General features: G+C 67.5%; 75 protein-coding genes, 1 tRNA gene, 2 rRNA genes and 1 pseudogene (1 of these 79 running past the window's edge). 33 read left to right on the top strand and 46 right to left on the bottom strand.

The features are described from left to right. Window positions 1-2 precede the first annotated feature (2 nt). From HZ321_RS05710 to rrf, 3 genes are all read left to right on the top strand, one after another. Window positions 3-78: transfer RNA gene (locus HZ321_RS05710), tRNA-Ala, on the top strand. A 463-nt stretch (window positions 79-541) separates the two neighbouring features. Further along, window positions 542-3,372 (top strand): 23S ribosomal RNA (locus HZ321_RS05705). A 231-nt stretch (window positions 3,373-3,603) separates the two neighbouring features. Continuing rightward, window positions 3,604-3,719, top strand: a 5S ribosomal RNA gene (gene rrf, locus HZ321_RS05700). A 158-nt stretch (window positions 3,720-3,877) separates the two neighbouring features. Here rrf and HZ321_RS05695 read toward each other — a convergent pair. The 3 genes and pseudogenes from HZ321_RS05695 to HZ321_RS05685 form a co-directional block, all read right to left on the bottom strand. Then, window positions 3,878-4,393, bottom strand: a complete 516-nt coding sequence (locus HZ321_RS05695) for a GNAT family N-acetyltransferase (RefSeq protein WP_181701035.1) — start codon at window positions 4,391-4,393, stop codon at window positions 3,878-3,880. A 282-nt stretch (window positions 4,394-4,675) separates the two neighbouring features. Further along, a pseudogene (locus HZ321_RS05690) lies at window positions 4,676-5,530 on the bottom strand (glycoside hydrolase family 25 protein); the annotation flags it as partial. A 121-nt stretch (window positions 5,531-5,651) separates the two neighbouring features. Next, window positions 5,652-6,803, bottom strand: a complete 1,152-nt coding sequence (locus tag HZ321_RS05685) for an alpha-D-ribose 1-methylphosphonate 5-triphosphate diphosphatase (RefSeq protein WP_181701033.1) — start codon at window positions 6,801-6,803, stop codon at window positions 5,652-5,654. A gap of 294 nt (window positions 6,804-7,097) precedes the next feature. Here HZ321_RS05685 and HZ321_RS05680 point away from each other — a divergent pair, with 294 nt between their 5' ends. Genes HZ321_RS05680 through phnE form a run of 3 tightly spaced genes read left to right on the top strand, consistent with a single transcriptional unit; the run spans window position 7,098 to window position 9,620 of the window. Next, on the top strand, window positions 7,098-7,967 hold the full coding sequence (locus HZ321_RS05680; protein WP_181701030.1) for a phosphate/phosphite/phosphonate ABC transporter substrate-binding protein: 870 nt from the start codon (window positions 7,098-7,100) through the stop codon (window positions 7,965-7,967). Further along, a complete protein-coding gene (locus HZ321_RS05675) occupies window positions 7,960-8,823 on the top strand; it encodes an ATP-binding cassette domain-containing protein (protein ID WP_181701028.1) in 864 nt (287 codons plus the stop codon). Before HZ321_RS05680 ends, HZ321_RS05675 begins: the two co-directional genes overlap by 8 nt. Next, on the top strand, window positions 8,820-9,620 hold the full coding sequence (phnE, locus tag HZ321_RS05670) for a phosphonate ABC transporter, permease protein PhnE (RefSeq protein WP_181701027.1): 801 nt from the start codon (window positions 8,820-8,822) through the stop codon (window positions 9,618-9,620). The genes HZ321_RS05675 and phnE overlap by 4 nt, the downstream gene beginning before the upstream one ends. 5 nt (window positions 9,621-9,625) lie before the next feature. Here phnE and HZ321_RS05665 read toward each other — a convergent pair whose 3' ends face one another. From HZ321_RS05665 to HZ321_RS05625, 9 genes are all read right to left on the bottom strand, one after another. Then, complete coding sequence (locus HZ321_RS05665) at window positions 9,626-10,300, bottom strand: HAD family hydrolase (RefSeq protein ID WP_181701025.1); 675 nt, start codon at window positions 10,298-10,300, stop codon at window positions 9,626-9,628. Window positions 10,301-10,337: 37 nt separating this feature from the next. Continuing rightward, entirely contained in the window at window positions 10,338-11,888 is a 1,551-nt protein-coding gene (locus tag HZ321_RS05660; RefSeq protein ID WP_181701023.1) for an acetoin dehydrogenase dihydrolipoyllysine-residue acetyltransferase subunit, read from the bottom strand. Further along, entirely contained in the window at window positions 11,873-12,880 is a 1,008-nt protein-coding gene (locus tag HZ321_RS05655) for an alpha-ketoacid dehydrogenase subunit beta (RefSeq protein ID WP_181701021.1), read from the bottom strand. Before HZ321_RS05655 ends, HZ321_RS05660 begins: the two co-directional genes overlap by 16 nt. Further along, window positions 12,877-13,902 (bottom strand): thiamine pyrophosphate-dependent dehydrogenase E1 component subunit alpha, encoded by a 1,026-nt coding sequence (locus tag HZ321_RS05650; protein WP_244635586.1) that lies wholly within the window; start codon window positions 13,900-13,902, stop codon window positions 12,877-12,879. The genes HZ321_RS05655 and HZ321_RS05650 overlap by 4 nt, the downstream gene beginning before the upstream one ends. Next, on the bottom strand, window positions 13,899-15,395 hold the full coding sequence (locus HZ321_RS05645; RefSeq protein WP_181701019.1) for an FGGY-family carbohydrate kinase: 1,497 nt from the start codon (window positions 15,393-15,395) through the stop codon (window positions 13,899-13,901). The genes HZ321_RS05650 and HZ321_RS05645 overlap by 4 nt, the downstream gene beginning before the upstream one ends. Window positions 15,396-15,429: 34 nt before the next feature. Beyond that, complete coding sequence (locus HZ321_RS05640; protein WP_181701017.1) at window positions 15,430-16,158, bottom strand: SDR family NAD(P)-dependent oxidoreductase; 729 nt, start codon at window positions 16,156-16,158, stop codon at window positions 15,430-15,432. 12 nt (window positions 16,159-16,170) lie between these two features. Next, window positions 16,171-17,157, bottom strand: coding sequence for an ABC transporter permease (locus HZ321_RS05635; protein WP_181701016.1), 987 nt, complete (start codon window positions 17,155-17,157; stop codon window positions 16,171-16,173). Next, window positions 17,154-18,677, bottom strand: a complete 1,524-nt coding sequence (locus HZ321_RS05630) for a sugar ABC transporter ATP-binding protein (protein ID WP_181701014.1) — start codon at window positions 18,675-18,677, stop codon at window positions 17,154-17,156. Before HZ321_RS05630 ends, HZ321_RS05635 begins: the two co-directional genes overlap by 4 nt. A gap of 121 nt (window positions 18,678-18,798) precedes the next feature. Then, window positions 18,799-19,728, bottom strand: coding sequence for a sugar ABC transporter substrate-binding protein (locus tag HZ321_RS05625; protein WP_244635584.1), 930 nt, complete (start codon window positions 19,726-19,728; stop codon window positions 18,799-18,801). A gap of 183 nt (window positions 19,729-19,911) precedes the next feature. Here HZ321_RS05625 and HZ321_RS05620 point away from each other — a divergent pair, with 183 nt between their 5' ends. Continuing rightward, window positions 19,912-20,868, top strand: coding sequence for a sugar-binding domain-containing protein (locus tag HZ321_RS05620; protein WP_206682722.1), 957 nt, complete (start codon window positions 19,912-19,914; stop codon window positions 20,866-20,868). 92 nt (window positions 20,869-20,960) lie between these two features. Beyond that, window positions 20,961-21,437, top strand: coding sequence for a hypothetical protein (locus HZ321_RS05615; RefSeq protein ID WP_181701011.1), 477 nt, complete (start codon window positions 20,961-20,963; stop codon window positions 21,435-21,437). A gap of 11 nt (window positions 21,438-21,448) precedes the next feature. Here HZ321_RS05615 and HZ321_RS05610 read toward each other — a convergent pair whose 3' ends face one another. Continuing rightward, complete coding sequence (locus HZ321_RS05610) at window positions 21,449-21,829, bottom strand: rhodanese-like domain-containing protein (protein WP_181701008.1); 381 nt, start codon at window positions 21,827-21,829, stop codon at window positions 21,449-21,451. A gap of 83 nt (window positions 21,830-21,912) precedes the next feature. Beyond that, window positions 21,913-22,809: a PfkB family carbohydrate kinase gene (locus HZ321_RS05605; RefSeq protein ID WP_181701006.1), complete on the bottom strand. Its 897-nt coding sequence runs from the start codon at window positions 22,807-22,809 to the stop codon at window positions 21,913-21,915. A 147-nt stretch (window positions 22,810-22,956) separates the two neighbouring features. Here HZ321_RS05605 and HZ321_RS05600 point away from each other — a divergent pair, with 147 nt between their 5' ends. Further along, window positions 22,957-23,823: a sugar phosphate isomerase/epimerase family protein gene (locus HZ321_RS05600; protein WP_181701005.1), complete on the top strand. Its 867-nt coding sequence runs from the start codon at window positions 22,957-22,959 to the stop codon at window positions 23,821-23,823. Window positions 23,824-23,846: 23 nt separating this feature from the next. Here HZ321_RS05600 and HZ321_RS05595 read toward each other — a convergent pair whose 3' ends face one another. From HZ321_RS05595 to HZ321_RS05580, 4 genes are all read right to left on the bottom strand, one after another. Then, on the bottom strand, window positions 23,847-26,576 hold the full coding sequence (locus tag HZ321_RS05595) for a glycoside hydrolase family 2 protein (RefSeq protein ID WP_181701003.1): 2,730 nt from the start codon (window positions 26,574-26,576) through the stop codon (window positions 23,847-23,849). A 322-nt stretch (window positions 26,577-26,898) separates the two neighbouring features. Next, window positions 26,899-29,001, bottom strand: a complete 2,103-nt coding sequence (locus HZ321_RS05590) for a family 1 glycosylhydrolase (RefSeq protein WP_181701001.1) — start codon at window positions 28,999-29,001, stop codon at window positions 26,899-26,901. Window positions 29,002-29,006: 5 nt separating this feature from the next. Next, window positions 29,007-30,131, bottom strand: coding sequence for a UDP-galactopyranose mutase (gene glf, locus HZ321_RS05585; RefSeq protein ID WP_181700999.1), 1,125 nt, complete (start codon window positions 30,129-30,131; stop codon window positions 29,007-29,009). Further along, window positions 30,124-31,134: a glycosyltransferase gene (locus HZ321_RS05580; protein WP_244635583.1), complete on the bottom strand. Its 1,011-nt coding sequence runs from the start codon at window positions 31,132-31,134 to the stop codon at window positions 30,124-30,126. The genes glf and HZ321_RS05580 overlap by 8 nt, the downstream gene beginning before the upstream one ends. 662 nt (window positions 31,135-31,796) lie before the next feature. On the opposite strand from HZ321_RS05580, the gene HZ321_RS05575 reads away from it, so the two are divergent. Further along, window positions 31,797-32,039, top strand: coding sequence for a Flp family type IVb pilin (locus HZ321_RS05575; protein WP_181700995.1), 243 nt, complete (start codon window positions 31,797-31,799; stop codon window positions 32,037-32,039). 27 nt (window positions 32,040-32,066) lie between these two features. Here the strand turns inward: HZ321_RS05575 and HZ321_RS05570 are convergent, their stop codons facing one another. Genes HZ321_RS05570 through HZ321_RS05560 form a run of 3 tightly spaced genes read right to left on the bottom strand, consistent with a single transcriptional unit; the run spans window position 32,067 to window position 33,467 of the window. Further along, the gene (locus HZ321_RS05570; RefSeq protein WP_206682721.1) at window positions 32,067-32,519 is read right to left on the bottom strand and encodes a hypothetical protein; all 453 of its coding nucleotides are present in this window, start codon (window positions 32,517-32,519) and stop codon (window positions 32,067-32,069) included. 5 nt (window positions 32,520-32,524) lie between these two features. Then, window positions 32,525-32,890 (bottom strand): DUF6152 family protein, encoded by a 366-nt coding sequence (locus tag HZ321_RS05565; RefSeq protein WP_181700993.1) that lies wholly within the window; start codon window positions 32,888-32,890, stop codon window positions 32,525-32,527. A gap of 25 nt (window positions 32,891-32,915) precedes the next feature. Then, entirely contained in the window at window positions 32,916-33,467 is a 552-nt protein-coding gene (locus HZ321_RS05560; protein ID WP_244635580.1) for a histidine phosphatase family protein, read from the bottom strand. Window positions 33,468-33,670: 203 nt separating this feature from the next. Between HZ321_RS05560 and HZ321_RS05555 the strand changes: the two genes are divergently transcribed. The 9 genes from HZ321_RS05555 to HZ321_RS05515 all read left to right on the top strand — a co-directional run bounded on the left by HZ321_RS05555 (window position 33,671) and on the right by HZ321_RS05515 (window position 45,974). Then, a complete protein-coding gene (locus HZ321_RS05555) occupies window positions 33,671-36,559 on the top strand; it encodes an EAL domain-containing protein (RefSeq protein ID WP_181700991.1) in 2,889 nt (962 codons plus the stop codon). Between the two features lie 386 nt (window positions 36,560-36,945). Continuing rightward, on the top strand, window positions 36,946-38,079 hold the full coding sequence (locus HZ321_RS05550; RefSeq protein ID WP_181700989.1) for an MHYT domain-containing protein: 1,134 nt from the start codon (window positions 36,946-36,948) through the stop codon (window positions 38,077-38,079). A 299-nt stretch (window positions 38,080-38,378) separates the two neighbouring features. After that, window positions 38,379-39,251, top strand: a complete 873-nt coding sequence (locus tag HZ321_RS05545; RefSeq protein ID WP_181700987.1) for an FAD binding domain-containing protein — start codon at window positions 38,379-38,381, stop codon at window positions 39,249-39,251. A 5-nt stretch (window positions 39,252-39,256) separates the two neighbouring features. Then, complete coding sequence (locus HZ321_RS05540) at window positions 39,257-39,766, top strand: (2Fe-2S)-binding protein (protein ID WP_181700984.1); 510 nt, start codon at window positions 39,257-39,259, stop codon at window positions 39,764-39,766. Next, window positions 39,763-42,183, top strand: coding sequence for an aerobic carbon-monoxide dehydrogenase large subunit (locus HZ321_RS05535; protein ID WP_181700982.1), 2,421 nt, complete (start codon window positions 39,763-39,765; stop codon window positions 42,181-42,183). The genes HZ321_RS05540 and HZ321_RS05535 overlap by 4 nt, the downstream gene beginning before the upstream one ends. A gap of 190 nt (window positions 42,184-42,373) precedes the next feature. Continuing rightward, the gene (locus HZ321_RS05530) at window positions 42,374-43,246 is read left to right on the top strand and encodes an AAA family ATPase (protein ID WP_181700980.1); all 873 of its coding nucleotides are present in this window, start codon (window positions 42,374-42,376) and stop codon (window positions 43,244-43,246) included. A 1-nt stretch (window position 43,247) separates the two neighbouring features. Beyond that, window positions 43,248-44,444: a vWA domain-containing protein gene (locus HZ321_RS05525; protein WP_181700978.1), complete on the top strand. Its 1,197-nt coding sequence runs from the start codon at window positions 43,248-43,250 to the stop codon at window positions 44,442-44,444. A 12-nt stretch (window positions 44,445-44,456) separates the two neighbouring features. Beyond that, window positions 44,457-45,278 (top strand): XdhC family protein, encoded by an 822-nt coding sequence (locus tag HZ321_RS05520; RefSeq protein WP_181700976.1) that lies wholly within the window; start codon window positions 44,457-44,459, stop codon window positions 45,276-45,278. A gap of 36 nt (window positions 45,279-45,314) precedes the next feature. Then, complete coding sequence (locus HZ321_RS05515; protein WP_181700974.1) at window positions 45,315-45,974, top strand: SRPBCC family protein; 660 nt, start codon at window positions 45,315-45,317, stop codon at window positions 45,972-45,974. Window positions 45,975-46,040: 66 nt separating this feature from the next. On the opposite strand, the gene HZ321_RS05510 is transcribed toward HZ321_RS05515, so the two are convergent. Next, window positions 46,041-47,159, bottom strand: a complete 1,119-nt coding sequence (locus HZ321_RS05510) for a PQQ-dependent sugar dehydrogenase (protein ID WP_181700972.1) — start codon at window positions 47,157-47,159, stop codon at window positions 46,041-46,043. Between the two features lie 195 nt (window positions 47,160-47,354). Here HZ321_RS05510 and HZ321_RS05505 point away from each other — a divergent pair, with 195 nt between their 5' ends. After that, window positions 47,355-48,389 carry a fatty acid desaturase gene (locus HZ321_RS05505; protein WP_181700970.1) on the top strand — a complete coding sequence of 345 codons (1,035 nt, stop codon included), beginning with the start codon at window positions 47,355-47,357 and terminating at the stop codon, window positions 48,387-48,389. A gap of 4 nt (window positions 48,390-48,393) precedes the next feature. Here the strand turns inward: HZ321_RS05505 and HZ321_RS05500 are convergent, their stop codons facing one another. The 6 genes from HZ321_RS05500 to HZ321_RS05475 form a co-directional block, all read right to left on the bottom strand. Further along, the gene (locus HZ321_RS05500; protein WP_181700968.1) at window positions 48,394-49,383 is read right to left on the bottom strand and encodes an ABC transporter permease; all 990 of its coding nucleotides are present in this window, start codon (window positions 49,381-49,383) and stop codon (window positions 48,394-48,396) included. 2 nt (window positions 49,384-49,385) lie between these two features. Then, complete coding sequence (locus HZ321_RS05495) at window positions 49,386-50,393, bottom strand: ABC transporter permease (protein WP_181700966.1); 1,008 nt, start codon at window positions 50,391-50,393, stop codon at window positions 49,386-49,388. Next, complete coding sequence (locus HZ321_RS05490; RefSeq protein ID WP_181700964.1) at window positions 50,386-51,900, bottom strand: sugar ABC transporter ATP-binding protein; 1,515 nt, start codon at window positions 51,898-51,900, stop codon at window positions 50,386-50,388. Before HZ321_RS05490 ends, HZ321_RS05495 begins: the two co-directional genes overlap by 8 nt. Window positions 51,901-52,009: 109 nt before the next feature. After that, window positions 52,010-52,993: an ABC transporter substrate-binding protein gene (locus tag HZ321_RS05485; protein WP_181700962.1), complete on the bottom strand. Its 984-nt coding sequence runs from the start codon at window positions 52,991-52,993 to the stop codon at window positions 52,010-52,012. A gap of 183 nt (window positions 52,994-53,176) precedes the next feature. Further along, window positions 53,177-54,292 carry a mandelate racemase/muconate lactonizing enzyme family protein gene (locus HZ321_RS05480; protein WP_181700960.1) on the bottom strand — a complete coding sequence of 372 codons (1,116 nt, stop codon included), beginning with the start codon at window positions 54,290-54,292 and terminating at the stop codon, window positions 53,177-53,179. A gap of 22 nt (window positions 54,293-54,314) precedes the next feature. Next, on the bottom strand, window positions 54,315-55,841 hold the full coding sequence (locus tag HZ321_RS05475; RefSeq protein ID WP_244635579.1) for an aldehyde dehydrogenase family protein: 1,527 nt from the start codon (window positions 55,839-55,841) through the stop codon (window positions 54,315-54,317). Window positions 55,842-56,050: 209 nt separating this feature from the next. On the opposite strand from HZ321_RS05475, the gene HZ321_RS05470 reads away from it, so the two are divergent. The 3 genes from HZ321_RS05470 to HZ321_RS05460 all read left to right on the top strand — a co-directional run bounded on the left by HZ321_RS05470 (window position 56,051) and on the right by HZ321_RS05460 (window position 58,906). Continuing rightward, window positions 56,051-56,794: an FCD domain-containing protein gene (locus HZ321_RS05470; RefSeq protein ID WP_181700958.1), complete on the top strand. Its 744-nt coding sequence runs from the start codon at window positions 56,051-56,053 to the stop codon at window positions 56,792-56,794. 30 nt (window positions 56,795-56,824) lie between these two features. After that, window positions 56,825-58,468: a GMC family oxidoreductase gene (locus HZ321_RS05465; protein WP_181700957.1), complete on the top strand. Its 1,644-nt coding sequence runs from the start codon at window positions 56,825-56,827 to the stop codon at window positions 58,466-58,468. 120 nt (window positions 58,469-58,588) lie between these two features. Continuing rightward, complete coding sequence (locus tag HZ321_RS05460; protein ID WP_181700955.1) at window positions 58,589-58,906, top strand: alkylphosphonate utilization protein; 318 nt, start codon at window positions 58,589-58,591, stop codon at window positions 58,904-58,906. 41 nt (window positions 58,907-58,947) lie between these two features. On the opposite strand, the gene HZ321_RS05455 is transcribed toward HZ321_RS05460, so the two are convergent. The 3 genes from HZ321_RS05455 to HZ321_RS22000 form a co-directional block, all read right to left on the bottom strand. Further along, window positions 58,948-59,724: a TIM barrel protein gene (locus HZ321_RS05455; protein WP_181700953.1), complete on the bottom strand. Its 777-nt coding sequence runs from the start codon at window positions 59,722-59,724 to the stop codon at window positions 58,948-58,950. 389 nt (window positions 59,725-60,113) lie between these two features. Continuing rightward, window positions 60,114-60,737, bottom strand: a complete 624-nt coding sequence (locus HZ321_RS05450; RefSeq protein ID WP_181700951.1) for a hypothetical protein — start codon at window positions 60,735-60,737, stop codon at window positions 60,114-60,116. Between the two features lie 82 nt (window positions 60,738-60,819). Further along, window positions 60,820-60,927, bottom strand: a complete 108-nt coding sequence (locus HZ321_RS22000; protein WP_181701748.1) for a GNAT family N-acetyltransferase — start codon at window positions 60,925-60,927, stop codon at window positions 60,820-60,822. A gap of 129 nt (window positions 60,928-61,056) precedes the next feature. Between HZ321_RS22000 and HZ321_RS05440 the strand changes: the two genes are divergently transcribed. Continuing rightward, the gene (locus HZ321_RS05440; protein ID WP_181700949.1) at window positions 61,057-61,437 is read left to right on the top strand and encodes a nuclear transport factor 2 family protein; all 381 of its coding nucleotides are present in this window, start codon (window positions 61,057-61,059) and stop codon (window positions 61,435-61,437) included. Window positions 61,438-61,640: 203 nt separating this feature from the next. Here HZ321_RS05440 and HZ321_RS05435 read toward each other — a convergent pair whose 3' ends face one another. Further along, entirely contained in the window at window positions 61,641-63,107 is a 1,467-nt protein-coding gene (locus HZ321_RS05435) for a DHA2 family efflux MFS transporter permease subunit (RefSeq protein ID WP_181700947.1), read from the bottom strand. A 581-nt stretch (window positions 63,108-63,688) separates the two neighbouring features. Between HZ321_RS05435 and HZ321_RS05430 the strand changes: the two genes are divergently transcribed. From HZ321_RS05430 to HZ321_RS05405, 6 genes are all read left to right on the top strand, one after another. Then, a complete protein-coding gene (locus HZ321_RS05430; RefSeq protein WP_181700945.1) occupies window positions 63,689-64,402 on the top strand; it encodes a FadR/GntR family transcriptional regulator in 714 nt (237 codons plus the stop codon). Further along, complete coding sequence (locus HZ321_RS05425; RefSeq protein WP_181700943.1) at window positions 64,399-65,571, top strand: PLP-dependent transferase; 1,173 nt, start codon at window positions 64,399-64,401, stop codon at window positions 65,569-65,571. Before HZ321_RS05430 ends, HZ321_RS05425 begins: the two co-directional genes overlap by 4 nt. Before the next feature lie 45 nt (window positions 65,572-65,616). Next, window positions 65,617-66,879: an extracellular solute-binding protein gene (locus HZ321_RS05420; protein ID WP_181701747.1), complete on the top strand. Its 1,263-nt coding sequence runs from the start codon at window positions 65,617-65,619 to the stop codon at window positions 66,877-66,879. A 187-nt stretch (window positions 66,880-67,066) separates the two neighbouring features. After that, a complete protein-coding gene (locus tag HZ321_RS05415) occupies window positions 67,067-67,987 on the top strand; it encodes a carbohydrate ABC transporter permease (protein ID WP_181700941.1) in 921 nt (306 codons plus the stop codon). A gap of 5 nt (window positions 67,988-67,992) precedes the next feature. Further along, window positions 67,993-68,823 (top strand): carbohydrate ABC transporter permease, encoded by an 831-nt coding sequence (locus HZ321_RS05410; RefSeq protein WP_181700939.1) that lies wholly within the window; start codon window positions 67,993-67,995, stop codon window positions 68,821-68,823. Window positions 68,824-68,833: 10 nt separating this feature from the next. Further along, window positions 68,834-69,919: an ABC transporter ATP-binding protein gene (locus tag HZ321_RS05405; RefSeq protein ID WP_181700937.1), complete on the top strand. Its 1,086-nt coding sequence runs from the start codon at window positions 68,834-68,836 to the stop codon at window positions 69,917-69,919. Window positions 69,920-70,142: 223 nt separating this feature from the next. On the opposite strand, the gene HZ321_RS05400 is transcribed toward HZ321_RS05405, so the two are convergent. From HZ321_RS05400 to HZ321_RS05360, 9 genes are all read right to left on the bottom strand, one after another. Continuing rightward, window positions 70,143-71,123, bottom strand: coding sequence for an ABC transporter permease (locus HZ321_RS05400; protein WP_181700935.1), 981 nt, complete (start codon window positions 71,121-71,123; stop codon window positions 70,143-70,145). Then, complete coding sequence (locus HZ321_RS05395; RefSeq protein ID WP_181700933.1) at window positions 71,120-72,100, bottom strand: ABC transporter permease; 981 nt, start codon at window positions 72,098-72,100, stop codon at window positions 71,120-71,122. The genes HZ321_RS05400 and HZ321_RS05395 overlap by 4 nt, the downstream gene beginning before the upstream one ends. Further along, window positions 72,097-73,614, bottom strand: coding sequence for a sugar ABC transporter ATP-binding protein (locus HZ321_RS05390; RefSeq protein ID WP_194303956.1), 1,518 nt, complete (start codon window positions 73,612-73,614; stop codon window positions 72,097-72,099). The genes HZ321_RS05395 and HZ321_RS05390 overlap by 4 nt, the downstream gene beginning before the upstream one ends. A 108-nt stretch (window positions 73,615-73,722) precedes the next feature. Then, window positions 73,723-74,805, bottom strand: coding sequence for a sugar ABC transporter substrate-binding protein (locus HZ321_RS05385; protein ID WP_181700929.1), 1,083 nt, complete (start codon window positions 74,803-74,805; stop codon window positions 73,723-73,725). Window positions 74,806-75,106: 301 nt separating this feature from the next. Further along, on the bottom strand, window positions 75,107-76,102 hold the full coding sequence (locus HZ321_RS05380) for an ABC transporter permease (RefSeq protein WP_181700927.1): 996 nt from the start codon (window positions 76,100-76,102) through the stop codon (window positions 75,107-75,109). 16 nt (window positions 76,103-76,118) lie between these two features. Next, a complete protein-coding gene (locus tag HZ321_RS05375) occupies window positions 76,119-77,633 on the bottom strand; it encodes a sugar ABC transporter ATP-binding protein (RefSeq protein WP_181700925.1) in 1,515 nt (504 codons plus the stop codon). A gap of 71 nt (window positions 77,634-77,704) precedes the next feature. Then, the gene (locus HZ321_RS05370) at window positions 77,705-78,652 is read right to left on the bottom strand and encodes a sugar-binding protein (protein ID WP_181700923.1); all 948 of its coding nucleotides are present in this window, start codon (window positions 78,650-78,652) and stop codon (window positions 77,705-77,707) included. Window positions 78,653-78,769: 117 nt separating this feature from the next. Further along, complete coding sequence (locus HZ321_RS05365) at window positions 78,770-79,762, bottom strand: substrate-binding domain-containing protein (protein ID WP_181700921.1); 993 nt, start codon at window positions 79,760-79,762, stop codon at window positions 78,770-78,772. Between the two features lie 67 nt (window positions 79,763-79,829). Continuing rightward, complete coding sequence (locus HZ321_RS05360; RefSeq protein ID WP_181700919.1) at window positions 79,830-80,804, bottom strand: NAD-dependent epimerase/dehydratase family protein; 975 nt, start codon at window positions 80,802-80,804, stop codon at window positions 79,830-79,832. 145 nt (window positions 80,805-80,949) lie between these two features. Between HZ321_RS05360 and HZ321_RS05355 the strand changes: the two genes are divergently transcribed. From HZ321_RS05355 to HZ321_RS05345, 3 genes are read left to right on the top strand one after another with little or no spacing between them, the layout of a single operon-like run. Next, the gene (locus HZ321_RS05355) at window positions 80,950-81,690 is read left to right on the top strand and encodes an ATP-binding cassette domain-containing protein (RefSeq protein ID WP_181700917.1); all 741 of its coding nucleotides are present in this window, start codon (window positions 80,950-80,952) and stop codon (window positions 81,688-81,690) included. Continuing rightward, on the top strand, window positions 81,683-82,705 hold the full coding sequence (locus tag HZ321_RS05350) for an ABC transporter permease (RefSeq protein ID WP_181700915.1): 1,023 nt from the start codon (window positions 81,683-81,685) through the stop codon (window positions 82,703-82,705). The genes HZ321_RS05355 and HZ321_RS05350 overlap by 8 nt, the downstream gene beginning before the upstream one ends. A gap of 18 nt (window positions 82,706-82,723) precedes the next feature. After that, window positions 82,724-83,530, top strand: coding sequence for a FadR/GntR family transcriptional regulator (locus tag HZ321_RS05345; RefSeq protein ID WP_181700913.1), 807 nt, complete (start codon window positions 82,724-82,726; stop codon window positions 83,528-83,530). A gap of 243 nt (window positions 83,531-83,773) precedes the next feature. Here HZ321_RS05345 and HZ321_RS05340 read toward each other — a convergent pair whose 3' ends face one another. From HZ321_RS05340 to HZ321_RS05320, 5 genes are all read right to left on the bottom strand, one after another. Next, window positions 83,774-84,715 carry an ABC transporter substrate-binding protein gene (locus HZ321_RS05340; RefSeq protein WP_181700911.1) on the bottom strand — a complete coding sequence of 314 codons (942 nt, stop codon included), beginning with the start codon at window positions 84,713-84,715 and terminating at the stop codon, window positions 83,774-83,776. 82 nt (window positions 84,716-84,797) lie between these two features. Next, a complete protein-coding gene (locus HZ321_RS05335; RefSeq protein WP_181700909.1) occupies window positions 84,798-85,802 on the bottom strand; it encodes an ABC transporter permease in 1,005 nt (334 codons plus the stop codon). 12 nt (window positions 85,803-85,814) lie between these two features. Continuing rightward, complete coding sequence (locus HZ321_RS05330) at window positions 85,815-87,323, bottom strand: sugar ABC transporter ATP-binding protein (protein WP_181700907.1); 1,509 nt, start codon at window positions 87,321-87,323, stop codon at window positions 85,815-85,817. Window positions 87,324-87,435: 112 nt separating this feature from the next. Further along, the gene (locus HZ321_RS05325; RefSeq protein WP_181700905.1) at window positions 87,436-88,023 is read right to left on the bottom strand and encodes a DJ-1/PfpI family protein; all 588 of its coding nucleotides are present in this window, start codon (window positions 88,021-88,023) and stop codon (window positions 87,436-87,438) included. A gap of 71 nt (window positions 88,024-88,094) precedes the next feature. After that, window position 88,095 carries a 1-nt sliver of a substrate-binding domain-containing protein gene (locus HZ321_RS05320; RefSeq protein ID WP_181700903.1) on the bottom strand. 950 nt of this gene lie beyond the right edge of the window, so just 1 of its 951 coding nucleotides falls inside the window; its start codon lies off the right edge, out of view — the gene reads right to left on this strand; only part of the stop codon is in view: it crosses the right edge, with 1 base visible at window position 88,095.

The following is an 88,095-nucleotide window of genomic DNA, read 5'->3' as shown; positions in this document are numbered from 1 at the left end:
TCGGGGCCATAGCTCAGTTGGGAGAGCGCGTGCTTTGCAAGCATGAGGTCGTCGGTTCGATCCCGTCTGGCTCCACCAAATCCTTGGAAAGGGGTTTGGCTGACGAGGCCGGCGGACAAGACATCTGGGTTGAGAGAACGGTTTTGCGGACCGGTCGGGTTGATCCCGCCGGTGCGCCTGTTCGCTTGTCATCGTGAAGAGAAGGCATGTCCGATGGTTCGGGTCCCCTTGGGGGTTCGGGCCGGGTCGGCGGGTCCGGTTGGTTCGGGAGCGATCCCGGGGCGGCTGGAGCTCGTTGGTCCCACGGCGTTTGACCGCACCGTGGTCGAGACGACATGCCTCGTGAATTGACTGGTCTTAAAGGGCCGGGCCGCCTTGCCGAGTTTTGGTGGTCTGGCCGGAAGAAGAGATCGTGTCGACGTCCGGACGAAAGTCCGGAGGTTCTTGGGCGACTCCGGCAAATCGCTTTGCGATTTGCCTCGATCGCCGCGAGACAAACGCCTTTGGCGTTTGCTCGGGAATAAGTGTCGATAATGAGAGCGATCAAGTGTGAGAAGGGCATCTGGTGGATGCCTTGGCGCTGAGAGGCGATGAAGGACGTGGTACGCTGCGATAAGCCCCGGGGAGCCGCGAACAGGCTTTGATCCGAGGATTTCCGAATGGGGAAACCCACCTTCGACGATTGGAATTGCGAGGCCGGCTTTGGGGAGCGATCCCTTGGGCTGGTTTGGCACTTCCAATTGTCAATTGAAGGTATCTGGCTCCTGAATCCATAGGGGGTTAGAGGCGAACGCGGGGAAGTGAAACATCTAAGTACCCGCAGGAAAGGACATCAACCGAGACTCCGTTAGTAGTGGCGAGCGAACGCGGACCAGGCCAGTGGTCATTGAAGGCAAAGCCGAACCGTCTGGAAAGTCGGGCATTACGGGTGACAGCCCCGTAGGCGTAAAGTGTTCAATGATCCTCGAGTAAGGCGGGACACGTGCAATCCTGTCTGAACATGGGGGGCCCACCCTCCAAGCCTAAGTACTCCTCAGCGACCGATAGCGAACCAGTACCGTGAGGGAAAGGTGAAAAGCACCCCGACGAGGGGAGTGAAAGAGCACCTGAAACCGGATGCCTACAAACAGTCGGAGCCCAAGGTTCGTCCTGGGTGACGGCGTACCTTTTGTATAATGGGTCAGCGACTTATTGTTGCGAGCAAGCTTAAGCCGGTAGGTGTAGGCGCAGCGAAAGCGAGTCTGAACAGGGCGTTCAGTTCGTAGCAATAGACCCGAAACGAGGTGATCTAGTCATGAGCAGGTTGAAGGTGCGGTAACACGCACTGGAGGACCGAACCCACGCCTGTTGAAAAAGTCGGGGATGACTTGTGACTAGGGGTGAAAGGCCAATCAAACCTCGAAATAGCTGGTTCTCCGCGAAATCTATTTAGGTAGAGCGTCGGATGAACACCTTGAGGGGTAGAGCACTGGATGGGCTAGGGGGTCCCACAGACTTACCAAACCTAACCAAACTCCGAATACTCAAGAGTGCTATCCGGCAGACACACGGCGGGTGCTAACGTCCGTCGTGAAAAGGGAAACAACCCTGACCTACAGCTAAGGTCCCGAAGTCACGGCTAAGTGTGAAACGATGTGGGAATCCCAAAACAACCAGGATGTTGGCTTAGAAGCAGCCATCATTTAAAGAAAGCGTAACAGCTCACTGGTCTAAACAAGGGTTCCTGCGCGGACAATGTAACGGGGCTCAAGCCGTGCACCGAAGCTTAGGATTCGAGATCCTTGCGGATCTTGAGTGGTAGCGGAGCGTTCCGTAGGCCGATGAAGCGGCAGCCGCGAGGCGCCGTGGAGGTATCGGAAGTGAGAATGCTGACATGAGTAACGATAAAGGGTGTGAGAGACACCCTCGCCGAAAGTCCAAGGGTTCCTGCGTAAAGCTAATCTGCGCAGGGTTAGCCGGTCCCTAAGGCGAGGCCGAAAGGCGTAGTCGATGGGAATGGGGTGAATAGTCCCCAGCCAGCAGGTGGTGACGGATGCCTTATGTTGTTCCTCCTTATCGGATTGGAGGGGCTGCGACGGCGTTCCAGGAAATAGCCCCTGCATCAGACCGTACCCGAAACCGACACAGGTGGACTGGTAGAGCATACCAAGGCGTTTGAGCGAATTGTGCTGAAGGAACTCGGCAAATTGCCTCCGTAACTTCGGGAGAAGGAGGCCCCGGTCTTGGGCAACCAGGATCGGGGGGCACAGACTAGGGGGTGGCGACTGTTTAACAAAAACACAGGGCTCTGCGAAGCCGATAAGGCGACGTATAGGGTCTGACGCCTGCCCGGTGCCGGAAGGTTAAGAGGAGGGGTGCAAGCTCCGAATTGAAGCCCCGGTAAACGGCGGCCGTAACTATAACGGTCCTAAGGTAGCGAAATTCCTTGTCGGGTAAGTTCCGACCTGCACGAATGGCGTAACGACTTCCCCGCTGTCTCCAGCACAGGCTCAGTGAAATTGAATTCCCCGTGAAGATGCGGGGTTCCTGCGGTCAGACGGAAAGACCCCGTGCACCTTTACTATAGCTTCACACTGGCATTCGTGTCGGCATGTGTAGGATAGGTGGTAGGCTTTGAAGTGGGGGCGCCAGCTCTCATGGAGCCATCCTTGAAATACCACCCTTATCGTCATGACTGTCTAACCGCGGTCCTTCTAGCAGGATCCGGGACAGTGTGTGGTGGGTAGTTTGACTGGGGCGGTCGCCTCCCAAAGAGTAACGGAGGCGCGCGAAGGTGGGCTCAGAGCGGTCGGAAATCGCTCGACGAGTGCAATGGCATAAGCCTGCCTGACTGCGAGACTGACACGTCGAGCAGAGTCGAAAGACGGCCATAGTGATCCGGTGGTCCCTCGTGGACGGGCCATCGCTCAACGGATAAAAGGTACGCCGGGGATAACAGGCTGATGATGCCCAAGAGTCCATATCGACGGCATCGTTTGGCACCTCGATGTCGACTCATCACATCCTGGGGCTGGAGCAGGTCCCAAGGGTTCGGCTGTTCGCCGATTAAAGTGGTACGTGAGTTGGGTTCAGAACGTCGTGAGACAGTTCGGTCCCTATCTGCCGTGGGTGCAGGAGTATTGAGAGGATCTGTCCCTAGTACGAGAGGACCGGGATGGACGTACCTCTGGTGGACCTGTTGTCGCGCCAGCGGCACAGCAGGGTAGCTAAGTACGGACTAGATAACCGCTGAAGGCATCTAAGCGGGAAACTAACCTCAAAACCAGTACTCCCTATCAGAGCCGTGGTAGACCACCACGTCGATAGGCCGGGTGTGGAAGCGCAGCAATGCGCGAAGCTTACCGGTACTAATAGCTCGATCGGCTTCATCGCTCTCATTATCAAGACTTATTCCACCGCAAAGGCCAAAGGCCTTTGTCGGTCGAGCGATCGAGGCAAACGGCCATGCCGTTTGCCGGAATCGCTCCCAGAACCCGGAAAAGGCTCCAAAAAGCCGCTCCCGGTGCCGAAAGGGGCTCCAACAAGCCTCCGCCGACACACCCTCTTCTCCCCCCGCGCCACCCCGCGCGGGCCAAAAGACCAGCCCCTTCTGATCTTCGCCGGCCTGGTGGCTATGGCGGGGAGACAAGCACCCGATCCCATCCCGAACTCGGACGTGAAACTCCCCAGCGCCGATGGTACTCCGTCTCAAGACGCGGGAGAGTAGGTCGCTGCCAGGCCTGCAAAGATCAGAAAACCTCACGAAACCTCTTCACATACACCGAACACAAACACAAAAACCCCCGTGCAAAACAAAGCACGGGGGTTTTTGCGTTGTGCGCTCAGCGCGTTCTTGCGTTCTACGGACAGCGCCGGTCAACCGCCGTCGCCCGACCGCCTACGACCCTCGCCGCCCCTCCCAGTCCGCCCGCGCGATCCGGTACACCATGCAGTCGTCGTCCGCGAACCGCCGCGGCCCCACCGCCTGGAACCCGAGCCGCTCGTAGAACCGGCGCCCGCGGTGGTTCGCCTCCAAAGGATCGATCCAAACCTCTCGGGTTTCCGGATCGGCGAAACAGCGGCCGATCGCAGCCGTCATCATCTCTGTCCCGAAGCCGCGTCCGATCGCGTCGGCCTCCCCGATCCAGATGTCGATCGCCTTGACGCCTGCCGGCGCATCGCCCCAGTAGTGGCTTTCCTCGCGCGCGGCATCGATGATGATCACCACGCCGATCGGGCGCCGGTCCTCCTCGGCGATCAGGATCTCCCGCCAGTCGACGGTTCTGGGCAGTTCGAATGCCCAGTCCATCCCCCCGTCGGTGCCAGCGTTCTCGACGACATGCGGGGCCTGATCCCAGGCTTCCAGGAGAAGACGGTCGGAGGGCGCGGCGGTTCGAAGACGGATGTCGGTCATGCGATCGATCCTGCCGGACCGCGTGACCGGTCGCCACCCGTTTCCCGCAGGAGAGCAAATCGGCCGGGCACGGCGCGTCCTCGGCCGCGATCAGTACTGCAGCGTGTCGAGAAGCGCCCCGATGCCGTCCTCGTCGTAGGCGGCAGCGTACACGGGGGCCGGCGGACGGATCGCCCCCATCGGCGCCAGAGCCGCGGTGGCGGGGGCAACGGGCATCGGCGCCTGCACGATCATCATCTCCGCCGCCGGATCGGCTTGCGGCACCGGCCTGCCGCCCGAGCGGCACCGACCCTGCAGGCCGAGACGTCCGGCATCGCGCGGATCGCAGCCGGTCGCCAGGAAGGTCGCCCAGTCGCGGTCGGAGCCGTAGAACACGTTTCGGTCCACCTCCCCGCGGATGCCGGGCACCGTGCCGGTCTGCGTCCACTGCCAGAAGGTCCAGCGCCGGTTGGCGTAGCGCTCCCGCGGATGGGCCGCCGTGGAGCGCAGCCAGAACGCATTGTCGAAAGGCTCGCCGGCAAGCACGTCGCGGTGGAAGTTGATGTCGGTGTAGATCACCGGGACCTTGCCGGTGTGCCGCTCCATGGCGGCGAGCAGGATCCGCGTCTTGGCGAGGGCGTCCTCCCGCGAGACCTTGCGCGAGCAGGTCCGCGAATGGTTGTTCCATTCCAGGTCCAGCACCGGGGGGAGGGCGTCCGGGTCGCGCGGCACGTTGCGGATGAACCAGGCCGCCTGTTCGCCCGCCGGCCGGCACCAGTAGACGAAGTGGTAGGCCCCGCGCGGGATGCCCATCGCCTTGGCGGTTTCCCAGTTGCGGCGGAAATAGGGGTCGACGTAGTCGCCGCCCTCGGTGGCCTTGATGTAGGCGAAGCGCGTGCCGGCCCGTTTCACCGCGGTCCAGTCCACGGCGGACTGGTAGCGGGCGACGTCGATGCCGTGAATGGCGTGCGCATGCGCTTCCGCCACGCCGGCGTGGGGCTTGTTGTCGCCCTTCAGCGGGTATCGCATCGCCGCGCGCGTCGGCACCGCATCCTCGTCCGCGTAGATGGCCCCGCACCCGCTGGTGAGGAGCGCGGACCCGAGGGCGAGGAGCACGACGGCAAGACGGCGAACCCGTCCGATCATCACGGCAGACATGGGCGGATACTTCAAACGCGAGACGAACATGATCCATCTCTCGCTGACGCCGATTAACAGCGTGTAAACCGTGCGGCCGTCCGGACCCGGTTGTCCACATCTCCCGCCTCGGAGGCCGGCATCAGAACGGACGCAGCCTGTCGCCGTCCGCCAGGTGCACCAACCGTCCCGCTGCGATGGTCGCGACCACCGTCGGCGCGGACCGTGCATTCCCTGCATCCACCAGGACGAGGTCGGCTCTCAGCCCTTCTGCGATGCGGCCCCGGTCGGCAAGGCCGAGCACATGCGCAGGACCCCCGGAAACCAGGTCCCACGCGTCTTCAAGCGGCAGGGTTCGGTTCGCGGCCAGCCGGAATGGCGCTTGCAGCATTGCAGGGTAGTAGTAGTCGGACGCGAGCACCTGGCAGAGCCCCTGTCCGGCCATCGCCTCGGCGGAGGGGCACCCGGTGTGGCTGCCGCCGCGCACCACGTTCGGAGCGCCGAACACGATCGCATCGCCCGTTTCCCGTGCGGCGCGGGCGGTCTCCTCGTTGACGGGGAACTCGGCGATCCGCACTCCGAGGCCATGGAACCAGCCGCGCATCTCGGGCGACATGTCGTCGTGCGACAGGGTCGGCACGCCGGCCGCCACCGCCGCGCGGGCAAGCCGCTCGATCGAGCCGGCCACTTCGCTTTTCCGGTCGTAGACGCGCTCGACAAGCTCCCAGAACGCCGCCTCGGAAAGCCCTGTCCGTTCGCGCATCTTCGCCACCTTGTCGGGGCGGTGCCGAGCCTTCACGGTCCCCTCCATGTGGTCGTTGAAGGCGAGGCAGCCGACCGCCTTGGCATCGATCCAGGAAAGGATCTCGTCCTCCGCGGCAACGTTGAAGATCTCGTGACGGAGGTGGTAGCGGGTGTCCGCCGCCAGCCGTCCGGACAGCCGGTCGAGCGCGTCCTTGAGACCGATCGCGGTTTCCCGCCCGCGCAGGCCCGGCTCCCAGCTCCAGGTCACCCCGTGATAGGCGGTGGTGATGCCGTTGGCGACCAGCTGGCGATCGGTGTCGATCAGGGCGATCTCGGGGTCGAAGTCGACACCGGGGCGCGGATGCAGCTGTCGCTCGAAGGCGTCGCCGTGGATGTCGACCATGCCGGGCAGTACCAGGAGGCCCCCGGCATCGAGCACCGGTCCGTGACCGCCCGGCTCGCCGACGCGGGCAACGAGCGGTCCGTCGGTCGACACGTCGGTCTCGGCGAAGCCGCCCGCCGTCAAGGTCTGTCCGCCGATCAGGCGCATGCCTCCCTCCTGTCTGAAGCGATCTCTCCGAGGGGCAGCTTCCGACCTGACTGAATCGTCGGGTCGACGGAAGATCGCCCCCGGAGTGATGAGCCTCTAGCGCGTGCAGATGACAGATCGACGACCGTCCAAGTCATCTAGAGGTCTGGACGTCGAGTTCATTAAAACTTCATCGCTCTGCAATCGACCCGTCACGCCGCTGCAATCATCCTGTCGTGGAGGGATGACCTTATCGGTGGGCCTGGGCTGTGGCGAACGGCTCGACCTTTTTCAGACACAAGAAGGCTCCGACACATGCTGAAGAGCATCCTGGCTGCCGCCGCGATGATGGCCACCGCCATTGCGGCACCCGCGCACGCCGCCGAAACCATTCGCTTCGCGGTGACCGACGTCGACGGCCTGGAGGCGCTCCAGCGCGAGTTCGGGCCGTTCAAGGCCGCCTTCGAGGAAAAGTCGGGCCTTGCGGTCGAGTTCTTCCCGGTGTCCGGACGCACGGCGGCGGTGGAGGCCATGGCCGCCGACCAGGTCGATTTCGTCCTGACCGGCCCGGCCGAGTACATCGTCTTCCGCTCCCGCCTCGGCGCCGAGCCGGTGGTCGGCTGGCAGCGACCGGACTACTTCGCCCAGATCGTCGTCCTGGCCGACGGGCCGATCCAGTCCGTCGCCGACCTCAAGGGCAAGACCATTTCGTTCGGCGAAATTGGCTCCACCTCGCAGCATCTCGGCCCTGCGCAGACGCTGAAGGACTTCGGGCTCGTCTACAATACCGACTACACGCCCGCTTTCGTGAAGCGGAACGTCGCCGTGGAAGCGCTCAAGCGCGGCGATCTTGGCGCCATCGGCATGAACTTCACGCATCTCCAGACGATCCGCGAGAAGATGCCCGACGTCGGCCTCAAGGTGATCGCGCGCGGCCCCGATCTTCCCAACGATCTCCTGCTCGCCAGCCCCAAGGTCGCGCCCGAGGTTGTCGCGAAGGTCCGCCAGGCCTTCCTCGATCACGGCGCCGAGCTGATGAAATCCGTCGTCGAGAACACCGACGACAACCGCAAGTACATGGGCGGCGTCTTCCTGCCGACCGTGACGGACAGCGACTACGAATACGTCCGCGCCATGTACACCACCATCGGCATCACCGAATTCAACGAGTTCGTCGGTGAATGACGTGGAGCGGACCGCGGTCACGACTGCAACGTGGCCAGCGGTTGGCGCCGAGCCGGCCCCGGCCTTGCAGGTCGAGGCGCTCGTCAAGAGTTTCCCGGGCGGGCGGCGGGTCATCGACGGACTGGATCTCACGGTCGCCGCAGGCGAGGCGGTGGCGCTGATCGGCGCCAACGGCACCGGCAAGTCCACCCTCCTGCGCATGGCCGTACGCCTCGTCGAACCCGACTCCGGGGCCATCCGGCTGTTCGGCGAGGACGTCTGCGCGGCGCGCGGCCGGACCTTGTCGCGCCTTCGCTCCAGGGTCGGCTTCGTATTCCAGAAGCACAACCTCGTCACCCGCCTGTCGGCCCTGTCCAACGTGGTCCACGGCGTCCAGGCCAGGCGATCGGGCCCCCGCACCTGGCATCAGGCATGGGCGCGTCGGGTGGACCGCGAGGAGGCGATGGCCTGCCTGGAGGCAGTCGGACTCGCCGACCGTGCGATGCAGACAGTCGGCTCCCTTTCCGGCGGCCAGTCCCAGCGCGTTGCCATAGCCCGCATGCTGATGCAGCGGCCTGAACTCGTGCTTGCCGACGAACCGGACGCCAGTCTCGACCCCCGCGCCGGCGAGGAGATCATGGGCCTGCTCGCCCGTCTCGCCCGCGACAAGGGCCTCGGCCTCGTTTTCGTTTCCCACCACATGGAGCATGCGGTCGGCTTCTCCGACCGGGTCGTCGGGCTGGCCGGCGGCCGGGTGGCGCTCGACAGGCCCGCGGCCGGCACGGATCCGGCCCTGCTTGAAGCCTTCTTCGATGGCCCGCAGGCAACGGAACGCGTCGTGCCGCTCCGGCGCGTTGCGATGGGAGCCGCATCATGACGCCTTCCACGCTGCGGACCGGTCTGCCAGCCCGCTTCGAGCGCCCGCCGGTCAGCAGGGCCGTCCTCCTCGTCGCCGCCATGGCATTCCTGGCCTGGGCCTTCGCCGGTTCCGGTCTCGACGCCGGCAAGCTCGCGCGCGGCATCCCGGCCGTGGGCTCGATCCTCGACAGGATGATCCCGCCGTCGCTCGAGCGGCTGGACAGCATCCTTCTCTCTCTGCTGGTCACCTTCCAGATGGCGGTGGCGGGTTGCGTGCTCGGGCTCGTCCTCAGTCTGCCGCTGGCCGTTCTGGCGGCGGACGGCCTGTCGCCGCACCCTCTCGTCAGGGTAGCCGCGCGGGGACTGATCGCCCTCTTCCGCACCGTTCCCGATCTGGTCTGGGCGCTTCTCTTCGTCATCGCCGTCGGGCTCGGTCCGGCCGCCGGCGTGCTCGCCATCATGGTCGATACGATCGGCTTTGCCGCGCGCTTCTTTGCCGAGGCGATGGAAGAGACTGACAAGGGCCCCCGCGAGGCGCTGACCGCGCTCGGCGCGCGCCGGCTCGGCCTCATCGCCTCCGCCGTGGTGCCGGACGCCATGCCCGCCTTCGTCGCCACCTCGCTGTTCTGCCTGGAGAAGGCAACACGGGCCTCGGTGGTGCTCGGGCTCGTCGGCGCCGGAGGGATCGGCGTCGAGCTGAAGGTCGCCTTCGACCTTTTCGACTACGATACGGCCTCCACCATCATCCTGGTGGTCTTCGCCCTCGTTGTCCTGGTCGAGCAGGCCGGCGCCTTCCTGCGGCGCCGCCTGATCTGATCGGCTCAACCGGCCGTCCAGTCGGAAAGCAGCGCCACCGCGGCCTCATAGCTTTCCACCAAGGCGGTCGGCGCCGCGGCGGCCAGCAGCGCGCGGTGGGTGGCGTCCGCGTGGCTGGCCCCCGCAAAGCCGATCACACGCATGCCCGCGGCCTTCGCCGCGGTAACGCCGGCGACCGAGTCCTCGATCACGATGCACCGCTCGGGTGGCGCCCCCATCTGCGCGGCGGCGAATAGGAACAGATCCGGCGCCGGCTTGCCGTGCTTCACCTGGTGCGACGAGAACACGGCCTCGTCGGCGAAGAAGTGCGCCAGGCCGGTGATCTCAAGGCTTTCCCGGATGCGTTCCGGGTGGGACGACGAGGCCACGCAACGCGGCAGGTCCAGCCGCTCCAGGAAGGCGGCGACACCCGCGACGGCGGTCAGCTCCTCGCGGAACAGCGCCTGCATCGCTGGCCACAGCCGGCCTGGCACGTCCGGATGGATCTCGCTCGCCGTCTCCCGCGCGATGCCGGCCAGGATGTCGGGCTGCTTCATGCCGGTGTAGGGCGTCACCATGTCCGGCGTCGCCGGCACGCCGGCCGCCTGCAGCACGTCCGCGAAAGCCCGCCGCGAAAGGATCTCGCTGTCGACGAGCACGCCGTCGCAGTCGAAGATCACCAGATGCTTCAGAGATGCCAAGTCAGAGGTCCTGTTTGCGGGAGGGCGGGCAGCGTCGTCACGCAGCGGCCAACATGGCGACGAGCGCCGGGTCCGTCCAGTGCGGCATGTGTCCGGCGTCCTTGAAGAAATGAACGGCGGTTGTGGCCGGCAGCGCGGTCGCGTGCTGCCAGGGCACGATCGTGTCGGCGAGCCCGAACACGGCCGTGATCGGGCAGGTCAGCCCAGCGAGGTCGCCCGTGATGTCGGCCTGCTGGACGCCCTCTACCGCGACCGCGCAGGCGATCGCGGAGAGCACCGCATGCCGCTCCGCCAGCCGTCCGACTTGGCCGGCAAGCCAGCTTGCCGAGAGCGCCTTCGGATCGGCGCCGAGCTTCACGAGCTCCCGGGCGAGGGCCTCCGGCGTGCGGGCCCCGAGCATCCCGTCGAGGAAACCCTGGTCCAGTTCGCGGCCAAGGCCCGCCGGGGCGAGCAGCACCAGGCGCTCCAACGCGCTGCCGAGCGCCAGCCCCGCCCGCACCGCCGCCACCGCGCCCATGGAGTGCCCGACGAGCCGGACCGGCCCGCTGGTGATCGCGCGCACGGCGTCCGTCACCGCCACGGCGATCGCCTTCATCGTGCTCGCCTCCGAGGCGGAGCGCCCGTGTCCGGGCAGGTCCAGCGCGAACACCGGGCGGCCCGATGCCGCGACCCGGCGCGCGAGCTCCGTCCAGGTATCCGCGTCGCCGAAGATCCCGTGCACCAGCACGACCGGCGTTCCGGTCGTACCCGCCCCGAAGCGCTTCACCGCGATCGGTCCCTGCGAGGTTTCGACGATCGCATCGTTGCCCTGGAGCATGATCGTGCCCCGGGCAAGGAGCGCGCGGACGTCGTCGCCGGTGATCCGCCCACGGCGCCCGGTGCCGGTGAGCGCAGCAAGGTCGATGCCGCCGGCCCGTGCGAGCCGGCGCGCCACCGGGCTCGCCCGCAGCGGCTCGCCTTCCCGACGGGGTGCGGCGGCGAAGGCGGCCGGAGCCGCGATCGGTGCATCCGCCACGGCGGCAAATTCGGACGCCGCCGAATCCGACGCGACCGCGGCCGCATCCGCGACCCGCGCCACTTCGATCCGGGCCACCGGCTGGTCGATTGGCACCAGCGTATCGGGCTCGGCCAGGATCTCAACGAGTATTCCGTCCTGGAGAACCGGCACTTCGACGACGGTCTTGTCGGTCTCCACCTCCAGGATGGTTTCCCCGCGCCGGAACCGCTCGCCGGGCTTCTTCAGCCAGGCGACGATCCGCCCCTCCTCCATCGTCTCGCCCAACCGCGGCAGCAGGAAATCCACCACCGTGACGTCCGGCGCAGACACCTCGGCGGCATCGCCGGCCACCTGCAGGCGCCCGATCGGCGCATCGACGTCCACCATCTCGTCGGGCGCCGCCAGCGTCTCCAGAAGCACGCCGTCCTGCAGGGCAGGGACCTCGACCACGGTCTTGTCGGTCTCCACCTCCAGAACGGTCTCGCCCCGGCGGATCGCATCGCCCGGCTTCTTCAGCCAGGCCACGATCCGGCCCTGCTCCATCGTCTCGCCGAGACGCGGCAGCGTCAGGTCGATCACGCGGTCGCCCATGACGGGGTCCTCCGGCGCACGAGCAAGTCGGCCGTCTCGGCGATCAGCTGCGCCGAGGGAATGCTGCCCCGCTCCAGCGCCGGAGACACCGGGATCGGGATGTCCTCGCCCGCGACCCGCACCACCGGCTCCTCCAGGAAGTCGAAGCAGCTCTCCTGGATCCGCGCGGCGAGTTCGGCGGAAAGGCCGCCGGTCATCACGGCCTCGGTCACCACCATCGCGCGCCCGGTCCGCCGCACGGACGCGGTCATCGTCTCCTCGTCCATCGGGTTGAGGCAGCGCAGGTCGATCACCTCCGCCTCCAGCCCGCTGGCGGCGAGCGTCTCTGCCGCGGCGAGCGTCTCGAAAAGCATCCGCGAGTAGGTGACGATGGTGAGGTCCTTGCCCGGCCGGCGCACCACCGCGCGGCCCCAGTCGGCGTCGGGCGCGTCCTTGTCCAGCGTGCCCTTGCGCGTATAGAGCCCCTTGTGCTCGATGAACACGACGGGATCCGGCAGCGTCAGCGCGTGGCGGAGCAGGTGGTAGGCGTCGTTCACCGTCGCCGGCATTGCGACCCGCAAGCCCGGCGTATGCACCATCCAGGCTTCCAGGCTCTGCGAATGCTGCGCCGCCGCCGACCGGCCGGTGCCGCCCTGCGTCCGCAGCACCATCGGCACGCCGATCTGCCCGCCGAACATGTAGCGGATCTTGGCCGCCTGGTTGGCGAGCTGGTCCATCACCATGCCGGCGAAGTCCACGTACATCAGCTCCGCCACCGGCCTCAGCCCGGACATCGCCGCTCCCACGGCCGCGCCTATGATCGCCGGCTCAGAGATCGGCGTGTCGATCACCCGGTTCGCGCCGAAGTCGGCGATCAGGTTCTTCGTCACGCCGTAGGCACCGCCGTAGAGCCCGACCTCTTCGCCCATGATCACAACACACTCGTCGGCGCGCATGGCGTCCGCCAGCGCCTCGCGGAGGGCATCGCGGTAGGTGGTCTCGATGGCGGTCATGCGCGGGCCTCAGAAAGAATGTCGGCGATGCGGGATCGGACGGGCGTCGGCCGCGGCTCGCCCGGGCCGTAGACGTCGTCGAACATGATGTCGAGTGCCGGCGGCGCGGCCTTCACCGCGTGCTCCAGCGCCGCGTCCATCTCGGCGGCGACATCCGCATCGATGCCGTCCAGCGTGGCGGCGTCGGCGATGCCGCGGGCGGCGAGCGAACCACGCGTGAAGAGAACCGGGTCCTTCGCCCGCCCGGCCTTCTCCTCCTCCTCGCTGCGGTAGGGGCTCTTGTCCATGCGCGCATGGCCGAAGAAGCGGAACACCTCCAGCGAGATGAACCCCGGCCGCCCGTTGCGCGCGCCGTCCACGATCCCCGCCGCGGCGGCGTTCACCGCCTCCACGTCCAGCCCGTCCACCACCACGCCGTCGAGCCCGAAGGCGCGCGCCCGCTCGTCGAAGGCGAGCCGCCCGGCCGAACGGTCGACGCGCGTGCCCATGCCGTACTGGTTGTTGATGCAGCAGAACACCACGGGCAGCTTCCAGAGCGCCGCCATGTTCATGCTCTCGTAGAGGATGCCCTGCTGCATCGCCCCGTCGCCGAAGAAAGCGACCGAAACCCGCCCCTCGCCGCGGTTGCGGTAGGCGAGCCCCGCCCCGATGATGTGCGGGATGCCGCCGCCGACGATTGCGTTCGCGCCGAGATGGCCGAGCCCCATGTCGGCGATGTGCATCGACCCGCCCTTGCCGTGGCAGTAGCCGTCCGCCTTGCCGGCAATCTCCGACATCATGCGCTTCGGGTCCGCCCCGCGGGCGATGAAGATGCCGTGGCCGCGGTGGTGCGTTGTGAAGGTGTCGCCTTCCGTCATGGCCGCGCAGACGCCCGCCACGCTCTCCTCGCCGATGGAGAGGTGCAGCATCGACCCGGCGCTTTCCCCGCGCACGAACAACTCGCCCACCCGCTCCTCGAACGAGCGGATCCGCCGCATCGTCGTGTAGAGCCGGAGCGGCCCCTGATTGTCGCCGAAACTCATGAATGCGTCTCCCTGAGGGGCTTGAGGGCGTCGTAGGCCGAGCGGTAGCGCGCGTAGATGGGGGCGTAGGCCTCGACCGCCCGCGGATCCGGATCGATCGTGGTGCGCACGCGCACCATCGCCCGCGCTCCCTCCTCGATCGAGGCGAAGCGTTTCACGCCCGCCGCGGCCAGCACGGCGGATCCGAGCGCGCAGGCATCGCTCACCTCCGTCAGCTGGATAGACACGCCCAGCGTGTCCGCGTGCGTCTGCAGCCAGAACGGCGAGTTCGTCGCGCCACCCGCTGCGACCACGCGGCTCGCCGGCAGGGCGCTGCCGAAGGTGTCGACGATCAGACGGGTGCCGAAGCAGACGCCCTCCACGATAGCCCGGTAGACGTGCGCCGGCGTATGGCTCAGCGTCAGCCCGGTGATGGCGCCGCGAGCCAGCGGATCGGTATGAGGCGTCCGGTTGCCCTGGAAATGGTCTGAGACGATCAGCCCCTCTGCTCCAAAGGGGATTGCGCCGGCCGCGGCGTTGAGCTCGTCGTAGGAGAGATGCGGCGCGAAGTTCCGCTTGAACCAGGCGATCACCGACCCCGTCGAGGTCTGCCCGCCCTCCAGGATGGGCTTGCCCGGGTAGACCGCGCCCTGGTAGGTGCCCCAGACCCCGGCCTTGTGCACCTCGCGCTCGGCGACGCCCAACTGCAGGTGCGACGAACCCGTGATCAGCGCCAGCTCGCCCGGCTCGGTCACCCCAAGCCCGATCATCCCGATGAACGCGTCTGCGCCGCCCTGGACCACCGGCGTATCGGGTCGGAGCCCCATGTGCGCCGCCGCCTCGCGGGTCAACCCGCCGACGATCTCGCCGGGCGCCAGCACTTCGCGCGGCCACTTCTCCTGCAGCGCCTCCAGCCCCATCCGCGCCAGCAGCGAGATCGGCCAGCCGCCGTGGGCGCTCTGGTAGTGCCAGCGGATCGACACGTTGTCGAGCGAGGCGACCCAGCGGCCCGTGCAGCGCCAGTTGAGATAGTCCTGATACTCGCAGATCCGCGCCGCCCGCTCGAATACCTCCGGCTGGTGCCGCTTCAGCCACAGCGCCTTCGGGATCATCCACTCCGCCGACACCGGCCCGGCGCCGCCGCCGTTGATCCGGAGCGCCGGATCGCCCGAGGCCGCCACGTCCGCCGCCTCGCGCGCCGCGCGCACGTCCATCCAGATCATGGACGGCCGCAGCGGCCGGCCCTCGCCGTCGAGCGCCACCACCGTGCAGGACGTCGTGTCGATCGCGATCGCGATCACGTCGCCCGCGTCCACCCCGGACGCCTTCAGCGCTCCTTGCGTGGCCGAGCCGACCGCGGCCCACCAGTCGTCCGGGTTCTGCTCCGCGCGGCCCGGCTCCGGAAACGCGGTCTGGTAGGGCGTTGCGTGGCTGCCGCGCGGCCGCCCCTCCAGGTCGAACACATGCGCCCGCAGGCTCTCCGTCCCGCCGTCGATGCCGATCACGTAGGCCATCGGTCCTGTCCTCCCCTTCGAAAGGAGCGATGCGTCAGACGATGCCGCCGTTCACGTCGAGGGTGGCGCCCGTCACGTAGGAGGCGCCAGGTCCGAGCAGGAAGGCGATCGTCTCGCCCACCTCGTCGATCGTTCCCCATCGCCCGAGCGGCGAATTGCGCGCCTGATCGTCGCTCCCCTTCACGTTGTGAGACATCACGGTGTCGATGATACCCGGAGCGACGGCGTTGACGCGAATGCCCTTTTCTCCGAAGGCGCGCGCCAGCCCCTTGGTGATAGAGATCACCCCGGCCTTGGAGGCGGCGTAGTGCAGGCCGTTATGCTTGCCCCCTGTCCGCCCGGCCATCGACGAGAGATTGACGATCGATCCGCCCCGCCCCCGATCGAGGAGCCGCTGCACGAAGCCCTGCGCGACGAAGAAGGTGCCCTTCAGGTTGACCGTCATCAGCCGGTCCCAGGCGTCCATGGTGATGGCGAGCGGCGGCGTCGGATCGGCGATCCCGGCGCAGTTGACCAGTCCGTCGAGCTCGGGCGCCGCCTCGAACGCCACGTCGAGCAGCCGGTCGATCGATGCCGCGCTCGCCACGTCCACGGTCTCCGCCACGATCCGCGCGCTCGTCTCCCCCCGGATGGCGGCGATCAGCGCCTCCGGGATCGGCCGCACGTCCGCGATCACGAGCGTCTGCGCATCGCGTGCGATCCGCCGGGCTGCCGCGAAGCCGATGTTGTCGCGCCCGACGCCGGTGATGAGAACGGAGGTCATGCTATGCGCCACTCACAGGAGCTTGAGCTGAGTCTGGCGGGAGATCACCGACACGGCGGCCAGGATGATCGCGCCCTTGAAGATGTCCTGGATGAAGGTGTCGAGCCCGATCAGGTTGAGGCCGTTGTTGATCACGCCGATGAACAGCGCGCCGAACAGCGTCCCCATCACGGTCGCGATCCCCGGCCGGATCATCGTCATGCCGATGAACACCGTGGCGAGGCCGTCGAGGAGATAGCGCTCGCCGGCATTCGGCTGGCCGGACCCGAGGCGCGCGGCAAGGAGCACGCCGGCGCCGGCCGCGAACACCGCGCAGAGCACCAGCGAGATCGCCTTCAGCCGCCGCGCCGAAAGCCCGGCGAGCTCCGCCGCCCGCGCGTTGCCGCCGACCGCGTAGATGTACCGTCCGAGGAACGACCGCTCCATCACGAACCAGGCGACCGCCACCACCACCAGCATCACGATCGAGATCGCCGGCAACCCGCCCAGATTCGTCGCCCCGATTGCGGTGAAGCTTTCCGGGATGCCGCCGTAGATCGCCTTGCCGCCTGAGACGAGGAAGTTCACCCCGAACAGGATCGACCCGGAGGCGAGCGTCGCGATCAGCGACGGGATGCCGACGACCGTCACCATGATCGCGTTGAACACCCCGACGAGCAGCCCCGCCAGAAGCCCGACCGCCACCGCCAGCGCCGGCGGATAGCCCCACACCATCAGGAGCGGCGCCAGCAGCCCGGCGAGCCCGCAGGCGTATCCGACCGACAGGTCGATCTCCTTGGCCGCGAAGGCGAAGGTGAGCCCCACACCGACGATGGTCAGGATCGAGATCTGCTGCAGGATGTTGGTGAGGTTGCGCACCGACAGGAAGCGGTCGACCCCGATGGCGAAGGCCAGGAAGATCGCCAGGAGCACGATCAGCGTCGAGTAGCGCCTGAGGAAGAGGCCCTTCGATCGCGGCTTGCGGGTCGGGCGCGCGCTCTCGCTGGCTGCCATGGTCATCCCATCCTCCCTGTCGCGCGGCCGGCCATGGCCGCCACGAATGCATCCTCGTGGAACCTGTCGCGGCCGAGCGCGGCGGTGGTTGTCCCGTCGCAGAAAACGCTGACACGGTCGCAGAGGTGCGAGATCTCCAGGAGGTCGGACGACACCACGACGATCGCGACGCCCGCATCGGCGAGCTTCAGGATGATGTCGTGGATCTCCGCCTTGACGCCCACGTCGACGCCCTCCGTCGGTTCCACGAAGATCAGCACCCGATAGGCCGCCCTGGCATCGACGCCGTAGAGCCAGCGGCCGATCGAAACCTTCTGCTTGTTGCCGCCGGAAAGCTCGCCGACGGCCTGCTCCAGCCCGTTCGCCTTGATCCGGAGCTGGGCGAACACGGCCGCCCCGTTCGTCCGCTCGCGCGCGCCCGCCACGATCGGCAGGCCGCCCATCCCGGTGCTCGGCAGATTCACCACGGCCAGGTTCTCGCCGATCGAGTACTCGGCGACGAGCGCCTTCGCCATCCGCTGGTCCGGCACCAGCCCGATCCCGAGTCGCCGCGCCTCCCGCGGATCGTCGATCCTCACCGTCCGGCCGTCCACGGCGATCGTGCCCGTCGTCCGTCCGCCGGCGCCGAACAGCGCCTCGGCAAACGCGATCTGCCCGGCCTCCGACAGGCCGATCAGCCCGACGATCTCCCCTGGCCGCACCTCGAAATCCACGTCGCGGAAACCCGCCCCGGACAGGCCGCGGACCGCAAGCCGCGCCTCGCCCGGCGGCACCGGCGCCCGGTGCCGTTCCTGGAAGGCCTGCGCCGTCGCTCCCAGCATCCGCTGCACCAGATGGGCTTCGTCGAGCCCGCCGGCGTCGGAGGTCTCGACTTTCCGCCCGTCGCGCAGCACGGTGACCCGGTCCGACAGGGCGAGCACCTCTTTGAGAAAATGGCTGATCAGGATGATCACCAGCCCGCGCGCCTTCAGCTCGCCGATCGCGCGGACCAGCATCTCCTTGTCGGCCGCCGGCAGGCTCGCCGTCGGCTCGTCCAGGATCAGCACGGTCGCCGCTGCCCTGAGCGCCCGCACGATCTCGATCACCTTCCGCTCGGCGTAGTCCAGGTCCTCCACCGGGCTCTGCAGGTCGAGATCCCGGTCCGGAAAGAAGTGCGCCGCCGCGCTCACCGCGTCCGCCAGCACGCGCCGCCGGTCGATCACCCCGAGCCGACCCGGCTCCGCGCCGAGCATGATGTTCTCCGCCCCGCTGAGGAACGGCACCAGGGTGCCCTCCTGCGAGACGTACCCGATCCCCGCGTCGAGCGCGGCGCGCGGCCCGTCGAAGCTGCGCGCCGTCCCGTCGATCTCGATGTGGCCGCGGGTCGGCCGGTTCGCGCCGGAAAGGATGGAGACCAGCGTCGTCTTGCCCGCGCCGTTCTCCCCGACGATGGCATGCACCTCGCCAGGCCGGAAGTCGACGCTGACGCCCGAGAGCGCCGTCGTCCCCGGATACTCCTTCACGATGTCGACGAGGCGGATCGTCATCGCCGCTCTCCTTGCGCAAAAAGGCGGGGCGCGAAAAGGCGGGCCGGTGCGGCGGGGCAGGGGAGTGCGCCGCCCGCTTGGCGGACCGGTTTCCCGGTCCGCCCCGGTCCCTCGGCCGCGATCACTTGGTGATCAGCGGCGCGTCCATGTAGGTGGTCTTGGTGGTGAACAGCGTCGCCGGGTCGGTCTTGTCCACGACCACTGCCTGGATCCACTCGCCGACCTGCTTGCCCATCCCCTCGAACGGCTGGGACACGGTGGCGACCATCATGCTGTCCGGCTTCTTCACTGCTTCCACGGCCTGCGGATGCCCGTCGATGCCGGTCACCATCGCCTTGATGCCGTTCTTCTCCAAGACGCCGACGGCCGCGGCCGCCGGCTCGTCCCACGGCGCCCAGACGCCGTTGATCTCTGTCCCGAACCGGGCCGCGTAGTCCTCCATCGTCTTCACGGTGTCCTCGAAGAAAGCCGTGTAGTCGATGTTGTGCTCCGCCAGCACCTTGATGTTGGGGTATTCCTTCAGGATAGCGGCCATCGTCTCGCCGCGCTTGCGCGTGCCGTGGTGCTCGGCCATGCGCAGGAAGATGATGTTGCCCTTCCCGCCCAGGCTGTCCAGCAGGTAGACCGACACCTTGGCCGACATGTCCCAGTTGTTGGTCGTCACGTCCTGGATCACGCCCGGCACCCAGCCGCTGTCGATCGTGAAGATCGGCACGCCGTCGGCCGCCGCCCGCGTGATGATCGCCTCGGAGGCGCGAAGGTCCGCCATCGACAGGATGACGGCGTCGACGCCGCGCTGAACGGCGTTGTCGAGGTTGTTGGCGGTACGCTCGCCCGAGCCGTTGCTGTCCAGGAAGGAGACGTTCCAGTCGCTCTTTCCGCTTTCCTTCAGCCACGCCTCGAAGCCTGCTTTCGCCCGCTGCTCCGACTGAGCCGCGGCGTTGGAGTGAACCCAGGCGATTTCCACAGCCCAGGCAGGAACGGCCGTCACAAGGCAAGCCGCCACCGCTGCGGCGCCCATGAGGGCCCGCGTCATCGTCGTGATCGTCATGTTTTTGTTTCCTCCCCGGTTTCCGCGCTGCGGGACCGTCTGTACTGCGATGCAACAACATTTGTGCATCCACTGCACAGATGTGAAGATTGCTCTTGCCCGGCTGTCGTGTCAACACTTTTGCAAGGACTGCACGGATGTGCTCGAACGCGCGGGACCAGGGGATTCCGGATGTTGGAAAGCGTGCGCGACGATGACCTGCTCGTACAGGTCGCCTGGCTGTACCATGTCGGCGGTCAGAGCCAGGAGGAGGTGGGCCAGGCCCTCGGCATCTCCCGCTTCAAGGTCACCCGTATGCTGGCCGACGCCCGCGAGCGCGGCATCGTGCGCGTGGCGATCGAGCACGAGACCACAGAAACGCTGCTGATGGCCGATCGCCTGCGCCAGCGCTACGGCTTGACCGAAGCCATCGTCACCCCCGGCCTCTCGGTCACGGCCGAGGCCGCACCGTCAGCCGCCCGCAGCGACATCGCCCGCCGCGGCGTCGGCATCGCTGCCGCCGGCCTGCTCAGCCGCATGCTCGCCGCCGAGGACCCGGTCACCATCGGCATCGGCTGGGGGCGCACCATCGCCGCCATGACCAACGCCATCACCGGCGTGCGCAAGAAGGACGCCCGCTTCGTCTCGCTGATGGGCTCGCTCACCCGCACCGCCGCCACCAATCCCTTCGACGTCTGCACCCGCCTGGCCGCTATCGTCGGCGGCGAGGCCTACTTCCTTCCCGCGCCCTTCATCCTCGACAGCGAGGAGGCCTACCGCGTGATCATGGACCAGCGCATCGTCAAGGAGACGCTGGAGGTCGCTCGGGGGGCCGACGCCGCGTTCGTCAGTGTCGGCGAGTGCAAGCCGGACGCGTTGCTCTTCTCCAGCGGCATCATCAGCCCGGAGGAGTTCCAGCGCCTCAAGGCCGCCGGCGCCGTCGCCGACACCACCGGCAAGTTCTTCGACGCCCGCGGCCGGATCGTCGACAGCGACCTCAACCGCCGAACGCCGTCGATCGGCCTGGAAGACCTCCACCGCCAGGACGTCGTCCTGCTCGCCGCCGGCGAGGAGAAGCAGGAGGCGACCCGCGCCTTGCTGCTCGGCGGCTTCGTCAAGCGTCTCGTCGTCGATGGAGACCTCGCCCGCACGCTCTGCTGACCCGGATTCCTCGAAACGCCGCCTTTACCATTCAGGTCCACCCTCAGGGGACTGGCGCGCCCGACCGGCGCTCCTCCGACGGGACGACCCGCATGTCCACCGTATCGCTCTCGGCCAGCTACGCCAGGTCGACCAGCCTCTCCGTCACCGCCTCGGCTCCCGAGGATGGCGCCCCCGCGGAGAACGTCATCCCGAAGTCCGATCCCGTGGCCGACATGCGCCAGAAGGCGCACGACGACGCCAAGGTGATCCGCCGGCTCGACAAGGCGCTGGAGTTCCTGCGCGACGACAAACCCGCGCTCGCCCTCAAGGTGTACAATCGCCTCGGCCGCATGGATAAGGACAACGACAAGGACACAGCGGAGACTTCGCTCTCGCTCCAGTCCGCCGAAATGTCCCGTACCGAGATCTCCATCGACGCCGACGGCATCGAGATCACCCGGTCGAGTTTCTCGTATGCCAACCTGGAGACGGACGACGCCTCGGCCTCCACCCTCAGCCTCAACGTCAGCCGCGCCTACATCGGTTTCGGCAACGCGACCGGCAAGGCCGCCGACCGCGCCGCCTGAAACCGCTCGCTTCAGGACTTGTTCGTCTTGGCGCCCGCCGCGGCCAGGTCCTTGAAGCCGCCGATGTTGTAGACCGACGTGTAACCCATCTCTTTGAGGACCTGTCCCGCCAGCGCGGAACGACCGCCCGACGCGCAGTGCAGCAGGATCGTCTTGTCCTTGGAGAAGGCCGGGTTGTAGTAGGCGCTATCCGGATCCGCCCGGAACTCCAGCATGCCGCGCGACACGTTGACGGCGCCGTCGATCAGCCCGCTCTCCTGAACCTCTGTCGGATCCCGCACGTCGACGACCAGGGTGTTGGCGTCGTTCATGCGCTGGACCGCCTCGTCCGGCGTGAGCTTCGGCACCGCCGCGTTCGCGTCGGCGAGCATGTCCTTCACGGTCTTGGGCATCTTTTCCTCCCGTCCTGGCACCCCCACCGGCGAACGCCAGGATAGCCGAGGTCGATCCGAAAACGTACCAGAAGCTGCAATCGTCACCCCTCCACCAGCAGCGCCGCCATCTCCGCCCGGCTCGGGCAGGACGCCAGCGCCCCCGGACGCGTCACCGACACCGCCGCGGCCCGGTTCGCCCCCGCCGCGGCCCGGTCGAGCGGCCAGCCCATCGCGATCAGCCCCGCGAGCACCCCGGCAAACACGTCGCCGGCGCCCGTCGTGTCGGTCGCTTCGACGGGCACGGCCGCGATGACGCGCTGTCCCGCGTCGTCGGCGACCACCGCGCCATCCGCCCCCAACGTCAGCAGCACGCGACCCGCGCCGCGTGCCATGAGCGCCGCGAGCGCCCGGTCCGGGTCGCTCTCCCCCGTGATCACCCGCGCCTCAACCCGGTTCAGCACCAGGATGTCGACGAGGTCGAGCGGCGGCACGCCCTCCGCCCCGAGCGGGCTCGGGTTGAACAGCACGCGCGCGCCGGCGGCACGTGCCGCGCGCATCGTGCCCGTGGTTGCACCGAGCGTCAGGTTGCCTTGTAGGACGACGATGTCGCCGCTGCCGACGGCGTCATCCAGCAGACCCGCGCCGGCCGGATCGAAGCGTCTCGCGCACTCGACCATGCTCGCGATCAGGTTCTCACCGGCGGGATCGACCAAGATCGCGGACCGGTCGGTCGGCAGATCGAGCCGCGCGAGCCGGGCGGTGCCGATGCCTTCGACGTCCAACTGGGCGGCGATCAGGTCGCCGTCTGCATCCCGCCCCACGGCGGTCCAGAACACCGTCGATGCACCCGTCCGCGCGGCCGCCACCGCCTGGTTAAGCCCTTTGCCACCGAGGCCCACGAAGCCGTGCCGCGCGTTCAGCGTTTCGCCCGGCGCCGGAAACCTGTCGAGCACGAAGGTGAGGTCGACATCGGCATTCCCCACCACGTGCACGGCCATCGCCTGGTTCTCCGGTCTTCTGCGGATCGTCGCGCGACAAGCCTAGTGGCGGACGCACCCGCCCCGCAACAAGGCGCTTGCCCACCGCCCCCGTCCCGGTGTCTCGTTGGGCGTCCGAATAACAACCATACCCCGAGGAAACCCCCGATGCCTTCACGCCCCGACAGAATCCGCGTCGGCATGCACACCAGCCTCTGGGCCTCCGAATGGACCCGCGAGGCGGCCGAGATCGCCATCCCGGAAGCCGCCGAGCACGGTCTGGAGGTCCTGGAGATCGCCCTGCTCAACCCGGCCGCCGTCGATGCCGAGCACAGCCGCCGCCTGTTCGAGAAGCACGGCGTCGAGCCGACCGCCTCGATCTGCCTGCCGTTCGACGTGACGGCGCCGCTCCATCCGGAAAAGGCTGTCGACTTCCTGATGCCGGCGCTCGACAAGGCGCACGCGCTCGGCTGCTCGATCCTCTGCGGCGTCACCTATTCGACGCTCGGCTGGAAGTCCGGCGCGCGTCCTACAGACAGCGAATACGCCAACATGGCCAAGGCCCTGAAGCCCGTCGCCCGCAAGGCTCGGGACTACGGCATGCTCATCGGCATCGAGCCCTGCAACCGTTATGAGACCCACCTGCTCAACACGGCCGCCCAGTCGCTCGCCTTCCTGGAGTGTCTCGACGAGCCGAACGTCACCATCCACCTCGACACCTACCACATGAACATCGAGGAGAAGGGCATCGGCCACGGCGTCCGCGTCGCCGGCGAGCACTGCAGCTACATCCACCTGTCTGAAAGCGATCGCGGCGTCCCGGGCTCCGGTACCATCGACTGGACCGACGTCTTCCGTGCCCTCGCCGAAACCGGCTTCAAGGGCGACCTGGTGATGGAGAGCTTCGTCACGCTGCCGCCGGAGATCGCCTCCGCGCTCTGCGTCTGGCGCGACGTCGCCTCCGGCCGCCAGGAGGTCCTGGAGAAGGGCGTGCCATTCCTGAAGAGCCTGGCGAAGGTCCACGGTCTCGCCTGACCGTGGATCGGGGGCGCGGCGGACTACGCCGCGTCCTCGATCGCCGCCCGGCTCGCCCGCTTGCGCACGGCCAGCGTCACCAGCCCCCGGATCAGCTGCGTGGCGATCGGATCGGCGCCGGCCGCGTCGCGGAACAGCCGGAAGGTCGAGGCCACCACGTGGCCGTTGCCGTAGCCGCGTTCCACTGTCAACGCCACGGGCTTGTGGATCCAGCCGACCACCAGCCCGGCATGCACCCGCGCCTGGAAGTCGATCAGGTTGCAGCCGGAGATCACGTGTGTCGGGATCACCCGGTCGAAGCTCTCGTCGATCAGCGGCCCCCCGGGCAGCGCTTCGAACGGGCCGGTCCGCCGTTGCCACGCGAAGGACGACGCCCAGTCGCCGCCCCAGTGCGTGCCGTTCCGCTCCTGCACACGCACGTTCTGCCAGTGCGGAAACAGCGGCTCCAGCGCCATCTCCGTTTCCGCGACCAGGATCATCGAACCGCCGCCGCGCACGAACCGGCGCAGCCGGTCGTCATGGCCCCGCGCAACCGCCACCTCCGCGTCCTCAAGCCGGTCCACGGTCCGGTAGCCGAGCGCCTTCATGTGCTCCGCGATGTCGGCGTCCCCAGACCAGACAGGGCAGTCCGCGTCGGCCGGCGTGCGCTGCGGATGCAGCGACAGCGGAACGGTGTTCGTGGCGATCTCCGCGCCGTCGGGACCGACCAGCCGCAACGACAGCTCCCGCGTTCCGGCTTCCTGCAATCGCGGCGCGATCACCTCGATCGCGCCGAGGTCGACCACGGCGCCGGGCTGAACTGCCGGCACGTCCACCCGGTGGACGTCGGAGAGCCCGAACTCCAGCCGTGCCCCCTCGATCGGTTGCTTGCCGCCATGCGCGATCGCGCAGCCCAGCCGGATCGTCTCGCCGCCCCAGTAGGCCGTCCGCTCCCACTGCGGCACGATCACGGTGTCCGCGTTGATGGTCGAAAAGCGCTCGTGGAACACCCGCCGGTTCCGCCGCATGTCGAGCAGGCCGTTGGATTCCCAGTGGCAGTCGGTGAACTCGGTGATCACGTAGCCGGCGAGCTCCGGCCGTCGCCGCATCGCCTCGATCTCGTATTTCAACGCCCGGAACTGCTGCCACTGCGCCGCTTCGATGAACGCCTTTAGCGAACCGAAGAACCGGTCGAGACTCCAGTCGGAGAAGCGGATCTCCACCCCGTGCGGGTACATGATCCCGTCGCCCCAGTCGTGCCCGGTCTCGAACCACCAGGGCTCGTTGCCCGCCGCGTCCCGGAGGTCGCGCGGGTCGGGCAGGCCCCAGTTTCCGAATTCCGAGCAGATCACCGGCTCTTGGCCCGTGATCACCGCGTCTCCCTCCTGGCTGTAGAGGAAGGCCTCGCGGCTGGCCAGCCGGTCCACGAAGGCGTCCCAGTTGGCCCGGTGGTCGGGGATGTTGGCATAGTAGTGGTAGTCGGCAATGTCGGTCTCGACGTGGAAGCTCGGCGCCAGCGGCGAGTTGTCGACCACCAGCCGGGTCGGGTCGTAGGCCTTCAGCCACGCGAACGTCCGCTTCAGCCAGGCCCGGTGGTCCGCGTCATGGACGAGGTCGACGCCCCAGTTCTCGTTGATGATCGTCCAGATCACGATCGAAGGGTGGTTGCCGTCCCGATCGACGATCCCCTTCAGGAGCGCCTCCTTCCGCCCGCGCGACCGCTCGGTGGAGAGTCCCCCGTTCGGCAGCTCGGTCCACACCAGAAGGCCCAGCCGGTCCGCCACCTCGTAGTAGCGCGGGTCGGCCGCCTTGATGTGGATCCGGAGGCAGTTGAGCCCGAGTTCCTTGGCCTTGCGGAACTGGTCCTCCAGGAACTCCACCGACGGCACGGTGCAGATCATGTCCGGATAGTAGTCCTGGTCCAGCGCGGCGCGCAGGTAGAGCGGCTCGCCGTTGAGCAGGAAGCGCCCGTCGCGTGTCTCGATGGTGCGGAAGCCGAACGCCTCGCTCGTCCCGTCCGCCTTGGCCCCGCCGCGCAGCGTCGTCACCACCAGCCTGTAGAGGTTCGGCGCATCCGGCGACCACGCACGGACGCTGTCCACCGCGAAGGAAAGGTCCACCTCTTCGCTGTCGGCCTTCGCCGCCACCACCGCCGCCGCGACCGGCTTGCCGTCCGGATCCAGGATCACCGCGTCGACCTCGGTGTCCGCCGGCAGCGGGCTGGCGAAGAACACGCGCGCCTGGACCTCCCCGGTCCCGAGCTCCGGCCGGATCCGCATCCGCGAGATGCGGTCCGCGACCCGGCATTCCAGGTGCACCGACTGCCAGATCCCCGACAGCGGGCCGTACCAGCTCTGCTTGCCGAACGGGATCTCGCCCAGCGGGCTGTCCGGGAACTCCGCCGGATTGTCCGTCGGGCTCTCCACCCGCACCTTGATCTCGTTCTCGCCTTCCACGACCTGCTCGGTCACGTCAAAGGCGAACGGCAGGAAACCGCCCTGGTTGCCGCCGACCGGCGTGCCGTTTACCCAAACCTTCGTGTTGTGGAACACGGCCCCGAACACCAGCCGCACCCGGTCGTGCTTCCAGCCGGCCGGCAGCGTGAACGCGCGCCGGTAGATCCCCACGCCCGCGCGCATGCGAAGATCGGCGAACTGCGCCTGCCAGGGCCCCGGCACGGTGATCGATCGCACCTCCATCGGCCCCGGAACCTGATCGTCCGACACGTGGAGGAATTCCCACGTCCCGTCCAGTGAGATGCGCGCGTTGGTCATGGTCGAAGTCGCGGGTTCTTCCCGCCCCCTTGGATGGTCCGCTACGCCTGCTCGTTCGCGTCCCGCTCCACCGAGATTCAGACCGTGGATCGCGGGCGTCTGCGTACGCAGGTCAATCAATCTTGTCGACGCTTTGCGCCACCGATGATGCCGATTCGCGGCTGAACGATGGCGTCACGACTTCACGAATCGTGAATACAGATGGCCCTTCGGCAGATCTAGACATCATCTGTCGACAAGCTTGCGCTCCAGGTTTGCAAAGCGCAGGAAATACGATCGAAAAACGGTGAATGATGCGCGGCTACAACATTCCTGGACCGCATCATGGCAGGATTCGCCCGCTGCTCGCCACGAAGCGCCCGAGTGCGCTCTCCCGGCTCGGCATCACCTGTCCTCGTTCGGAGGCGAGCCGCACCGCGGCCCGCGACGGCCTCGCCCGATCGGTGTCGCGCCAGCCTCCGAGATCCAGCCCGGCGCGTTGCGCGGTGCGCTCCACGATCTCGTTCCAGTCGTCCTCGTCGTCGTTGACGAGGTGCCAGAGCCCGCTCGCCCCGTCGATCAGAAGATCCAGCGCGGCATGGGCGAGGTCCGGTCCGTAGCTGAACGAGGCCGCCGGCTGCGCCCCGGCGAGCCCCGCCCCGCGACCGAGCAGCGAGGCGATCGTCCGGTGCACCGGATGCGACGGCGTTGCGGCCGACAGGATCGGGCCGCAGCGCACCACCAGGGCCGCCGGATGCGCCGTGAGGCTGTCCCGCTCCAGCGCCGCCAGGAAATGCCCGTGGTCGCAGCGCGGCGCCACCGGGTCGCTTTCCACATAGGGCCGTGCCAGCGACCCGTCGAACACCTTCTCGCAGGAGAACAGCAGGTAAGGCACGTGCCGCCGGCCGCAAAGATCGGCTAGCCGCGTCCCGTCCGCCTCCACCTTCTCCGGCGCGCGGATGTCGACGACTGCCCAGATCCGGCCCCGGGCGAGGTCGCCTGAAAGTCCCGCGTCGTCGCTCCGGAAGACATGGTGGAGCCCGCGCACCTCGCAGACCTGCGCAAGGCCCGCGCCGAACACGCTGGTCTCCGCCCCGACGATCAGGATCCGCCGGCCTGCCGATGCGAGCACCGGCTCCGGTTTGGGCACATGGCCGTAGAGCCGGTTCGGCCGATGCCACCAGCCGGTTCCCTCCAGCACCGGATGCTCGTCGCCGCTCCGCCCGGCAAGTCGCCGGATCAGCCCGCCGATCGCCGTTCGCCGTGGCGGATCATGCCGGACGTCGAAGGCGCCGGGTTCGTAGTGGCCGTTGCGCCGGGTCAGGAGCGAGCTCCAGTCCACCACGCCGAACAGCGCCCACGCCGTCACGGCCCGCACGTCCGCGCCTTCGGCCTTCACCGAAACCGCGGCCGCGTGGCATTCCTTCAGCCAGCGCAACTGCTCTTCCCGGCTGCAGCCGTGGTGCGCCTCGGTGATCGCGCAAGGCCGCCCGTATCGCCTCCAGAGGTCCCGCAGCCGGGCTTTCGGTCCGATGTCGTCGTCCGGAATGCCCGATCGCACCGCCTCCACGTCCGCATAGCGCTGGAAGGCGTTGCCGCCGTGATGATGCGCGGCATGCAGGTCGAGCCGGTCGTCGAGGAAACGCTCGCTCGTCAGGTAGTGGTTCATGCCGAAGATGTCAGGCGGCGAGGCGTTCTCCTCGAAGAAGTCGAGCTCGGCGTCCCCGATCCCGGCGAGGCCGAGATCGTGCCGGAGCGGGTGGTCCCGCCTCACCATTCCGGTCAGGAGATCGAACGACAGGAACCGCCGCTCGTTCTCGAAGTCGGCCTGGTATGCTAGCCCGGGCCGGGCGAACGTCTTGCCGAGATCCTCCGTCTGGATCAACCGCGCGGCGGGGTTCACCGCCCGGATCGCGGCCATCGCCAGCACCACCGCTCGGCACTGGTTGAGCGTCGCCTTCAGGAACAGCCTGTGGTCCCGGGCATGCGGATACCAGTGGCCGTAGAGCGCGCTGAATCGCGCCGTGGTCAGGGGCTCGTTCACCGGCGTGTAGTCGCCGACCCACGGATACCGCGCGGCCACCGCCGCCGCATGGGCGGCCAGCTTCTCCGGGAAAGCCGGGTCGAGCAGGTCGGTCCCGCGCGGCCCGCTGCCATGGTGGACCAGCCCGACGATCGGCCGGATGCCGAGCGCCCGCAGCCGGTCGAGCCGCGCGTCGTGCCAGGCCCAGCCCCGATGGTGGGGGTGGCGCGGGTCGAGGCTCTCCCACAGCACGGGATAGCGAAGCGCGCTGATCCCGAGCTCGGCCACCGCGTCGAGGTCTTCGATCCGGTGCTGGTGCCCGGTCTCGAACACCTGATCGCGCCAATCGTCGCCGATCCGGGCGATGGTGGATTCCACCCCTCCCCAGATCTCGATACCCTCGGGTGCGGCTGCGCCGTTCAAGGCGCCTACTCCGCCGCGGCGCGGATCGGCCGCTCCAGGCCGTCCTCGATCCGCCGGAAGGTGGCGAGCGCCTGCCCGACCACCTGGTCCATGTTGTAGTAGCGATAGGTCGCCAGCCGCCCGACGAACCAGACGTCTTGTTCCGCGTCGGCGAGGGCTTCGTAGCGTTTGTAGAGCGCAGCGTTCTCCGGCCGCGGTACCGGATAGTAGGGGTCGCCGTCGTCGCTCGGGTATTCGTAGGTCAGCGACGTCCGCGGGTGGCTCTGCCCCGTCAGGTGCTTGTACTCGGTGACCCGGGTGAAGTCTTCCGTCTGCGGATAGTTCACCACGGCCACCGGCTGGTGCCATTCCCGGTCCACCGTCACGTGCTCGAAGCGCAGCGATCGGTAGGGCAGCTTGCCGAAGCGGAAGCCGAAGTACTCATCGACCGGCCCGGTATAGATCATCCGCCGGAACGGCACGCGGTCGCGGATCTCCTTGAGATCCGTGCCGAGCCGGATCTCGATGTTCGGGTGGTCGAGCATCCGTTCGAACATCCGCGTGAACCCTTCCGCCGGCATCGCCTGGAAGCGGTCCCCGAAGTAGCGATCGTCCTCGTTCGCCCGCGTCGGCACCCGCGCGGTCACCGACTTGTCGAGCTCCGACGGGTCGACGCCCCACTGCTTGCGGGTGTAGCCGCGGAAGAACTTCTCGTAGAGGTCCCGCCCCACGCGCGCCAGCACCACATCCGCCGAGGTCCGGATCTCCTCGATAGGCTCGACCCGTGCGGCGAGGAATGCCTCCACCTCCGCCTCGCTGGACAGCGAAAGGCCGTAAAGCCGGTTGATCGTGGTCCGGTTGATCGGGATCGGCAGCAGCTGCCCGTCCACCATCGCCAGCACCCGGTGTTCGTAGGGCCGCCAGTCGGTGAAATCGGACAGGTAGGCGAAGATCGCCTCCGAGTTCGTATGGAAGATGTGCGGTCCGTACTGGTGGATCAACACACCCGCCGCGTCGGGTGTGTCGAAGGCATTGCCCGCCACGTGCGGGCGGCGATCGATCAGGAGCACCCGATCGCCGCGCACCCGCGCCAGCCGTTCGGCCATGACGCTGCCTGCAAAGCCAGCGCCGACGACGAGCCAGTCATGCACTGATCGCCACTCCCGTCTTGAGCGCGGGCGTCTCGGTGTCCTCGTCGGCGGCGAACCCACCTGCGGTCGCCATGATCCGGCTCATCTCCGCCCAGGTCTTGTCCCAGGACATGTCGGAGAGGACGCTGTCCACCCGCGTCCGCCAGTCGGCCTTGGGCCCGGCGAGCATTCGCTCCAGCGCGCCCACGGCCTCCTCGGCGGTAGCCGCGATCTCCACCAGGCCCCGGTCGCCGTAGGGCGCGACCACGTCGCGGATCGGCGTCGACACCACCGGAAGGCCGGCGGCCAGGAACTCCGGCGTCTTGGTCGGGCTGATGTAGCGCGTCGCCTCGTTCATCGCGAAAGGCATGAAGCCGACGTCCCAATGGCCGAGGTAGGCCGGCAGGTCGTCGTAGCGCTTGCTGCCCAACCAGTGGATGTTGGCCGCGCGCGGCAGGTCTGCCGGGTCGATCTTCACCACCGGCCCGAGGAACACGAACTGCCAGTCCGGCCGCGCCGCTGCGACCGCGCCCACCAGGTCGATGTCCATCCGTTCGTCCACCACCCCGAAGAAGCCGATCCGTGGCCGGCCGATTCCGGCCTGATCGGCGGGATCGGCGAGCGTCGATTTCCGCGCTGCCGCGAAGTGCTTCGCGTCGATGCTGCTGGGGAAGGCGTGAACGCTGCGGTGCTTGTCGCGCTTGGCCTCGAACAGGCTGCGCCCGCCGGTGAACACCAGGTCGGCGCGCGTCATCAGCAGCTGTTCGAGCCGGCGGAGTTCGACCGGAGCCCCGCGGAATGCCGAGAGCTCGTCCATGCAGTCGTAGACGATGAGGTCGGCATCGGCTTCCGCACTGAACAGCAGCGCCATCGGCGTGTAGTACCAGAAGATCGAGGGCTTTCCGCGGTGGGCTGCCTGCACCCGCTCCAGTGCTCGCCGCTGCACCTCGATCGCCATCCGCTCCGAAGTGCCCGGCGGCAGAACCGGCACGACGACCGTAACGCCCTCCGGCTGCAGCTTCATGTCGATGCGTGGTGCACGGACCGAAGCATCAATTTTGGGCTCCTCGATAAAATAAACGTCATTTTTCCGCGCTGCGCGCGTCAATAAATGCTGTGGCCGCTGAAAAACAAAATCCCATCGAAGATGTGAAAAACAAATGAGTACGGAATCTTTTCGATGAGACGTTTGATACATGGTGGCCTCCGGCCCGGACGATGCTTCGCTCTAAAACTGGCGAAATCGTCCTGTGTTCCATCCTATCGATATTATCCGTCATTTTGATAGCGCTTTGCACATGGCAACAGCCAGATCGGCAGGCAGTGCGGAATCGCGACCCTCAGGATCTTCTCGTCAGCCGATGCCTGGTCGGTCCGCAGCCCGGCTCCGAGGGCCATGTCGAAGGGGCGCTCCGGGTGGTCATCCGGATCCAGCTTGAAGCCTCCGATGAGGGAGCGGAGTCCCAAGTGGCGGGATCCGGCAGACCAACAGGATTGGCGGCAGCTTGTTCCTGGATCGGTCGGAACGGGCTTGGTGAAGGGTCCGTTAACAGCTCAGGCAGTTTCGACGACGCCGCGGATGCTTGATCCACGACCTCGGCAGATCGCCGCGGTCGTCGCCCTTTTCGGCAAGGCCGCGGGCCGGCCGGCGATGTATGCATCGCTCAGCAGACAGTGAGGCTCATGATGAAGACGCTGAAGCGGCTCGCCCGATGCCGCCGGGGAACCACCGCGGTTGAATACGGCTTGCTCTCCTCGATGCTGGCACTAGGCTTGCTGCTCGGAGTCGGAGAGGCTGCCCGGTCGCTTGACCGCAGCCTCGAACAGCTCGCGTCGGCCTTCGACCAGGCTTTCGCCCCGGGAACTGGCACCCACATCGATCCGTCCCGCTGCGAAGCGGGGGAGAGCACCCCTGGCGCCTGCCGCTGAACGGCCGCACCATGGCGCCGGAGGGCGTCAGCTCTCCCAGTATCCGATCAGTCGGCCGGCGACGATCGCCCCGGTCCACGCGAGAAGCGAGATCCCGGCGGCAAGCGCAGGCACCCGCCGGCCCAGTCCGCCGAGCCGCATCGCGACCGCATTGAACGTCCCCACCGCCACGAAGCCGACCTTCACCCAGAACACGCCAAGCGCCGCGTACTCGCCGGCCCGCACGCTGAACAGGAGCGCGCCTGTCGCGATCGCGACTGCAAGTCCCGCGGCGGCCACCGCCACGGCAGGCCGCTCGATCGCGACCGCGTCGGTTTCGCGCCAGGCGCCGAGCAGCCGCAGGTCGAGCACCAGGATGGCCCCGAACAGGGCGGCAAGTCCCAGCACATGACCGACGTTGACCAGCGGATAGGCCCAGCGGGAGCCGCGCAGCGCCTGCACCGCCTCCAGCCCCTCGATCGCGGCGATCAACCCGTCCAAGACAGTCAGTCCCGGTCCGGGTAGAGGTCGTGCAGCGTGCCGTTGATGGTGATGCGCTCGGCTTTCATCAGCGTCTTCGCCGGATCGCTGGAGCGATGCCCGCTCGCCGTCAGCTCCGTCCCGGGCTGCAGCATCGAATCGGTCAGGCCGGCCCGCTCGTTGCGCCAGGGCTGCCCCACCTCCACGGTCCAGGTCGCGCCGTCGCTCTCCACGGTGAGCAGGCCGTGCGGATTGCCGAGCCGGGCCTCGCGCACCACGCCTGTGAGCTCGAAGGTTTCGTCCTCGGCCCAGAGCCAGCCGTGGTGTGCCATCGCCGGGGCGGCCGCGGTGGCGGCGATCCCGGCTGCAACAAGAAGTCCGAAGCGTGTCATCCTGTCTCCCTTCCCGTCTGGCGGCTCATTGCGGTTTGATCCGGCCGCGGACCTCCACCTCGCCGGAGCGTCCCAGCCCGATCACGACGATCTCCCCGGACGCCGGAAAGATCCCGGTCAGCGCGGTGATGTTCACCTGGTGCGTCACCAGCATGGCCTTCCGCGTCCCGAGTTCCTCCAGCCGCCGCTTGAGGTCGGCCGTCGCCTGCTCGGCCGTCGACCGGTCCTGGAAGAACGAGTTGAGCGACGGCTCCTGTTCCACGGGGCCGAGGTCGAGCAGCCGGGCCGTTTCCTCCGCCCGGCACCACGCGCTGGTCAGCACCACGTCCGGCGCGATGCCGGCGGAGCGGGCCGCCTCGCCGATCCGCTGCGCCTGCGCCCGACCGCCGTCGTCCAGGTTGCGCTGCGTGGAGCAGTCGCCCAGCTTGAATTCCGGCGGATCGCCGGTCCCGGGCGCGCTGGCGTGCCGCATCAGCCCGTGCGATCCAGGCGCCTTCAGCGCGGCCCAGCCGGCCGGGTCCGCGACGGCCTGAACCGCTCCGGCAAGCAGCAAGAGAAAGGCGAGCAGCGTTCGCAACGGGAGCCTCCGGGCAGTGGGCGTTCGTCCCTTCACCAGATGGTGCGATCGGCCGCCGCGGAAAGGGCAGGGCATATCGAACCGCGATCGGGTTCCTCCGCAGATCCGCGCTCGCTTTTCATCGCTGTCGAGAGCACTCGTTTACTTCCTACATATTAGAGTACTTGCATCTATAACGCGCTCTTCGCGAAGTTGCAGTTCCGATGTCAGTAGCAACAGGCCAGGGTGTTTCCGCGCGGGACGATTGGCTCGCGGTCGTCCTGGAGAACACCTCCTGCGCCGTGTTCCAGCTCGACCGGGACGCGATCATCCGCGACCTGCGGGCGCCGCAACGAGCGTCGGTGCTCGGCATCCGGCCGGGCGAGTCCTGGTTCGACCTCTTCGCCCCCTCCGCCCTCGCAGATCTCCGCGCCGCCTTCGCCCGCGCCCTCACCGGCGAGCCGGCCGAGGTCGAGGCGCCCCTTTCGGCCGGCGACGGTGCCGTGGTCCTGCGTGCCGCGTTGTCCCCAGCAAGCGTCGCCGGCCGGGACGCCGCCGTCCTCGCCGTCGTCCGCAACGTCACTGAGGAACACCGCCTTCGCGCGTGCCTTGCCGAGCAGTCCCGCCTGCACCAGGCCCTGCTGCAGGCCGTCAGCGACATCGTCTGGCACTACGACGTGCGCGGCGGCACCTCCGAGCGGCATGGCTGGGCCGCCTACACCGGCTGCGATCTCGACCCGGGCGATCCCTACGCCTGGCTCGACGTGGTCCACCCGGACGACCGCGATGCCGTTGCCGACGCGGTCCGTCGCGCCGCGGCCGCCGGCATGCCCTACGCCGTCGAGCACCGGCTGCGGCGTGCCTCCGGCGACTGGCGCTGGGTGGAGAACCGCGCCGTTCCCTTGCGCGATGCCGCCGGTGCCATCACCGACTGGATCGGCCTCGTGTCGGAGGTTCACAGCCGCCGGGCGGCCGAGCACGCGCGCGGCGAGAGCGAGGACCGGCTGCGCCTCGCCATCGAGGCGACAGGTCTCGGGATCTGGGACGTCGACCTGCGGACCGGCGAGCGCAACTGGTCCGACGAACTCAAGCGCATGCTGGGCCTGGCGCCGGACCTTCTCCCGACCGAAGGGCTGCTCCTGGAGCGCGTCCATCCCGACGATCGCGCCGACGTCGCCCGCCACAACCGCACCACGCTCCTCCAGGCCGACGGCACCCCGAGCGTCACCTTCCGCATCATTCGCGCCGACACCGGCGAGACGCGCTGGATCCGCTCGCAGGGCCGCGTCGTGACCGCCCCGGATGGCGAGCCGCTGCGCCGCATCGGCACCTTCCGCGACATCACCGAGCAGCATCAGACCCGCCAAGCGCTGGACCGGGCTCTCCGCCGCTACGAGGCGCTGATTTCCGCCACGTCGGAGATCGTCTGGCAGGCCGATGCCACGCAGGAGGTGAGCGAGGGCATCGGCTGGATGGAATTCACCGGGCAGCGCCCGGACGACGCTGGCGGCGCGGCATGGCTGGCCTCCGTTCACCGCGACGATCGCGCTCGGGCGCGGGAAACCTGCACACAGGCGATGCAGGCCTGCCTGCCCTACATCAACGAGTACCGTCTCTTCCATGCCGCCAGCGGCGGGTGGCGGTGGGTGGTGGATCGGGCGGTTCCCCTCCTCGATGCCGCGGGCCAGGTTACCGAGTGGGTCGGCATCATCTCAGACATCCACGACCGCAAGACCGCCGAGGAGCGGATCACGCGCGCGGCGCACACCGATGCCCTCACCGGCCTGGCCAACCGCAGCCTGTTCCAGGCGCGCCTCGACGGCGCCATCGCCGCGGCAGGCGCGGAGAGCCATATCGTCGGCCTCCTGCTGATCGATCTCGATCGCTTCAAGGAGGTCAACGACAGCCTCGGCCACGACGCCGGCGACGCCCTCCTCTGCGAGGTCGCCGCGCGGCTGGAGCGCGTCTGCGGCGACGCGGCCACCATCGCCCGCCTCGGCGGCGACGAGTTCGGCGTCATCGTCGAGGCGCGCCGCCGCGACGACGTGGAGCGCACCGCCGCCGCGCTCCTCACCGCGCTGAAGACACCTTTCACCCACGCTGGCCTGGAGATCGGCTGCGCCGCCACCATCGGCTTCGCCATCCATCCGACGGCCGACGAGGTGCCGGCCGAGCTCCTCAAGAACGCCGACATCGCCCTCTATGCCGCCAAGTCGGCCGGCCGCGGCCAGGCCTTCGAGTTCGCATCCGGCATGCGTGACGAGCTCAACCGCCGCGTCGCCGTGCTGCGGCGCGCCAAGGACGTGCTCGCCCGTAGCGCCGTCGTCCCGTTCTACCAGCCCAAGGTTTCGCTGGTGGACGGTCGCCTGATGGGCTTCGAGGCGCTCCTGCGCTGGAGTGACGGTACCCGGCTCTGCGGTCCGGGCGACATTCTCGCCGCCTTCCACGACCACGAACTCGCCCCGAGGTTCGGCGCGGCGATGCTGGCGGCCGTGGTCGCCGACATGCGCGGCTGGACCGCGGCCGATCTGGCCTTCGGCCATGTCGCCCTCAACGCCGCGGCGCCGGAGTTCATGGTGCCCGGCTTCGCCGACACCCTCCTCGCGACTCTCCGGGCCGCCGGCCTGCCGCCTGGCGCTCTGGAGCTGGAGGTGACCGAGACGGTGCTCCTGGAGAACGGCACCGACCGGGTCGAGGCCGCCCTTCGTCAGCTCCACGCCGCCGGCATCGTCATCGCCCTCGACGATTTCGGCACCGGCTATTCCTCGCTCACCCATCTCCGGCGCTTCCCCGTCTCCCGCCTCAAGATCGACCGCTCCTTCGTGGCCAGCCTCGGCGTCGACCGCGACGCCGGCGCTATCGTCGAGGCGGTTCTCGGGCTCGCCCGAAGCCTCGGCCTGTCGGTGGTCGCCGAGGGCGTGGAAACACTCGCCCAGGCGCTCTTCCTCGGCGAGCGTGGCTGCGGCGAAGCGCAGGGCTTCCTCCTGGCGCGCCCGATGGCCGCCTCCCGCGTCCCCCATTTCGTCGAAAGCTGGGACACTCTTCGCGCCGAACGCCTCCCCTGGACCGCCCCCGTTCCTCGCCCGGCCCGCCTCGGCGACAGGCGCGTCTGATACCGACCTCGTGAAGTCCTGACCCTCTGCGTTCGGCAGGTTCGCCGATCCGGGCAGGAGCTGGTCGCAGCTCGACCGTCCGGTCGAGCAAGAGCAGCGACAAATCCGGGCGGATGAACCTGCCGAACCCGGAGGGCGGGGGCGATTTTGGCCGACTGCGGCGTCGAACTCAGGGCATGGACGGACGTCCATGTCCCCTCGCTCTCCTGGCATTCGGCCAAAATCGCTCCCGCGCAGAGGGTCAGGACTTTACGAGGTCGGTATGACCCTTCGCGCCAACGCCGTCACGCGCCGGATGCAAACCCAGGCCGATCGCGCTAGATTGTCGCTGATCCGGAAAAGAGGCCGCTCGGAAGGCCCGTGATCGGAAGGGGGAGGAGCCCGGTATGAGTCCGTCGCACGAGCCCTGGCTCGTCGCGCTGTCCCTGCTGATGGCCTTTCAGGGCAGCTACGTCGGTCTGAACTTCGCACGCGGCATCGAGGGGGCCGGCGGCACCCGCCGCCGCCAGCGCATCACCATGGCCTCCCTGTCGCTGGCGCTCGCCATCTGGACCATGCATTTCGTCGGCATGCTGGCGGCCCGGCTCCCGGTGGCCGTCGACTTCCTGGTTCTGCCCACCCTCGTTTCCTTCCTGGTCTGCGTTCTCGTCGTCGGCTTCGCGGTCTTCTTCGTGGGCTCCGGCCGCCCTTCCCGCGGCCGGCTCGTGCTCGCCTCGCTCTTCATGGGCGCTGGCATCGTGTCGATGCACTACCTCGGCATGTCGGCTCTCCACACCGGCCTGCACATGGTCCACCAGCCCACGATGGTCGCCGCCAGCGCCGTGATCGGTATCGCGGCCTCCGGCGCCGCGCTCTGGTTCGGCTTCGGCGCCCGGGCGCCCGGCTCGCTCATGCTGGCCGCCGCCATTCTCGCCGCCGCCATCTCGGCCATGCACTACACTGCCATGGCCGGCACCGAGGTCCACGTCCACGCCGCCGTTCGGGCCGCCACCCAGCCAGCCCTGTCGCACGGTCTCCTTGCCGTCGTCGTGTCGGTGGTGGCCTTCCTCGTCTCCGGCCTGTTCCTGCTGACGCTGGTGCCGGATCGCGGTGATGCCACCCCCGGCGAGGTCGTCGACTTCCCGCCGCTGGCGCAGGCGGAAGCTGTGCAGCCGCCGCCCGCAGCCCCATCGGCCAACGTTCGGCTTCCCATCGAAAAGGACGGCATCTCCCGCACCCTGGATGTCGCCCGCCTCGTCGCAGTCCAGGCGCAGGGTCACTACACCCAGCTCTTCGACGGCGAACACAGCTGGTTCTGCCCCCTCACCATCTCCGAGGTCGAGGCCCAACTCGATCCGGCGGTCTTCGCCCGCATCCACCGCAGCCACATCGTCCGCCTCCTTGCCATCGCGTCCCTGCACAAGGCGGGAGACGCCGCCACCGTCGTGCTCGCCACCAAGGTCGCCTACCGCGTGCCCGTCGCCCGCTCCCGCAAGGGCTGGCTGAAGGATCGCCTGCGCACCCGGTCGGTGGCCGCCTGATACCGAGGTCGGTATGACGCCAAAACGGCGTCAGCAGGGAGCGAAGCGGAAATCGCCTTGCCGCAAAGCAGCATGATTGGGGGCTGCCGCGCAGCGGAAACCCCAACCCTGTCGAACCGGACCACGAGATGCGACAGGGAAACTGACGCACTTCGTGCGAAAACGGCCCATGTCGTGCGTTTGTCCGGCCCCCCGCGCACCCGCCATTGATTGTGCGCCGCACCCTCGAAGACCCTCTCTTCAATCGATTGAAAAGCCGGAAGCAACTGGCTGCTCTCTATCGGAGAAGGGGGAGGAACGTGATCCCAGGACCATTCGTCTACCACCGGCCGGCCTCGGTCGGCGAAGCCGTCGGCCTGCTCGCAGCGCATGGCGAGGATGCCCGTCCCTTCGCCGGCGGCCACAGCCTCATCCCCATGATGAAGCTGCGCATGGCCGCTCCCAGCCACCTCGTCGACCTCGCCGGCATCTCCGATCTCGCCACCATTCGGGACGAGGGTTCCACCGTCGTCATCGGCGCCACGGTGACCCAGGCCGCGCTGATCCGCTCCGACCTGCTCGCGGCCCGCCTGCCGATCCTGCGCGAGACGGCCCTCCAGATCGCCGACCCGCAGATCCGCACCAAGGGCACCCTCGGCGGCAACGTTGCCAACGGCGATCCCGGCAACGACATGCCGGCGCTCATGCAGTGCCTCGGCGCCACCTACGTCCTCGCCGGCCCCGACGGCAGCCGCGAGGTCGCCGCCCGCGACTTCTACGAAGCGGCCTACTTCACCCTCCTGCAGCCCGGCGAGATCCTGACGGCGGTCCGCATTCCCGTGCCACCGGCCGGCCACGGCTACGCCTACGAGAAGCTGAAGCGCAAGATCGGCGACTACGCCACCGCCGCCGCTGCTGTCGTCCTCACGCTCGATGGCTCGACGGTCGCCTCCGCCGCGATTGCCCTCACCAACGTCGCCTCCACACCGCTCTTCGCCGAAGAGGCGAGCCGCCTCGTCGTCGGCACCAGCCTGGACGCCGCAACCGTCAAGGCCGCCGCCGAAGCCGCCAAGGCGATCACCGATCCAGCAACCGACGGCCGCGGCACGGCCGAGTACCGCCGCGAGATGGCCGGGGTCATGGTCGCCCGCGCCCTCGTCAAGGCGGCCGACCGCGCCCGCACAGGAGCCTGAACCCCATGAGCGAGATCGACACCATCCCCGTCTCCCTGACGGTCAACGGCAGGAAGGTGCAGCGCTTCGTCGAGCCGCGCACGCTTCTCATCCATTTCCTGCGCGAGGAGTTGAACCTCACCGGCGCCCACATCGGCTGCGAGACCAGCCACTGCGGGGCCTGCACGGTCGAGATCGACGGTGCCTCGGTGAAGTCCTGCACCATGTTCGCCGTCCAGGCGAACGGCGCTTCGGTCACCACCGTCGAGGGCCTCGCCAACGCCGACGGCACCCTGCACGCGCTGCAGGAGGGCTTCCGCCAGATGCACGGCCTGCAGTGCGGCTTCTGCACCCCCGGCATGCTGATGCGCGCCAAGGTGCTCCTCTCCGAGAACCCGGACCCGACCGAGGAGGAGATCCGCTTCGGCATTGCGGGCAACCTCTGCCGCTGCACCGGCTACCAGAACATCGTCAAGGCAATCCAGTACGCCGCCGCCAAGCTGAACGGCCGTACCTACCAGGAGGCCGCGGAATGAACGAGATGGTCATCACCCGCGCCGAGCGGGAAGCGCGCCTCGAGGGCATGGGCTGCAAGCGCAAGCGCGTCGAGGACGTGCGGTTCACCCAGGGCAAGGGCCAGTATGTCGACGACATCAAGCTGCCGGGCATGCTGCACGGCGACTTCGTGCGCAGCCAGTACGCCCACGCGAACATCAAGCGCATCGACGCCTCCAAGGCGCTCGCGCTGCCCGGCGTCGTCGCCGTCATCACCGCCGAGGAGCTGAAGCCGCTCGGCCTTCACTGGATGCCGACGCTCGCCGGCGACGTCCAGGCCGTGCTGGCCGACGGTCGCGTCTCCTTCCAGAACCAGGAGATCGCCTTCGTCGTCGCCGAGAACCGCTACATCGCCGACGACGCCATCCAGCTGATCGAGGTCGAGTACGAGGAACTGCCCGTCATCGTCGATCCCTTCCGCGCGATGGATCCGGACGCCCCGGTCCTGCGTCCGGACCTCGCCGGCAAGACCACCGGCGCCCATGGCCCCCGCAAGCACCACAACCACATCTTCGAGTGGACCATCGGCGACAAGTCGGCCACCGACGACGCCTTCGCTAATGCCGAGGTGACGATCAAGGAGCTGATCTCCTACCACCGCACCCATCCCTCGCCGCTGGAAACCTGCCAGTGCCTGGCGAGCTTCGACAAGATCAAGGGCGAACTCACCCTCTACGGCACCTTCCAGGCCCCCCACGTCATCCGCACGGTGGCCTCGCTCCTCTCCAAGATCCCGGAGCACAAGATCCACGTCATCGCCCCGGACATCGGCGGCGGCTTCGGCAACAAGGTCGGCGCCTACGCCGGCTACATCTGCTCGATCGTCGCCTCGATCGTCACCGGCTTGCCGGTGAAGTGGGTCGAGGACCGCATGGAGAACCTCTCCACCACGTCGTTTGCCCGCGACTACCACATGACCACCGAGATCGCGGCCACGAAGGACGGCAAGGTCACCGGCCTCAGGGTCCACGTCCTCGCCGACCACGGTGCCTTTGACAGCTGCGCCGACCCCTCCAAGTGGCCCGCCGGCTTCATGAACATCGTCACTGGTTCGTATGACTTCCCCGTCGCCCATCTCGCGGTCGACGGCGTCTACACCAACAAGGCGCCGGGCGGCGTCGCCTACCGCTGCTCCTTCCGCGTCACGGAAGCCGCCTACTGCATCGAGCGGGCCATGGACATCCTCGCCCAGAAGCTCGGCATGGACCCCGCCGACCTCCGGATGAAGAACTTCATCCGCCGCGAGCAGTTTCCCTACCAGTCCGCTCTCGGCTGGGAATACGACTCCGGCGACTACCACCTCGCCATGCAGAAGGCGATGGACGCGATCGGCTACCGGGAACTCCGCGCCGAGCAGAAGGCGAAGCAGGAAGCCTTCCGACGCGGCGAGACGCGCGAGATCATGGGCATCGGCGTCACCTTCTTCACCGAGATCGTCGGCGCCGGACCGTCCAAGAACTGCGACATCCTCGGCGTCGCCATGTTCGACTCGGCCGAGATCCGCATCCATCCGACCGGCTCGATCATCGCCCGGATGGGATCCAAGTCTCAGGGCCAGGGCCACGAGACCACCTGGGCGCAGATCATCGCGACGGAACTCGGCATTCCCGCCGACGACATCATGATCGAGGAGGGCAATACCGACACCGCCCCCTACGGTCTCGGCACCTACGGCTCGCGCTCCACGCCGGTCGCCGGCGCGGCGATCGCGATGGCGGCGCGCAAGATCAAGAACAAGGCGCAGATGATCGCGGCGCACCTGCTCGAGGTCTCCGAGTACGACCTGGAATGGGACATCGACGGCTTCCGCGTGAAGGGCAACCCTGAGCGCGTCAAGACCATGAAGGAGATTGCCTGGGCGGCCTACAACAGCCCGCCCCCCGGCCTGGAGCCGGGCCTCGAGGCGGTCAACTATTACGACCCGCCGAACATGACGTACCCCTTCGGCGCCTACTTCTGCGTCATGGACATCGACGTCGACACGGGCGTCGCCAAGATCCGCCGTTTCTACGCGCTGGACGACTGCGGCACTCGCATCAACCCGATGATCATCGAGGGCCAGGTCCACGGCGGTCTCACCGAAGCCTTCGCCATCGCGATGGGCCAGGAGATCAAGTACGACGAGATGGGCAACGTCCAGGGCGCGTCCTTCATGGACTTCTTCCTGCCGACCGCGGTCGAGACCCCGCACTGGGAGACCGACTTCACCGTCACCCCGTCGCCGCATCACCCGATCGGCGCCAAGGGCGTCGGCGAGAGCCCCAACGTCGGCGGCGTTCCGGCCTTCTCCAACGCCGTCAACGACGCCTTCGGCTTCCTCGGCACCACCCACATCCAGATGCCCCACGACGCCTGGCGCGTCTGGGAAGTGGCCCGCAGGCTCGGCCTGCACGGCTGAGGCTGAGACACCGGCGGCACCCTCATGCCGCCGGTGTCGCCCCTCCCGCCCCACCGCCGTCATGGTCCGCGCAGGCGGACCACCCACGAATTTGGGCGGCGGTGCGGCTTAGGCACCCGTAGAGCCACCGTAAAGCCCGCGACTGTCGTCGGACGGGACGGCTTCCAGAACGAGATGGATTGAGGGGAAGATGCTCGACCGGCAGACCATCGCGGACCGCCTCGCCACCGTCGGCTACGTCGCCGACGCCGGCCTGTCGACCGCGCTGGCGCTGATGGACCTCCTGAAGCGCCCGCTTCTGCTGGAAGGCGAGGCCGGGGTCGGCAAGACCGAGGTGGCCAAGGCGCTCGCCGCCGTCCACGGCGTCGAACTCATCCGCCTCCAGTGTCACGAGGGTCTCGACCGCGCCGACGCCCTCTACGAGTGGAACTACCAGCGCCAGCTCCTCGCCATCAAGGCGCGCGAGGGCCTGGATGCCGACGAGACGGAGGCCCACGTCTTCTCCGAAAAATACCTCCTCGAACGCCCTCTGCTCGCCGCCATCCGCCGCCCGGTCGCCCCGGTTCTCCTCATCGACGAGATCGACCGCTCCGACGAGGAGTTCGAGGCCTTCCTCCTGGAGATCCTCTCCGACTTCCAGGTCTCCATCCCGGAACTCGGCACCGTTCGCGCCACCGCAATCCCTCGCGTGGTGCTCACCTCCAACGGCACCCGCGAACTCTCCGACGCTCTCCGCCGCCGCTGCCTCTACCACGCGCTCGACTTCCCCGACGTCGACCGCGAGGCCCGCATCATTCTCGCCCGCCTGCCGGACATCGACGTGGCGCTCGCCCTCCAGATCGCCCGCCTGATGGAGCGGATCCGCAAGGAGGACCTCTCCAAGCTCCCCGGCGTCGCCGAAACGCTCGACTGGGCGGCCGCTCTCGTCGGCCTCGGCGTCACCCGCATCGACGCCGAGCGCGAGGCGCTGTTCGACACGCTCGCCTGCGTCCTGAAGACCCGCGAGGACCACGCCCGGATGACGCCGGAGGTCCTCGGCCGCCTCATCGCCCGGGTCGCCTGAGATGGCGGCAGCGCGCCTTTCCACCCGCGACGACATCGGCCCGGCCGTCCGTCGGCGGCTCGCCGGCTTCGTCCGCACATTGCGCGACGCCGGCTTCAACGTCGGCCTCGCCGAAACGCGCGACGCCCTCGCCTTGCTCGCGTCGGCCGATCGCGCCCGCCTCGCCGAGGTCCGGCCCGCCCTTCGGGCCCTTTTCTGCGGCCGCCGGTCCGACTGGGACGCCTTCGACGAGATCTTCGACGCCTTCTGGACCGGGAGCCGCGTCAAGTCCCGGGTCGCCATGTCAGGCACATCCGCCCTCGCCAGCCAGAAGACCGCCCGCACGCTGGCACCCGCTTCATCCGCCGGTGGCGAACCCGGCCCCGCCGCCGACGTGGAGCGCGGCGTCGACCAGCCGGAGGCGGACGCCGCCCCCGAGGGCCGACGCGAAGGCGCCAGCCGCGCCGAAAACCTCGCCCGGACCGACTTCCGCCGGATCGCCGATCCGGATGCCCTTGCCGAGGCCCATGCTCTGGCCGAGCGCCTCGCCCGGCGCATGCGCGTGCGCCTTACGCGACGTGACCGGGCCGCCGCCCGTGGCCGCCGGCTCGATCTTCGCCGCACCGTCCGCGCCAGCCTGGCGACCGGCGGCACGCCTCTCCGTCTCGTCCTTCGCCGTCCGCGCTACCGGCCGCTGCGCCTCGTCGTCCTGGTCGACGCCTCCGGCTCCATGAGCCTCTACACCGGCGTCTTCCTGCGCTTCGTCCACGGCATCCTCGACCACTTCCGCGAGGCGGAGGCCTTCCTCTTCCACACCCGCCTCGTCCACGTCTCCGACGCGCTGCGCGAGAAGGACACCGCCCGCGCGCTCGATCGGCTCGGCCTGATGGCCGAGGGCGTCGGCGGCGGCACCCGGATCGGCGACAGCCTCGCCACCTTCAACCGCTGGCACGCCGCCCGCGTCATCCACTCGCGGACGGTCGTCATGATCCTTTCCGACGGCTACGACACCGGCGAGCCGGACCGCCTCGGCGCCGAGATGGCCGCGCTCGCCCGCCGCTGCCGGCGCATCGTCTGGCTCAACCCCATGATCGGCTGGGACGGCTACGAGCCCTCCGCCCGCGGCATGGCCGCCGCGCTGCCGCACGTCGACCTCTTCGCCCCCGCCCACACCCTCGAGAGCCTCGCCGCGCTCGAGCCCTACCTCGCCCGCCTCTGAGGAGCCCCGCCCATGCGCCCCGAGCCCGACCTCCTCGACCGCATCGCCGACCTGAAGGCCCGCGGCGAGGCCTTCTGCCTGGCGACCGTGGTCCGCACCGTCTCCGTCACCGCGGCCAAGGCGGGAGCCAAGGCCATCATCCGTCCCGACGGCACGATCTCGGAAGGCTGGGTCGGCGGCGGTTGCGCCCGGGCGGCGGTCCTCAAGGCGGCCCGCGAGGCGCTCGCCGACGGCGCGCCGCGCCTCGTCTCCGTCATCCCCAAGGACATCCTCGCCGAACTCGGCATACGCCCCGGCGAGGAGCGAGACGGCGTCCGCTTCGCCCGCAACATGTGCCCGAGCCGCGGCACCATGGACGTCTTCGTCGAGCCGGTGCTGCCGCGCCCCGCCGTCGTCGTGCTCGGTGCCAGCCCCGTGGCGGTCGCCCTCGCCGACATCGCCCCGCGCTTCGGCTACCGCGTCGTGGTGGCCGCCCCCGAGGACGACCAGCTGCTGTTTCCCGAGGCCGACGAGCGCATCGTCGGCTACGCCATTCCGGCCGAAGCCTCAGGCCAGCGCTTTCTGGTCGTCGCCACGCAGGGCCGCGGCGACGAGGCCGCGCTGAAGGCGGCGCTGCTCGCCGATGCCGACCACGTCGCTTTCGTCGGCAGCCGCCGCAAGGTTGCCGCCCTGCGCGAAAGCCTCGTCGAGGACGGCCTCTCGCCGGAACGCTTCGACCGCCTGAAAGGCCCCGCAGGCCTCGACCTTGGCGCCATCACGCCGGAGGAGATCGCTCTTTCCATACTCGCCGAGATCGTGGCTGTGCGCCGTCGCGGCCAGCGTGCGCCTGCCTGAATCAATCCTGGATTTCGAACCGAAGGGTCCCCGCCGATGCAGATGAACGACAGCCAGCGCATTCCCGCCCCACGTGCGGTGGTCTGGGCCGCCCTCAACGATCCGGAGGTGCTGAAGGCCTGCATCCCCGGCTGCGAGAGCCTGGAGATGACCTCGCCGACCGAGATGACGGCGAAGGTTCAGCTCAAGGTCGGGCCGGTGAAGGCCACCTTCGGCGGCAAGGTCACATTGTCCGACCTCGACCCGCCGAACGGCTATCGCATCACCGGAGAAGGCTCGGGCGGTGTTGCCGGCTTCGCCAAGGGTGGCGCGGTCGTCCGCCTGGCCGAGGACGGGCCGGACACGACGATCCTCTCCTACGAGGTCGATGCCCAGATCGGCGGCAAGCTTGCCCAGCTCGGCTCGCGCCTGATCGATTCCACCGCGCGCAAACTCGCCGGCGAATTCTTCGCCACCTTCTCCGCCGTCGTCGCGCCCCCGCAGGAGACGGCTGAATCCCCGATCGAGGAGGCCGCTCCTGCAGCCGAAGGACAGGCGCCTACGAAGGGTTGGTTCAAGGGCCTGTTCGGCCGCGACACCGCGGCGGGCGTCATCCTCGGCCTCGCTCTTCTTGCCGGCGCCTTCAGCTGCTGCCTCGACGGCACGCACGCCCACGCGGCGGACCTGTCGATCTGCACCGGCGCGTCCGCGGTCTGACCCGAATGCAAGGGCGGCGGGGCAGGGCGAATGCCGGCTCCGCTCCCGCCTCCTTGCCGACGAGGATCAATCGGCCGGCATCAGGCGGATGATCTGGCCGTTGCTGTCGTCGGTGATCACGTAGATCGCCCCGTCCGGACCTTCGGCCACGTCGCGGATCCGGTTGCCCTGGTCCTCAAGCAGCCGCTCGGCCTCGCGAACGTCCTTGCCGTTCACCTCCAGCCGCACCAGCGCGGTCGACCGGAGCCCGCCCACGAACACGTCGCCCTTCCAGTCCGGGAAGGCGTCGCCGCCGTAGACGATCATGCCCGAAGGCGCGATCACCGGCGTCCACTGGATGATCGGCGGCTCGAAGCCCTCGCCCTCGGCCTCGCCCTCGTTCACCGGGGTGCCGCTGTAGTTCTTACCGTAGGAGACCAGCGGCCAGCCGTAGTTCTTGCCCGCCTCTGCAATGTTCAACTCGTCGCCGCCCATCGGCCCGTGCTCGATCTCCCAGAGCGCGCCGGTTTCCGGATGAAGCACGGCCGCCTGCACGTTGCGGTGCCCGTAGGACCAGATCTCCGGCCGCGCGCCGTCGCGCCCGACGAACGGGTTGTCCGCCGGCACCGAGCCGTCCTCGTTCAGCCGGACGATCTTGCCGAGGTGGCTGTCGAGATCCTGCGCCTGACCCCGGAACTCCTCGTCCGACCGCTCGCCGAGCGTCACGAACACGTGCCCCTGGCCGTCGAACACGATGCGCGACCCGTAGTGCTTGGTGCTGTCCACCTTCGGCTGCTGCTGGAAGATCCGCTCCACGAACTCCAGCGACCGGCCGTCCGCGCTGAGCCGGCCGCGTGCGACGGCCGTCGAGGTGCCGCCCTCGCCGGCTTCGGCATAGGAGAAGTAGACGAACCGGTTGTTGGCGAAATCGGGATGCAGCGTCACGTCGAGCAGCCCGCCCTGGCTGCGCGTGTCCACCTCCGGCACGCCCGCGATCGGCTCCGACACCGTTCCGTCGGCGGCCACCAGCCGGAGCGCGCCGCTCTTCTCGGTGACGATCATCGAGCCGTCCGGCAGGAAGTCCAACCCCCAGGGCTGGTCCAGCCCCTCGGCGACGACGGTGGTCTCCACCGCTCCGGCCGCCGCGGCGGGACCGGCGATCAGCGTCAGCGCCACGGCGCCGGCGAGCGTAAGGCGAGTATCCATGCTGGCCTCCAGAACAGGTGCCCATCACCAGCCCGTGATATGGGGCTTGCCGGTCCACGCGCCATCGCCCGGCCGTTCACGCTTCGGGGAGACGGCCGTGAGCGGCGGACGGCATCGGATCATCATGGATAAAGTGTCGCCATCCCAATGATTTCGGAGGTATGGCCGGCCGAACTGGTATATGGTCCGCTCCCTATGACCTTCCACACCCGTCAAAACCCTTCCGCTGGCAATCCCGCTGACGCGCGCCGCTGGCCCAAGATTCTCGCCGCTTATCAGGCGCCGAGCCACGCCAGGAGCATCCTGGAGATCGTCGTCACGGCGGCCCCGCTGGTCCTGCTCTGGGCCGCCATGTGGGCTTCGCTGCAGGTGGGCTACTGGCTCACCCTGCTGCTCGCCGTGCCGGCCGCCGGCCTTCTGGTGCGGCTGTTCATCGTCCAGCACGACTGCAGCCACTACGCCTTCTTCCGCACGCGCGCGCTCAACGACTGGGTCGGCCGCGTCCTCGGCGTGTTCACCCTTACGCCGCACGACTTCTGGCGCCGCACCCACGCCATCCACCATGCCTCCTCCGGCAATCTCGATCTGCGCGGCATCGGCGACGTCGATACCCTCACCGTCGCCGAGTATCGCCAGCGGACCTTCATGGGGCGGTTGCGCTACCGGCTCTATCGCCATCCCCTTGTGATGTTCGTACTCGGCCCGACCTACCTCTTCGTCGTCCAGCATCGCCTGCCGATCGGCCTCATGCGCGCCGGCTCGCAGCCCTGGATCAGCACCATGGGCACCAACGTCGCCATCGTCGCCGTAGCCGCCGCCCTCATCTGGCTGGTCGGCTGGAAGGACTATCTCCTCGTCCAGGCTCCGATCACCGCCATCGGCGCCACCATCGGCGTCTGGCTCTTCTACATCCAGCACCAGTTCGACGAGACGCTGTGGGAGCGGGACGCCGACTGGAGCCATCCCGTCGCGGCCCTGCACGGCAGCTCGCACTACGACCTTCCCCAGCCGCTGCGGTGGTTCTCCGGCAACATCGGCGTGCACCACGTGCATCACCTCTGCAGCCGCATCCCCTTCTATCGGCTGCCGGAGGTTCTCAAGCACCATCCCGAGCTCGCCGACATCGGCCGCCTGACGCTCTGGGAAAGCCTCGCCTGCGTTCGCTTCGTCCTGTGGGACGAGACCAGCCGCCGCCTCGTCTCCTTCCGCGAGGAAGCGGCCCTGCGCTGAGACCTCAGTCCTCCTGCGTGCGCGCGATGCGCGCCTGCAGGAGCACGAAGGCGAGCAGGAACAGGCCACGGATCACCGATTGCCAGTAGGCGGAGAGGCTGATCCACCCCTTGCCGTTCTCGAAGTTCAGAAGGTTGAACAGCAGCGCCAGGAGCATGGCGCCGGCGAAGGTGGCCCCCACCGATCCGACGCCGCCGGTCAGCAGCGTGCCGCCCACCACCACCGAGGCGATCGCGAACAGCTCCCAGCCCACACCCTCCGTCGGCTGGCCCGCGCCGAACTGTGCGGCGAGGATCGCCCCGGCGAGGCCCGCCAGCGCCCCCGAGGCCGCATAGACCCCGAACTTCAGTCGCTCCACGTCGAGCCCCATCAGCCGCGCCGCGTCCTCGCCGCCGCCGACCGCCAGCACCCGCCGGCCCGTCGGCAGCCGCTCCAACACGAACCAGCCGCCGAGGGTGACCACGATCATCACGATCGCGGGGATCGGGAACCCCATCAGGTCGCCCTGTCCGAACTCGGTGAAGGCCGTGTCGTAGGACACCGACACCGACTGGTTGCCGCTGAGAAGCAGCGCCGTTCCATAGGCGGCGAGCATCGTCGCCAGCGTCGCGATGAACGGCGCGATCTGGAGCCGCGTGATCACCACGCCGTTCACCGCCCCCGCCGCGAGCCCGGTGGCGATCCCCGCCGCCACGCCCGGCACCAGGCCGTAACCGGAGGCCTGCGCAGCCACCACGCTGCCGAGCGCGGCCACGCCGCCCACCGACAGGTCAATCCCGCCGGTGATGATCACGAAGCACATGCCGAGCGCGATCAGCGCGAACATCGCGTTGTAGCGCAGAAACGACAGGATGTTGTAGCTCGACAGGAAGTTGTCGTAGCGCGCCCAGCCGAACAGGATCAGCAGCACGAGCGCGGCCACCACGCCCGCCTTGGCCAGCGTCTGCGGCGAACGCGTCCGGCGCGCCGGCGCGGCGGCTTCGATCGTGCTCATCGTCACTCTCCCTTGGCCTGCTGCTGGATCCACACCGCGAGGATGATCAGCCCCGCCTTCACCACCAGCGCCGCCGCATCCGGCACCCCGTTGGCGAGCAGCGTGTAGCGCACCAGCTGGATCACCATCGCCCCGAGCAGGGTGCCCACAACGAAGGCCCGCCCGCCGGTCAGCAGCGTCCCGCCGACCGCCACAGCCGCGATCGCGTCGAGCTCCATGCCGAGCCCGACCAGATTGGCGTCGCTCGCCCCGTTGCGCGCCACCACCACCAGCCCGGCGAGCCCGGCGAGCGCCCCGCTGATCCCGTAGACCGCCAGCGTCACCCGCCGCGCCGGCACGCCCGCCAGCCGCGCCGCCCGCGGGTTGCCGCCGACGGCGAGCAACTGCCGGCCGAACAGCGTCCGGCGCACCACGAAGGCCGCCGCCGCCACGATGATCGCCATCAGGATCACCTGCACCGGGATGCCGGCGATCCGGCCGAGCCCTATCACCTGGAATGCCGGCTCCTTGAAGACCTGCAGGTTGCCGTTGGTCATCACCTGCGCGATGCCGCGCCCGGCGATGAACAGCACCAGCGTCGCCACGATCGGCTGGATCCGGAACGCCGTCACCAGCCACCCGTTGAAGAGGCCGAGGATGGCCGCCGCGATCACCGGCAGCACGAAGGCGAGCCCGATCCCCACCGCCGTGGTGGGCAGATGAAACAGCGCGCCGGTGAAGATCAGCGGTGCCAGCGTCCCGGCGATCGCCATCAGCGACCCGACGGACAGGTCGATCCCGCCCGCCGCGATCACCAGCGTCATGCCCACCGCCACGATCACGATGGCGCAGACCTGCGTCAGGTTCACGTTCAGCGTCTGCCAGGTCAGGAAGTTCGGCGTCGCTGCGATGTTGAAGAGGATCAGCGCCAAGAGCGCCACCACCACCCCGTAGCGTTGCGCCGCCGCGGCAAGGGAACGGGAGGTGCGCTTCGGGGCGCCAGTCTTGCCGTCGATTGTCTGGTCAACCATGGCCGCTCCGGGGCTCCGCGTCGGCCGCCATCGCGGCCATCATGCCGTGTTCGCTGATCGCTTCGCCGGAAAGCTCGGCCACGTCCCGACCGTCGCTGAGCACGACGACGCGGCTTGCTAGGCTGATCACCTCTTCCAGTTCCGACGAGATCATCAGCACGCCAAGTCCCTGGCCGGAGAGGTCGCGGATCAGCTTCAGGATCTCCGCCTTGGCGCCCACGTCGATGCCGCGCGTCGGCTCGTCGACGATCAGGAGCTTGGGATTCATCGCCAGCCAGCGGGCCAGCAGCACCTTCTGCTGGTTGCCGCCCGACAGCTCGCGGATCTTCTGGTCCGGCGACGCCAGCTTGACGCCGAGCTTTCGGATGAAGGTCTCTGCCACGTCGCGTTGCGCCGCCCGGTCGATCACGCCGGCCTTGGTCAGCCGCGGCATCAGGGCGAGCGTCAGGTTCTCCACCACGCTCATGTCCGGGATGATGCCCTCCACCTTGCGGTCCTCGCTGCAGAAGCCGAAGCCCGCCGCGATCGCCTCGGCCGGCTCGCGGAACTGCCGCTCCTCGCCGCCGACCGTCAGCCGCCCGCCGTCCGGCCGGTCCGCGCCGAACAGCAGGCGGGCCGTCTCCGTCCGCCCCGATCCGAGCAGCCCGGCCAGCGCCACCACCTCGCCCTCGCGCACCGCGACGCTGACGTCCCGAACCCGCCGTCCGGCGGCAAGGTGCGCCGCCTCCACCACCGGCGCCCCCGCGCCCTGGCCGTGCGACGCGGAAAGGTCCCGCTCCGCCGCGGCGAGCGCGCGCCCGAGCATCGCCGTCACGAGGTCCATTTTGCTGACCGCGTTCATCGCATGGACGCCGATCGTCCGCCCGTCGCGCATCACGGTCACCCGGTCGCAGACGGCGTAGAGCTCGTCCAGCCGGTGGCTGACGAAGAGCACGCCGACCCCCTGCGCCTTCAGCGTCCGGATCGTCTGGAACAGCGTCGCCACCTCCCGCTCGTCCAGCGAGGAGGTCGCCTCGTCCATGATCACCAGCCGCGCTTCGCGCGCCATCGCGCGGGCGATCGCCACCATCTGCCGCGTTGCCGCGTTGAAGCCGGAGAGCGGCGTCCGCACGTCCACCGTGATGCCGAAGCGGGCGAGCGCCGCCTCCGCCTCGCGGTTCATCCGGCCGATGTCGATCATCCCCCAGCGCTTCGGCTCGCGGCCGAGGAAGATGTTCTCCGCCACCGTCCGGTGCGGAACCAGGTTGATCTCCTGGTAGATCGTCGAGATGCCCGCGTCCTGGGCGGCCCCGGGGCTGGCGAAGTCCACCTCCCGGCCGGAAAGCGTCACGGTGCCGGCGTCCCGCCGGTAGGCGCCTGTCAGGATCTTGATCAGGGTCGACTTGCCCGCGCCGTTCTGGCCGACCAGGGCCATCACCTCGCCGGGCTCGATCTCCAGCGACGCGTCGATCAGCGCCGGCACCCCGGAGAACGCCTTCGTCACGCCGCGCATGGAAACAAGTGTCATGCCGCGTCCCTTCCGAGGATCGGAGAACGGGGTGGGCCGGCGCGTGTCGGCGCGCCGGCCCGGATGCCGCCGGCGGCGGGGAGGCGCGCCGGCCTGCACGGCAACCGCCTCAGTAGGCGTTCGCCACTTCTGCCGCCGCGTTGGTGGGATCGTAGAACTTGTCCACGTTCTTCACCCACGCCTCGATCGTCTCGCCGTTGGCGTAGCGGGCCAGCGTCTCGAAGGCCTTGGGTCCGAAGCGCGGGTTGCACTCCACGACCGCGGCGATCTTGCCGTCGACCACCGCCTGCACGGCTTCCTTGCCGCCGTCGATGGAGAGCACCAGCACATCCTTGCCCGGCACCTTGCCGGCCGCTTCCAGTGCCGCGATCGCGCCCATCGCCATCTCGTCGTTGTGGGCGTAGATCACGTCCGCGTCCGGATGCGCCTGCAGCAGAGCCTCGGCCACCTGCCGGCCCTTGTCGCGGGCGAAGTCGCCGGACTGCGAGGCCAGGATCTCGAAGCCCGCCTTGCCGGCCAGTGCCTCGTCGAAGCCCTTCTTGCGGTCGTTCGCGGGCGACGATCCGGTGGTGCCTTCAAGCTGGATGATCTTCGCGCCGTCCGGCTTGTTCTGCACCAGCCACTCGGCGATCCGCTTGCCTTCGTCGATGAAGTCCGAGCCGATGAAGGTCACGTAGTCCTCGCCGGCCTTGGCGAGCGACTGGTCGACGTTGCGGTCGAGCAGGATCACCGGGATACCGGCCTTCTTGGCGGCCATCACCGCCGGGATCAGCGGCTTTTCCTCGCGCGGGGCGAGGAAGATCACGTCGACGCCCTGCGCGATCATCGAGTTGACGTCGGCGACCTGCTTGGCGGCGGACCCGGCGGCGTCGGTGTAGACCAGCTGGTAGCCCAGCTTCTCGGCTTCCGCCTTCATGCTCTCGGTCTGGGCGATCCGCCATGGGTTGTTGGACTCGGTCTGCGCGAAGCCCACCTTGTAGGTGTCCTTCTTCTCCAGCTTGGGCAGACCTTCCTGGGCGAACGCGACCGTCGACAGGGCGACGGCGGCGGCAGCGGTCGCCATCAGGGCGACCCGGCGCGTGATTCCGGTCATGTGGTGCTCCTTGTTCCTCCCAGCGCCCAGTTTCCTCCCGGACGCCAGATATGTATGGATCATTTTTATGGATACGTCGCGCTAGCTAGTCCCTCGTCCTCTTCGTGTCGTGAACCTCCCTTGGCTCTTGGTCTCGGTCGCGGTCACGCCGCACCGGACGGTGAGCGGCGGACCTTCTGCCGCTCAGTCCCGGTCGCCGGCGTGGGCCTCCTCCAGCATCGGCCAGTTGAACCGGACGCCGGTGCCCGGCTCGTCCGGTGCCACCGCCAGCCCGTCCTCCATCACCAGCGGCCGGTGGGTGTAGCGATCGATCGGAAAGCTGTGCACCTCCAGCCAGCCCGCGTTCTCCTGCGCCGCAACTAGGCTCACGTGCAGCTCCTGCATGCCGTGGCTGCAGGCGGGGATGCCCTTGGCCTTGGCGAGCCGGGCCGCCTGAAGCCAGCCGGTGATGCCGCCGCAGTTGGAGGCGTCCGGCTGCACGTAGGAGAGTGCGGAATGGTCCAGCGCGAGCTCGAACTCGTGGATCGTGTGAAGGTTCTCGCCCATGGCGAGCGGCATGCCGGTCTCCCGCGCGATCCGGGCGTAGCCGAACCAGTCGTCGGGGATGATCGGCTCCTCGAACCACAGGAGGTCGAACGGCTCGAAGGCACGCGCCGCGGCGATCGCCTGGTCCACCGACAGCCCGTAGTTGGCGTCCACCATGAAGGTGGTCTCCGGCCCGATCCGTTCGCGCACCGCCGCCACGCGCCGCACGTCCTCGGCCAGCTCCGGCCGCCCCACCTTGATCTTCACGGCGTTGAACCCGCGCTCCAGGTGCTGGCCGACGCTCGCCACCAGCTTCTCCTGCGGGAAGTTGAGGTCGACGCCGCCGCGATATGCCTTGGTGGTCCGCCCGGCGCCGCCCGCCATCCGCCACAGCGGCTCGCCGCGCGTCTGGCCGCGGATATCCCAGAGCGCGATGTCCACCGCCGAGATCGCGAACGAGGCGATGCCCCCGCGGCCGACGTAGTGGATCAGCCACCCCATCGCCTCGTAGAGCCCCTCCACGTCTTCCGCGTCCTTGCCCAGGAGGAACGGCGCGAGGTCGTGGTCGATCATCGCCCGGATCGCATGCCCGCCTTTGCCGCCGGTATAGGTGTAGCCGGTGCCCTCCCGCCCGTCGGCAAGCCGCACCGTCGCCGTCACCAGCTCGAAATGCGTGTGGTCGCCGTGCTTGGCGTCGGAGAGCACTTCGTCGAGCGGCACGCGGAAGAGCCGGGTGCTGACGTCTCGGATGGTGCCTGAAGCGGATGCGGGCATGGTCCTCACCTGGCGGAATGGCTCAGCCGGAAACCGCGGCGCGCACCGGGACATCGTCGTCCCCGCCGCTGTCGCCCCAGTTCACGTACATGGTCTTCTTGCGGAAATAGCCGTCGAGGCCGTACTTGCCGTCCTCGCCTCCGAGGCCCGACTGGCCCCAGCCGGTATGGAAGCCCTGCACCAGCTCGCCGCAGGTCCGATTGAAGTAGATCTCGCCGAAGTTCAGCCCGTCGATCGTCCGCATCAGCCGCTTCAGGCTCCGCGAGTAGACATAGGCCGACAGCCCGTATGCGCTCTCGTTGGCCAGCGTCAGGGCCTCCTCGAACCCGTCCACCACCATCGCCGGCACCACCGGCCCGAAGATCTCCTGCTGCATCGCCGGCAGGTCGTTCGACCTCGCCAAAAGCACCGTCGGCGCCATCCAGTGCCCCTTTGCGAAGGCCCCCTCGCGAAGCCGTCCGCCCGGCAGCAGCACCTCGGCGCCCGCCTCCACGCTCTCGGCCACCAGCGCCTCCACCTTGTCGACCTCCGGCCCGCTCACCTTCGGCCCCATGTCGGGGCTTCCCATCGGATCGCCGATCCGGATCGCCTTCGCCCGCGCCACGAACTTCTCCAGGAATTCGTCCGCGATCGCCCGGTGCAGGTACATGCGCTCGTTGCAGGTGCAGATCTGCCCGCAGTTGGTGAAGCCCGCGGTCACCGCGCTCGCCACCGCCGCGTCGACGTCCGCGTCGTCCATCACGATGAACGGCGCCTTGCCGCCGAGCTCCAGCCGGAGCACCTTGATCTGCGAGGCCCCCGCGGCGTAGATCTCCCGGCCCGCCCGCGTGCTCCCGGTCATTGTCACCAGGTTGGAGAGCCGGCTTTCCACCAGCGCCTGGCCCACCGTGCGGCCCGCCCCCGTCACCACGGTGACGACGCCCGCGGGGATCCCGGCCTTCTCGGCCAGCGCCGCGATCATCAGCCCGGAAAGCGGCGTGAACTCGTGCGCCTTCAGCACGAACGTGTTTCCCGCTACCAGCGCCGGCCCGAGCTTGCGCGCCGTCAGCGCGGCCGGGTAGTTCCAGGCCGTCAGCCCCACCACCACCCCATGCGGCACCCGGCGGATCCACACCTCCTCGTCGGGGGCGTCGGAGGGAACGATGTCCCCTTCGATCCGTCGCGCGCTTTCCGCCGCATAGCGGAGGAACAGCTCGGTCGCGCCCACCTCGCCGCGGGCCTGGTCGAGCGGCTTGCCCTGTTCCAGCACGACGACCCGCGCCAGCAACTCGGCATTCTCCCGCACCGCGTTGGCGAGCGCGGAAACCGCCCGCCCGCGTTCGGCCGCCGGCAGCCGCGCCCAGCCCGGCTGCGCCCGCCGTGCTGCTTCCAGCGCCGCCACGGCATCATCAGCGGTCCCGTCCGGGATCGTTGCGACGACGCGCTCGTCCGCCGGGTTCTCCACCTCGATCGTTCCGCGCGCGGTTCCCGCCGACCAGACCCCCCCGATCAGCATCGCCCCGCGCGCGGTTGCCCCGTCCCGCACCATCCCATCGAGCTGTTCGAGCATCCTCATCCTCCCCGACCAGCTTTCAATTTTGGTATGACCAAAAAAATCGTCGCAGGCATCCAACATGAATCCAGCATGCGTGTCAACACGGACCCCGCAGGGCGAAATCCCCCCGGAATGCCAATCGATTTTCGCCTGCATCTTGATTTCGAGCCCCGTTGTCCGGCATAGAAGGGCGAGCATGGTTAGACCAAAACGGGTGGGGGACGATGCAAACATCTTTAGGAGCGGAGGACGCGCTCGCCGACGATCTGGAACCGGCCGCCCTGCGCGCAGCCGACACCGTGGTCCGCGAACTGGAAATCGAGATCGCCAGCGGCCGGCTCGCCGACGGCGAACACTTGCCGGCGGAGCGGGAACTGATGAGCCGCTTCGGCATCTCCCGCACCGTAGTGCGCGAGGCGATCGCCCGGTTGGCGAGCCAGGGCCTGGTTGAAAGCCGCCCACGCTTCCGCCCCGTCGTGCGCCGCCCCGGCTACGACACCGCGCTTTCCGCGGTCGGCGGCGTGGTCGCCCACCTCCTGCGCGAGCCCGGCGGCGTGAAGACGCTCTACGATGTCCGCATCTTCCTGGAGGCGGCACTGGTCCGCAACGCCGCCCTCCACGCCCGCAAGGACGACATCGCCGCCCTGCGTGAGGCCATCGAGGCCAACCGGCTGGCGATCGACGATTCCGAGCGCTTCTACGCCACCGACGTCGCCTTCCACGCGGTGTTCTACCGGATCCCGCGCAACCCCGTGTTCCCGGCCGTCCATATCGGCTTCACCGAGTGGCTGTCCGACCACTGGCGGCGGATGCCCCGCTCGCCCGAGCGTAACCGGGTCAACTTTTCCATGCACAAGGCGATCTACGACGCCGTCGTCGAGCGCGACCCGGACGCCGCCGAGAAGGCGCTCCAGTCGCACCTCCACGCGGCCTGGGAATACGTGCGCGGCACCTTCGAAACGGCCTGACGCACGACGAGAAACGATTGGGGACGAGGCATGGCGCGTGAGGAGTTCGACTACATCGTCGTCGGCGGCGGCTCCGCCGGCTGCGTGGCGGCCGCCCGGCTGGTCAGCGAGGGCGGCCACCGCGTCCTCCTCCTGGAGGCCGGCCATTCGCACCGTCACCCCTTGCTCGACATGCCGCCCGGCATCTTCAAGATGATCAACGGCTCCAAGTTCATGCGCTACCACACCACGGTGCCGCAGGAGCATCTCGGCGGCCGTGCCCACGACATCCCGCAGGCCAACGTCCTCGGCGGCGGCTCCTCGGTGAACGCGCAGGTCTACATGCGCGGCCGTCCCTCCGATTACGACGCCTGGGACGCGCTCCTGCGCGGCAACAACGACGGCGCCGACTGGAGCTGGAAGGCGGTCCTCCGCCACTTCCGCCGCATGGAGGGCAACAACCGCCTCAACGACGAGCGCCACGGCGTCGAAGGCCCGCTGCTCGTCTCCGACCCCGGCCACATCGACGACATGTCCCGCTGGTTCGTCCAGGCGGTCCAGGGCCTCGGCGAGCCCTACAACCACGACTTCAACGGTCCCACCCAGCGGGGTGTCGGCTTCTACCAGTTCATGAACCGCCGCGGCCGCCGCTCCAGCGCTGCCTATGCCTTCATCGAGCCCCTGAAGAACGACCGCCGCCTCACCGTCCGCCTCAATGCCGAGGTCCAGCGCGTCGTCGTGGAGAACGGCGCGGCCGTCGGCGTCGCCTATCGCGTCAATGGCGGACCGGAGCAGGTCGCCCACGCCTCGGGCGAGGTGATCGTCGCGGCCGGCGCCCTGGTCACCCCTAAGCTGATGATGCTCTCCGGTCTCGGCCCGGCCGCGCACCTCGGCGAGCACGGCATCCGCTGCCTCGTCGACCTGCCCGGCGTCGGCGCCAACCTGATCGATCATCCCGAGGTGCCGATCACCGCCATCGCCAACGGCCCCTACGGCTACTACCGCCAGGGCGACGGCTGGCGGATGCTGCGCAACGGCATCCACTTCAAGCTCTTCGGCACCGGCCCGGTCACCTCCGCCGGCGTCGAGGCGGGCGCCTTCGTCAACCCCGAGGATCCGGACGCCGAACCCTCCATCCAGGCCTTCTGCGTCCCGATCGTCTATCTCGACCGCGACACCCGCAGCCTCCTGCCGGAAACCTTCGGCCTCACCGTCACCACCGTCGTCGTCAAGCCGAAATCGCGCGGCACCGTGCGCCTGCGCTCGGCCGATCCGGCTGCGATGCCGCTGGTCTCGCCCAACCTCTTGAGCGAGGAGGCCGACATGCGCGCCATGGCCGCCGGCCAGCGCTTCTTCCTGCGCGCTTTCCGCGAACCACCGCTCGCCGGACGCATCGAACGCGTCGCCATCCCAGAGGGTGACGACCCGTCCGAGGAGGCCCTCCGCGCCCACTGCCGGCGCTTCGTGAAGACCAATTACCACCCGGCCAGCACCTGCCGGATGGGCGCCGACGGTGACCCCATGGCCGTGCTCGACGCGCGTATGCGCGTCCGCGGCATCGCGCGCCTGCGCATCTGCGACATGTCCGCGGTGCCGGACATCAACGCCGGCAACACCAACGCCCCCGCCATGATGCTCGGCGACCGCTGCGCCGATTTCGTCATGAACCGCGCCGAGGTCTCCTCCGCCGCCTGACCGATCCGGAATTCCGCCAGGGCGAGGTCGACGGACGGCGTCCGGCGGTATAGGAACGGCCGGCGCGCCGCTTCCGCGCCCGCCGTCCGGCGGGCCGCCTGGCCGATCGGGGATCACGTGATGTCAGCCGACGACGACGACTACGTCTACGACGAGGAAACCGGGGAGTGGATGTCCGCCGCCGAGCACCGGGCCAAACTTGCTGCGGCCGCAAAGGACGGTGAGGTCGTCGTGCGCGATTCCGTCGGCAACGTCCTCGCCGACGGCGACCAGGTCACCGTCATCAAGGACCTCGAGGTCAAGGGTGCCGGCCAGGTGATCCGCCGCGGCACCGTCATCCGCTCCATCCGCCTCACCGGCGATCCCCAGGAGATCGACTGCCGCCACGACACCATCCGCGGCCTCGTCCTGCGCGCCGAGTTCGTCAAGAAGCGCTGAACCCGGGCGGCGGTCCTCCGGCCCCGACGCCGAGGTCGGCGTCAGACCGTGAAGGCGTCACGAAACCGGGCAAGCGCCGCCTCCGGATCACCGGAAGCCCAGGCCTCCAGCCCGACCGGGCCATTGTAGCCCATGGCCGCCAGCGCCCGCGCGATCCCCGGGTAGTTGATCTCCCCCGTCCCCGGCTCCATCCGGCCGGGAACGTCGGCAACCTGGATCTCACCGATCCACGGCAACGCCTGCCGGCAGAGGTCGATCAGGTTCCCCTCGCCGATCTGAGCATGGTAGAGGTCGAGGTTGAGCCTGAGGCGGGGATGGTCGATTGCCGACACCAGCGCCAGCGTGTCCCGGGCCTCTCCAAACGGAACGCCCGGGTGGTCCACCGCCGCGTTCAGGTTCTCCAGCGTGAAGGTGACGTCCAACTCCTCGGCGAGCTCCACCACCCGGGAGAGGGTGTCCCGCGCCTTCAGCCACATGGCGCCGGTCACCACCTCGACGGGCGTCACCGCCCGTCCATGGCCGTCCAGTCCGGTCCCATGCACGTTGAGCCGGGCGACGCCGAGCCGCTTGCCCACCTCGGCCGTCTGGCGCGCGGTCCTGAGCAGTTCGGCTGCGCCATCGTCGTCGGTCAAGCGGCCGGCGAGATAGCCGTTCATGATCGTGAACGTCGCGCCTGTCGCCCGGAGTTCCGCTAGGTCGTGGTCGGGCCAGTTCCACAGGCCAACCCCGAACCCGAGCTCCTTGAGCCGGCTCGCCCGCCAGGCGATCGGTCGGTCGCGCCAGAGCATCTCCGCGCACGCGGCAAGGGCGAAGGTCATCGGCTTCTCACTAGGCTTCGCGCTCCGGCTTGATGCCGGACCGCTCGCCCGGGTTAGCCGAGGTGCCGGCCGGCTGCAAGCACCGCGCCCGCCGCCGACAAAGCCCTATGGGCGAAGCCCGCACTGCGTAGCCTGCACGAAGGACGTCTGAGACTCCATCGTGGAGCTGCAAAATCATGCCTTTGTCTTCTTCTCCGCTGCGGCAAGGGCATCTCTCGTGACGCGGAAGCCGGCGGATGGCCCTGAGGCGAGCAAGCCGCCCCCTCGGCTCGCTCGCTTCGGTTCCCATAAAGGCCGCGTGGGTTCCCCAGATCCGACTGCCCGCAGGGCGGCAGCCGTACGATCCCTGTCACAAAAGCGGAACCCGTGGCTTCCCGCGGCTTCGACCTTCAGTTCGTTGCAAAGCAGTAGAACAGGCCATCCCCGCCTGTTCCCCGGAGGGATTCCTGCGAACAGCCGCGGGACGGATGAGATGAATTCCACGACTGCGCCTCAGCCGAGTCGTTCAAGCCCATCCGGTCATGATGTCCCACCATTGCACTGCCATCGCCGCTGGAGGTCCAGTTCTCACAGGTTGCTTCATGGGCAGTCCCGTCCGGCAGGGAGCCTGTCAGAATGTCATGCCGGTTTGGCTGGTCGCCACGCCCATTCACGACCTCACCCTTCTCGTTCAACGCTCTCTGCTTCGAGATTCCGTTCTGTCCTCCGTGAAGAGCGTCCACGTTCTCGGCGATCACCTCTCCCTTGGCATTCACCCACGGCCCGCTCCCGATCCGGTCACGCGCATCTACATCGCTGGTGCTGAGGTAGGCGGCCCAGGTCTTCCCGGTGACGCCGGCTGCCTCGGCCAACGTCGAACAGTGCGCGTCCGCGCCTTGCAGTCCGCCGAGGTCGGCACCCTGTCCGGGACCTTCGCTGGTGACGAAAAAGCTCATTCCGGACTCTTGGGCAACCGACACCGCGGATCCGGTACAGGCCAGAACGAGTGAGAGCGAAAGTACTGTTGCGCGCATGGTAGTCCTCCCAGGCCCCCACGCTTGCAGCTTACATTCAGAAGCCGGCCGGCCTTTTCAAAACACCGTGTCGACAGTCAGCTCATCGGATGAGCCAGCAGATGCGCGAGCAGCCTTCTGCCCGCGCGATATGGCGGACGTGTTCGTTGAGCCGTTTTCCCACGCCGGCTCCGCGCCGCTCCGGGTCGATCCGTAGGCCACGACCTGAACAGCTGCAGACAGCACACCACGCCTTGCTTCATCATGGTATTCGCTAGGAGCCGACCTTCGCGGCGGTCATTCTCTGGCCTCCTGGCAGCAGGTCGGCAAGGAGTTGGACATGACTGACATTCGCGAACGGCTGGCAGGTCTGCTCGACGCTTTCAATGCCCACGATCTCGACCGGATCATGTCGTTTTTCGCCGAGGACTGTGCCCTTGACATGCCGCGAGGACAGCATCCGTGGGGCACTCGGTTGGAAAAGAAACCTGCGGTACGCAAAGCGCTCGCCTCAAGATTCGAGGGCCTGCCGGACGTCCGCTATTCCAACGAAGAGCACTTCGTCGACGAGCAACAGCAAACAGGAATGTCGAAGTGGACGCTCACCGGAACGACCCGGGAGGGGCGACGTGTAGAGCTCCGGGGCTGCGACTTCTATAGCTTCCGGGATGGCCAGGTGACGCGAAAGGACTCCTACTGGAAGATTGTGGACGAGGCCTGATCCAAGACCTGCAGACCGGGTTTCGGCCTGCCAGCGGGCAGCGCCACGGCGCTCGAGTTCGATCCTCAAGGAAACTTCCGCGAAACCCGCGAAAATCGCGACTTCGACGATCGACGCCACCGTCGCTGATCAAGAGGTGTCGCTGAAGCAAGGGCGGATTTGAACCTGGCGCGGACAGCCATCAGAGCGTTTCGCGCCGCCGCTCACGTCACGCGTGCCGCGGGCTTGTGGGGTAGCGAGATGGCGAGGATCGCCGCTGCGATCGCGAGCAGGGCATTCAATACCATCGCGGCGCGAAAGGCCGCGGAAAAGGCCTGCTCTACCGCGGAGCGGGAAGCGTCAGCTCCGGGCATACCGTCGGCGGCCTGCAGAAGGCGGTCAGCTCTCTCGGCGATTGAACTCAAAACGCCGGGGTCGACCCCCGGCGTGAGAGGCAATGAGAGGAGCTCGGAAGAGAAAACACCGACCATCAATGCACCTGTGAGGGCGACCGCCAGCAATCCGGCGATCCGAGCCGCCGCGTTGTTGATCCCGGACGCGGCCCCGCTCTCGGTCTGGTCGACGGCGTTCATGACGGTGGTCGTGAGCGGAGCGATCGCTATGGACATGCCGATCCCGATGCCCAGGATCGGACCGAACAGCCCCGTCCAATAGGATCCGGCCGCTTCTGTTGCGCCCAGCCATCCGATCGACACTGCGACGACCATTGCCCCGATGGCCATTGGTAGCCGTGTTCCGACCCTATCGCCGATCGACCCGAAGAAGCGGGTCAGCAACCCGATTGCGAGTGCAAGAGGCAGCAGGGCAAGGCCGGCCTCGGCTCCGGTGTATCCGCGTAGACCGGTCAGCGTGTAGGGCACCACAAACAGCGCTCCGCCCAACGCACCGTAGAGCAGCAGGGTCAGGAGGTTTACGCCGGAGAAGATGCGGTCGCGGAACAGCCGAAGCGGCATCATAGGCGCCGCCGTTCGCGCTTCCCAGGCGATGAAGGCCGGTGCTGCCACAGCGAAGACAAGGAATCCTCCCCAGACCAGCGGATCGGTGATGGTGCGGTCGGGCAAGTAGACCAGCGCGATAGTCAATGCCCCCAGCCCCCCGGTTGCGAGCAGTCCCCCGAGAAGATCGGCCGGTCCAGCGTTTGCCGCCCGGCTCTCCGGGACCCCGCGCGACAGCCACAACACCACGAGGCCGATGGGAAGGTTGACCAGGAACACCGCCCGCCATGACAGCGTGTCCATCAGGAATCCCCCAAGCGGCGGCCCGAGCGCGGTGGTCAGCGCGGAGGCACCGGCCCACGTGCCGATCGCCCTGCCGCGCGTCTCTTCCGGAAAAGTCGCCGCGATCAGCGCAAGACTCTGCGGGACCATCAGCGCGGCGCCCACTCCCTGCGCCGCCCGCGCGGCAACGAGCGCGATGGCGTTCGGCGCCAATCCGCACGCCACCGACGCCGCAACGAAGAGGATCGTGCCCGCAAGGAACACACGCCGGCGGCCGAGCCGGTCACCGTAGGCCCCGCCCACCAGGACAAGGGCACCCAGGAAAAGCGTGTAGATGTTGACGATCCACTGCAGCGTGGCGAAATCGGCCGACAGATCGCGTTGAATCGCCGACAGAGCGATAGGAACCACGCTTCCGTCGATAAAGGCCATCGACGATGCGCCGATGGTCACCGCTAGGACGACGGTTCCCCCGATCGGCGGTGTCGATGCGATGCTCGTCCGAGACCCAGTCATTCTCGAAGTAGTCGCTCTTATTGATGCTTAGTCAATTGTTGGGACAGGCCGTCTTGTTTTTGATGCCTGGTGCGGTCTCCTCCAGCATTGCCGTTGGCTTCAGGCCCGGCAGGTTCGAGCCATGAACCTGCCTAGGAGACAATCGAGCCGGGTTGGGTTCGAGCCCGTTGGATTGGCGGGTCTGTCTGCGCCTTTCAGCTCCTGGCCGCGTTGCATCCGGGGTGTGTTTGCAACTCGCAAACGGACTGAGCGTGGGAGACATCGACCGGACGGTGACCCGAGCCGAAGCGCCGCGTCGCTCGGCCGAAATGACGGCCAATCGGAAGAAATTCCGACGTACTGCGCTGCCAACGCCGATGGGATCTCGATCGTGAGCCCTTCTCGCGCCGGGGTTCAATGAGTCTTGACGCGAAGAGTGTGAGCTGAAAAGCTGACAGATGTCAGACCAATTTAGATGGTGATCCGCGCAGGTGGGCAACCTCCCTGCTGCCGGTCGGGTTCACACGGGGAGGGAGAACATGGTCGACGGGCATGTCGCTTTGACGCCCTTGCCACGGCCCGACCGGGCGGCTGCGGTCATGAAGGCTGTGGCCGATTTCGTTGATCGGGCAGGGCTGAAGCCGGGCGACAAGCTGCCCACCGAACGGGAGCTTTGCTCCGCTCTCGACGTCGGCCGGTCCACCGTCCGCGAGGTCATCCGGCAACTCCAGGCCTTGGGAATCGTGGAGTCTCGAAAGGGAAGCGGCACCTACCTGCTGCGCATGGTTTCGGCCGGCACCATCCACGTGCCGCTCACCTTCAACACCACGCATCTGCGCGACGTCCTGCTCCAGACCCTCGACGTTCGCCGTGGCGTGGAAGCCGAAGCCAGCGTCATCGCGGCCCGTCGCCGGATGCCGGAGGATCTCCGCGTCATCGAGGAGAAGCTGGACGAGATGGAGCGGGTGCACCTTGAGAAGGGCACCGCCGGCCGGGAAGACCTGGCGTTCCACCTGGCGATCTACGACGCGACCCACAACCCTCTCTTCCGGCAGCTCCTGGAGCAGATGCGCGAAGCTTTCGAGCGCTTCTGGGACAAGCCGTTCGACCGACCGGATTTCGCCCGAAGGTCCTTTCCGTTCCACCGCCAGCTGTTCGAGGCCATCCGCGATGGCGACGAAGCGGCGGCGCGGGCCACAACCATCGCCATCCTCGACATCGTGGAAGAGGACATCAAGGACATGTCTCGATGATCCCGGACGATCCCTACGACCTCGCCCGGCTGACCGTCGCCCACGACGGGGCGCACGCCTTCGACGCAGTGGTGCCGCCGATCGTGCAGACCTCGCTGTTCACCTTCTCCTCCTACGCGGAGATGGAGGAGACCTACCGGGGCCTGAAGGTCCGCCCGACCTACTCCCGCGGCCTGAACCCGACCGTGCGCCTCTTCGAGGAGATGATCGCGCGCCTGGAGGGCGCCGAGGATGCGATCGGCTTTGCGAGCGGCATGGCCGGGATCGCCTCCACCGTGCTGACCTTCCTGAAGCCCGGTGATCGCATGGTCTGCGTCCGCCACTGCTATCCCGACGCCTACCGGCTGTTCCAGACGCTGCTCGCCGGACTGAACGTTCGGGTCGACTACGTGGATGGCCTCGACGAGGGGGCGGTCGCGGACGCGCTGCCCGGCGCGAAGCTCCTCTACCTGGAAAGCCCGACCAGCTGGACCATGGAAGCCCACGATGTCGGCGCCCTCGCGGCGCTCGCCAGGAGACACGGCGTCCTCAGCGTGATCGACAACTCATGGGCAACGCCGATCTTCCAGCGGCCGGTGACGCTCGGCGTCGATATCGTGCTGCACTCCGCGTCCAAGTACATCGGCGGGCACTCGGACGTGGTGGCGGGCGTCGTCGCCGGGTCGGCGGAGCTGATCGGGCGAATTCGCTCGACGACCTATCCCTATCTCGGCGGCAAGCTCTCGCCGTTCGACGCCTGGCTGCTGATCCGCGGCCTCAGAACCCTGCCGATCCGCATGAAGGCGCACGAGGCGGACGCTCTCGCGGTCGCAAGATGGCTGCGCGATCACCCCACAGTGGAAGCGGTCCTTCACCCCGGCCTCGCTAACGCGCTCCCGCCGGGACTGGCCGGGACATCGGGCCTTTTCAGCTTCCGCTTCCGCGACGGTGTCGACATCCCAGCCTTTGCCGATGCCCTCGCCCTGTTCAAGCTCGGCGTCAGCTGGGGTGGCCACGAGAGCCTCGTGGTCCCGGCCGAGGTCGTGCGGAAACAGGCGGCCGGACCCAATTCGGCGATCGACTTCGGCGTCGATGCCCGGGTCCTCCGCCTCCACGTCGGCCTGGAGGGCGCTGGCGCCCTTGTCGCCGATCTCTCCGCGGCGATCGAGGTCGCCTCGGCCAAAACCTGATCCTCAAAAAAAGCATCTCTAAGGGACAGAAGGGGACAAGCCATGATCAAGTCGCTGATCGCCGCCTCTGTGGCGGCCGTGCTGATGACCGGCACGGCACTCGCGGACACCACGCTGAAGCTCGTCGAGGTGATTACCAGTCCGGAGCGCACGGAGACGCTCCGCGGCATCGTGAAGACCTTCGAGGAGGCCAACCCGGGCACCACAGTCGAGATCATCTCGCTGCCTTGGAACGAGGCGTTCGAGAAGTTCGCCACCATGTATTCCGCCGGGGAGATCCCCGACGTCATGGAGATGCCGGACACCTGGCTCGCCCTCTACGGCACCAACGGCGCGCTGGAGGACTTGGAACCCTACCTGAAGGATTGGGAACACACCGCCGACATGTCCGACCGTGCGCTGGAGTTCGGCCGCCAGGTGGGTGGCAAGACCTACATGCTGCCCTACGGCTTCTATCTCCGGGCCATGTTCTACAACAAGAAGCTGCTCCAGGAGGCCGGCGTCGCCGAGCCGCCGAAGACACTCGACGATTTCATGGAGGCCTCCAAGAAGGTCTCCGCCCTGCCGGGCAAATACGGCTACTGCCTGCGCGGCGGCCCCGGCGGCCTCAACGGCTGGATGATGTTCGGGGCCTCGATGGCCGGCACCGACCAGATGTTCAAGGAGGACGGCACCTCCACCTTCACCGATCCGGGCTGGGTGAAGGGATTCACCTACCTGATCGACCTCTACAAGAACGGCTATGCCCCGAAGGACAGCGTGAACTGGGGCTTCAACGACATCGTGGCCGGCTTCTATTCCGGCACCTGCGCCTTCCTGGACCAGGACCCGGACGCGCTGATCGCCATCGCCGAACGGATGAAGCCGGAGGACTATGGCGTCACCACCATGCCCAAGGGACCGGACGGAAAAACGTTTCCGACTATAGGCTTCGCCGGCTGGTCGATGCTTGCCAACTCGGCCAACAAGGATCTCGCCTGGAAGCTGATCGCCACCCTGGAGGGTCCGGAAGGCAACATCGCGTGGAACAAGCGCACCGGCGCGCTGCCCGCCCTGACCTCCGCGTCCAAGGACCCGCACTTCGCGACGCCGCAGTTCGAAGGCTGGTTCAACGAACTGGCGGACCCGGACGCCAAGCCGCTCTCCATGCCGACCTACCTTGAGGAATTCGCCTTCTTCAAGGACAGCCTCGTCATCAAGACCAGCCAGCAGGCGCTTCTCGGCGAGATCACGCCGGAAGACCTCGCCAAGCAGTGGGCGGACTACATGACGGCCGCCCAGCAGAAGTGGCTCGCCAACAAGAAGTGAGCCGATCGCTTCCGATCCCCGCGCCAGGCCGGTGCGGGGATCGAGCGACCCTGGGGAGGGGCGCGCTCGTCCGGTCGTCGTTGAACGCATCAAGCATTCGAGCCGGCCCGACAACGCCTCTCCCGCCTTCGGGGACGACTTCCTGCAGCGGAAGATCGCGACACCCTTTCAATCATGTGGACCGCCCATGACAGCCTTGGTGGCCTCGCGCCGACGCCCGTTCCTGCAGCGCCTCGCGCAGGCCAGCGAGCCGTGGCTCTACACAGCGCCCGCGCTGATCCTGATCGTCGCCGTCATGCTGGTGCCGCTGGTGCTCGGCGTGTCCTACGCCTTCCGGGACATCAAGCTCCTGAACCCGTTCAGCGGCGGCTTCGTCGGGCTGAAGCATTTCGAAGCCTTGGCAACCGACCAGGCGTTCCGCACGGCGCTCGTCAACACCCTCTGGTGGACCGGCGCATCGGTGCTGATCCAGTTCGTGTTCGGCCTCATCCTCGCTCTTCTCCTGAACCAGCCGTTCCGCGGCCGCGCGGTCGCGCAGGCGCTCTGCTTCCTGCCATGGGCGGTGCCGAGCTTCCTCACCGGCCTCGACTGGGCGTGGCTGTTCAACCCGGTGATCGGCCCTCTGCCGCACTGGTTCGTCGCACTCGGGCTGATGGAGACGCCGCAGAGCATCCTCTCCGACCCGGACCTTGCCATGTGGGGTCCGATCGCCGCCAACGTCTGGTGGGGGATCCCCTTCTTCGCCATCACGCTGCTCGCGGCTCTGCAGGCGATTCCGAAGGACCTCTACGAAGCCGCCGCCATCGACGGCGCCGGCCCGATCGAGCGTTTCCGGTCGATCACCCTGCCTTTCCTCGCCCCGACAATCGCGATCACGATCCTTCTGCGCACCGTCTGGATCTCCAACTTCGCCGACCTCATCGTGGTGATGACCAACGGCGGCCCAGCGGACCGCACCCAGATCGTCGCGAGCTACATCTTCACCACGGCCTTTCGGCGGCTCGACTTCGGCTACGCCTCTGCGATCGCCCTCGTCCTCCTGGTGCTGCTGCTCACCTATTCCATGCTGATCGTGCTGCTCCGGCAGTCGTTCCTGAAGCGAGGCTGACCCGCATGCGCCGCAATCCGGTTCTCACCGTCCTGCACCGCCTGGCGATCGGCCTTTACATCGCCTTTGCGCTGTTCCCGCTCTACTGGCTGCTGAAAGTGAGCGTGACGCCCAACGACCTCCTCTATTCGGAGGGCGTGCGCATGTGGCCGTCTCGGACCAGCTTCGAGCACTATGCCTTCGTGATCGCCAACAGCGAGTTCCCGCGCTTCTTCCTCAACAGCTTCATCGTCTCCGGCTCCACCGCCGTGATCGTCACCCTGGTGGCCGCGGTCGCCGGCTATGCCCTCTCGCGTTTCGCGTTCCGCGGGAAGTACTGGATTACGGCCCTGATGCTCCTGACCCAGATGTTTCCGCTGGTGATGCTGATCGCGCCGATGTTCAAGATCCTGTCGCCGCTCGGCCTCACCAACAGCCTGACGGGCCTCATCGTCGTCTACACGGCTTTCAACGTGCCGTTCGCGACCTTCCTGATGCAGTCGTTCTTCGACGGGATCCCGCGCGACCTGGAGGAGGCCGCCATGATCGACGGAGCGACCCGCTTCGTGGCCTTCCGGCAGATCATCCTGCCGCTGACGCTGCCCGGGATCGCGGCGACGCTCGGCTTCGTGTTCACCGCCGCCTGGAGCGAGCTCCTGTTCGCCCTGATGCTGATCTCCGGCAACGCGGCGGCGACCTTCCCGGTTGGCCTGCTCTCCTTCGTGTCCAAGTTCTCGGTGGACTTCGGGCAGATGATGGCCGCCGGCATCCTGGCGCTCATCCCCGCCGCCCTCTTCTTCCTCTTGATCCAGCGCTATCTCGTGCAGGGCCTGACGGCCGGCGCGGTGAAGGGCTGAGGAGATCTTCATGGCCGCCATCGACATCACGTCCGCGCGAAAGAGCTACGGATCCGTCGACGTGCTGCACGGCGTCGATCTGGCGATCGGCGACGGCGAGTTCGTCGTCCTCGTCGGCCCGTCCGGCTGCGGCAAGTCCACCCTTTTGCGCATGATCGCGGGGCTGGAAGAAATCACGTCCGGGGAGATCGCGATCGGCGGCCGGCGGGTGAACGACCTGCCGCCGAAAGACCGCGACATCGCGATGGTGTTCCAGTCCTACGCCCTCTACCCGCACATGACCGTTGCGGAGAACATGAGCTACAGCCTGAAGCTTCGCCGCACGCCGAAGGAGCGGATCACCGCCGCCATCACGGTGGCGGCTGCCAAGCTCGGCCTCGACCAGCTGACCGAACGTCGCCCGAAGGCCCTTTCCGGCGGCCAGCGCCAGCGCGTCGCCATGGGACGCGCGATCGTGCGAAACCCGAAGGCCTTCCTGTTCGACGAGCCGCTTTCCAACCTCGACGCCCGCCTGCGCGAGCAGATGCGCGTGGAGATCAAGAAGCTGCACAAGGATCTCGGCGCGACCTCGATCTACGTGACCCACGACCAGATCGAGGCGATGACGCTCGCCGATCGGATCGTCGCGATGAACGGCGGCGTGGTGCAGCAGGTCGGCAGCCCGCTCGACCTTTACGACCGGCCGGCTAATCTCTTCGTCGCCGGCTTCATCGGCTCGCCCGCCATGAACATGATCCCTGCCATCTATCGGTTGGTCGACGGGACCGGCGTCGCGGCGGTCGCCGGCGGGCACCACCTCCCGCTCGCGGGGCCTTTTTCCATCCCCGATGGAACTGCCGTGGTGATCGGCGTCAGGCCAGAGCACGTCACGGTCTCCCCGCCCGGCAGCGGCGGACTGCGAACCGCCGTGGATCTCGTCGAGCCGACGGGGTTCGGCTCCATCCTCCACCTCGGGCCTTTCGGCCAGCCCGTGAAGGCCTTCACGCTCGACCGCGCGCTCGGACGAAACGGAGCCGCGGTGGACGTGACCTTCGACCCTGCTCAGCTCCACGTGTTCACTGAGGCGGACGGGCGGCGAATGGATCCGGCCGCTTGAGGTCCAAGCCACGTCGAGATCCCGGCGCTACGCGCCTGCTGCATCGTATGGGGCCGTCCGGGTCGTCTCCACAATCCGCCACGTTGCGCACCGCCGATAGGCAATGTGAAGCGATCGAGCGGCAAGGTTGGTCATCGCCACCGACCGGAGACGACACCGTCCGCGGCCGCCGGTCCGGCGCATTCGGCCCTGCCTTCACAAGCGGCGCCCTCATTCACTCGTATCAGCGGCCGATCGCCTTTTCGCGACCGTAGAGAAGCAGCATCAGCACGATGACCGCGCCGTAGAGAATCTGCCGCCCGAACTCCGGCATTTGCATCACCGAAAGAATGGACTGCAGAAGCGTGACCAGCAGCACGCCGGCGATCGTGCCAAGGTAGCTCCCGCGGCCCCCGAGGATCGACGTTCCGCCAAGCACGACGGCAGCGATGGCCGGAAGCAGGTAGGCGTCGCCCATGGACTGAGCCGCCTTCGATGCATAGCCGGCGAGCAGCACGCCGCCAAAAGCCGACAATCCTCCGGAGATCGCGAAGACAGCCATCACCACCCGTCGCGTATTGATCCCGGACAGATAGGCGGCCCGCTCGCGATTGCCGATGGCGTAGATCGACCGGCCGAAGGTCGTACGTGTCAGAAGGAGCACGACGGCAACGCCGACCACTGCCCAACAGACCAGGGCGTTCGGCACGCCCGGAATGGCAAACCCCGTTGCGAGGTAGCGCATGGCGGGTGAGGCCGTGTCCTTGGGTGAGAAGCCGCCGGTGTAGAGCACCATCAACCCTTGCGCGACCGCATTGGTGGCGAGTGTGATGATCATCGACGGGATGCGCATGTAGGCCACCCCGATCCCGTTGATCAGGCCGATCGCAAGTCCGCAGGCCACGCCGAAGGGGATCGCGAACACCTCGCCGGCTCCGCCGTACCCCGCGAGGGCGCTGGACATCATGGCGCCGACGGTCAGCACCCATGGCACCGAAAGGTCGATCTGGCCAAGCAGGATCACCAGCATCATGCCGCTCGCGACCACGCCCAGAAAGGCCGCCACCTTGAGCTGCTGCAGCAGATACTCGGGCGACAGGAAGTTCCGGGAGTAGAGGCTGCCGATCAGGAGCAGAATGACGATGCAGGCGAAGGCCGTCGCCACGGCGGGGTCGAGGCGTCCGCCAAGGCTGAACTTGCGAAGTGGAGATGCGAGTTCCTTCATGCAAACCAGTCCAATCGGTTGCGGACCCTGAACAGTGCGACGGCGCCGACACTGACGGCGAACAGCAGGACCAGGCCCTGGAACAGCGGCTGCCAGAGCGGGTCGAAGTCGAACACGAAAAGCAGGTCACCGATGGTGCGGAAGGCGAGCGCTCCGAAGATGGCCCCGATCGCGCTGCCTCTGCCGCCGAACAGCGAAACGCCGCCGAGCACGACGGCCGCGATGGAAAAGAGCGTGTAGGCGTTCCCGCTCGCGTAGGCCGCGTCGCCCGTATAGGTGAAGAACGTCAGGAAAAGCCCACCGATCGCGGCCAGCAGGCCCGACAGCGTGTAGGCCACGAACTTCGCCCGCCGGATCGGCACGCCGGACATGTAGGCGGCCGCTTCCGAGGAGCCCGTTGCATAGGCGGCGCGGCCCGTCACCGAACGGCTGTACGGTATCCAGATCATGGCAACCACGGCGACCAGCACGAGGAGGCTTGCCGGCACGAGGCCGAACACGCGGCCGGTGAGCGCGTCGGCCAGGGTCTCGTCGACGCTTCCACCGGGAAACGGCCGTAGGGCGAGGGCGATCCCGAAGTAGATCGCACCCGTCGCGATCGTCGTGACGATCGGCTGCAGCCGACCGAAGATGACGATCGCGCCATTGATCGCACCGCAGGCCGCCCCCGTCGCGAGCACGGCCAGAACACCGAAACCGACCTCGAGCGGCGTACCCACCACGAGCCAGGACGCCAGGCAGTTGGTAAGAACGAAGATCATCCCCACCGAGAGATCGATGCCGGCGGTGATCACCACCAGCGCCTGCGCCATCGCCACGAAGGCGAGCAGCACGGCCTTGTTCGACGCGGTCTGGACCACGTTGGCCGTCAAGCCGGCGGGGTGGTTGGAAATGTAGAGAATGAACATCACGACGAAGATGGCCACCGCGAGCAGGGTGCTGCGGTTGTCGGCCAGCCGGAAACGCCAGTCGCTCATGAATGCACCGCCTTTGCGGCCGGACCGGCAGCGTCGATGTCGAGCGCGCTCGCGATCAAGGCGTGTTCGGTGATCTCGTCGCCCACGAGTTCGCGCTTCACGGCGCCGTCGTAGAGAACGAGGACCCGATCGCAGCAGCCGATCAGCTCGTCGTAGTCCGTGGAGTAGAAGAGGATGGCGGCGCCTTCGGCCGTGAGGCGGCGGAACAGCACGTAGAGCTCCTGCTTGGTTCCGACGTCGATGCCGCGCGTGGGGTCGTTGAGCAGGATGATGCGCGGCCGGTTCATCAGCCACTTGGCGATGACCACCTTCTGCTGGTTTCCACCGGACAGCGCTCCGACGGGTATGTCGACGCCGGCGGACCGGATCGCCAGGGCGCGGACCATGTCTTCGATCATGGCCTGCTCGCGCGCACCGTCGATCACACCGTGGCGGGAGATGCGTTCGAGGGCTGCGAAGGAGAGGTTGTCGCGCACCGTCATCGGCAGCATCAGGCCTTCGGTCTTCCGATCCTCCGGGATCAGCGCCATCCCGATCGCATCGCTCTTGGCCTGCGACGGGCTAGCGATCGAGGTCGGCTTTCCGTCGATGAGGATCTCGCCGGTGGTGCCGCGCAGGACGCCGAAGAGCGCGAGCATCAACTCCCGCTGGCCTTGGCCGTCCAATCCGCCGAGCCCGACGATCTCGCCCGGCCGCACGGTGAGCGATATCTCGTGCAGCCGTCCGCTCCAGGACAGTTTCCGGCATTCGAGCACAGGTGGTCGATCGGCCGGGACCGGCGGTGGCTTGGGCGGAAACACGTTCTTGTACTCGCGGCCGATCATCAGTTCCACGACCTCGGCGTTGGTCTTCGACCCGGCCGGATAGGTCGCGACCTTTCGGCCGTTGCGGAACACCGAGCAGTCGTCGGCCAGTTCCGCGATCTCGTGCATCCGGTGCGAGATGTAGAGGAGCGCGAGCCCCTCGCTGCGCAGCCGCTTCAGCACCACGAAGATGTTCGAGACGTCCGCGGCGGTCAGCGCGGAGGTCGCCTCGTCGAGGATGAGCACACGCGGGCGGCGGGCGAGCGCCTTGGCGATCTCGACCAGTTGCCGGCGCGACAGCGACAGATCCTTGACCAGCGCCAGCGGGTGGATGTCGGATGCGCCGGCCCGGGCCAGGGCATCGGCTGCGATCCGGCGCTGCTCCCGCCGGTCGATACCCCCGAAGCGGCGTGGCGGATTGCTGATGACGATGTTGTCCGCCACCGAGAGATCGGGGATCAGCGAGAGTTCCTGGAAGATGCAGACGATCCCCGCCGCGTTCGCCGCGGCCGGCGACGGGAAGGATATCTCGCGCCCGTCGAGGATCATGCGGCCCTGGTCGGGCGCGACGACCCCGGCCATGATCTTGATCAGCGTCGACTTGCCCGCGCCATTCTCGCCCAGGATGGCGTGGATGCGACCGGCACGGACGTCGAGGTCGGCATCTTCCAGAGCACGGACGCCGCCGTAGCTCTTCGAAACGCCTTCCATCCGGAACAAAGGCTCGTTCAACGGCACGGAACCACATCCCCCGTTCGGTTGTCCCGCGATTGGTCCGAGGCACGGCGTTCGGGTCCGCGCCTCGGACCGAGCTGAGGCCTACTGGTTCTCTTGCGTCTGGCCCATGATCTCCTGGGCCGTGAAGTTGATGCCGCACGTCGGGAAGGAGTTGCCGACGAAGAAGTTGTCGGACTGATCGGGGAAGTAGTCCTCGCCTTCCTTGAAGTTCGGATGCTCGACGATGGCCAGCGGCAGCTTGACGGACTGCGGCACCACGTTTCCTTCCAGCGCGGCGATCGCCGTCTTGATGGCGACGGCCACCTGAGCGGGGCCGGTGCCGGCCGACGAGCACTTCAGGCCGTCGTCGGCGTGGGCGGCGCAGAACTTGCGGAAGCCGTTCTCCGTTTCGCCGCCGAACGGCACGAAGGGATGCTTGGCGTCGATCATCGCCTGCACGATGCCGGTGTCGCCGCCCTGTCCGGTGATGCCGTCGAACGGCCCGTTCGTTGCGATCGCATCGGCGGTGGCCTTCTGGGCGACGCCGTCGTCCCACTTGCCCACGACTTCCGTCACGTCCCAGGTCTTGCCGGACGCATTGAGCGTTTCCATGACGCCGTTGTGGCGGTCGGTATCCACCGACGTGCCGGCGACGCCGCGCACCTCGAGCACCTTGCCGCCGTTCGGGACGTTGTTGATGAGCCAGTTGGCCCAGAGCACCCCGAGACCCTTCTGGTCGACGTTGACGTTGATGGCATCCTGCGTGTCGAGGATGTTGTCGAAGGCCACCAGGATGACGCCGGCCTCCTTGGCGCGCTTGATCACCGGGCCGAAGGCCGTGGGATTCTGCGCATTCACGACGATGGCGTCGTAGCCGCTGTCGATGAAGTTGTTGATGGCGGAGATCTGGGCCGGCACATCCTCGCCGGTCGACACCACCTTGAACTCCTTGAGCTTGGCCGCGACGTCCGGCTGCGCGGCATAGGCCTTCGCCGTCTGGATCATCTGGATGCGCCAGGTGTTGGCGATGTAGCCGTTGGCCAGCGCGATGCGGAACGGACCCTGCTTGGCTTCATACTTCAGGAACTTCGTATCCGCCGACCAAGGCGCGAAACACTCCGGCTCCGCAGCGGGCCCGGAAACGACCTCAGGGCCTGCAGCCACAGCCGGCGGTGCTGAGAACATTCCCGCGGCGAGGAGTATGCCGAGACAAGATGCACGACCCAAATAGGATGACGTTTTCATAGCTGAGTTCCTCCCGTTGAGTTCCAGCTCCCACTGGAACGGCCTTTATTTTGCTCATTCGTCGCACATTGTGAGCATTATACTTAAACGGATGGTATTCTCATAAACAAAGCGCCGATGATTAGGATTATTTGAATATCTATAAAGTGTCAACAACTGATTTATACTGCGATGCAGCAGACTAGATCGTTTATCTACATGCTCCTCCAAATGTTCAAACCTCGACGGAATAGCCGTGCGATCAACCGACTGACCGAACGACGACCGAGGATTGTCTGGCCTGCCGCCGGGTGTGGTTCGGACGCGTGGAGAGATGCCGATCGGCGAGGACGCCGACCAGGATCACGGACCCCATAACGGCGAAGTTTAGCGAGCTTGGCACACCCAACAGGTTGACGAGATTCTGGAGGACCTGCAGCAGCACGGTTCCGAGGACGACACCGGCGATCGACCCCTCGCCGCCGCGCAGCGAGCAACCGCCGAGCACGGCCGCGGCGATGGCGTAGAGTTCGTAGAAGTTCCCGTGCGACGACGGCGAGATCGAGCGCGTGTACATCGCGATGAAAACGGCCGCGATGGCGGTGAGGGCACTGCAGATGAAGTAGGCCGCGATCGTGACGCGCCTGGTGTCGATCCCGCTGTAGCGTGCCGCTTCCTCGTTGCGACCGACGGCGAAGAGATGACGGCCGAACACCGACTTGTGGAGCACGACGGCCATGACGACGGTGATCGCTGCGAATGCGATCAGGCTGTGCGGGATGCCGTAGAGGCGGCCGGACGTCAGCCACTCCAGCCACGGGAAGCTCGCGTCGAAGGGGAAACCGGCCGTGCCGTCCTCCGTGTACCAGCGGGCGATGCCGCGGTAGATCAAAAGGCCGCAGAGCGTCACGATGAAGGGCTGGAGGCCGACCCTGGCGACCAGGAAGCCGTGGATGGCCCCGATCGCGCAGCCGAGAACGACGACGAGCAGGAACGCGAAGCCGGGCGGAAGAGTGCCGCCGGCGACCAGGTCGACAAACAGAACGCCAAGCAGCGCGATCACCGATCCCGCCGAAAGGTCGATGCCGCCGGAGATGATCACGAACGCCTGCGCGACCGAGAAGATGCCGAAGAGGCCGATCAGGTTGGCCGTGTTCGACAGGTTGATCGGCGACAGGAAGCGCGGGTTGATCAGCGCGACGGCGGATCCCACGACGAGGATGAAAACGAGCAGCCACAGGTCGCTCTTCTTGATCATGGGTGCTTTCCTCGCGTCATTCGGAATGGACCGGTTCGCGGCCGACGGCTCGGGTCAGGACGGCATGTTCGCTGAGCTCTTCGCGGCCGAGGATGCCGGCGATCGCGCCCTCATGCATGACCGCGACGCGGTCCGAGACGCCGATCACTTCCTCCATGTCCGAGGAAATCATCAGGATCCCGACGCCGGCATCGGCGAGATCGCGCATCCGATGGTAGATCTCCGACTTGGCGCCGACATCCACGCCGCGCGTCGGCTCGTCGAAGATGAGAACGCGGGGCGCCATCGATAGCCACTTGGCCAGAACCACCTTCTGCTGGTTGCCGCCGGAAAGTGAACCGCAGGGCATGCGGACGGATCCGGCACGAATGTCGAGCCCGTCGCGCTGCCGGACAGCTTCGACGTCGACGGCGTCCTCGTCGACCATCCAGAGGCGGGCGAAGCGGCGCAGCGAGGGGAGGGCGATGTTGTCGCGGATGGGGAATTCGAGGATGAGGCCGGACAGCTTGCGGTCTTCCGGCACGAGGTAGAGGCCCGCCGCGATCGCCGCGCGGGGGCTGTCGATGGCCACGGCCTCCCCATTGATGCGGATCGTCCCGCCCAGGAGAGGGTCGAGGCCGAACAGCGCACGGGCGAGCTCGGTGCGACCGGAGCCGATCAACCCCGCAAGGCCCAGGATCTCGCCGCGCCTGACGTCCAGGCTGACCGTCCGGTCGGGCCGCCCGACCGTCCGGATGTCGACGAGTTCGAGGATCGGATTGCCGGGCGCGGCGGCCGGCGGAACATAGAGGGCCTTCAGGTCCCGCCCGATCATGTGCCGGATCATGGTCGGCGCTGCGATGTCGGTGCCGACGAGTTCGGCGACGAGGCGCCCGTCGCGAAGCACGACCACCCGGTCGGCCAGGCGCTCGACTTCGCCGAGCCGGTGCGAGATCAGGATGATCGAGACGCCTTCGGACCGCAGGCGGTCGACGGTGACGAGGAGCCGCTCGGTTTCCGTCGCCGTGAGGCTGGAGGTCGGCTCGTCGAGGATGAGAAGGCGGGCGTTCACCGAAAGCGCCTTGGCGATCTCGACGAGTTGCCGCTCCGCGAGCGAGAGGTCGGCGACCCGCGCGTCCGGCGAGAAGTCGGCGCCGAGTTGGGCGAGCAGCGGAGCGGTCCGGCGCACCAGCTCGGCCTCGTCGACGAGGTTGAGCAAACCGCCTTTCCGCGGCTCTCGTCCGATGAAGACGTTGGCGGCGACCGACAGGTTGTCGAAGAGGTTCAGCTCCTGGTGAACGAAGGCGATGCCGGCGCGGTTCGACGCGGCGACGGTGAGGCGGGGATGGGCTTCGCCGTCAAAGTCGATGCTTCCCGCCGTCGGCGCTACCACGCCGCCGAGGATCTTCATCAACGTCGATTTGCCTGCGCCATTCTCGCCGACCAGCCCGACCACCTCGCCCGTGTTGATCCGGATCGACACATCGTCGACCACCGTCACGGAGCCATAGGTTTTCGAGATCCGGTTGAGGGTCAGAAGGAGATCGGACATGGATCGGCCTTTGGTGGTGCCGTGCAGGCCGGCCAAGGAGGAACTTTGGCCGGCCTACCGGCTTCGAGACGTCAGCCGCCGATACGCGACTTCAGTTCCGCCTCGAATGCATCGACGTTGGACTTGTCGATGATCTTCGTCGGGACGATCACCAGCTTGTTCTCCGGAATGCCGGACTGGTCGCCCTCCAGGAAGGCCGCCATCAGCTTCATGCCCTGGTAGCCCCACTCGTAGGGCTGCTGGACGACGGTGCCGGCGATCGTGCCCTCGCGGACCCCGCCGAGCGTGATCGGATCCTCGTCGAAGGCGATCACCGTGACGGCGCCGAGCTTTCCGGTTTCCTTCAGCACCTCGTAGATGCGCGGCGGATTGTAGGAATAGAATCCGACCATGCAGTCCACGTCCGGGTTGGCGGCCAGCGCGTCCTCCACGTTGCGCTTGGCGCGGGTCATGTCGATGTCGTCGCCGCGTACGTCGACGAGCTCGACCTTGGAGCCCTGAAGGACGGACTTCATGCCCTCGATGCGCTCGCGAGCGTTGTCTGCGCCCGGCAGGCCGACGAAGCCGATGCACTTGCCACCCTCCGGCAGGGCCTTCAGGGCGATCTCGCCGGCCTGTTTGCCGGCGTCCGTGTTGGACGAGCCGATGTAGGCGATTCGGTTGGTGTCGGGCGCGTCGCTGTCCGTGGTGAAGAGCGGGACCTGTCCGCCGATCGCGTTGAGCGATGCGGTCGACGACTTCGGATCGACCGCGCTGACCATGATGGCCGAGACGCCGGCCGCGACGAGGTCCTCCATCAACCGTTGCTGGACGGCCGCCGCCGCCTGCTCCGGATACTTGAACTGGAGGTCGTAGGCCGGCAATTCGGCCTGTGCCTTCTTGACGCCGGCTTCCGCCAGCTTCCAGAAGTCGGATGCACCGTTGACGACGAAGGCGAGCGTCTTCTTGTCCTGCGCCTCCGCGGATCCGGTGGCGAGAAGGGCGGACAGGGCGAGAATGCCGAGAAGGGATCTGGTCATCGTGTCACCTCGGGATTGAGGACGAGCGACCGCCGGCGCGTGAAACACCGGGACGAGGTCGGTCGGCGATTGAAGGGTGCGAGCCGCGGCCGGCCGTGCCGGCCGCGGGCGGGAAGCTCAGCCGCCGATGCAGCTATCGGCGTTCTCTTGGGTGCACTCGTCGAGGCCCGTGTAGATGATCGGCTCGACGGTCTTCCCGTCGAGGAGATCCCGCATCACGGATGGGGCGCGATAGCCCATCTCGAACGGGCGCTGGCCGACCTGCACGTGGCTGCGCCCGGCCTTGAGCGCCTCCATCTGCGGCGGCAAGGTATCGCCGGCGACGATGACCAGCGACTTCGACTTGAGCTTGTCCATCACCTGATCGGTGACCTGCGCGTAGGCCTGCGGTGCGAACTGGGCCCAGCCGCCGATCAGCATGAAAGCCGTGAGATCAGGATGCGCCGTGAACGTGTCGGCCATCTGCTGGTTGGCGAGATCGGCCTGGTCGTTGGTGAAGACGGGGCAACCGTCGATCTCCGTCCAGCCGCCCTGGCCGGTGAGCTGCGCCACGCCCTTCTCGCCGGCCAGCGTGTCGCGGGTGCCGGCAGCGCGCTGGTTGATGTTGTCGGCCGCCACATTGCCGAGCTGCAGGCACACGGTGCCGCCCTCGGGCTTCAGCGTCTTCAGATGCTCGGCGAACTTGACCCCCATCAGGTAGTTGTCCGTGCCGAGGTAGGTCTTGCGCAGGTCCGCATCCGCGGCGGAGAGGTCGGCGTCGATCGTCATGACTGGGATCGAAGGGGCCTTCTCGCGGAGCAGCTTGGCCATCAACGGCGCATTCGAAGGCGAGATCGCGATCGCGACGACGTCGGGGCGGTTGAGAAGATCCTCGACGATCTGGACTTCGCCCACCTCGTCGGCACTCGACGCAGGGCCTGTGTAGAGGCAGGTGTAGCCCGAGCCCTCGTTCTCGGCGTTCCACTTCTGGCAGCCCTTGTTGATCTGCTCGAAGAAGGGATTGTCCAGGCCCTTCACGACGATCGCCAAGGTCTTGTCCGCCGCGATAGCCGACCCGGTAAAGGCGGCAAATGCTACGATAGAGGCGAGCAGTGTAGATCTATGCGACATGATCTTCCTCCCTGTTGGACGAAAAGGCGGATCCTCTGGATTTATTGTGCAGTTAAATCCGCCTGCTTCAGCCGGGGTACCAAACCTTTCGCGGATCTTCAGGCGTTCGGATGTGGTCCCAAGCGGAATCAATGAGTTTCTTGGCGTCGTAGACAGGGCGCCAGCCGAGTTCGGCCTTGGCGCGCGTGTTGTCCATCCAGTTGCCGAAGAACGGACCCTTCACCACCGTCGCGGGGATCCCGCGGGTTTCGGCGAGGTAACGGGCGACCAGGGCGTAGTCGACCGGTTCGTCCATGGCCACGTTGTAGAGCTTCTGCCGCGCCGCCTTGGACGTCAGCGCCGCGAGGATCGCCGATACGAGATCATCGACGTGGACGAAGTTGCGGCGGACGGGCGTGCCGTCGGTCTCGACGAGGAGCGGCACGGCCCCCTTGCGCCGGCTCTCTGCCAGCACCTCGGGCGTGACCATGGTTTTCCAGTCGGGTCCGCCAAACAGGTCGTCGCCGAAGGACAACGTGTAGCGGAAGTCGTCTTTCTCCATGATCCAGGGCGCGCGAAGGCAGCACCAGTCCAGGCCGTACTGGATCCCGCACTGGGCGACCAGCACCTCCTCGAGGACCTTCGACAGCGCGTAGCAGCCTGGGTAGGCCGTATGCGGCGTCGCCTCCGTGATGGGAACGGCGTGGCGATAGTAGAAGTGCCCGACCGCGGCATCGCCGCCGATCAGAATGAAGCGCTCGGCGGTCGGGATCTGCCGGAACTCCTCCAGCAGCCAGAAGAGCCCCTTCACCGCAACGTCCATCACCTCGCTCGGGCTTTCCTTGCAGGTTGCCATGTGAACGACGTGGGTGACGCCCGCCACCGCTGCACGGCAGGTCTCCCGGTCCGAGATCGACCCGCGGATCACCTCCAGCGTTGCGCTCTCGGGGAGCACGCGGTTGTGGCAGAGCGCGCGGACCGGCACGTCGGGCCAAAGACGCCCGAGAGCTGCGATCAAAGCCCCTCCGACCTTTCCCGTTGCTCCAGTGACCAGGATCCGCATTGCCATCCTCCTCCCCGGAAAGGAACCGCATGCGACTTTTCCTGTCAACCAATATATCAGATAAAACGTAATATACATATAATAGGGGGATTGACCGAAGGCCACTGCCCCGCTCTTATCCAGGCAGGGCAAAGGGAGGACAGCGATGACGGTGTTGCGCCTCGATGGCGTGTCCAAGCATTTCGGGGCGATCCACGCCCTCGACGACGTCTCGCTGTCGCTGTCGGCCGGCGAGGTCGTCGGGTTGATGGGCGACAACGGCGCAGGCAAGTCGACGCTGGTGAAGATCGTCGCCGGCAACTTCCGGCCAACCCAAGGGCGGCTCTACCTCAAGGATCGGGAAACGGTGTTTCACGGGCCGCTCGACGCCCGCCAGAACGGTATCGAGATCGTCTACCAGGACCTCGCGCTCTGCGATAATCTAACGGCCGCGGTGAACGTGTTCCTGGGGCGCGAACTCACACGCCGCTTCGGGCCGTTCCGGATTGTGGACTACGCCGCGATGAACCGGCGGGCGGCGGAGCTCTTCAAGGCGCTCCGCTCGGAAACCCGGCCCAAGGATCTCGTCAAGTCCATGTCGGGCGGCCAGCGACAGGCCGTGGCGATTGCACGGACACGGCTCTCCAACGCCGACATCGTACTGATGGACGAGCCGACTGCCGCCATATCGGTTCGGCAGGTGGCCGAAGTGCTGGCCCTGATCCGGGAATTGAAGTCGCACGGGGTGGCGGTCGTCCTGATCAGCCATCGCATGCCGGACGTGTTCTCGGTCGCGGACCGGGTGGTCGTCCTGCGCCGGGGCCGCGTCGTTGCCAACAAAGCGACGCAAGCGACCTCTCCGGAGGAAGTCACGGGTCTGATCACGGGGGCCATCGACCATGCTTGAGAAGACGGATGCCACCGAAGACGGCCGCCTCGAAGCGGTGATCGGCCGACAGTCCCATACGTTCGTCGGTCGGATCGTCGGTCATCAGGCCTTCTGGGTGTTCCTGGCGATGGTCGCCGCGGGCCTGTCGCTCACGCTCCTGACCGAAACGTTCGCGACACCGCAGAACCTCTTCAACGTGACCCGCAATTTCGCTTTCGTCGGCATCGTCGCGCTCGGCATGACGGTGGTCATCATCTCCGGCGGTATCGATCTGTCCGTCGGCTCCGTGCTCTGTCTGAGTGCCATGGTGCTCGCCATCACGATGAATGCCGGCTGGGGGCTTGTGCCGAGTGCGGCGCTTGCACTGGCGGTGTCCGCGTTGGTCGGGCTCATCAACGGCGCGCTGATCGCCTACGTGCGCATTCCCTCCTTCGTGGTGACGCTCGGCATGCTGTCGGTCGCGCGCAGCCTTGCGATGGTGATCTCGGGAAACAGGGTCGTCTTCCAGTTCGGGCCGGACGAGAAGCTCCTTTTTCAGCTCGGCGGCGGTTCCACGTTCTCGATCGCCAACCCGGTCATCGCGCTGTTCCTGTTCGGCGTGGCGACGGCCCTCCTCCTTCGGTGGACGCGATGGGGAACCCACGTGTTTGCCATCGGTGCGAACGAGCGCGCGGCGGGGCTGACCGGCATCGCGGTCGCACGGGTGAAAGTCTCTGTCTACGTGTTCTCCTCTCTGATGGCCGGGATCGCCGGGGTGCTCGAAGCCGGATGGTTGGGTGGCGTGACCACCAACCTCGGTCAGTCGATGGAACTGAGTGTGATCGCCGCGACCGTGATCGGAGGAGCGAACCTGCTTGGCGGAGCCGGGACGGTGTTCGGTTCGGTGGTCGGCGCCGCCCTCATCGAGGTGATCCGCAACAGCCTGATCCTGCTCGGCATCGGAACCTTCTGGCAGGGCGCGTTTGTCGGCAGCTTTATCGTTTTAGCAGTTGCGTTTGACAGGATCCGCGCCTATCGCGACACGGAGAGTTGACAATCGGAGCGGATGACGATGGTGAAGCGGCGGGACGGCGAAACTACGGAGTTGGTGCAGACCAAAGTGGCTCCGATTCCGCTGTCTCCCAGAAGCCGCCGGACGCCTCTCGGGGCGGCAGGTCCGATCGCCGTTGCCGGGCAATCCGTGCACGCGGCGGTCGTTCAGGAGATCGGCCTCCGGATCGTCCGCGGCGACTATCCGCCCGGCACGATCCTGCCGAACGAGGCGGAATGGTCGGACAGTTTCGGCGTCAGCCGCTCGGTCGTCCGGGAAGCGGTGAAGACGCTGACCGCGAAGAACCTGATCGCCTCCCGCCAGAAAATTGGAAGCTGGGTCGAGCCTCGCGAATACTGGAACCTCCTCGACCGGGACGTGCTCACCTGGTACGCCGCCGCGCCGGGCAACCGGACCTTTCTGAAGACGGTGCAGGAGTTTCGAGCGATCATAGAGCCTGAGGCCGCGGCCTTGGCTGCGGAACGGCGGACCGAAGCGGAGATGGAAACGATCAGTGCGGCGTGCCGCGAAATGGGTACGGCCTCGACGCTGTCCAATCGCGCGGCCGCTGATACCCGCTTTCATCTGGCGATTCTCAAGGCGGCCGGCAACGACCTTCTCCTCCCGCTGGGAGCGATGATCGATTCGGCGCTGCTCCAGCTCTTCACGTTCATCACGCGTGAGGCGAACGACATCCGGCACGCCCAGAGCCTCCACGAGGATATCGAGAAGGCGATCCGCCTGCAGCGGCCTGAGGTCGCGCGGCGAGCCGTGAAGCGGCTCCTGGCCAACACGGATGAGTTCATCAACCGACCCTCGGCGGATTGAAGGGAAGAGCCACCCCTCTTCCTCCGTCCGTGGCAGGGCCTCGCTGGTGGCCGTCCGGCTCCGCCGGAGGTTTCCAACCGGTCACGCTGCACCGCTCCCGCGTAACGGAAACGGCCACCGCTGAAGCGGTGGCCGTAGCATGGTCGGAGCACTGATGGTCCATGCCATCGCGATGAGCGCTTGGCGCCCGAACCCAATTGCTCATGGATGATCATGAGCCAGTTTTCTTCCCTCGATCGGTGCTCAGAACGGACTGTCGGGGAAGTAATACTCCGCCGCGTTGTCCTTGGTGACGAGCGGGGCTGCCAGGATGTAGCTCCCGCGCACCGGCACCTGATCGTAGAGCCCGGCGGCCGTGAGATCCATGGCCGTCGCGATCATGGACGGCGGATAGAGCACGTTGACCGGGATCATCGGATCGCCGTCCATCACGCGCTTGATCATGTCCTTCATGCCGGCGCCGCCCACGACGAACTTGATGTCGCTGCGGCCAGACTGCTGGATGGCCTCCAGAACGCCGACGGCCATGTCGTCGTCCTGGCACCAGACCGCGTCGATCTTCGGGTGCTTGGTCAGGAAGTCCTGCATCACCTTGAAGGCGTCGTCGCGGGACCAGTTGCCGTACTGGCTGTCGAGCACCTTGATGCCGGACCCTTCGATCGCCGCGTTGAAGGCGGTGACCCGCTGTTCGTCGATCACGATCGGCAGCCCGCGGATCACGACGATGTCGCCCTGGCCGAGCTCCTTCTTCATGTACTCGCCGGCCACGCGGCCGAGCTCAGGATTGTTGCCGGCGACGTAGAGATCCTGGATCGTGGGATCGGAGAGGGCGCGGTCGACGACCGTGACGAAGACCCCGCTTTCCTTCACGCGGCGCACGGGATCGGTGAGTTCGTCTGAGTTGTGGGGCAGGGTGACGAGCGCGTCGATCCCCTGGGCGGACAGGTCCTCCAGCGCATTCGCCTGCGAGGCGCCGTCCGGCGAGGTCTTGAGGATGATCTTCAGGCCGGGATAGCGCGCCTCGAGGGCCGCCTTCTCGCGTTCGGCATGGTAGACCACGCCGCCCGTCCAGCCATGGTCCGCAGCCGGAATCGACACGGCCATCGTGACCGACTTCTCCTGGGCGAAGGCCGAGCCGCCGACCACGGTCGCTGCAACGGCAAATCCCAACATCAAGGTACGCATCAGTCCATTCCTCCACATGCGGAGCCGGTTCTTCGTCGGCCATCGGGTGGCTCCACCCCTCTGGCTCCGTCGACAGGCGCGTTCAGGTCCGGCGCGACATCGAGCGCTGGACCAGCATGGCGACGATGATGATGGCGCCCTGAACCGCGCCGATGAGGTATTCGGAGACCAGGTCGGACAGCACCATGATGTTGCCCACCACCTCCAAGATCAGAGCCCCGCAGACAGTTCCCCAGACCCGGCCGGTGCCGCCCCGAAGCGCCGTGCCGCCGATCACCACGGCGGTGATGGCCTGGAGCTCCCATAGCAGGCCGGTTGTCGGCGTCGCAGCGCCTAGCCGCGGCACGTAGACCAGCACCGCGACAGCCACGCAGAGACCCTGCACGACATAGGTCAGCGTGCGGACCCGGCCGACGGGGATGCCGGAATAGCGGGCGACCTCCTCGTTCGATCCCACGGCGAGCACGTGTCGCCCGAAGCGGGTTTTGTAGAGAACGAAGGCGGCGATCGCCGCGACGGCGAGGAACACGAGCACGGGAATGGGGATGCCGAAGACATTGCCGAAGTAGACCGGGCGATAGAGGGCACGCAGCTCCTGGTCCTTCATGGCGATCGACCCGCCCTCGGCAAGCCAGATCACCAGGGCGCGGAAGATGCCCATGGTCCCGAGCGTGACGATGAAGGGTTCTATTCGACCGGCAGTCGTCACCACCCCGTTCGCCAGTCCGCAGAGCGCCCCGATCCCAAGAGCGATGAGCATGGCGAGCGCGATGGTACCGATGGTCGGGTCGCCGCCCATGCCGTTCATGATCAGGATCATCGAGCCGGCGATGAAGGCCGCCATCGAACCGACCGAGAGGTCAAGGCCGCCGGAGGCGATCACGAAGGTGGCGCCCACCGCGATGATCGCGATGAAGGCGCAGCGGGTCAGCACGTTCAGGAGATTGGCGGCCGACACGAAGTTCGGGTTCAGCAGCGCGCCGAACACCAGGAGTACCGCGAGCGCTATGAATGGCGCGGCCGCTTTCAGGTCTATACGGAAGCCGCCGCCCGGCCGCGGCACCGTGGTCTCGGAAGCATGGGTCATGTGTTCGGTCCTTCAGGCAGCTTGGGCGGCAACGCCGGTGGCGAGCACCACGATCTCGGCTTCGGTCATGCGGGCTCCATCGACTTCTCCCGCGATGTGTCCGCCGCGCATGACGACCACGCGGTGGGAGACGCCGATCAGTTCCGGCATCTCCGAGGAGATGACGATGACGGCCTTGCCATCCGCTGCCAGCTTGGCGATGAAGCGGTAGATCTCGGCCTTGGTGCCGATGTCGATGCCGCGGGTCGGCTCGTCGATGACGACGATGTCCGGCTCGATCAGCATGGATTTGGCGAGCAGCAGCTTCTGCTGGTTTCCGCCGGAGAGCTGCCCTGCATTGATGTCGCGACGGCGCGTGCGGATGTCGAACGCGGTGATCGCCCGATCGAGGGCGGCCCACTCGCGGGCCTTGTCGATGAGCGGCCCGCGGCGGAAGCGGTCGAGCGCGGACAGCGTCAGGTTGGTACGCAGGTCCTGGCCGACGAGCAGGCCTTTGCCCTTCCGGTCCTCGGACAGGTAGACGATCCCCGCCTGCATGCTGTCGTGAACCGTCCGGAAACGGACCGCCTTGCCATTGACCCGCACCTCGCCTGTCGATGGCCGGAGCCCGAGCACACCTTCCAGAAGTTCCGTGCGCCCCGCTCCGATCAGGCCGCCGAACCCCAGGATCTCGCCCTTCCTGAGCACGAACGAGGCGTTCTCCACAAACCCGGGGACACTGACGTCCCGCGCCTCCAGAACGATGTCCGCGGCGGCTGGCGGCGGCCTGCGCTCCGGATAAAGGTTCGACATGTCGCGGCCCACCATCAGGCGAGCCATGTCGAACGGTTCGAGCTCTGACGCGTCGTGATGCGCGACGAGACGGCCGTCGCGCAGCACCGTCACGACATCGGCGATCGCCTTCACTTCGGCCAGGCGGTGCGAAATGTAGAGCACCGCTATCCCGCGCTCCCTGAGGCGTGCGATCACCCGGAAGAGTGCGTCGGCTTCGACCGGCGTCAGGGAGGCGGTCGGTTCGTCGAAGATGACCACGCGATGGTCGACCGCTAGCGCCCGGGCGATCTGGACGAGCTGACGCTGGGCGATCGAGAGCCGCTCGACAGCGGTCGTCGGGTCGATGTCTGCGCCGAGGTCCAGGACGGCGGCAGCCGCTTCGCGGTTCATCCGCCGGTCGTCGAGGATGAGCCCGCGGCGCTTTTCGCGCCCCAGGAAGATGTTCTCGGCCACCGTCAGATGGGGTGCGAGCAGGATCTCCTGGTGGACGAGAACGATGCCTCGATGCTCCGCATCCACCGGGCCGCGGAAAGTGCAGGGCACGCCATCGATGGCCACCGTGCCCTTGGTCGGTTCCAGATGGCCGGACAGGAGCCGCATGAGCGTCGACTTGCCGGCACCGTTTTCACCAATGACCGCATGGACCTCGCCGGCCCTGAGCACGATGTCGATTCCGCTCAGGACCTCCACAGGGCCGAAGGATCGGAACAGACCCCGGCCCTCGAGAACAATATCGCCGGAGCCCATTCTTCCTCCTGCACCCAGCACCGTCAGGAACAGCCTTTGGGGTCGCTTCGGCGGAAAGGCCGGGGCGCAGCCTGAAGGCTGATCCCCGGCCAGCCGGCCGATCCCGACCCGATCAGGCGTGGCGGATTTCCGTACCGAGCACCTTGAGGCATTCGCGCATGAAGGCTGCGAGCGCCGTCCAGCCCTTGGCGGACACCATGGTGCCGTCGACGAAAGCTTCCGTCGGCGACAGGTCCACGTAGGTGCCGCCAGCCAGAGTGACCTCCGGTTCGCAGGCCGCGAGCGCCGCGACCTTCTTGCCGCGCACCGCGCCCTCCACGGCGATCAGGATCTGGACCCCGTGGCAGATCGTGAAGATCGGCTTCTTCCGGTCCACGAAGTGGCGGACCATCGCCTGGATCCGCTTGTCCGTCCGGATGTACTCGGGGCCGCGTCCTCCGGCGCAGTACACTGCGTCATAGGCGTCGACATCGACTTCCGAGAAGGTCTTGTTGATGACGAAGTCGTGCCCTGGCTTTTCCGTGTAGGTCTGGTGACCCTCGAAGTCGTGCAGGGACGTCTTGATGATGTCGCCCGCCTTCTTGTCGGGGCAGATGACATGCACGGTATGGCCGACGGCTTCCATGCCCTGCTGGAAGACGAAGATCTCGTATTCCTCGGTGAACTCGCCGGTGAGCATCAGGATTTTCTTGCCTGGCATTGGCTTGCGCCTTCTTTTCGATGGAAAACGTGGTGCTGGACGCGCCTGGCGCCCAGCGCCGGGGGTTGGGAT

The sequence above is a fragment of the Chthonobacter albigriseus genome, assembly GCF_013839445.1.
In the GTDB taxonomy this organism is placed as follows: Bacteria; Pseudomonadota; Alphaproteobacteria; order Rhizobiales; family Pleomorphomonadaceae; genus Chthonobacter; species Chthonobacter albigriseus.
Note: the sequence above shows the minus strand (reverse complement) of the source record. Positions and strands in the feature narration are given on the sequence as shown.

What these genes read in the sequence shown, in the direction of transcription:
- HZ321_RS05695 (WP_181701035.1), bottom strand. Translation starts at nt 4,393, where the DNA reads ATGACCGACATCCGTCTTCGAACCGCCGCGCCCTCCGACCGTCTTCTC.
- HZ321_RS05685 (WP_181701033.1), bottom strand. Translation starts at nt 6,803, where the DNA reads ATGCGCCTGATCGGCGGACAGACCTTGACGGCGGGCGGCTTCGCCGAG.
- HZ321_RS05680 (WP_181701030.1), top strand. Translation starts at nt 7,098, where the DNA reads ATGCTGAAGAGCATCCTGGCTGCCGCCGCGATGATGGCCACCGCCATT.
- phnE (WP_181701027.1), top strand. Translation starts at nt 8,820, where the DNA reads ATGACGCCTTCCACGCTGCGGACCGGTCTGCCAGCCCGCTTCGAGCGC.
- HZ321_RS05660 (WP_181701023.1), bottom strand. Translation starts at nt 11,888, where the DNA reads ATGGGCGACCGCGTGATCGACCTGACGCTGCCGCGTCTCGGCGAGACG.
- HZ321_RS05655 (WP_181701021.1), bottom strand. Translation starts at nt 12,880, where the DNA reads ATGACCGCCATCGAGACCACCTACCGCGATGCCCTCCGCGAGGCGCTG.
- HZ321_RS05650 (WP_244635586.1), bottom strand. Translation starts at nt 13,902, where the DNA reads ATGAGTTTCGGCGACAATCAGGGGCCGCTCCGGCTCTACACGACGATG.
- HZ321_RS05645 (WP_181701019.1), bottom strand. Translation starts at nt 15,395, where the DNA reads ATGGCCTACGTGATCGGCATCGACGGCGGGACGGAGAGCCTGCGGGCG.
- HZ321_RS05640 (WP_181701017.1), bottom strand. Translation starts at nt 16,158, where the DNA reads ATGACCTCCGTTCTCATCACCGGCGTCGGGCGCGACAACATCGGCTTC.
- HZ321_RS05635 (WP_181701016.1), bottom strand. Translation starts at nt 17,157, where the DNA reads ATGACCATGGCAGCCAGCGAGAGCGCGCGCCCGACCCGCAAGCCGCGA.
- HZ321_RS05630 (WP_181701014.1), bottom strand. Translation starts at nt 18,677, where the DNA reads ATGACGATCCGCCTCGTCGACATCGTGAAGGAGTATCCGGGGACGACG.
- HZ321_RS05625 (WP_244635584.1), bottom strand. Translation starts at nt 19,728, where the DNA reads ATGACGATCACGACGATGACGCGGGCCCTCATGGGCGCCGCAGCGGTG.
- HZ321_RS05615 (WP_181701011.1), top strand. Translation starts at nt 20,961, where the DNA reads ATGTCCACCGTATCGCTCTCGGCCAGCTACGCCAGGTCGACCAGCCTC.
- HZ321_RS05610 (WP_181701008.1), bottom strand. Translation starts at nt 21,829, where the DNA reads ATGCCCAAGACCGTGAAGGACATGCTCGCCGACGCGAACGCGGCGGTG.
- HZ321_RS05605 (WP_181701006.1), bottom strand. Translation starts at nt 22,809, where the DNA reads ATGGCCGTGCACGTGGTGGGGAATGCCGATGTCGACCTCACCTTCGTG.
- HZ321_RS05600 (WP_181701005.1), top strand. Translation starts at nt 22,957, where the DNA reads ATGCCTTCACGCCCCGACAGAATCCGCGTCGGCATGCACACCAGCCTC.
- HZ321_RS05595 (WP_181701003.1), bottom strand. Translation starts at nt 26,576, where the DNA reads ATGACCAACGCGCGCATCTCACTGGACGGGACGTGGGAATTCCTCCAC.
- HZ321_RS05580 (WP_244635583.1), bottom strand. Translation starts at nt 31,134, where the DNA reads ATGAAGCTGCAGCCGGAGGGCGTTACGGTCGTCGTGCCGGTTCTGCCG.
- HZ321_RS05575 (WP_181700995.1), top strand. Translation starts at nt 31,797, where the DNA reads ATGAAGACGCTGAAGCGGCTCGCCCGATGCCGCCGGGGAACCACCGCG.
- HZ321_RS05565 (WP_181700993.1), bottom strand. Translation starts at nt 32,890, where the DNA reads ATGACACGCTTCGGACTTCTTGTTGCAGCCGGGATCGCCGCCACCGCG.
- HZ321_RS05555 (WP_181700991.1), top strand. Translation starts at nt 33,671, where the DNA reads ATGTCAGTAGCAACAGGCCAGGGTGTTTCCGCGCGGGACGATTGGCTC.
- HZ321_RS05550 (WP_181700989.1), top strand. Translation starts at nt 36,946, where the DNA reads ATGAGTCCGTCGCACGAGCCCTGGCTCGTCGCGCTGTCCCTGCTGATG.
- HZ321_RS05540 (WP_181700984.1), top strand. Translation starts at nt 39,257, where the DNA reads ATGAGCGAGATCGACACCATCCCCGTCTCCCTGACGGTCAACGGCAGG.
- HZ321_RS05535 (WP_181700982.1), top strand. Translation starts at nt 39,763, where the DNA reads ATGAACGAGATGGTCATCACCCGCGCCGAGCGGGAAGCGCGCCTCGAG.
- HZ321_RS05530 (WP_181700980.1), top strand. Translation starts at nt 42,374, where the DNA reads ATGCTCGACCGGCAGACCATCGCGGACCGCCTCGCCACCGTCGGCTAC.
- HZ321_RS05525 (WP_181700978.1), top strand. Translation starts at nt 43,248, where the DNA reads ATGGCGGCAGCGCGCCTTTCCACCCGCGACGACATCGGCCCGGCCGTC.
- HZ321_RS05520 (WP_181700976.1), top strand. Translation starts at nt 44,457, where the DNA reads ATGCGCCCCGAGCCCGACCTCCTCGACCGCATCGCCGACCTGAAGGCC.
- HZ321_RS05515 (WP_181700974.1), top strand. Translation starts at nt 45,315, where the DNA reads ATGCAGATGAACGACAGCCAGCGCATTCCCGCCCCACGTGCGGTGGTC.
- HZ321_RS05510 (WP_181700972.1), bottom strand. Translation starts at nt 47,159, where the DNA reads ATGGATACTCGCCTTACGCTCGCCGGCGCCGTGGCGCTGACGCTGATC.
- HZ321_RS05505 (WP_181700970.1), top strand. Translation starts at nt 47,355, where the DNA reads ATGACCTTCCACACCCGTCAAAACCCTTCCGCTGGCAATCCCGCTGAC.
- HZ321_RS05500 (WP_181700968.1), bottom strand. Translation starts at nt 49,383, where the DNA reads ATGAGCACGATCGAAGCCGCCGCGCCGGCGCGCCGGACGCGTTCGCCG.
- HZ321_RS05495 (WP_181700966.1), bottom strand. Translation starts at nt 50,393, where the DNA reads ATGGTTGACCAGACAATCGACGGCAAGACTGGCGCCCCGAAGCGCACC.
- HZ321_RS05490 (WP_181700964.1), bottom strand. Translation starts at nt 51,900, where the DNA reads ATGACACTTGTTTCCATGCGCGGCGTGACGAAGGCGTTCTCCGGGGTG.
- HZ321_RS05485 (WP_181700962.1), bottom strand. Translation starts at nt 52,993, where the DNA reads ATGACCGGAATCACGCGCCGGGTCGCCCTGATGGCGACCGCTGCCGCC.
- HZ321_RS05480 (WP_181700960.1), bottom strand. Translation starts at nt 54,292, where the DNA reads ATGCCCGCATCCGCTTCAGGCACCATCCGAGACGTCAGCACCCGGCTC.
- HZ321_RS05475 (WP_244635579.1), bottom strand. Translation starts at nt 55,841, where the DNA reads ATGCTCGAACAGCTCGATGGGATGGTGCGGGACGGGGCAACCGCGCGC.
- HZ321_RS05470 (WP_181700958.1), top strand. Translation starts at nt 56,051, where the DNA reads ATGCAAACATCTTTAGGAGCGGAGGACGCGCTCGCCGACGATCTGGAA.
- HZ321_RS05465 (WP_181700957.1), top strand. Translation starts at nt 56,825, where the DNA reads ATGGCGCGTGAGGAGTTCGACTACATCGTCGTCGGCGGCGGCTCCGCC.
- HZ321_RS05460 (WP_181700955.1), top strand. Translation starts at nt 58,589, where the DNA reads ATGTCAGCCGACGACGACGACTACGTCTACGACGAGGAAACCGGGGAG.
- HZ321_RS05455 (WP_181700953.1), bottom strand. Translation starts at nt 59,724, where the DNA reads ATGACCTTCGCCCTTGCCGCGTGCGCGGAGATGCTCTGGCGCGACCGA.
- HZ321_RS05450 (WP_181700951.1), bottom strand. Translation starts at nt 60,737, where the DNA reads ATGCGCGCAACAGTACTTTCGCTCTCACTCGTTCTGGCCTGTACCGGA.
- HZ321_RS05440 (WP_181700949.1), top strand. Translation starts at nt 61,057, where the DNA reads ATGACTGACATTCGCGAACGGCTGGCAGGTCTGCTCGACGCTTTCAAT.
- HZ321_RS05430 (WP_181700945.1), top strand. Translation starts at nt 63,689, where the DNA reads ATGGTCGACGGGCATGTCGCTTTGACGCCCTTGCCACGGCCCGACCGG.
- HZ321_RS05425 (WP_181700943.1), top strand. Translation starts at nt 64,399, where the DNA reads ATGATCCCGGACGATCCCTACGACCTCGCCCGGCTGACCGTCGCCCAC.
- HZ321_RS05415 (WP_181700941.1), top strand. Translation starts at nt 67,067, where the DNA reads ATGACAGCCTTGGTGGCCTCGCGCCGACGCCCGTTCCTGCAGCGCCTC.
- HZ321_RS05410 (WP_181700939.1), top strand. Translation starts at nt 67,993, where the DNA reads ATGCGCCGCAATCCGGTTCTCACCGTCCTGCACCGCCTGGCGATCGGC.
- HZ321_RS05405 (WP_181700937.1), top strand. Translation starts at nt 68,834, where the DNA reads ATGGCCGCCATCGACATCACGTCCGCGCGAAAGAGCTACGGATCCGTC.
- HZ321_RS05400 (WP_181700935.1), bottom strand. Translation starts at nt 71,123, where the DNA reads ATGAAGGAACTCGCATCTCCACTTCGCAAGTTCAGCCTTGGCGGACGC.
- HZ321_RS05395 (WP_181700933.1), bottom strand. Translation starts at nt 72,100, where the DNA reads ATGAGCGACTGGCGTTTCCGGCTGGCCGACAACCGCAGCACCCTGCTC.
- HZ321_RS05390 (WP_194303956.1), bottom strand. Translation starts at nt 73,614, where the DNA reads ATGGAAGGCGTTTCGAAGAGCTACGGCGGCGTCCGTGCTCTGGAAGAT.
- HZ321_RS05385 (WP_181700929.1), bottom strand. Translation starts at nt 74,805, where the DNA reads ATGTTCTCAGCACCGCCGGCTGTGGCTGCAGGCCCTGAGGTCGTTTCC.
- HZ321_RS05380 (WP_181700927.1), bottom strand. Translation starts at nt 76,102, where the DNA reads ATGATCAAGAAGAGCGACCTGTGGCTGCTCGTTTTCATCCTCGTCGTG.
- HZ321_RS05375 (WP_181700925.1), bottom strand. Translation starts at nt 77,633, where the DNA reads ATGTCCGATCTCCTTCTGACCCTCAACCGGATCTCGAAAACCTATGGC.
- HZ321_RS05370 (WP_181700923.1), bottom strand. Translation starts at nt 78,652, where the DNA reads ATGACCAGATCCCTTCTCGGCATTCTCGCCCTGTCCGCCCTTCTCGCC.
- HZ321_RS05365 (WP_181700921.1), bottom strand. Translation starts at nt 79,762, where the DNA reads ATGTCGCATAGATCTACACTGCTCGCCTCTATCGTAGCATTTGCCGCC.
- HZ321_RS05360 (WP_181700919.1), bottom strand. Translation starts at nt 80,804, where the DNA reads ATGCGGATCCTGGTCACTGGAGCAACGGGAAAGGTCGGAGGGGCTTTG.
- HZ321_RS05355 (WP_181700917.1), top strand. Translation starts at nt 80,950, where the DNA reads ATGACGGTGTTGCGCCTCGATGGCGTGTCCAAGCATTTCGGGGCGATC.
- HZ321_RS05350 (WP_181700915.1), top strand. Translation starts at nt 81,683, where the DNA reads ATGCTTGAGAAGACGGATGCCACCGAAGACGGCCGCCTCGAAGCGGTG.
- HZ321_RS05345 (WP_181700913.1), top strand. Translation starts at nt 82,724, where the DNA reads ATGGTGAAGCGGCGGGACGGCGAAACTACGGAGTTGGTGCAGACCAAA.
- HZ321_RS05340 (WP_181700911.1), bottom strand. Translation starts at nt 84,715, where the DNA reads ATGCGTACCTTGATGTTGGGATTTGCCGTTGCAGCGACCGTGGTCGGC.
- HZ321_RS05335 (WP_181700909.1), bottom strand. Translation starts at nt 85,802, where the DNA reads ATGACCCATGCTTCCGAGACCACGGTGCCGCGGCCGGGCGGCGGCTTC.
- HZ321_RS05330 (WP_181700907.1), bottom strand. Translation starts at nt 87,323, where the DNA reads ATGGGCTCCGGCGATATTGTTCTCGAGGGCCGGGGTCTGTTCCGATCC.
- HZ321_RS05325 (WP_181700905.1), bottom strand. Translation starts at nt 88,023, where the DNA reads ATGCCAGGCAAGAAAATCCTGATGCTCACCGGCGAGTTCACCGAGGAA.